The following is a 112,803-nucleotide window of genomic DNA, read 5'->3' as shown; positions in this document are numbered from 1 at the left end:
TTGCCGCTGTCGCCCTCGTCCTTGATCGCCTTCAGCGCGGCGAGCGCGGCGTCGATCTTGGCCTCGGCCTCCTCGGCGGCCTTGGGCGCCTTCGCGGCGGCATAGGCGGCGACCGACGCGCCCTCGACCACCGAGCCGTCCACGCGGGCATACTTGCCGCGGTAGATCGAGGCGATGCCCAGCTCGTCGTAATAATGCGAGTTGAAGGTGTTGTCGGAGAAGCAGTCATGCTCCTCCTCGGGGTCGTGCAGGATGAGGCCGAGCTTCATGCGCTCGCCCGCCAGCTCGCCATAGGAGAGCGAGCCGAGGCCGGTGAGAATGGTGCCGAGCGCGGCCTTCTCCTTCTGCTTCAGCACGTTCGCGCGCGCCTTGCCCTTCGGCCCCCACCACTTGGCCATGTCTTCAAGGTCGGCGACCAGAAGGTCGGTCGCGGCCTTGAGATAGGCGGCGCGGCGCTCGCAATTGCCGCCGGTGCAGTTCGAGGTCGAGTAGTCGGTGACGGGGCGCTTGCCGGCGCCCGGCCCCGTGCCGTTGAGGTCCTGGCCCCACAGCAAAAATTCGATCGCGTGGTAGCCGATGGCCACGTTCGACTCGACGCCGCCGGCCTCCTGGAGGCTGTCGAGCAGCTTCGGGGTGATCTTGGTGGCGTCGATGGTCTTCTTGCCGACGCGGATCTTGGTGTTGGCGATCACGTTGGCGGTGTAGAGCGGGTTCTCGTCCGAGCTATCGCCATAGCTCTTGTCCACGTAGTCGATCAGCCCCTCGTCGAGCGGCCAGGCGTTCACGCGGCCCTCCCACTCGTCAACGATGGCGTTGCCGAAGCGGAAGCCTTCGGTCTGCTGGTAGGGCACGCGGGCCGCCTTCCAGGCGGCCTTGGCCTTGTCGAGATTGGCATCGGTCGGCTCGGCGATCAGCGCGTCGACGGCGGCCTGCAGCGCCTTGGCGGTCGACAGGCTGTCGCCATACATCGCCTCTGCGATGTTCGCGTACGTCACGGCGATGTCGCGGACCTTCGGCGCCGCGCTTTCCGCGAAGGCCGGCGCGGCGGCGAAGCCCGCCCCCAGCACGAGAGCCGCGGCCAACGGCCCGGCGAACAGTGATCTGGCTCGCATGGATTGTCTCCTCCCACCGCCCGAGCGGCTCATAGCGGGAGACTCCTACGCCAGTGGTATAAGACGTCGCAAGTCTTCATCATTACTTTAGAATGATTTTACATTGCGCAATCATTCATTCGCCAAGATGCATTCATGTAAATCCGCATCAATACTGGCAGCACCGGCCCCGGTCATGACGTTGCGTCAAGCAACGGTTGCAGCGCCTCGGCGAGCTCCGCCTCGCTGACGGTCGCCAGCGGCTTCATGAGCTTGGCCGCCTCGGTGCGCCGGCCCGGCCGCATCACCAGCACCACCGTCTCGGCGCCGCCGCAGGCCGGGTCGCCACAGGCGATCTCGCTGATGGAAATGGTGGTTTCCTCGCCGACGCCGAGCAGGGCGCGCGCCCGCGCCGCCAGCTCACGGGCAGCGTCCGGCGCCGCCTCGGCGGCCGCTCCCCGGCGAAAGAACAGACGTGCCATGGCTCTCCTCGCGCATCGCGCCGCGTGCCCCGCCCACAAGGAGGTAAGCCCGGCGCCCCCGGCGTGCAAGACGCCGCAACGGCGCGCCGACACGCTCAAGTAAAAACTGACGCATTTAGTTTAGAACTGTAATAATATCGGAAGATAATCGTTGTCGACCGCCTGAACTGCGCGTATTCATCTCGCCAACGCCGATGGCGAGCCACGAATACCATCTCATGGCCGCGCCACTCCTCGGCAAACCGTTCGCGAGGCCGTTTTCCCGGCAGGTCTCGTGAACCGCGCGGGACGACGGCACGCGCTCCCTCAGCCGTCGTCCCGCGCCATCCCTTCCCCATCCGACACGGTATCCGCCGCCGACCACGGCCCCTCCCAGCGCTCCGGCGCGGGCAGGCCGAGGTGTTCCAGCATGCCGCAGGCGGCGGCGAAGCCGGTGGCGAAGCAGGCCTGCAGCAGATAGCCGCCGGTCGGTGCCTCCCAATCCACCATCTCGCCGGCGACGAAGACGCTCGGCCGCACCTTCAGCATCAGCCCGGCGTCGATGTTCGCGCGCGTCACGCCGCCGGCGGAGGAGATGGCGCGCTCCAGCGGCGCCATGCCGGTCGCCGTCAGCGCCACCGCCTTGATGCGCCGCGCGAGTTCCCCCGGCGTACCGGGCAGCGGCCCGGCCTCGCGCAGCAGGCCGGCGGCGACGGGCGAGAGCCCGGCCTTGCGCAGCCGGTTGGCGGTCGACTCGCCCTTGCGGGTGCTCGCGAGGCGTTCGGCCAGCGCCTCGCCGCTCATGTCGGGACGCAGGTCGACGGTCAGCGTCGTCCGCCCCTCTCGCGCGATGGCCTCGCGCAGCCGGGCGGAGAGCGCATAGACCGCACCGCCCTCCAGCCCCTCGCCGTCGATCATCGCCTCGCCGCGCACGGTGACGCCGTCGACGGCAAGCGCGATGCGCTTGAGCTGCTGTCCCTTGAAGCGCGTGCGGAACGACTCCGTCCACGCGATACGCACCCCGCTATTGGCCGGGCGCAGCGGCGCCACCTCGACGCCCTGCGCGCGCAGCAGTTCCACCCAGCCGCCGTCGCTGCCGAGGCGTGGCCAGCTCGCCCCGCCCAGCGCCATAAGCACGGCGTCGGCTGTCACCTGCCGCTCGCCCTCCGGCGTCTCGAAGCGCAGCGCGCCGGCGTCGGTCCAGCCTAGCCAGCGATGGCGGCTCGTCAGCGTGACGCCGAGCGCGTCGAGCCGGGCCAGCCACGCGCGCAGCAGCGGCGAGGCCTTGAAGCTCCGGGGGAAGACGCGGCCGGAGGAGCCGACAAAGGTCGGCTCGCCGAGCCCTTCCGCGAAGGCGCGCAGCCGAGCCGGCGGAAAGGCGTCGAGGAAGGGCGCCAGCCAGTCCGCCGCCGCTCCGTAGCGGGCGAGGAAGGACGGGCGCGGCTCGGAATGGGTGAGGTTAAGCCCGCCGCGGCCGGCGATCAGCAGCTTGCGCGCCGGCGACGCCATCCGCTCGTAGATTGTGACCCGGCAGCCGGCGCGCGCCAGCACTTCAGCGGCGACCAGCCCCGCCGGCCCGGCGCCGATGATGGCGATACGGGGATTTCGCGAGTCGCTGCCGGGGTTTGCACTCACCGGCTGACAATCCGATTCCGCACGCCCGTCGGGGAAAAGGCGGCGCGCCGACAAGGCTTTAGCCGCGAAAGGCACGATCCTGATTCCGGCGGCGGCACGACGCGCCGTACCGTCTTGCCGGACGCCTCAGTGCTTTCGCGACCTGATTCCGAAACAGCGTTCAACCGCCTGATCCTCAACCGATTTCCGGCGACGCGACATCGCAGATGCGCAGGCTGGTCTGGGTGCGGCCCTGCCAGGAGTCGAGATCGAGCGTGCCGGCGACGTGCACCTGCTGTCCGCGCGCCGCCATCAGCGCCTGCCCGAGCGGCGCGTTCGCCGCCCGGAAGGCGACGGCCGAGATCACCGCCCCGTCCGAACCGCGCAGCCGCACCCGCACCTGATCGGCGCTGCCGGCCTCCGCATAGACCACGCGATGCGCCGGGAAGGCGAAGATGGGCTGCGGGTTGCCGGCGCCGAACGGGCCCGCCCGCTCGATCAGCTCGACCAGATCGGGCGTCGCACCGGCGGCGGAAAGCGCGCCGTCGATCACCGTCTCGTCCACCGCCCGCGCGTCCTCGACCGCGCTGGTGAGCGCCTCCTCGAGATAGGCACGCAGCTCGCCGAGCCGCTCGCGTGCGATGGTAAGCCCCGCTGCCATGGCATGGCCGCCGCCCTTCACGAGCAGGCCGCGCTCCACGGCCCCGCGCACCGCGCGCCCGACATCGACGCCGGGGATGGAGCGCGCCGAGCCCGAGCCGGTCTCGCCGGTGAAGGCGATGGCGAAGGCGGGCCGGCCGAACTTCTCCTTCAGCCGCGCGGCGACAAGGCCGACGACGCCGGGGTGCCAGCCCTGCCCGCTGGAGAGGATCACCGCGCCCTCCCCGGCATGGCCCAGCGCGGCCTCGGCTTCGGCTTCCGCCTGCGCGACGATGGCGCGCTCCACCTGCTGGCGCTCGCTGTTGAGCCGGTCGAGCTCGGCGGCGATGGCATGTGCCTCGATGGGATCGCGGGTGAGCAGCAGCCTTGTGCCGAGTGCCGCGTCGCCGATGCGTCCGCCGGCATTGATGCGTGGACCGAGCAGGAAGCCGAGATGCCACGCCTTGGGCGGGCCGGAGAGCCGCGCGGCGTCCATCAGCGCCGTCAGCCCCGGCCGCTGGCGCTTTCGGAGCTGGATCAGCCCCTTGGTGACATAGGCGCGGTTGAGCCCCAGCAGCGGCACCACATCCGCCACCGTGCCGAGCGCCACCAGGTCGAGGGCGGCGAGCAGGTCCGGTTCGGGCCGCGCGTCGCTCCACCAGCCGCGCCGGCGCAGCTCGCGCGACAGGCCGACCGCCACCACGAAGACGAGGCCGGCGGCGCACAGATGGCCGAGGCCGGAAAGGTCGTCCACGCGGTTCGGGTTCACCAGCGCCGCCACTTCCGGCAGCGCCTCGCCGGCCTGATGATGGTCGATGACCACCACGTCCATGCCGAGTTCGCGCGCCCGCGCGAAAGGCTCGAAGCTCATCGTGCCACAGTCGACCGTCACCAGCAGCCGCGCGCCCTGCGCCGCCAGCCCCTCTATGGCGGGAATGTTCGGGCCATAGCCCTCGAAGATGCGGTCGGGGATGTAGAAAGCCGGGTCCAGCCCGCCGGCGCGCAGCACCTCGACCAGCAGCGCCGTCGAGGTCGCCCCGTCGACGTCGTAGTCGCCGAACACCGCCACCTGCTCGCCGCCGGTCACCGCGTCGGCGAGGCGGGCGACCAGCGGCCCCATGTCGGTCAGCGTGTCGGGGTCCGGCAGCAGGCGCTTCACCGTCGGGTCGAGCCACGCCTCCACCTCGTCGAGCGCGACGCCCCGCCCGGCCAGCACGCGGGCGAGGATTTCCGGCACGCCGAAGCGCTGCGCCATGGCGAGCGTCGCCTGCGCACCGCGCACGTCGAGGCGCTCGCGCCAGAAGCGGCCGGTGGCCGAGCGGGCGACGCCGAGAAAGGGGCGCGGCGGCGGGGCGGCAGTGGGAAGGACGAGACTCATGTCCCGCAGGATAAGCCCCAAGCGCGCCCCCGCGTCGAGTCGTCAGGCGCGAAGGACGGCGCCGGCATGGTCATCGCTCCGTCATCGCTCCGTAGCGCGGCCGACATGCCGGAGGGTCAGGAAGGCGGCTCGGCTCAACCGACTTCCCCCGAACGGAGAACCGCCATGGCCCGTCCCTCCCTCCGCCATTGTCTGCTGGCGAGCGCCGCGCTCGCGCTCAGTGCGCTGGCCGGCACCGCCGCCCGCGCGCAGGACGCCTATCCCGCCACGCTCGTCGGCCACGCCGTACTGCCGGCCGAGAGCTTCATCGAGATGCCGGCCGATGCGCCCGAAGACCTCAAGACCTCCGGCAAGTTCACCACCGGCAAGCGCGTCGATGCCCTCGGCACCGTCGAGGGCAGGTCGGGCGGGCGCCCGACCGGCGTGTTCCTGCCGTTCAAGGGCCAACCGGTCCAGGGGCATTCCGGCATCAAGGTCATGCCGGACGGCAGCTTCTGGATCCTCACCGACAACGGCTTCGGCTCCAAGGCCAACAGCCCGGACGCGGCGCTGTTCCTGCGTCACTACAAGGTCGACTGGGCGACCGGCACGTTCGAACCGGTGGAAACCGTGTTCCTGACCGACCCCGACAAGAAGGTGCCGTTCCGCATCGTTCACGAAGGCACCGCCCGGCGCTACCTGACCGGCGCCGACTTCGACCTTGAGAGCTTCCAGATGATCGGCGACTCGATCTGGATCGGCGAGGAGTTCGGTCCGTTCCTGATCAAGGCCGACAAGAGCGGCAAGGTTCTTGGCGTGTTCGAGACCGTGGCCGGCGAAACGCCGGTGCGCTCGCCCGACAGCCCTTCCGTTGCCTCCGCTGCGACCCCGGACGCGCCGGCGGCTTTCAATGCCCGCCGCTCCAAGGGCTTCGAGGGCATGGCCGGCTCGAAGGACGGCAAGTTCCTCTATCCGCTGCTCGAAGGTCCGCTCTGGGACACAGCCAAGAAGGACTGGCAGAAGACCGCCGAAGGCAAGGAATATCTCCAGATCCTCGAATTCGACGTCGCGAACGAGAAGTGGACCGGCCGCTCCTGGCAGTACGTGCTTGAGCAGAACGGCAACGCCATCGGTGACTTCAACATGATCGACGCCACCACCGGCCTGATCATCGAGCGCGACAATGGCGAAGGCACGCCTGACAAGGCCTGTCCGCAGGGCGAGAAGCGTCCCGACTGCTTCCACGACCTTGCCAAGTTCAAGCGCATCACCAAGATCGAGATGACCGACGCCAATGTCGGCCAGCCGGTGCGCAAGATCGGCCATATCGACCTGATGAAGATCGCCGACCCGGACAAGAAGGCGCGCAAGCCGCTCAATGACGGCGTGCTGACCTTCCCCTTCTTCACCATCGAGAATGTCGACGTGGTGGATGCGACGCACATCGTCGTCGGCAACGACAACAATCTGCCCTTCTCGTCCAGCCGCGACCCGACGAAGGCCGACGACAACGAGCTGATCCTGCTGGAAGTCGGCGAGTTCCTGAAGGCGAAGTGAGTCGCATGGCCGGGCGGGCGGGGCAAACGCCCTGCCCGCTCACGCCACCCGCTCACGCCGTGTCGGGCAGCGTCGGGTTCGACAGGTCGCGCGCCGGCTTGCGCAGGATCAGCGCGACGCCCGCCACCATCACCAGCGCGCCGATGATCTTCACCGGCGAGGGATCATCGCCGATCAGCACGATGCCGAACAGCACGGTCAGCAGCGGGTTCAGCATCGAATAGGGCACCACCACGCTGATCGGATGGCGCTGCAGCAGCCAGTACCAGATGCCATAGCCGATGATCGACGAACCTATGGCGCTGTAGGCGACGCAGAACCAGCCGTGCCACCCAGCCGAGCCGAGCGAGGCCCACTGGCCCCTCTCGAACAGCCATGACGCGGCGAGAAGCTGGGGCACAGCGAAAAGCGACGACCAGCCCATCATCGTCATCGGCTTGACCTCGGTGACGCCCTTCACGATCAGGTTCGTCACCGCCCAGCCGGTGGCGCTCATCAAGAGCAATGCCAGCGGCAGCGGGGCGGGCATGGTCGGCCCGATGGCCAGGATGGCGATGCCCGCCACAGAGACGACAAGGCCGGCCAAGCGCACGAGGCCGAGCGGCTCGCGCAACAACAGGCAGGCGAGCAGCGTCGCGATGGGCGCGCCGAGCTGGATGATGACCGCGCTGGTCCCGGCCTCGGCGTGCGGCAGCGCCGCGAAGAGCAGGCCGAAATGCAGCGCGCCGAAGGTGAAGGACACCAGCAGCACGCAGGGCAGCAGCCGGACGGGCACGCGCGTGAACGGCACGATGATCGCGGCCACCAGCACGAAGCGCAGCGCGCTCATGAAGAGCGGCGGAATCTCAGCAATACCGAGCTTCACCACGATCATGTTGAGCGCCCACACGCAGATCACGGTGAGGACGAGCAGCTTGTCCCTGAACGGCATGGAGAACCAGGAATGGGTAGGGGCACACGAGGGCGGCGCGAGGCGGGCGCGCATCGGCCCGGCGCTGATAGCCTCGCCCGGCGTAGCTGCCTAGGGGGTCGGACGCCGGCCAGCCCTGCGGGTCGAACATGACGCAGGCGTACGGGTTCGCCCGTTCGCGCATCGGCTTCCAGCGCCCTTGCGCGCCCGCGTCCGCCCTTTATGGTGCGCGCCCATGCTGAACCTGTCCCTGCTCGGCCGGCTCGCCTTCCAGCACGCCGCCCCCACCAAGCCCGCTCTGCCGCCCGGCCGGCACGATCTCGGCCTGTTCGACACGCGCGACTATGTGCTGATCGTGCCGGAAGGCATCGATCCCGCGCGCCCGACGCCGCTGGCGGTGCTGTTTCACGGCGGCGGCGGCTCGGCTGAGAAGATCATGCCGATCCTGCGCCCCCATGCCGAGGCGCGCGGCTTCCTGCTGCTGGTTCCGCAGTCGCTGTTCCCGACCTGGGACATCGTGATCGCCGGCAACGGGCCGGACCTCGAACGGCTCGACGCGGGGCTCGCCGAGGTGGCCGCGCGCTTCACGCTCGACCCCGGCCATCTCGCCTTCGCCGGCCATTCGGACGGCGGCAGCTACTCGCTCTCCACCGGGCTCAGCAATGGGCACATCGTCACCCACATCCTCGCCTTCTCCGCCGGCTTCATGACGGTGCTGGCGCAGGAGGGCTCGCCCAAGGTGTTCATCGCCCACGGCCAGAACGACACACAGACCCCGATCGCCACCGCCGGCCGCTCGCACGCCGCCAAGCTGCGCCCGGCCGGCTACGAGCTGACCTATGTCGAGCACCCCGGCCCGCACGCTTCTCAACCCGACATGATGAAGCTCGGGGTGGACTATTTCCTGAGGGACCTTGCGAAGGCGGGGTAGTGGAACCGTGTCCCGGATAAGCCGCGCGCCGCGCGGCGGCGATCCGGGACCCGGGAGAAAACAGCGCGCAGCGACTGAACTGCCTCGTCTGAGCAGACAGCCCCACCGAGGTTTAGCCGAAGAGTCGGGCGCTGGATCCCGGCACGGCGCTCCGGCTGTGCCTTCGCTGGGCCGGGACACGGTTCCTCGCCGCCGCAATGAAAAAGGCCGGCGCGAAGCCGGCCTTTCCGTGATCGCGTCCGTGCAACGGCGCCTCAGGCAACCTTCTTCACCGACTTGGCGATCTCGGCGACTTCCGCTTCGTACTTGGCGACGAGGGCGGCGAACTCGGCCGGCGATGCGCGCAGCGCGCCCTTGGTGTCGGACGACCAGGTGGTGTTGCGCAGCGTGAAAGTGGTGGTCGCCGAGGAGCCGAACTTCTTCGAAAAGGCCACGCTCAACTTGAACGGGATCGGCTCGGAGGCGAGATAGCTGGTGGTCGGGTGCTCCTTCACGAAGGCCGTGTAGGTCTCGGCGACGGCCTTGTAGTCTTCGGCCGCGATGAGCGCGTCGATCTTCTCCAGCAGGGGAGGAAGCAGCGAATGAGGAGCGGGCATGGGTCGTTCCCTTGGCAATCGGTTTGGCGTTCTGGCGCGAGGCGAGCCGGACGGCCCGCAATCCCGTCGCCGCTCTGGTATACAGCACACCGGTCGCCTGCCAAAGCCCGGCGTGCGGAGAAGGCTCGTCGCCGCAGCTGTTAGCCGGCGAAATGAAAACGGGGCGCGAAGCGCCCCGTGAACAACGCCGTCATCCCGGCCGAAGCGAAGCGGAGAGCCGGAATCGCCTGCGGGATAATCTCCGCGCGATCCCGGATCGGCCTGCGGCCGTCCGGGATGACGTATGAGCCTCTGCCGTCCGCGTCTCAGCCGAGATGGAACTTGGAGAGATCGCGGTGCTCGGCCTCGATCCAGCGCACCGTGCCGGTGGCCGAGCGCATGACGACGGTGTGGGTCTTCACCACGCCCTTGTCGTACTTCACGCCCTTCAGCAAATTGCCCGTGGTCACGCCGGTCGCCGCGATCAGGCAGTCGCCGCGCACCATGTCGGTGATGGTGTAGATCTTCTTCGGATCGGAGACGCCCATCTTCTTGGCGCGCTCGCGCTTGGCCTCGCTGTCGAGGATCAGGCGGGTGTACATCTCGCCGCCGATGCAGCGCAGCGCCGCCGCTGCCAGCACGCCCTCGGGCGCACCGCCGGTGCCGAGATAGATATCGACGCCGGTCTCTTCCGGGTTGGTGGTGTGGATCACGCCGGCGACGTCGCCGTCGGTGATCAGCTGCACCGCCGCGCCGGTCTTGCGCACCGCCTCGATGATGGCGGCGTGACGCGGCCGGTCGAGGATCAGCGCGGTGATCTCGGCCGGCTTCACGCCCTTGGCCTTGGCCAGCGAGTGGATGTTTTCCTCAGGGCTGGCGTCTATGTCGATGGTGCCCTTGGAATAGCCCGGCCCGATGGCGATCTTCTCCATGTAGACGTCGGGCGCGTAAAGCAGCGTGCCGCCCTCGGCCATCGCCATAACGGCAATGGAGCCGGGCATGTTCTTGGCGCAGAGCGTGGTGCCTTCCAGCGGGTCGACGGCGATGTCGACGGCCGGGCCCTTGCCGGTGCCGACCTCCTCGCCGATGAACAGCATCGGCGCTTCGTCGCGCTCGCCCTCGCCGATGACGATGCGGCCGGCGATGGGCAGGCGGTTCAGCTCGCGGCGCATGGCGTCGACCGCCGCCTTGTCCGCCGCCTTCTCGTCGCCGCGCCCGCGCAGGCTCGCCGACGCAACCGCCGCGCGCTCGGTGACACGCACCAGCTCCAGCGTCAGGATGCGTTCGAGCGCCTGGCCCGCCTTGACCGTGATTTCCGCCATCGTCCCAGCCCTCAGTCCTTCTCGATCCGTATCACCTGCGGGGGCGACGCGATCACGCCATCGAGGTCGATGGCCGCGATCGCGCGGCGTACCGCGTCCTCGTTGGTGGCGTAGGTGATCAGCACCACGGGTGCCGGATCCTCCGCGCTCTCCGCGCGCTCCCCGCCATGGGGCCGACCGCGCCGGTGCTGCATTATGGACTCGAGCGAAATGTTCTGCTCGGCCATATGGCGGGCAATGGCTGCCGCCGTTCCGGGCCGGTCAACAGCCGCAAGGCGGATATAATACCCACCTTCATGACGCTGGATTGCGGCCTTCTCCGCCGCGCGCAGGGTTTCCGCGCGCCGGCCGAAAGGTGCGCCGCCTCGCCCGGCCGCTATATCGCAGAGGTCCGCGACGACCGCCGAGGCGGTCGCATCGCCGCCGGCACCCGGCCCGACGAGGGTCAGCGCCACCGCGTCGCCGTCGATCGCCACCGCATTGGTCACGCCGGAGACCTGCGCGATTGGCCAATGTTTAGGCACCATGGTCGGGTGCACGCGCAGTTCCACCGCCCCGCCGGTGCGGGCGGCGACGCCGAGCAGCTTGATGCGGTAGCCGAGCTCGTCCGCCGCCTCGATGTCGGCGAGCGTGATCGAGCGGATACCCTCGATGTGGATAGCGTCCGGGTCCGGCTGCACGCCGAAGGCGAGCGAGGCAAGCAGCGCCAGCTTGTGCGCGGTGTCGAAGCCGTCGACGTCGAAGGTCGGGTCGGCCTCGGCGTAGCCGAGCTGCTGGGCCTGATCGAGACAGGTGTCGAAAGAAAGCCCCTCCTCCTGCATCCGCGTCAGGATGTAGTTGCAGGTCCCGTTGAGGATGCCGGAGACGCGGTTGAGCTCGTTGCCGAGCAGCGCCTCGCGCAGCGTCTTGATGACCGGGATGCCGCCGGCGACCGCCGCCTCGAAATGGATGCCGACACCCGCGGCCTCGGCGGCGCGGGCGAGGTCGACGCCGTGATGGGCGAGCAGGGCCTTGTTGGCGGTGACGACATCGTGCCCGGCCGTAATGGCGGCCTCGACGGCCGCCTTGGCGACGCCCTCCGGTCCGCCGATCAGCTCGACGAAGACGTCGATATCGGGATCGCGCGCCAGCTCCACCGCGTCGGTGAACCAGCGCACGCCGGAGAGGTCGCAGTCGCGGTTGCGATTGCGGTCGCGGGCGCTCACCGCCACCACCTCGACCGGACGGCCGATCCGCGCCGCGATCTCATCCTTGCGGCGGGCGATCATGCGCACCACGCCCGCGCCGACCGTACCGAGGCCGGCGATGCCAATTTTCAGAGGCGGCGCCATCAATGTGTCCGAACTCAACAGAAAGCCAGGAAGCGGCGCCGCCCGGGAAAGCGGTCAGCGCGCCGCAGCGAGAGGGACGACGTTGTGCAATGTTTCGGCGCCCGTTTCAAGGAAGCGGCGGACATTGCGCGCGGCCTGGCGGATGCGCTGCTCATTCTCCACAAGCGCGATGCGCACATAGTCGTCGCCGTGCTCGCCGAAGCCCACGCCCGGCGCCACCGCGACATCCGCCTTCTCGATCAGCAGCTTGGAGAATTCGAGGCTGCCGAGATTGCGGAACTTCTCGGGGATCGGCGCCCAGGCGAACATCGAGGCCGTCGGCACGGGGATCTCCCAGCCGGCCTTGCCGAAGCTGTCGACCAGCGCGTCGCGGCGCTTCTTGTAGACCGCGCGCATGTCGGCGATGCAGTCCTGCGGGCCGTTCAGCGCGGCGGTGGCCGCCACCTGGATCGGGGTGTAGGCGCCATAATCGAGATAGGACTTCACCCGCGCCAGCGCCGCGATGAGCCGCTCGTTGCCGACCGCGAAGCCCATGCGCCAGCCGGCCATGGAGAAGGTCTTGGACATGGAGGTGAACTCCACCGTCACATCCATGGCGCCCGGCACCTGCAGCACCGAGGGCGGCGGGTTGTCGTCGAAATAGACCTCGGAATAGGCGAGATCGGACAGCACGATCAGGTCGTGCTTCTTCGCGAAGGCGACCACGTCGCGGTAGAAATCGAGATCGGCGACCTGCGCGGTCGGGTTGGACGGGTAGCAGAGCACGAGCGCCAGCGGCGAGGGAATCGAATGCGCCACCGCGCGCTCCAGCGCGTGGAAGAATTCCGGCCCCGGCTCGCAGGGCACCGAGCGGATCGCCGCGCCGGCCATGAGGAAGCCGAAGGCGTGGATGGGATAGCTCGGGTTCGGCACCAGGATCACGTCGCCGGGGGCGGTGATCGCCTGCGCCATATTGGCGAAGCCTTCCTTCGAGCCCAGCGTCGCGACCACCTGCGTGTCGGGGTTCAGCTTCACGCCGAAGCGGCGTTCATAATAGGCCGCCTGCGCGCGGCGCAGACCCGGAATGCCCTTGGAAGCCGAGTAACGGTCGGTGCGCGGCCGGCCGATAGTGTCCTTCAGCTTGTCGACCACATGAGCGGGGGCATCGAGATCCGGGTTGCCCATGCCGAGGTCCACGATGTCGGCGCCGCCGTTGCGGGCGGTAGCCTTCACGCGGTTCACCTGCTCGAAAACATAGGGGGGCAGCCGGCGGATTCGATGGAAATCGGTCATGGGTCTCAAGCTCCAGGCCGCCCCTTTTCTCCCGGGGCCGGCATCATGGGCGCTTCATATCACCGTTCGAGCGCCCGCACATCGACCGATGTCAGCCTAAAGGGGCAGAAGAATGGTGCCTGCGCGGGCGCGACGAAGGCTACTGGTCCTGCTCCAGTTCGCGGACCGTCTTCGCCTCGCGCTCGCGGGCGAGCGTCTCCAGATTCTGCTGCAGCTTGGCCGCTTCGTCGGTGGTCAGTGTCGGACGGTCGCCGACCGTGGCGGGCGCGCCGAAGGACGGATAGGTCTTTTCCGCCTCCTTCTGGCGGCCCTTGGGCGCGGGTGCCGCACGCGACGTCGCGTCGCTGCGCCGGCCGGTAGAGGAGGCCGTCGCCGGAGCGGAATCGGTGGGCGGTGTGGGACTCGCCACGTTGGCGGTCTGCGCCGTGTGAGACACGGGCTGCGACGCGAGCGGCGCGGTCTCCACGGAGGAAGTGGCGGGCGCGGCCGGGCTCTCGCCCTCCGCGACGGCGGCGTCGAGCGCCTCGCCGGTCACGATGCCCGAGGGGCCGCCGGACGCCGCGCAGCCGGCCAGCAGAAGCGCCAGCATCAGCACTCCGACCCCGGCTCCCACGCTGCCGTTCTTCGTCCGCGACCCTGCTTTCACCCGACCTCCCGGCAACGCACTCCCTCCGGCCTGTTACGCACTCGCTAGCACCGGATGGCGCGTCTATTATGGCCACCTATGAACGTACCTACCCGCGGGGACAAGCGTTGAGCAATCGACGGATCAGCCGGAAGACGACCACGCCCGCGACGCCGGAGCCCGTCGCGCAGGCCACCACGCCTGCGCCCGCCGCGCCCAAGCGTGCCGCTGGAAAGGCCGCGCCCGCCCATCGCGCCAAGGCTTCCGTCGCGCCCACCGCACAAGAGACGCCACCTGCACCGAAGGCCGCGTCAAAAAGCACGCGCAGGAACGCTTCCCCGGCGAAAACGGACACGGGCAAACCCGCAGCACCGAAGCCCGTGGCGGCAAAGCCCGCCGCAACCAAATCCGCAGCGGCCAAGCCCGCAGCGGCAAAGCCGGCTGCCAAGATGCCATTGACGGCCAAGCCCGCCCCCCTCTCCCGCGCGGACGCCAAGCGGAGCGGCAAAGCACCCGTGACATCGGCACCCATGGAATCGGCACCCGTGAAGCCGCCCCCTGTGAAGCCGGCCCCGGTGAAATCCGCCGCAAAGAAAGCGGCTACCGCCGATTCGCCGCCGACGACGGCCGCGCCGCCTGCCGCGCTACCTGCCGCGACGAAGACCCGCAGCGGCAAGCCCGGCATTTCCAGCGCCCGGCGGGCCGCCATCCGCGCCCGCCTCGGCGTCGCCACGCCGGCACCCGCCCCGGCTGCCGTGGCTCCGGCGCGTGCCGCCGAACCGGTCGCCAAAGCCGCAAAGCCGGCCCCCGCGTCCGCCGCCAAAGCCGCCGCCATCGCCGAGCCGGCGCCTTCACGGCCCGAGATCGCACGCCCAGAGATCGCACAGCCCGAGATCGCACAGCCCGAGATCGCCCGGCCCGAACGCGCGGAGCCTGCCCCCGCTCCGGCCCCGCAGCCTGCCAAGGCGGCGGCTCCGACGGCCGACGCCGCTGCGCCCCGCCCCTCGCCCATCGACCTGGAGGCCTTCGCCGCCAATCTGGCGCGGATGATGGAGGAAGGCGGCCGCGCCATGGCCGCCTATCTGCGCCCGCGCGAGGACGGCCGCATCAAGGACGACGTGGCGGAAGACCTCGCCGACGTCGCCAAGACCGTCGGCAGCGTCGCCGAATACTGGCTCGCCGACCCCCAGCGCACGCTGGAGGCGCAGTCGCGCCTCATCGGCGGCTATCTCGAACTGTGGTCCTCTGCGCTCAAGAAGGCGAGCGGCAAGAAGACCCGCCCGGTGGTCGAGCCGGCCACCCGCGACAGCCGCTTCGCCGATCCGGAATGGAGCAGCAACCCGTTCTTCGACGCCATCAAGCAGGCCTATCTGCTCACCGCCAACTGGGCGGAGGAAATGGTGGAGAAGGCCGAGATAGAGCCGCACACCAAGCACAAGGCGGAGTTCTATGTGCGCCAGATCGCCGGCGCGGTCTCGCCCTCCAACTTCGTGCTGACCAATCCCGAGCTGCTGCGCACCACGCTCGCCACCAATGGCGACAATCTCGTGCGCGGCATGAAGATGCTGGCCGAGGACATCGAGGCCGGCGGCGGCGACCTGAAGATCCGCCAGACCGACAGCTCGAAGTTCCGCGTCGGCGAGAACCTCGCGGTCACGCCGGGCAAGGTGATCTTCCAGAACGAGCTGATGCAGCTCATCCAGTACGCGCCGCAGACCGAGAGCGTGCTGGCGACTCCTGTGGTGATCATCCCACCCTGGATCAACAAGTTCTATGTGCTCGACCTCACCGCCGAGAAGTCCTTCATCCGCTGGGCGGTGGCGAACGGGCTGACGGTGTTCGTGGTGTCCTGGGTCAATCCGGGACCCGAGCTCGCCCGCAAGGGCTTCGAGGACTACATGAAGGACGGCGTGCTGACCGCCTTCGACGTCGCCCGCAAGGCGGCCGGCACCCGGCATCTGCACGCGGTCGGCTATTGCGTCGGCGGTACCATGCTGGCGATGACGCTGGCCTGGCTGGCGGCGGCGGGCAAGGATGCCGGGGTGGCCAGCACCACCTTCCTCACCACGCAGGTCGACTTCACATATGCCGGCGACCTGAAGGTGTTCATCGATGAGGAACAGGTCGCCCATCTCGAACGCAAGATGCTGGAATCGGGCGTCATGGAAGGCCGCCAGATGGCGAACGCCTTCAACATGCTGCGCGCCAACGACCTGATCTGGCCCTATGTGGTGAACAACTATCTCAAGGGGCAGGCGCCGTTTCCGTTCGACATCCTCTACTGGAACGCGGATTCGACCCGGCTGCCGGCGGCCAACCATTCCTTCTATCTGCGCAACTGCTACCTCGATAACCGGCTGGCACAGGGCAGCCTGATGCTCGCCGGCAAGCTGCTGGACCTCAAGCGGATCGACATGCCGATCTACTCCGTGGCGACGCGCGAGGACCATATCGCGCCGGCGGCCTCGGTGTTCCTCGGCGTGCAGCTTCTCGGCAATCCCGGCCGCTTCGTGCTGGCCGGCTCGGGCCATATCGCCGGCGTCATCAACCCGCCGGCGCGCGGCAAGTACCAGTACTGGACCGGCGGCCCGGCGGAGGGGAAGCTGGAGGACTGGATCGCCGGGGCGCAGATGCATCCGGGCTCGTGGTGGCCGGACTGGCTCGACTGGATCGAGCAGCAGGACGGGCGCCGCGTGCCCGCGCGCATCCCCGGCGAGGGTCCCTACCCCGTCATCGAGGACGCGCCCGGCAGCTATGTGAAGGTGAAGGCATGAGCCGCCGCGTCGCCCGTGCGCTCGCCGCCGCCGCGCTCGGCCTGGCGCTGGCCGCAGCCCCGGCCCATGCCGCGAGCTTTGACTGCGGCAAGGCCGGCACGCCGGACGAGCGCGCCGTTTGCGCCGATCCCGCGCTCTCGGCGCTCGACAGCGAGATGGGCGGGCTGTGGTTCGCCTATTCCCGCCTGCCGATGCTGATGGGCGCGAATGGCGTGCGCCATGACGAGGCGCAGGACTTCCTCGCCGCGCGGACGGCCTGCGGCGCGGACAAGGCGTGCCTCGGGGCGCTCTATCGCGCCCGCATCGCCGCGCTGAAGCAGCAGATCACGGCCGCCATCGCCGCGCTGCCGCCGCTTTAGCGCTTCTGTCTCACGGGAACAGCGCGATCTGCTCCAGCCCCGTCGTCTCGGGATAGCCGAGCACGAGGTTCATGTTCTGCACCGCCTGGCCGGAGGCACCCTTGACGAGGTTGTCGGTCGTCGAGACGACGATCACCCGGTCGGGCGCGCGGTCCTGCACCACACCGATGAAGGTCATGTTGGAGCCCTTCACGAAGCGCGACTGCGGCACCTGGCCGAGCGGCAGCACATGCACGAAGGCCTCGCCACGATAGAAATCGGCCAGCACGCGGTGCACCCCCTCGGCGCCGACGCCGGCGCCGGTCTTCAGGTAGATGGTGGCGTAGATGCCCCGGCTCATCGGCACCAGATGCGGCGTGAAGCTCGGTGTGAGGCTGCGCCCGGCCGCCTTGGAGAATTCCTGGTCGAGCTCGGCCATGTGCCGGTGGCTGCCGACGCCATAGGCGTGCATGCCGTCCGTCACCTCGGTGTAGAGCAGGTTCTCCTTGGCCGCTCGGCCGGCGCCGGTGACGCCGCTCTTGGCGTCGACCACGATGCTGTCCGGCTCGATGGCGCCGGCCTCGATCAGCGGCACCACGGGCAGGATGGCGGTGGTGGTGTAGCAGCCGGGATTGGCGACGAGCCGCGCCTTGCGGATGTCGTCCCGGTACAGTTCGACGAGGCCGTAGACGGCCTCCTGCTGCAGTTCCAGAGCCTGGTGCGGGTGGCCGTACCAGCTCTCATAGGCGCCGGCGTCGCGCAACCGGAAGTCGGCGGAGAGATCGACCACCTTCACATGCGGCGCCGTCTCGAACACCTTCTTGATCACGAGCTGCGTGGTGCCGTGCGGCAGCGCGCAGAAGACGAGGTCGACCCCGTTCCACTGCACCTCGTCGATGGTGGTGAGCCGCGGCAGCGCGAAGGGCGCGAATTGCGGGAACACCTCGGCCATGGACTGGCCGGCCTTGCGGTCGGCGGTCAGCGCGACGATCTCCACGCGCGGATGGCGCAGCAGCAGGCGCACGAGTTCCGAGCCCGTATAGCCCGAGGCCCCGAGTATCGCGATCCGCGCATTGCTGTCCGTCATGGTGGCGACCCTTCCTGCTGACGCGCCGGCGGCCCGGATGGGGTCCGCGCGCGTGGACGTGCGGCATTACACCTTCCACATGTCCGGTGGAAGACGGCAGGGCTTCCCCGCACGCATGGCCGCCCCGCCCCGCGCGAGGGAACCGCCGGCCGCTTCCAAAGCTTCCCGTCCGGTTCCCCGGCAGAGGGGAAGACAGGAGCGAGAAATGATGCATCCGCTGACATGGTTCTCGATGGGCATGCAGATGGCGCGGCTCGGCGCCGACATGCAGGTGGTGATGGCCGAGCGCATGAGCCGCATGGCGCGCGGCGACACCGCCGCCGGCATGGAGGCGATGCGCATGGTGAGCGAGAAGGCGCTGGCGCTCGGCGAGGTCAATGCCCGCCTCATGGCTGCCGCCGCTTCGGGGCGGCTGGAGAAGGTCGGCCCCGAAATCGTCGGGCTCTACGGGCGCAAGGTGCGGGCGAACCGGCGGCGCCTGCAGCGCTAGCGTGGCGCTTGACATCGCCTCGCTGCGGGCCTCCATGTTCACGGAGCGTTCCGGTTTCGCGCCATGCCTGCCATAGTGCTATGGAACGCCGAATCGCCCCTTCCGAACGAGACGAGACCGCCCGCGCTCATGTCGAATTCCGACGACCTTTTCGCCGCCCCCACTTCGCCCCGCCCGATCCGCACACCGGCGCGGTCGCCTGCCTCGCGCGGCAGCATCCCCGGCGAAGGCACGCCCGGCGAGGCCGGCTACACCGCCGCCGACATCGAGGTGCTGGAAGGACTGGAGCCGGTGCGCCGGCGGCCGGGCATGTATATTGGCGGCACCGACGAGAAGGCGCTGCACCATCTCTTCGCCGAGGTGATCGACAACTGCATGGACGAGGCGGTGGCCGGCCATGCCAGCTTCATCGAGGTGGAGCTGACGGCCGACGGCTTCCTCACCGTGACCGACAACGGGCGCGGCATCCCCATCGAGCAGCACCCGAAATATCCCGGCAAGTCGGCGCTGGAGGTCATCCTCACCACGCTGCACGCCGGCGGCAAGTTCGACAGCAAGGTCTACGAGACTTCGGGCGGCCTGCACGGCGTCGGCGTTTCGGTCGTCAACGCGCTCTCCGACGTGCTGGAGGTCGAGGTGGCGCGCGGGCAGATGCTGTACCGCCAGACCTATTCGCGCGGAGCGCCGCAAGGGCCGATCCAGGAGGTCGGCCGGGTGCTGAACCGGCGGGGCACTCGGGTGCGCTTCCATCCCGACGCGCAGATCTTCGGCGAGGGCGCCCGGTTCAAGCCGGCGCGGATCTTCAAGATGGCCCGCTCCAAGGCCTATCTGTTCGGCGGCGTCGAGATACGCTGGAGTTGCGACCCGGCGCTGGTCGAGGGCAGCGACGTGCCGCCCAAGGCGGTGTTCCGCTTCCCCGGCGGCCTGAAGGACTATCTGGCCGCCGACCTGGAAGGCCACACGCTGGTCCATCCCGACATCTTCTCCGGCAAGACCCAGCGCCCCGGCGGGCACGGCTCGGCGGAATGGGCGGTGGCTTGGCTGGGCGATGCCGACGGCTCGGTCTCCTCCTACTGCAACACCATTCCGACCGCGGAGGGCGGCACCCATGAGAACGGCCTGCGCGCCGTTCTGCTCAAGGGTCTGCGCGACCATGCCGAGCGCACCGGCGGCGCCAAGCGCGCCGCCATCGTCACGGCGGACGACGTGATGGCCGGCTGCGCGGCCATGCTCTCGGTCTTCGTGCGCGAGCCGGAATTCCAGGGCCAGACCAAGGAGAAGCTGGCGACGGTGGAGGCTGCGCGCATCGTGGAGGGCGCGCTGCGCGACCCGTTCGACCATTGGCTCGCCGGCAACCCGGCGCAGGCCAGCCGCCTGCTTGACTGGGTGGTGGAGCGCGCCGAGGAGAGGCTGCGCCGCCGGCAGGAGAAGGAAATCTCCCGCAAGACCGCCGTGCGCAAGCTGCGCCTGCCCGGCAAGCTGGCGGACTGCTCGAACAATTCGGCGGCGGGGTCCGAACTCTTCATCGTCGAGGGCGATTCGGCCGGCGGCTCGGCCAAGCAGGCACGCGAACGCCAGAGCCAGGCGGTTCTCCCCCTGCGCGGGAAAATCCTCAACGTCGCCAGCGCCGGACGCGACAAGCTCGCGCAGAACCAGCAGCTCGGCGATCTCGTGCAGGCGCTCGGCGCCGGCACCGGCGCTCAGTACCGCGAGGAAGACCTGCGCTACGAGCGCGTGATCATCATGACCGACGCCGATGTCGACGGCGCGCACATCGCCTCGCTGCTCGTCACCTTCTTCTACCGGCAGATGCCGAAGCTGATCGAGAACGGCCATCTCTTCCTCGCCGTGCCGCCGCTCTATCGCATCAGCCAGGGCGCCAAGACGCTCTATGCGCGCGACGAGGCGCATCGCGACGAGCTTCTCAAGAAGGAGTTTTCCGGCCGCGGCAAGGTGGAGATCGGCCGATTCAAGGGCCTCGGCGAGATGATGCCCGCGCAGCTGAAGGAAACCACGATGAGCCGGAAGACGCGCACCCTGCTGCGCGTCACCGTGGCGGAAGCCGAGCGCGCCACCACCGCCGACATCGTGGAGCGGCTGATGGGCAACAAGCCGGAAAGCCGCTTCGCCTTCATCTCCGAACGCGCCGCCTTCGCCAGCGAGCAGTTGCTGGACATCTGACGCCCGGCGGGCGGGGTTTGGCCGGCGGCTTCACAGTGTCGCCAGCATCGCTTCGAAGCTCGGCAGCAGCACGGCGTTCCCATAGCGGCTCAGATGATCGCCGTCGAAGAAGAGTGGCCTGCCATCGGAGAAGGCACTGCACACGTCCCGCGGACATAGAACGGCAGACGGATTCCACACGACGATGGCTGGAACCGCTTCGACGAGTTTGTCGATTGCCTCGCGCGCGGGCAACGCCCGCTGCTCGAACTCGGCGCGGCCCAGATCGAAGCCGGGCCGGCAGGCCGGATTCGATGCGTTGAACCAGTCGGAGCAACGGAACGGGGCCGCCTTGAAAAGCGGCTTCGGCGCCTCGACGACGATCCTCACGCCCCGGGCGACGAGCGGTGCGAAAGTCTTTTCGGCCTCGGCAACCGCTCGCGAGCTCAATGGCTCACGTGGTTCGCTTTTCGACGAGGCATTTGCAGATCCTCGCCATTCCTCGGCAAACCGTGGGACACGTAACGAAGGCAGGAAGACGACATCTCCGGATTTCGCCCGGCTCGTCACATCTTCGACCGCGGCAGCCGCGAAGCGCGCGCACGCGACCGAGGCATCCGCGTTCGCAATGGTCATCCGGAAGAACGGACACCCGGACTTTCTGTAGATGGCGACTTCGTCGCCGGAATTCGCGACGACAGCGGCAAGGAGCGGCCGATACGCGATGGCGTGGGAGTCACCCAATACGTAAATGACCCGGCGAGAGACGCCTTTCGCACAATCCGCTGTCATTAGCAGCCGTTCGCCGCGGGCAAATGCCTCCTGCTCGGACTGCACGCCACATCCGTTCGCCGTATCGAGCGCCTTGATCGGGAGCCAGATATCCGCACGTCGCGTTTCGCTAAGAGACAGCCAGGACTTTGACTGGTTGATGCCGAACGTCACAGCGATGGCCGCGATCAGACCAAGCGCGCCGCCAGCCACGACCATGCCGCTCCGGCCCGATAGCCGGACCGACCGTCGGAACGGCTGCTCCACAAGATGATAGGTCGTAAGCGCGAAAAGAACGGTCATGGCGAGGCCGGACAGCTGTGAGGCGGCGGTGTCCAATCCGACGGTCCATTTCAGAAGCACAAATACCGGCCAATGCCAGAGGTAGAGTGAGTAAGACGTCCGCCCGACATACACGACGGGCCGCCACGAGAGGGCACGCGCCACGCCACAGTCGGGCCGCGCGGTGACAAAGCAGATGAGTGCCGCAGTCGCGGTCACCGGCAGCAACGCCCAGGGAAACGGAAAACGGGCCTCGTCGGCGAACAGGAAAGCCGCAGCGAGAGCCAGGAATGCCACCATGGCCCCCGCATCTGAGCCCCATGTCGGCAGTCGGCGAATCACGCCTGACCAGGCCACAACGGTGACGGCGAGGAGAACCCCCGCGCCCAGCTCCCAAAATCGCGAGAATATTAAATAGAATGCAGCGACTCTGTACCAATACGTTAGAATTATACATAAAATTATAGATAATAATGATAATACACAAAAGTATGAAAAAACGCGCCCTCTCCCATCAGTATTTTTTCGGGACACACACGCAAACCATAACAATGGAAATAAAATATAAAATTGCTCTTCTACAGCGAGAGACCACGTGTGAGTGAACGGATTCAATTCGACAGATGGGGAAAAATAATCATTACCTATGAATATAAGATATAAATTACTTAAACCGACGAGCGCCGCAATACCCGTCCTCTCGTTAGTCTGACTAAGAAAAACAACAGGAATCAATAACGCTGAAAATAAAGCGGTTACAAGCACACAACAGACGAGCGCCGGCACGATCCTCCGGATCCGTCGGGCGTAGAAAAAAGAGAAGAACTGGCCAATGCCATCGAACCGCACTGCCTTGACGGAGGCGGCAACGACAAATCCAGAAATGATGAAAAAGACATCGACACCAACGAAGCCGCCGGGAAGCCATCCTACACCGAGATGAAAGATAATGACGGAGAGAACCGCGACGGCGCGTAGCCCGTCGATCGCCGGAATATAGCCAAGCGGCAGCGCGTCTAGCTGCAGGCCCGAAAGCCAAAAACGAGGCAGCCTGAACGGCTGAAAAACACGCCAATCTGCCATGCAATGTGCCTTTTGAGGATCGAGCCGAGGCTTAAATAGCGGAGCGCCCGGTAATCCGCTGCGTCCGGACCAGAAGCCGCCAAATAATGCGGTCTCCTGAAGACTGTCCACTCCCGCGGCGCAGGCAAGCCCCGTGCCTTCGCCAGCGAGGAACTGCTGGATATTTGACGCCCGGCGGGCGGGTCGTCAGCCGGGGGGCGGCGGGGCGAAGTCGCGGTCGATGATCGCCCTCAGCGCCGGGCGGTAGCGCTCGTCCGCCACCTCCCATGCCGCCTCGCGCACCCGGCGCCCGCTGGCGCGCCGCGCCTCGGCGCTTGCCCCGCTCCACACGCCGTCGGCATGCTGACGGTAGACGCTCATCGGCCGGCGCATGTAGCCGAGCGGGCCGATGCGTTCGAGATGGAAGGCGAGGCCGAACTCGCTCAGCCGGTGGTCGTACAGCACCGGCGGCAGCGCCTGCACGAGGTCGGTGCGGAACATGCAGCACGAAAAATTGGCGATCAGGTTGAGCGTCGGCTCGGCGAGGAAATCGGCGCCGGTCAGCCGCTCGCGGCGCAGCCTGTCCTGCCGCTCCAGCGTGTGGCGCCCGCCCTGCCCGGCCGCCTCGACCTCGATGCGCGAGAACACCATGGAGCAGTCCGGGTTGGCGTCGAGAAAGGCCGATTGCCGCGCCAGCTTCTCACGGTCGTGCCAGAAATCGTCGCCCTCCAGCACCGCACAATAGGTGCCGTCGGCGGCGGCGAAGGCGCGCCGGTAATTCTCCGCGATGCCGCGATTGGTGCCGTCGCCGATCATGTGCACCAGCCAGGGGTATTTCGCGGCATAGGCGCGGGCGATCTCGGCGGTGCCGTCGGTCGAGCCGTCGTCGGCGACGATCACCTCGTGGTGGAAGTCGCCCTGCTGGGCCAGCACGCTGTCGAGCGCGCCGGTGATGAAGCCGGCCTGGTTGTAGCAGACGATCACACTGGTGATGGTCCGGCGCCCGCCATAGCGGCGCAGGATGCGCGTCAGCGGCGGGGGCAGCGGCTCCGAGGCGGTGATGCGAACATGACCGCCCGGCGGATCGTCGCGATAGGTCAGCAGCACCTCGTCGACGAAGACCGGAGGAAAGCGGTGGGCGAATTTGAGGATGAGGTCCCAGTCGCTCAGCCGGCGCAGCGTGACGTCGAAGCCGCCCAGTTCATGGAAGAGATCGATGTGATGGGCGTAGACGCCAAGGTCGATGAAATTGGCGCGCGCCAGCTCGGCGAGGTCGAAGGGCCGGCCCACCACGTCGGGCCAGCTCTCGCGGGCGAAGCAGCCATAGACCGCTCGCGCATGCGGATAGAAAGTGATGCGGCGGGCGAAGGCGTCGAGCAGGCCCGGCGCCAGGATGTTGTCGGAATCGGCATAGGCGATCCATGGATGGCGCGCCGCCGCCAGCGCCGCGTTGCGGGCCACTGCCACGCCGCCATTGGCCGGCAGCGGCAGATAGACGATACGCCCGCTCGCAAGCTCCGGCGCGTAGGCCGCGCGCAGCCAGTCGCCGGTGCCGTCGGTTGAGCCGTCGTCAACGACGATCAGCTCGAAGGCGCGATGCGTCTGCACCAGCACGGAGCGTATGCTCTCGTCGATCACCGCACGCCGGTTATAGGTCGGCATGATCACCGAGAAGGCGATGGCGCCGGTGCCCTCGCCCTCGCCCGGCGGGCGGATGCTGCGCCGCTCGTCGCGCCCCCAGTGGATGTAGTGGCGCAGCGGGTTGAGACTGGAAGCGGCGACATCGGGATGGGCGGCGAGATAATGCACGCCATCGAAAAAGGGCGACGGGCTCAGCCCCTCGCGCCAGCCCGTGCGCAGATAGTGCTTGAGCGGGCGGCGGCCGGCCTCGCGGGCGAGACCGTCGCGCTGGCCGACATACCAGAGCGGGTCGAACAGGCCCGAGGCCTCGATGCGCGCCACCTCGTCCCTGTTCACCCGCCCGCGCGCCCCCGCTGCGCTTTACCCCATGCCGCTATCGTAGCGGCAACGCCCCTGCGCAGCTACCGCCGCTCAAAGGCGAGGCGGGCGGCGAGGCCGAGGAAGATCACCCCGGTGAGGCGCTGGAAGGCGCGGGCAAGATGCGCGCGGCCCGTCAGCCAGCCGCCGATGCGCCCGGCGAAGCCGCCGACTGCCGCGTTCACCAGCGTGCCGCCGACGTTGAATACCGTACCGAGCAGCAGGAACTGCAGGAAGCCGGAGCCGCGCGCGGGATCGACGAATTGCGGCAGGAAGGCGAGGATGAAGACCGCCACCTTGGGGTTCAGCACGTTCACCAGCACCGCCTCGCGGAAGGCGCGCAGCGGCGTGTGGCCACGTCCGCCGGCCGGCGCCAGCGCCAGCCCGGGCGCGCGCAGCGCCTGCACGGCGAGCCAGACGAGATAGGCGACGCCTGCCCAGCGTATGGCCTCGAAGGCGCCGGGATGGGCGGCGAGCAGCGCCGCCAGCCCGAGCGCGGCGGCGAAGACATGGATGAAGCCGCCCACGGCGATGCCGAGGCTCGCCGCGATGCCGGCGCGCGGCCCCGCGCGCATGCCCTGCCCGAGGCAGAACAACATGTCGTTGCCCGGCGTCAGGTTCAGCGCGAGGGCGGCGGGCACGAAGACGAGCAGGGTCTCGGCGGGTACGAGCATGGCTTCACTCCGCCTCCGGCCGGGGATCGACGGCGACGATCTCCATCGTGCCGCCCGGCAGGCTCACCTCGTCGCCGATCCATTTGCCGGTAAGCGCGCGCGCCACCGGCGAGACCCAGGCGATGCGGCCCTCGCGCGGATCGGCCTCGTCCTCGCCGACGACGCGGAAGGCCCGCTGGCCGCCCTTCGCATCCTCCAGCGTCACCCGCATGCCGAAGGTGATGGCTTCGCCCTCCTGCGGCGGGTCGACCGGCTCGGCATTGGCGCGGCGCGCGCTCCAGTAGCGCAGTTCGCGCGAGGCGGCCGAGACGGCATCGCGCTCCCCGCGCGCGCCGGCGGCGGCCAGCGCCTCGCGATGGCGCGCCACTTCGGCGTCGATCAGAGCGAGACCGCGCCGCGTGACGAGGTTGCGATTGGTGCTCACCGGACGTTCGGGAAGCGAATCGGCGCCGCTGTCTTCCTTCACGAATGCGCGGCTCATCGCGCTACCTGCCTTCCCCCGCCGCCCGCGCCGGGCCGCAAACGCACCGGAAGGCTCTTGACAGCGGCAAAACACGTTGACTTCTCGGGCGTTGCGCCTATGGTGCAACGCGTCGTCCGATCCTATCCGACTGATGCGCTCCGCGCGACGACGAAGCAGCCTTCCCACGGTTACGGCCCGAGGAAACGGCAAGCGGTGCGCGGCCGTAGAATTGATCCCAGATGCTTTTTAATGAACTGGGCCTGAGCGACAAGGTGCTCTCGGCCGTCGCGGATGCAGGTTATACCGAGCCGACGCCTATCCAGGCGCAGGCCATTCCCCACGTGCTCGCCCGGCGGGACGTGCTGGGTCTGGCGCAGACCGGCACCGGCAAGACCGCGGCCTTTACCCTGCCCATGCTGACCCTGCTGGAGCAGGGCCGCGCCCGGGCCCGCATGCCGCGCACGCTCATCCTTGAGCCGACGCGCGAGCTTGCCGCCCAGGTGGAAGAGAATTTCGTCAAATACGGCAAGAACCACAAGCTGAACGTGGCCCTGCTGATCGGCGGCGTCTCGTTCGGCGACCAGGACGCCAAGCTGCTGCGCGGCGTCGACGTGCTGATCGCCACGCCGGGCCGCCTGCTCGATCATGTCGAGCGCGGGCGCCTGCTGCTGTCGGGCATCGAGATCCTCGTCATCGACGAAGCCGACCGCATGCTCGACATGGGCTTCATCCCCGACATCGAGCGCGTCTGCAAGCTGGTGCCGTTCACCCGCCAGACGCTGTTCTTCTCGGCCACCATGCCGCCGGAAATCCAGCGCCTCGTCGCGCAGTTCCTGTCGAACCCGGTGCAGATCGAGGCCTCGCGCCCCTCCTCCACCGCCTCGACCATCACGCAGCTGCTGGTCGCCTCCGCCAAGGAGGACTATGCCAAGCGCGACACGCTTCGCCGGCTGATCAACGAGGCCGAGAGCCTCCAGAACGGCATCATCTTCTGCAATCGCAAGAGCGAGGTGGCGGTGGTGCACAAGTCGCTGCTGCGGCACGGCTTCAAGGCCGTCTGCCTGCACGGCGACATGGACCAGCGCTCGCGCATGCAGGCACTCGACCAGTTCCGCACCGGCGAGGCGACGCTGCTGGTGGCGTCCGACGTCGCGGCGCGCGGGCTCGACATTCCCGCCGTGAGCCACGTGTTCAACTACGACACGCCGCACCACGCCGAGGACTATGTGCACCGCATCGGCCGCACCGGCCGCGCCGGGCGCGCCGGGGCCGCCTTCACCATCGTGACGCCGGCCGAGACCAAATCGCTCGCCGCCATCGAAAAGCTGATCGGCAAGCCGATCGAGTGGATGGAAGGCTCCTCACTCGACGCCCTTCCCCCTGCCGAGCCGCGCGCCCGTGGCGGACGCGAGCGTGGCGAACGTTCCGAACGCGGCGAGCGTGGCGGGCGCGGACGCGAGACCGGCCGGGATTCCGGACGCGAGGAACGCGGCGAGCGCCGTGGCGCCCGCCCGGCCCGCCGCCGCGACACCGAGCCGACGCCGGAAGCGGCCGAGGAGATCGCCGCCGCGCCTGTCGAGACCGCGAGCGAGCGCCCCGTGCGCTCCCGCCGTCGCGGCAAGGATGGCGAGACGGCGGCCTCCGCAGCGCCCGCGACGCGGGAACCGCGCGAGGCTCTCGAGCCGCGTGAACAGCGTCCGCCGCGCGAGCGCGGCCGCGACAAGGCGCCCGCCCCCGCCGCCGCCCCGGCCCGCGCGCCGGTGACGCCGCTGACCCACCGCCGCAGCGAGCGAAACCCGGCGGACGAGCCGGCGGACACCTCGCACCTGCCGGCCTTCCTGCTGCGCCCGGTAAAGATCAAGGCGGGCTGAGCGGCGCGCCGGCACGCGCTGCCGGCGCCTCCCTGTTCCCATCATGGCCATTGGCCACCGGCGCGACGTCGCGCGGGATATCCCGCATACGGGTGATCTCGCGCAGCCGCGCGATCAGGTCGGCGCGTACGCCGCCGGCATCCCCGCTCGACGCCCATCCCGAGAAATTCACCTCCACCCGATCCAGCGCCATCTTCACGATGCTGGCCGACGGGCCGGGCTCCTTGCGCACGCGTGGATCGGAGCGCAGGAAGGCGAGCCCTTCCGCCAGCACCCGCTCGATATCGGCGTCGGGCTTCAGCTCCAGCGCGAAGGCAAAGCTGCGCTCGCCATAGACCGACTTGTTGACGATGGGCGAACCCCAGACGCGCCCGTTCGGCATCAGCACCTGGATATTGTCGCCGGTGGCGAGTTCGGTGGTGAACAGCGACAGGCCCTTTACCGTGCCGGCCTGCCCGCCGACCTCCACCGCATCGCCGATGCGGAAGGGGCGGAACAGCAGCAGCATGACCCCCGCCGCGACATTGCTGAGCGTGCCCTGCAAGGCGAGGCCGATGGCGAGCGAGGTGGCGCCCAGCACGGCGATGAGGCTGGTGGTCTGGATACCGAAGCGCTGCAGCACGGCGACGCCGACGAAGACCAGTATGGCGTAGCGCGCGATGCTGGCGAGGAAGCCGACCACCGTGGCGTCGACCCGGTGCGTGCTCTCCAGCCCGCGCGTCACCAGCCGCTCGACGAGGCCGGCCGCCCACCAGCCGAGGAGTATCAGCCCGAGCGCGTAGAGGATGTTCAGCCCGTAGAGGACGAAGAGATTGCCGAGCTCTTCCAGATTCATGCCGCGTGCTCCCTGAAGGATGTCCCTCAGGGGCAACGGCTCAGGCGCCGCGAGGTTCAGCGGCGGGCGCGGCTTCGTGCCGGCGTGCGGCGCGGCGGCGCCACGGCGGCGGCCGCGCGGGCGACATTCAGCGCCCGGCGGGCCAACTCGGCGGCGGCGTCCGTGTCGTCGAGCGCCGCCTCGGGCAGCGACCAGAAGCCGAGCGTGACGGTGCGGCCCTGCCGCTCATAGGCGAAGATGCGCGCGCCCCCGGCTTCGAGCTGCGCGGCGAGGCCGGCATCGGTCTTGAGATAGATCGTCTCGTCCACCGCGATGGCGAACATCAGCCCGTCGGCATAGAGGCCGAGCCCGCCGAACATGCGTCGGCAGCGCACCGGGCCGAAGGCGGCGAAGATGTCGGCGACCGCCGCCTCGTCCATCCCTTGCCCGCCTCGTCGCGATCAGGCGCCGGCGCCGGCCGGCTCAGGCTGCACCGGCGTGATGGCGACCGATTCGCCGCAGCCGCAGGCCGAGGTCTGGTTCGGATTGTTGAACACAAACTGGGCGGAGAGCTTGTCGGCCTTGAAGTCCATCTCGGTGCCGAGCAGGTACAGGATCGCCTTGGGGTCGATCAGCACCTTGACGCCCTTGTCCTCGATCACCTCGTCGAAGCGGCCCGCCGCCTCGGCGAATTCCATCGTGTATTCCATGCCGGCGCAGCCGCCGTTCTTCACGCCGACGCGCAGGCCCAGCACGGGCTTGTCGGACCGGGCGATGACCTGCCGCACGCGCTCGGCGGCGGCCTCGGTCAGCGTCATCACAGCGGGACGGGGGCGGGGCTGGCTCATGATCTCGTCTCCTAATCGACGCCGGTTCAAGGCCGGCGGATCGGTACCGTCTAAGATGGGGCAGTCGACCGCCCGACACAAGATCGCCCTGCGCGCAGCAGGCAGGCGGCTGAAGCGTCTTCAGCCGAAAGAGTCTGGCGCTGGGTCCCGGATCGGCGCTTCGCCTGCGGCGCCGCTGGTCTGGGACACAGGATCCTACCGTTTCCCGGACAAGCTGCGCACAGCGCGGCGCCGATCCGGGACCCAGCGAAAACCCTTCGGCAAACCCTCCTGCCGCCCACCGCCTCAATAATTCGGCCACAGGCCCGGCGTCGCCAGCTCGACGAGGTGGCCGTCGGGATCGCGGAAATACAGGCTCACGCCGCCGCCCTGCCAGTCGACGCGGCTCTCGATAGCGACGCCCTGCACCGCGAGGTGCTGCTCCCAATGCGCGAGCGACCCCGCCGGGATCGCCAGCGCGTAGTGCAGCGGACCGTGGCCGTCATGCGGTGGAATGGTGCCGCCTTCCATCGCCACGGGCTCGCGCGTCGCCCCGCGCAGGAACAGCAGCAGCACGCTGCCCGGACCGGCGTCATAGGCGCAGAAGCGCGCATCGGCGATCATCGGCTTAAGGCCGAGCACGCGCTCGTAGAAGGCGCGCGCCCGGTCGAGGTCGTCGACATAGAGGCCCGTCTCCAGGACGCCGGACAGCGGCGGGAAGGCGGGCACCTCGCTCACCAGAGGTTCAGCGCCAGCCGCGCTTCCTCGGACATCCGCCCCTGGTCCCAGGGCGGGTCGAAGGTGAGGTTGACGGTGACGCCGGACACGCCGCCGACGCTCGCCACCGCACCTTCCACCATGCCGGGCAGTTCGGCGGCGGACGGGCAGTTGGGCGTCGTCAGCGTCATCTCGACGGCCACCTGCCGGTCGTCGGCGATATCGACCTTGTAGATCAGGCCGAGCTCATAGATGTCGACCGGGATTTCCGGGTCGTAGACGGTCTTGAGCGCGGTGACGATCTCGTCGGTCAGCCGCTCCAGCTCCGCCTCCGGGATGCCGGATTCGACCGCCGGCACATTCGGGCCTTCAGACGTCTGGGTTTCGCTCATGCGAAAAGATCCTGAGCCTTGATGAGGGCGTCGGCAAGCGCGTCGACTTCCTCATGGGTGTTATAGAGCGCGAACGACGCCCGGCACGTCGCCGTGACACCATATCGCCCCAGAAGCGGCATCGCGCAATGGGTGCCGGCGCGCACGGCGATGCCGGCGCGGTCGATGACGGTGGCGATGTCGTGCGGATGCGCGCCCTTCACGTCGAAGGCGAAGATGGCACCCTTGCCCGGCGCGTCACCGTAGATCTGCACGGAATTGATCCGCGACAGGCGCTCGCGGGCATAGGTGCCGAGCGAGGCCTCGTGCGCGGCGATGCGTTCGCGCCCGAGGCTTTCCATATAGGCCAGCGCCTCGCCGAGGCCGATCGCCTGCACGATGGGCGGCGTGCCGGCCTCGAAGCGGTGCGGCGGCTCGCCATAGGTCACACCGTCCTCGGTGACGGTGCGGATCATCTCGCCGCCGCCCTCATAGGGGGGCATCTTCTCCAGCAGCGCGCGACGGCCGAAGAGCACGCCGATGCCGGTCGGCCCGTAGAGCTTGTGGCCGGTGATGCCGTAGAAGTCGACGCCGAGCTCCTGCACGTCGACCGGCATGTGCACGGCGGCCTGCGCGCCGTCGACCACCACCAGCGCACCCACGTTGTGGGCGAGCCGGGCGATCTCCCTGATCGGCGTCACCGTGCCGAGCACGTTCGACATGTGGGTGACGGCGACGATCTTGGTGCGCTCGTTGAGCAGGCCCTTGTAGGCCTCCATGTCGAACGAGCCGTCCTGCGTCACCGGCACCCAGCGGATCACCGCGCCCTTGCGTTCGCGCAGATAGTTCCACGGCACGATGTTGGAGTGGTGCTCCATGATGGAGAGCACGATCTCGTCGCCCTCCTTGATCGACTGGCCGAGCGAGGAAGCGACCAGATTGATGGCGCCGGTCACCGAGCGGGTGAAGATCACCTCGTCGAGCGAAGGCGCGTTGAGGAAGGCGCGGCAGCGCTCGCGCGCCTGCTCATAGGCTTCGGTCATCGCGTTGGCGAGGTAGTGCAGCCCGCGATGGACGTTGGAATATTCGTTCTCATAGGCGAAGCGCATGCGGTCCAGCACCTGCACCGGCTTCTGCGCCGAGGCGGCATTGTCGAGATAGACCAGCTTCTTGCCGTAGACCGGCTTGTGCAGGATCGGGAAATCCTGTCGCACGCGCTCGACGTCGTAGCTGCCGTCGGCGACGGCGGGGTGGATGGTGGTCATGGCTTCACCCGTCATGGACGACATTCTCAGTATGCCGTCATGCCCGGGCTTGCCCCGGGCATCCACGCCTTACGCGTGGAAGAAAGACGTGGATGGCCGGGTCAAGCCCGGCCATGACGATCCTGATGCGGTTGCGCAACGACCTCAGCCGCGCGCCTTCAGCCAGCCTTCGGCACGCTCCAGCAGCGCCTCGCGCAGCCCGTCATGCTCGACGGTCTCCACCGCCTCGCCGACAAAGGCCTGCACGAGAAGGCTCTGTGCCTCGGTGAGCGGAATGCCGCGCGCGCGCAGGTAGAACAGCAGTTCGTCGTCGATGGCGCCGCAGGTCGCGCCATGGCCGCACTGCACGTCGTCGGCGAAGATCTCCAGCTCCGGCTTGTTGTCCATCTCGGCGTCGTCGCCGAGCAGCAAGGCGCGGCTCATCATCCGCCCGTCGGTCTTCTGTGCCGCCTGGCGGACCACGATCTTGCCCTGGAAGACGCCGCGCGACGTGTCGTCGAGTACCGTCTTGAACAGCTCGCGGCTCTCGCAGCCCGGCGCCTGGTGGTCGACGAACAGCGTCGCGTCGTTGTGCTGGCGGTCCTTCAGCAGGCTCGCGCCGTTGAAGCCCACCGCGCTACCCTCGCCCGACAGCGTGGCGTAGAGCGAGGTGCGCGCCACCGCCGCGCCGCTGGCGAGGGTGAAGGCGTGAACCTGCGCCTGCCGGCCAACGTCGAACAGCAGGGTGGCGAGGTGGAAGGCACCCGCGCCGTCCTCCTGCAGCCGCACCACGTCGAGATGCGCCTCGTCGCCGACCACGAACTCGGTGGCGGCGTTGGCCTGGTAGGCGAGGCCCTGCGGCCCCTCGAAGCTCTCGGCATAGGTGAAGGACGCGCCCGCGCCGACCACGACCAGCGAGCGGGCATAGCTCGCCGCCGCACTCTCCCCGGCGAAGACATGCGCCACATGCACCGGGCGCTCGATCTTCGCGCCGGGCGCCACGACGATGACCACGCCGTCCTTGGCCAGCGCGGTGTTCAGCGCCAGCGAGGCGTCGTAGCGGCCGGGCAGGATGCCGCCGAGCCGGCTCAGCACCTCGTCGCCGGAGGCGAGTGCGGCGGAAAGCGTGGTGAGGCGCAGCCCCTCTTCCAGACCGGCGAGGTCGGAGAGCTCGGGCACGACGGCGCCGTTGGCGACGACGATGCGGCGGGCCTCGACTCCGCGCAGAAGCCTCGCGGCGGCATCGGCCTGCGCCACCGCGGCGGGGCCGGCGAGCGGCACCGCCTCGCGCATCAGCGTGCGCAGGTCGGTGTATTTCCACTCCTCGACGCGCCGGTGCGGCAGGCCGTGCTCCTCGAAGGATCGGGCGGCGGCACGGCGCAGGTCGGCGAGCCGGTCGCCGCCAGCGGGCAGTCCGCCGAGGGAGGCGAGGATCGCCTGCTCGGCCGGGGTCCGTATCGGACGGATGTCAGCGTTCATCGCCCGGTCCTCACGCCGCGTCCTGCTGGTACTCGGCATAGCCGTTGGCTTCCAGCTCCAGCGCCAGTTCCTTGCCGCCCGAGCGCACGATGCGGCCCTTGTGCATGACATGCACGAAGTCCGGCACGATGTGGTTCAGCAGGCGCTGATAATGGGTGATGACGATCATTGCGCGGTCGGGCGAGCGCAGGGCGTTGACGCCCTCCGAGACGACCTTCAGCGCGTCGATGTCGAGGCCGGAATCGGTCTCGTCAAGGATCGCCACCTTCGGCTCCAGAACGGCCATCTGCAGGATCTCGGCGCGCTTCTTCTCGCCGCCGGAGAAGCCGACATTGACGCCGCGCCGCAGCATGTCCTGGCTGATGCCGAGGCCGGCCGCCTTGTCCTTCACAAGGCGCAGGAAGTCGGGCGTGGAGATTTCCTCCTCGCCGCGCTTCTTGCGCTGGGCGTTCAGCGCCGAGCGCAGGAAGGTCATGGTGGCGACGCCGGGCACCTCGACCGGGTACTGGAAGGCGAGGAACACGCCCTTGGCGGCGCGCTCGTCGATTTCCATCTCCAGGAGGTCCTCGCCGTCGAGGCTCACCGAGCCGTCTGTGACTTCGTAGTCGTCCTTGCCGGCGAGGATGTAGGAGAGCGTCGACTTGCCGGAGCCGTTCGGCCCCATGATGGCGTGCACCTCGCCGGGGTTCACCTTCAGCGAGAGACCCTTGAGGATCTCCTTGCCGTGTTCACCGTCGATCTTGGCGTGCAGGTTATCGATTTCGAGCAGGGCCATGTCATTTGTTCCGTTGTCTTGAACCCGATCCGTGGATGGCCGGATCAAGTCCGGCCATGACGAATGCGAGGGTTCTGAATGATCCGACGTCATGCCCGGGCTCGACCCGGGCATCCACGACTTGAACGCGTCAGCCCACCGAGCCTTCGAGGCTCACCGCGATCAGCTTCTGCGCTTCCACCGCGAATTCCATGGGAAGCTGCTGGAGCACGTCCTTGACGAAGCCGTTGACGATCAGCGCCGTCGCCTCCTCGGGATCGAGGCCGCGCTGGCGGCAGTAGAAGAGCTGGTCGTCGGAGATCTTCGAGGTGGTCGCCTCGTGCTCGAACTGCGCGGAGGAGTTCTTGCTCTCGATGTAGGGCACGGTATGTGCGCCGCACTTGTCGCCGATGAGCAGGCTGTCGCAATTGGTGAAGTTGCGCGCGCCGGTCGCCTTGCGATGCGCCGAGACGAGGCCGCGATAGGTGTTGTCGGAGTGCCCGGCAGCGATGCCCTTGGAGATGATGCGGCTCGACGTGTTCTTGCCGAGATGGATCATCTTGGTGCCACTGTCGACCTGCTGGTAGCCGTTCGAGATGGCGATGGAATAGAACTCGCCCTGCGAATTGTCGCCGCGCAGGATGCAGCTCGGGTACTTCCAGGTGATCGCCGAGCCGGTCTCGACCTGCGTCCACGAGATCTTCGAGCGGTCGCCCCGGCAGTCGCCGCGCTTGGTGACGAAGTTGTAGATGCCGCCCTTGCCGTCCTTGTCGCCGGGGTACCAGTTCTGGACGGTGGAGTACTTGATCTCGGCGTCGGCCAGCGCGACCAGCTCGACCACGGCGGCGTGGAGCTGGTTCTCGTCGCGCTGCGGGGCGGTGCAGCCTTCGAGATAGCTCACATAGGCGCCCTCGTCGGCGATGATGAGCGTGCGCTCGAACTGGCCAGTGTTGCGCTCGTTGATGCGGAAATAGGTCGACAGCTCCATCGGGCAGCGCACGCCCTTGGGCACGTACACGAAGGAGCCGTCGGAGAACACCGCCGAGTTCAGCGTGGCGAAGTAGTTGTCCGTCACCGGCACCACCGAGCCCAGATACTTGCGCACCAGCTCGGGATATTCGCGGATGGCCTCGGAGATCGGCATGAAGATGACGCCGGCCTTGGCGAGCTCTTCCTTGAAGGTGGTCGCCACGGAGACGCTGTCGAACACCGCGTCGACCGCCACCTTCGAGCCGCCGGTGCTCTCGATGCCGAGCAGCGCGTCACGCTCGCGCAGCGGGATGCCGAGCTTCTCGTAGGTCTTGAGGATTTCAGGATCGATATCGTCGATGGAGAGCTGCGTCGGCCGCTTGGGCGCCGAATAGTAATACAGGTCCTGATAGTCGATGCGGGGATAGCTCACCCGCGCCCATTCCGGCTCCTGCATGGTCTGCCAGCGGCGAAACGCCTCCAGCCGCCATTCCAGCATCCATTCCGGCTCGTCCTTCTTGGCCGAAATGAAGCGAACCGTGTCCTCGTTCAGGCCCTTGGGGGCCTTCTCGGACTCGATATCCGTGAAGAACCCGTACTTGTACTGATCGACATCTAAGGAGCGGACCTGGTCCACTGTCTCCTGTACGGCCGGCATCGTCTCATCTCCTCTCCCACGCGGGGTCAAGGCCCGCGGGTCAGGTCAACATTTGCCGGCGGCCATCAAGGCAACGGCCGCCCGGCTTCTTCACGCGCCGCGCAGGCGCGGCTCACTCACGTCTCACGCCGCCGCGCGGCGGCGCAAAAGCCCCGGCAGCACGCGGCGGAAAACGCCGAGTGCCCGGTCGACATCCTCTTCGCCGCTCGACCAGCCCAGCGACAGCCGGATCGCCGAACGCGCGATGCGCTCGGAAACGCCCATCGCCGACAGCACATGCGAGGCCGCGACCTTGCCCGACGAGCAGGCCGCGCCCGCGCTCGCCGCTACGCCCGCCAGATCGAGGGCGATCACGAAGGTCTCCGCCGGAACGCCCGGCAGGGCAATGCACGAGGTGTTCGGCAGGCGATCGACATCGCCGACGAGCAGCACGAGCTCAGGGAACTCGCACCTTAGAGCGTCTTCAAGCCTTTCGCGCAAGGCTTGAATGCGCCCGCGCTCGGCGTCCACAAGGGCGCCCGCGCGCTCGGCCGCCGCCCCGAAGGCGGCGATGGCGGGCACGTTCTGACTGCCGGCGCGCAGGCCCCGCTCCTGCCCGCCGCCGGCGAACACCGCAGCAGGACGCAGATCGGGGTCAGCGAGCACCAGCGCGCCCGCACCGGGCGCCCCGCCCAGCTTGTGCGCGGAGAGCGAAATCAGGTCGGCGCCGAGCGCTGCCAGCGACACCGGGATGCGCCCGGTCGCCTGCACCGCATCGCTGTGCACCAGCGCGCCATGGGCATGGGCCCGGCGCGCCACCTCGGCGACCGGCTGGATCACGCCGGTCTCGTTGTTCGCCACCATCACCGAGATCAGCATGCGACGGCCGGCGGCGGCATGGCGCGCCAGCGCGGCATCGAGCGCATCAAGGCGCACGCGCCCGCGCGCATCGACCGGCAGCACCTCGACCTGCTCGGCGGCAAAGCGATGGCCGCGCAGAACAGCCGAATGCTCGACGGCGCTCACCAGCAGCACGTCGAGGGACAGCGCCTCCTCGCCGCGCCTGTAGTGCGGCGTCAGGGCGAGCGTGTCGGCCTCGGTGCCGCAGGAGGTAAAGATGACGCCGCGCGGATCCGCCCCGACCAGCGCCGCCACGCGGGCACGCGCGGCCTCCATCGTCGCCCGCGAGGCCCGCCCCTCGCCATGCACGGACGAGCCGTTGCCGGTGGCGTCGAGCGCCGCCAGCAGCGCCGCCCGGGCTTCCGGGCGGATGGGCGAGGTCGCGTTATGGTCGAGATAGGTGCGTTCGTTCATCGTCTCGGGGGCTCGAATTCGCGGAAGCCTTCCCTATATAGGAAGCCGTCGCGCCGTCTGCCCGTCCTTTCCGCTATATGCTTGCAAAATCAGGCGGTGTCCTTCATAGCTTGGCGTCCATTGCCTTCGAAGGGGCGAGCTGGCGGGCAGGTTGAGTGCGACGCCGATGCAACCCGACGTTGGATATTAGAATTATTCTAATAAGTTAGGGTTCCGACCCTATGTCGTCAAGGCGTCTGCGGCATGGCCGTCCCTTGGGACACGCGCCGGTCGCGCTTGATCCGGCACTGCCCGACGGACGATCCCTGCCCCGCCGCATTCAAGGTCACGAGCTTCATGCCTGAGGTCATCTTCACCGGCGAGAAGGGGCGGCTCGAAGGCCGCTACCAGCCGGCCAAGCAGCGCCACGCGCCCATCGCCATCATCCTGCACCCGCACCCGCAGTTCGGCGGCACGATGAACAACCCGGTGGTCTACAACCTCTATTACCAGTTCGTGAATCGCGGCTTCTCCACGCTGCGCTTCAACTTCCGGGGCGTCGGCCGCAGCCAGGGTACGTTCGACCACGGCCAGGGCGAGCTGGCGGACGCCGCCGCAGCGCTCGACTGGGCGCAGTCGATAAACCCGGACGCGCGCGCCTGCTGGATCGCCGGCTTCTCTTTCGGCGCCTGGATCGGCATGCAGCTGCTGATGCGCCGCCCGGAGGTGGAGGGCTTCATCTCCATCGCCGCGCCGGCCAATCTCTACGACTTCTCCTTCCTCGCCCCCTGCCCGTCCTCCGGCCTGTTCGTGCATGGCGACAAGGACGCGGTGGCGCCGTTCTCCTCCGTCACCAGCCTCGTCGAGAAGCTGAAGACGCAGAAGGGCATCGTCATCGACCAGCAGACCGTGCCGGGCGCCAACCACTTCTTCGACGGCAAGACCGAGGAACTGATGGAAGTCGTCGGCGCCTATCTCGACAAGCGCCTGCCCGAGACCGCCAAGAAGACCAGCGCGGCGTAAATCTGCGCAGTCCTGATGTCCCCGACACACAAAAAAGCCCGGCTTCGTGCCGGGCTTTCTGCATTCGGGGGGAAGCGGGGCTCAGTTGAGCACGAGACGGGCCGGGTTGGTCACCGTCACGAAATCGCCGCGGCGGGCGATCTCGACGGTGCGGGTGGCGCCATCGGCGGCGCCCGGCACGGAGAAGCTGACGGCCTGCTCGGGCTGCAGCGTGGCGGCGACGCGGACCGGCGCGCCGTCGGCGACGCTCAGCGTGGCGACGACGTGATAGCCGTCGCTCTCGGCGGTGTAATAGGCGACGCCGCTGACATAGCCGAGCTGGATCTTCTCGGCGGTGGCGGGACGCAGGCCCGCCTGCTTGTCGGCGGCGCGGACGGGGGCGACGATGGCGACGGCAATGAGGCCGCCGGCGACGGCGAGCGGGAGAAGATCGCGGGTGAAGCTGCGCATCTAGGGGGCTCCAAGTTCTGTCCAGGCGTGTTGATGGGGAAGCTGCCTGCCTGGCGAGCCGGACTTCCGGGAGCCCCTAATCTAGCTGGGATATTGTGCACCGCATCATCAGATTTTGCATCGCACTAATGCGTTTCAGGAATACTGCGACATTCCTTCAAGGTATTCAGATTTTCTGAAATTAACATTCAACTTTGCTGCATGGCCGCATCGGCGGTCCTGCCGGCTGCAGCGACTCAGGCCGCCGGATGTGGTGGCAGGACGACCCCGCCCGGCATCGGGAGCGGCACTCCGGTCGTCGTCGGGAAGCTCAGCGGCAGTCCCTTGAGCGCGCGCACCGCGAGGAAGGCGAAAGCCTGCGCTTCCAGCGCGTCGCCCGACCAGCCGACCTCGTCCGCCGTGAGCACCGCGATGCCGAGCCGCGCGCGCAGGAAGCGCAGCAGCGTCGGATTGCGCGCGCCCCCGCCGGCGGCGATCAGCGTGGCCGGGCGGCGCGGGAGATGAGCGAGAACCGCCCCGACGCAGGCGGCGGTGAGCGCGGTGAGGATCGCCGCGCCGTCCTCCACGCTCATCGCGTCCAGCTCGCCATGAGCAGCCACCCATTCGCGAAAATCATTGCGGTCGAGCGACTTGGGCGGGCGCCGCGCGAAGAAGGGATGGTCGAGAAGACGTGCCAGCGCGCCCTCGTCGACGCGTCCCGCCGCTGCCGCCGTCCCGTCGCGATCGAGCGGCATGCCGGTGCGCGCCTTCATGAAATCGTCGATCAGCGCATTGGCGGGGCCGGTGTCGCAGGCGACCGGCTCAGCCTCGCCGTCGAGATAGGTGATGTTGGCGACGCCGCCGAGATTGAGCACCAGCAGCGGCCCCGGCAGGTCGAGGCCCCTCGCGAGCGCCCGGTGATAGGCCGGCACCAGCGGCGCCCCCTGCCCGCCCGCCGCCACATCGGCCGCGCGCAGATCGTAGACCAGCGCCGGCCCGGGAGCGTCCGTCAGCGCGTGCGCCGCCCGCGCGAGCGCGGGACCATCGCCGATCTGGACCGTCAGGCGGATGTCCGGCCGGTGCAGCACGGTCTGGCCATGGAAGCCGATGGCGGCGACGTCGCGATGTTCGGGGTAAGCCTCGAAATACGCGGCCAGCGCCTGCGCATGGCGCTCGGTCAGCCGACGCTCGGCCTCGGCGAGAATACCCGGCCGGGCGTCACGATCGGTGAGCCCGCGCGCTTCCTCCAGCGCCTGAATGAGGAGAGCACGGTCGGCGGCGTCATAGGCCAGCGTCATGTCCGGGCCGAAGGCGGCGACGCTCTCGCCGTCCGTCTCGATCAGCGCCACGTCGACGCCGTCGAGCGAGGTGCCGCTCATCAGGCCGATCGCCTTCACGGGACCTTGCATCTCATTCCTCGCCTGCGCCGGCTCGGGGTGCTTTCGCCGCGCGAAACTGGTACATGACGCGCCGTTCCTAACCGCGCCGTTCCTAATATGGCGTTGATGCCCGCAGGCCCGATATGAGCACGTTCAAGTCCGATTTCCTCCGCACCCTCCAGGAGCGCGGCTTCATCCACCAGATCTCCGATGAAGCCGGCCTCGACGACCTGTTCGCGAAGGAAACCGTCACCGCCTATATCGGCTTCGACCCGACGGCGCCGAGCCTGCACGCCGGCGGCCTGATCCAGATCATGATGCTGCACTGGCTGCAGAAGACCGGCCACCGCGCCGTCTCGCTGATGGGCGGCGGCACCGGCATGGTGGGCGATCCCTCCTTCAAGGACGACGCCCGCCAGCTCATGACCGTCGACACGATCGAGGCCAACATCGCCTCGATCAAGCGTGTCTTCTCGAACTACCTCACCTATGGCGAGGGCCCGGCCGACGCGCTGATGATCAACAACGCCGAATGGCTGCGCGGGCTGAACTATCTCGAGTTCCTGCGCGATGTCGGCCGGCACTTCTCGGTCAACCGCATGCTGTCCTTCGACAGCGTGAAGACGCGGCTGGAACGCGAGCAGTCGCTGTCCTTCCTCGAATTCAACTACATGATCCTGCAGGCCTACGACTTCGTGGAGCTGAACAAGCGCTACGGCGTGCGCCTGCAGATGGGCGGCTCGGACCAGTGGGGCAACATCGTCAACGGCATCGACCTCGGCCACCGCATGGGCACGCCGCAGCTCTACGCCCTGACCTCTCCGCTGCTCACCACCGCCTCCGGCGCCAAGATGGGCAAGTCGGTCAACGGCGCGGTGTGGCTGAACGCCGACATGCTCGGCCCCTACGAATTCTGGCAGTACTGGCGCAACACCGAGGACGCCGACGTCACCCGCTTCCTCAAGCTCTACACCACGCTGCCGATGGACGAGATCACCCGCCTCTCGCAGCTCGGCGGCGCCGAGATCAACGAGGTGAAGAAGATCCTCGCCACCGAGATCACCGCGCTGCTGCACGGCCGCGCGGCGGCGGAGGGCGCGGCGGAGACGGCGCGCAAGACCTTCGAGGAAGGCGCGATCTCCGGCGACCTGCCCACCGTCGAGGTGCCGGCGGGCGAGCTGGAGGCCGGCATCGGCGTGCTTGCCGCCTTCGCCGAGAAGGCGGGGCTCGTCGCCTCCAACGGCGAGGCGCGCCGGCAGGTCAAGGGCGGCGGACTCAGGGTCAACGACGTCGCCGTCACCGACGAGAAGGCCGTGCTCACCGCCCGCGACCTGACGCCCGAGGGCGTCATCAAGCTCTCGCTCGGCAAGAAGAAGCACGTGCTGCTGAAGCCGGTGTGAGTGCCGCTGCGGCGCGGCTACCAACTGAACCACGTCATGGCCGGGCTTGATCCGGCCGTCCACGTCTTCGGTCCCGCCTATCGAAGTCATGGATCCCCGGGTCAAGCCCGGGGATGACGGTGTAAGGGTCGACAGCGCCCTTAAGAGCCGCGCCGTGGCGAGCCGCAGGCCAACATCACGCCTACCGCGTCGGCACCACCGCCGGCGGCGTCGGATCGGGCGCCTGGCGGAACTCGAATATCTTGCGCAGGAAGCCCGGCGCGATGGCGGAGATCGGGTTCACCCGCAGCGTCGGACCCGAGAGCGGACCGACGATCTCGTAGGTGACGCCCACCAGACCCTCGTTCTGGCCGCCGCCGAGGAAGAAGCCGACCACCGGGAGCCGGCTGAACAGATTGTTGAGCCCATAGGCCGGCACATAGGTGCCGCGCACGGCGATACGATCGTTGGCGAAGTCCAGCGTGCCGTCGAAGGTCGAGCCGATGGTCGGCCCCCAGATTGCGCCCTCGCGGATGGTCAGTTGCTCGGCGGAGCGCTGGAAGTCGACCTGGAGCTTCTGGAACACGATGGCCGAGCCCGGCTGCGGCCGACCGGGAGTGGTGGTCTTCGGCGCGGCGGCGATCAGCCGGTCGAGCCCCGGCTCGCCGCGGATCACGAAGTCGCGCATGTTCACCGTGCCGAGCTGAACCTTGCCGTCGCCGCGCGGCGCGTCGATGTCCACCCACATGTCGCCGCCATAGATGCGGGCATAGAGGTTGATGAAGCGCAGCAGCGCCCCGGCGTCGGTGGTGGCGACGCGCAGGCGCGGGCGGCCATTGCCCTGCGTCGCGAGATCGCCGTTCACCCCGCCGTCGCGCCCGACCAGCGCGCCGAGCGAGAAGGCGCGCAGGTCGCCATTGCGCCGCGACATGGTGAGCGCGGCCTGCCGCATGGTCTCGCCATTGTTGCCGACCACCACGCCGAGCTTCACGTCGAGGTCGATATCGGCGGGCCTTGCGTTCTGCTGGCCGGCGATGGGCGCTTCCATCAGGTTCTTGAGGAAGGCGCGCGCCTCGATCACCTCGCCGCGCACCGTGATCTTCAGCGCGCCGTCTGCGTTCTCCACCTTCACGCTGGCCTTGTCGCCGTCGGAGAGCTGGAAGGTCGGCAGGTTGGCGCTGACGAGGGCGGACTTCGAGTCGAGTTCGACGCTGCCGCGTATGTTCACGCCCTGCCCCGTCACCACGAGGTCGTCCAGCCGCGTGCCGGCGGCGGTCAGCGTGGCCTTGGCGGTCAGCCGCGCCGGCTTGCCGGCCGGCTTCGACCAGCCGGGCACCAGCTCGGCGAGCCGGGCATTCGTGAGGTCCACATCGACGTCGGCGGTCTTGGATTTCGGGCCGATGACGCCGGAGACCTTCACGCCGACCGAGCCCGACATGCCGCCGAGATCGAGGCCGAGCTTCTGGCGCGCCGCGTCGTCGATGGTCGCCGCCATCACGAAGGTGATGTCACCATTCGCGGGGCGGCTGTATTCGAAGCTCGCCGGCGCGCCGCCTACCTTGCCCTCGCCGCGCAGCACGGTGGCGGCGGGGGTGACGAAGACGCGCACCTTGGCATCGTCGAGATTCTGCCCGAACGCCACCTTTCCGGCGTCGAAATTGGACAGGCCGGCGTCGAAGGCGAAGTCGACGTCGGAGGGCAGGATGTTGTCGGACAGGCGGATATTGATCTGCGCGGTGCCCAGTATGGTGCCGTTCACCGTCTGCACGTCGACGGGAATGAGGCCCGGCGTGCGCAGGGCCGGCATGGCGGCGAGCTCGATGGCGGCGGCGGCCGGGCCGTTGACCGCAACGCGCACCTTGGCGTCGGGCTTGGCCGGCGCGGTATCCGGAACGTCGAACACCGCCTCGCTGATGTTGAGCTGGCGCCGCTCGGGCGTCTCCATCACGCCGCCAGAGACCGAGACGTTCGCGGTGCGGCCGGTCACGTGCACCGCGACATTCGCGCCGCCGATCGCCGGCAGGCCCCTCACCGGGTGGAAGCGGCCATTGGTGCCCGCGATGTCGATCTTCAGCGCCTCGTCGGCCAGCGGCCGGTCCTTGCGGCCGATGGAGCCGAGCGGCGCGTTGAAGGCGATCTCGGCATGGGTGACGTCGCCGGAGATCAGGTTGTCATACACCCAGCCGCGCGGCTCGGGCGCCGCCAGCACCGGCCACAGCCGGATCAGCGAGGTGGCCGTCATCGGCGTCGCCGTGACCGTCATCGAGAGCGAGGGCTCGGCCGCCCCGAGATCGAGCGCGCCGCCGATGGTGATGCCGCCCTGCGGTCCCTTCAGTTCGCCGCGGTCGATGGCGAAGCGCTGGGCTACAGGGTCGAAGGACAGCGCGATGGCGTTGTCGTCGAGGATGAAGGGCGGCACTTTCTCGGCGAAGGGCCCGCCGCCGGCGAAGCTGGCCCGGGCGGTACGGGTGGTCAGCACCCATTTGCCGGCCGTGTCCGCCGGCATGCTCACGGTGGCCGCCACGTCCATGCCGAAGGGGCCGGCCTGTACCGCCAGCGAGGAGAGGTCAATGAGGCGGCGGGCGGGATCGAGCGTGAAGGCGAGGGAGGCCTCGTCGATCAGCATGCGGCCCGCCACGTCGGGGCCGAGCTGGAACTCACCGGCGCCGGCCCCGAGCCGCCCCTCGGCGGACAGCAGCAGGCCCGAGCCGTCGATGGCGGCCTTGAGGTCGACCGAGAGCGGCGAGGTAGCAAGGATATCGCCATCCGCCTTGCCGGCGGCGAGCAGCAGGTCGCGCGGGGCTAGATCGCGGATTTCCAGCGCCAGGGCGCGGCGCCCTTCGGCCAGCGCGCCGATGGTGGCGCGCGCCGACCAGGGCCCATCCGTGCCGCCGGCCCTGAGGTCGAAGGCGACGCCACCTTCCGTCGGGCGGGAGAGCGAGAGATCGATGTCGTCGAAGGTCCAGCTCCGGCCGCTCGCCTCGCTGCGGATGACCACCACGCCGTCCTTGAGGCCGATGGAGCTGAGCGCGCCGCCGTCGAGGCCGCCACGGTCGATCTGCTGGGCCAGCACCGCCAGCGCGCGCAGCCGCAGCGGGCCGAAGGGCGTCACGGGGGCCGTCGCGGCGCCACCGGCCGCCGCCGGGCCCACGGGAGTCGAGACGGCCGGAGCGGACGCCGCCTCATGCGCGGCGGAGGCGGGATCGACCCCCTCGGCCGGCACCGAGGGCGGCGGCACGGTGGCGATTGGATGGTTGGGCGACGCGACGGCGGCGCTGCCGTCGGTGGATACCGAGAGCTGGCCGCGCGCGTCGATGAAGACGTTCAGCCGCACGCCGACGAGATCGACCCGCTGGGGCTGCATCAGCCAGGGCAGCCAGCTGTCCTGCAACGCCACCTCGGCCTGCGGCGCCACCGCGATGACGTCGCCGCTGGAATCGCGCACCACGATGTCGGTGGCGTGCAGCACGATGCCGCCTTCCGGCGCGCGGTCGGCAAGTATGCCGGCGATCTGCACCGTGCGGCCCCCGCCGAGCCGCGATTCGAGAGTGCGCTCCACATAGGGTCGGGCCATGTCGACGGTGACGATGCCGGTGGCGACGAGCAGGTAGCCGAGCGCCACCAGCGCCGCGCCCGCGCCGAGGAGCGACCCGCCCGACCAGCAGCAGATGCGAAACCAGCGCCAGCGGCCGACGGGCTCCGCGCATGCCTTCGCCGCGCGGCGCACGCGCAGCTTCCTGACATGGCGCTTTCCGCCGGAATCCGGCCTGTGCGTCACCGGCTCTTTCATCTAGGGCACGAATCCTCGCAAGCTTGGGCATAATGCCCCTGCCATCGACGGGGAGCGACAGCTTTCCGCACGCCCCAACCGAGATACGGTCACACGAAAGGTGATCCGGCGCGTCCCGGCAGCCGAACAACCCATAATCACGCCGAAAGGAAGGCAAATGGCCGAGATAGCTTCCGGGCAGCCCGCCCCCGACTTCACTCTTGCGACAGATACCGGCGAGAGCGTGACGCTCGCCGCCTGCCGTGGCCGCAAGCTTGTGCTCTACTTCTACCCGAAGGCCGGCACGCAGGGCTGCACGCTGGAGGCGCACGACTTCAACCGGCTGAAACCCGATTTCGAAGCCGCCGATACCCGCGTCCTCGGTGTCTCGCCCGACCCGGACAAGGCGCTGGCGAAGTTCCGCTCCAAGGAGGGACTCACCTTCGATCTCGCCGGCGACGAGACCCATGCGGTGCTGGAGGCCTATGGCGTCTGGGGCGAGAAATCGATGTACGGGCGCAAATATATGGGTGTCGAGCGCACCACCGTGCTGATCGACCGCGAGGGGCGGATCGCGCGTGTGTGGCCGAAGGTGAAGGTCGCCGGCCACGCCGAGGAAGTGCTGGAAGCCGCCAGGGCGCTGTGAGGCCGCTTAAGGACGTCATCCCGGCCGAGCGGAGCGAGAGCCGGGATCGCTCTGCAATGTCGGCGCGCGATCCCGGATCGGCCCTGCGGGCCCTCCGGGATGACGGAGAAGGCGGGGTGCGCTTTGTTGCCCCGCCTCAGTCCACGTCGTCGATGTTGGCCGGGCCGCCGCCATAGGCGCGCTGGGCGAGCGCGGCTTCCATGAAGGGGTCGAGGTCGCCGTCCAGCACTTCCTGCGGCGTGCCGGAGGTGACTCCGGTGCGCAGGTCCTTCACGAGCTGATAGGGCTGGAGCACATAGGAGCGGATCTGGTGGCCCCAGCCGATATCGGTCTTGGCGGCCTGATCGGCGGCGGCCTGCGCCTCGCGCTTCTTCAGCTCCATCTCATAGAGCTTGGCGCGCAGCATGTCCCACGCGGTGGCGCGGTTCTTGTGCTGCGAGCGGTCGCCCTGGCTCACCACGGCGATGCCGGTCGGGATGTGGGTGAGGCGCACCGCCGATTCGGTCTTGTTGACGTGCTGGCCGCCGGCGCCGCCCGAGCGCATCGTATCGACGCGCACATCCGCTTCCTTGATGTCGACGACGATGCGGTCGTCGATCACGGGATAGACGTCGATGGAGGCGAAGGAGGTCTGGCGGCGGGCGTTCGAATCGAAGGGCGAGATGCGCACGAGGCGGTGCACGCCGCCCTCGGTCTTCAGCCAGCCATAGGCATTGTGGCCCTTCACGAGAATCGTCGCCGATTTGAGGCCTGCGGTCTCGCCCGCCGATTCCTCGATCAGCTCGACCTTGAAGCCACGCCGCTCGGCCCAGCGCGTGTACATGCGCAGCAGCATCAAAGCCCAGTCCTGGCTGTCAGTGCCGCCGGCGCCGGCATGGACTTCCAGATAGCTGTCATTGGCATCCGCCTCGCCCGAGAGCAGGGCTTCGAGCTGGCGGCGGGCAACCTCGGCCTTGAGCTTGCCGAGCGAGGCCTCGGCCTCCTTGACGATGGAATCGTCGCCCTCCGCCTCGCCGAGCTCGATCAGCTCGACATTGTCGGCGAGCTCGCGCTCGATGCGCTCCAGCGCGCCAAGCCCGTCCTCCAGCGTGCCGCGCTCCTGCATCAGCTTCTGCGCGCGCTCGGGGTCGTTCCACAGATTCGGGTCCTCGGCGAGCGCGTTCAGCTCGGCAAGGCGGGCCTTGGAACGGTCGAAATCGATGTGCTGCCGCAGCAGTCCGGCGGCTTCGCGGATTTCGTCGACGCTCGCGGCGAGCTCGGCGCGCATGATCGGTCACTCTCAGAAGGAGGCGGAAGGCGGCGGAAAATAGAGAGCTTGGGCAGGGCTGTAAACGCCCTGCCCTGCGCGCGGCGGAAAACGCCCTTCGCAGGGCATGCCCCATTGCGGCAGCGCGCTCCGGCAATAAGCTGTCGTCCCGACCGACGCCACCTCCACGGAGCCCCCATGCGCCTCATCGGCATGCTGGATTCGCCCTATGTCCGCCGCGTGGCGGTCTCGCTGGCCTTCCTCGACCTTCCCTTCGTCCATGAGGGCGTCTCGGTGTTCCGTCATTACGACCGCTTCGCCGCCGTCAATCCGGTGGTGAAGGCGCCGACGCTGGTGACGGACGACGGCGTGGTGCTGATGGAATCGACGCTCATCCTCGAACATACCGAGCGCCTCGCCGATCCCGCCCGCTCGCTGGTGCCGGCCGATATCGGCGCGCATGCCCGCGCGCAGCGCATCGTCGGGCTGGCGCTCGCCGCCTGCGAGAAGAGCGTGCAGATCGTCTATGAGCGCGAGCTGCGCCCGCAGGAGAAGCAGCACCAGCCGTGGATCGACCGCGTGAGCGGCCAGCTCATGGCCGCCTATGGGCTGCTGGAGGAGGAGATCGGCTGGAACGAGGGCTGGCTCGCCGGCCCGCGGCCGATGCAGGCGGACATCACCGCCGCCATCGCCTGGACCTTCACCCGCGACCTCATCCCCGACGTCGTGGCCGCCAACGCCTTTCCGGCGGCGGCGGGCCATGCTGCGCGGGCCGAGGCGCTGCCCGAATTCCTCGCCTGGCCGCATGCCTGATGTGCGCGGCCGGCCGGCGGCTCAGTACAGGCCGCCGGTGCCCGTCGAGCCGACCGCGCGGTCGGCCTCGGGATTGATGCCGACCGGATTGCCCGAGGCGTCGGTGGAGCCGATGATCGAGTAGCTGTCCGGCGGCGAGGTGCCCGGCTTGAACGCCTCGAGGATCGAGGGCTCGCCCGGCCCGGCACGCAGGCCGGTCTTCGGGTTGATGCGGATCAGCTTGATGCCGGGCGGCACGCGGAACGGCACCGCCGGCCGGTCGGCCAGCGCCACCTTCATGAAGTCGCGCACCACGGGGGCGGCGAGCAGGCCGCCGGTCGATCCCTTGCCCATCGGCTTGGGCGTATCGAAGCCGAGATAGACGGCGACCACCATGTCCGGGGTGTAGCCTACGAACCAGGCGTCTTTTTCCTCGTTGGTCGTGCCGGTCTTGCCGGCGATCGGCTTGCCCAGCACCTTCAGCGCCGTGCCGGTGCCGCGCTGGACCACTCCCTCCAGCATCGAGGTGATCTGGTAGGCGGTCATCGGATCGATGACCTGTTCGCGGCGGTCGATAAGCGTGGGCTCCGGCTGGTCGGCCCAGCGGGCGGCGTCGCAGCCCCGGCACTCGCGCTCGTCGTGCCGGTAGATGGTCTTGCCGTAGCGATCCTGCACACGATCGATCAGCGTCGGCTTGATGCGCTTGCCGCCATTGGCGAACATGGAGTAGCCCCCGGCCTGCCGCAGCACGGTGGTCTCGCCCGCTCCCAGGGCCATCGACAGCACCGGCAGCAAGTTATCCGAAATGCCGAAGCGCTTGGCATATTCGGCGACCAGCGGCATGCCGAGGTCGTTGGCAAGGCGCACCGTCATGACGTTGCGCGACTGCTCGATGCCGAAGCGCAGGGTCTGCGGGCCGTAAAACTTGCCGGAATAGTTCTCCGGTCGCCACGTCGCCTGCCCCTGCTGAGTCAGTTCGAAGGGCGCATCCAGCACGACGCTGGACGGGGTGTATCCGTTGTCGATGGCCGCCGCGTAGACATAGGGCTTGAAGGACGAGCCCGGCTGGCGCTGCGCCTGGGTGGCGCGGTTGAACTGGCTCTCGTCGAAGGAGAACCCGCCGGCCATGGCCAGCACGCGCCCGGTGGAGGGGTCCATCGCCACCAGCGCGCCTTCGATATTGGGCTGCTGGCGCAGGCGCCACTGGTCGGGCTTGCCTTCCACAGGCTCGACATAGACGACGTCGCCGGTCTTGAGCACGCCGGCCACGCCGTTCTTGGAATTGCGCAGCGCCCATTTGGCGCCGTCGGCGGTGATCATGCCGACATCGCGCTGGTTCGACATCACGCCGGAGCGGTCGCGCTGCGGCTGGAGGCCGATGCGCGCGCCCTTGGCGTCGGAATCGAGCACCACGGCCAGACGCCAGGGAATGTCGGTGAAGGTGCGAACATCGGCGAGCCGCGCGCCCCAGTCGCCGGAGGTCTCGATGCGCGTCACCGGCCCGCGGAACCCGCGCTGTTCGTCATAGCGGGTCAGCCCGTCGAGCAGCGCCTGCTTGGCATAGGCCTGGAGCTTGGGGTTCAGCGTGGTGCGCACCGACAGGCCGCCGCCATAGAGCTTGTCCTCGCCATAGCGCTCGAAGATCTCGCGGCGCACTTCCTCGGCGAAATATTCGGCCGCGAAGATATGCGCGCCGGTCGGACGCACGGTGACGGCAAGGTCGGTCTTCTTGGCTTCCTCGGCCTGCGCCTCGGTGATGTAGCCGTTCTCGGCCATGCGATCGATCACCCAGTTGCGGCGGTCGACGGCGGCGTCGTGGCGGCGGAACGGGTGGTAGTTGTTCGGCCCCTTGGGCAGGGCGGCGAGATAGGCGGCCTCGGCGATGGTCAGCTCCGACACCGACTTGTCGAAATAGAGCAGCGAGGCGGCGGCGACGCCGTAGGAACCGATGCCGAGATAGATCTCGTTGAGGTAGAGCTCGAGGATCTTGTCCTTGGAATAGGCGCGCTCCATGCGCAGGGCGAGCAGCGCCTCCTTGATCTTGCGGTCGAAGGAAACCTCGTTGGTCAGCAGGAAGTTCTTCGCCACCTGCTGGGTGATGGTCGAGGCGCCCTGCGGACGTCGGCCCGAGCCGTAATTCTGCAGGAAGGCGTAGCCGGCGCGGCCGATGCCGGTCAGGTCGATGCCGCCATGCGAATAGAAGTTCTTGTCCTCGGCGGACAGGAAGGCTTCCTTCACGAGATCGGGAATGTTCTGGATCGGCAGATAGAGCCGGCGCTCCTTGGCGTACTCGGCCAGCAGCGAGCCGTCGGCCGCGTGGATGCGCGTCATCACCGGCGGCTCGTAATTCTGGAGCTGCGAGTAGTCCGGCAGGTCCTGGGAGAACTTCCAGACGAAATAGCCCGCCGCCGCCCCGCCGACGATGAACACGATCGTGCCAAGGGCGAACAGGAAGCCCAGAAACCGCAGAAGCAGCCGCATGCGGCCTCGTCCCCGTATGCTAAGGACCCCACCGCGCGCAAACGCGGTGCGGGTCCGATGTCCGTCGTCGCCCTTAGGGCAGCGTGTGCGCGGCAACTATGGCCTAATCGCGACCGGTCAAGGCTGCGTGGCGGCCACGGGCCGGGCGCTGGTGCCGTCCACGCTGGCCGGCAGCGCGAGCGGAGTGCCGTCGAGAGGCTTCTGCGCCGCGAAATACGCGTCGACCGCCGCCGTCATAGCCTCGGTGACATTAGCCTGCCAGTCGGCCGATGTCATGAGTTCGAGATCGCGGGAGCTGGAAAGATAGCCCAGCTCGAACAGCACGGAGGGCACGTCCGGCGCCTTCAGCACCTTGAAACCCGCCGATTTCAGCGGGGATTTGTGCAGCCGCGCCGCGCCCTGCACCTCGCCCGCCAGGGTGCGGGCGAAATGGGCGGAGAAATTGCGCGTCTCGCGCTGGGCGAGGTCGAAAAGGATGCCCGCCACGTCTGCCGGCTCCTCGGAGAGGTCGAGGCCGGCGATCATGTCGGCCTTGTTCTCCGAATCGGCGAGACGCTGCGCCTCGACGTCCGAGGCGCGGTCGGACAGCGTGTAGATGGTGGCGCCGCGCACGTCGCCGTCGCGCGAGCCGAGCGAATCGGCGTGCAGCGAGATGAACAGGCGCGCATTGTTGTCCCGCGCGAAGCGCACGCGCTGGCCGAGCGAGACATAGGTGTCCTTGCTGCGGGTCAGCAGCACGCGATAGCGGCCGGTGGCATCGAGCCGCTTCTGGAGCTGGCGGGCGATGTTGAGCACGAGTTGCTTCTCGGTGACGCCGAAGGAGGAGTTCACCGCGCCCGAATCGACGCCGCCATGGCCGGGATCGAGGACGATGACCGGGCGCAGATCGCCGGCCTGCGCCACCTCGGCCTTCGGCATCTCCGGCTGCTCGGCGCGGTGGGGCTGCGCCGGGCCCGAGGCGAGCGCCGCGAGGAAGGTGGCGCGGTCGGTCTTCACGAGGTCGACCACGAGGCGCGCCGGCTGGTCGTCCATCGGGTCCAGCACGAAGGCCTTGTCGATCTTCACCGGCGCGTTGACGTCCATGACGATGCGCGCCTTGCCGGGGGCGAACAGGCCGAAGCGATAGGCCGAGACGAGGCCGCGCCCCTCCTCGCCCGCCGTCGGCGGCAGGGCGAACACGACGTCGGGAATGTCGACCACGACCCGGTAGGGATCGGCCAGGATGAACGCGCCGAGCGGCACGGAGCGCGACAGGTCGATCACCAGCCGGGTGCGCTCGCCGTCGCCGGCGAGGCGCGCATCGCTCGCCACGACGGGATCGGCAGCCCGCGCCGGCGCGACGACGGACAGGCCGCCCGGCAGCCAAAGAGCCGCCGCCAGCCAGAGCCCGATCATGCCGCCTCGCCTCGCCATCTCCGCCCGCTCTCTCCCGCGTCTCGTCGCGCCGCGCCCGCAGGGGCCGGCCGCATGACCTTTCTAGCCAAATACCAATGAAGCGTTAACCGCCGCCTTCACCGCGATTCGCGGTTGCCGCCCGGCGTTGCCCGCGCGCAACGGGCCCGCTCCGTCATGTCGGACGCGATCCTTGCCAAATCGGCACGCATGCCGCTATTAAGGGCACGTATATGGTTCGCATTCCGGGTCGCTCGACGACGTACGGCTTTGCGGTTTTCAGGCGAAGGCGCGGCCGAGACGGGCGTGCCCGGCACCGGCGACGATGAAGCTCCCACCGGGGCGCGTTGTGGTGCCGCACGCGGTCGACAAGGACCGCGCGCCGGAGGGTCGCGGTCCGCGCCGTCATTTCCGGGCCACCCGACACCGCTTGCATGCGCGGCTCTTCGTGACGTCGCGCCCATGGGGTCCTGCCACCATATGCCTTGAGCCGGATCGCGCGCGGTCGCGGCTTGTCCTGTTCGGTCGAGGATGGACGGCAGCCTACGATGATGCGTCAGCCGGCAAGTGGGGGTCAGGTACGTGGAGGGTATTCCCGCCGCGTGCGCGCCCTCCGGCCCGTGGCCTGTGCACCGCGTCGGCGCTCCTCTTGCGAGAGCCACCGTCCCACTCGCCGCATCCCCTGCCCGCATCCGATCACCGCTTACTGGCACGGCCCCTGCCGTCGGACGTCCGCTGCGACGCCGACGCGGCCGTCGCCGCACATGAGAGTTCTATGGCCAACAAGATGCTCATCGACGCCACCCATCCCGAGGAGACCCGGGTCGTGGTGGTGCGCGGCAGCCGAGTCGAGGAATTCGACTTCGAGGCTGCCAACCGCAAGCCGCTGCGCGGCAACATCTACCTCGCCAAGGTCACGCGGGTAGAGCCTTCCCTGCAGGCCGCCTTCATCGAATATGGCGGCAACCGGCATGGCTTCCTCGCCTTCAGCGAGATCCATCCCGACTATTACCAGATCCCGGTCGCCGACCGTCAGGCCCTGCTCGCCGAGGAAGAGCGCCAGCAGCGCCGCGACGCCGAGGCAGAGGACGAGGACAAGCCGAAGGGCCGCTCGCGCCGCCCGCGCGGCGCCGCCAAGAGCGCCGACACCGAGGAGACCGTCTCCGAAGCCGCGACCGAGGACGGCGAGAGCGAGGCCGCGCCCGCGCGCCGCTCGCGCCGTCGCCCGTCCTCCTCCGATGACGAGGGCGGCGGCGGCGAGGTCGAGGAGATCGCCGGCGAGGAAGAGGTGGTCGACGAGGTCGGCTCCGACGACGCGCTGGAGGAAGTGCCCGAGCGCGCCGCCCCGCGCGGCCGCGCCCGCACCTACAAGATCCAGGAAGTGATCAAGCGCCGGCAGGTGATGCTGGTGCAGGTCGTGAAGGAGGAGCGCGGCAACAAGGGGGCGGCGCTCACCACCTATCTGTCGCTCGCCGGCCGCTATTCGGTGCTGATGCCCAACACCGCGCGCGGCGGCGGCATCTCCCGCAAGATCACCTCGGCCGAAGACCGCCGCCGGCTGAAGGAGGTCGCCTCCGACCTCGAAGTGCCGGAGGGCATGGGCGTTATCCTGCGCACCGCCGGCGCCAACCGCACCAAGGCCGAGATCAAGCGCGACTTCGAGTACCTTCTGCGCCTGTGGGAGAATGTGCGCGAGCTCACCCTCGGCTCCACCGCGCCCTCGCTGGTCTATGAGGAAGGCTCGCTGATCAAGCGCTCGATCCGCGACCTCTACAACAAGGACATCGACGAGGTTCTGGTCGCCGGCGACGAGGGCTATCGCGAGGCCAAGGACTTCATGCGCATGCTCATGCCGAGCCATGCGAAGAACGTGAAGCCCTACAAGGACCTGCAGCCGGTGTTCACCCGCTTCGGGGTGGAGAGCCAGCTCGACGCGATGTTCCTGCCGCAGGTGCAGTTGCGCTCGGGCGGCTATCTCGTCATCAACCCGACCGAGGCGCTGGTCTCCATCGACGTGAACTCCGGGCGCTCGACCCGCGAGCACAATATCGAGGACACCGCCCTCAAGACGAACCTCGAAGCGGCGGAGGAAGTCGCCCGCCAGCTGCGCCTGCGCGACCTTGCCGGCCTTGTCGTGATCGACTTCATCGACATGGACGAGAAGCGCAACAACCGGGCGGTGGAGCGCAAGCTCAAGGACTGCCTGAAGAACGACCGCGCGCGCATCCAGCTCGGCCGCATCTCGCATTTCGGCCTGATGGAGATGAGCCGCCAGCGCATCCGCACCGGCGTGCTGGAAAGCTCCACCGAGGTCTGCCCGCATTGCGGCGGCACCGGCCATGTGCGCTCCTCGCCCTCCGTCGCGCTCCAGCTCCTGCGCGCCGCCGAGGACATGCTCCAGCGCTCCAACACGCATAACCTCGTCATCCGCACCCGCGCGGAGAACGCGCTCTACGTGCTCAACCACAAGCGCGCGCATCTGCACGAGCTGGAAGAGCGCTTCGGCGTGCAGATCACCATCGCCGCCGACGCGACGCTGACCGGGCTAACCCCCTTCGCCATCGACAAGGGCGAGGCGGTGCTGAACCCGATCCCGCTGCCGCGCGCGCCGGAGCTGGTGATCGAGCCCGAGGACGACATCGTCGTCGCCGACGAGGCGGAGGAGATCGAGGAGGAAGAGGCGCCGGCCCCGAGCCGCGCCCTGCCCCCGCGCGAGAGCCGGAGCGAGAGCCCCGAGAGCACGGGCGAAGGCGAAGGAGATGGCGGCAACCGCCGTCGCCGTCGGCGGCGTCGGCGCCGGCGTGGCGGTGGCGGCGAGAACGGCCAGCGTCCCGGCGGCGAGGCCGGCTCGGAGACCTCCGGCATCGAGTTCGAGGATGACGGCGAGGACGAGGCGGACGGCACCGAGGGCGACGCCAATGAGAGCGACGCCAGCGAGACCGTGACGGCCGAGGTGAGCGAGACCGCAACGGCGGACGTCTCCAACGAGGCGGCCGCTGACGCCCCCGCGCCGGAGGCTGCCGTCGAGACGGCCGGTGAGACGGCTGCGGAAGCGCCTGCTGCCGAAGCCGCTACCGAGGAAGCCGCCGAGGAGGCGCGTCCGCGTCGCGGCCGTCGCGGCGGACGCCGCACGCGCGGCGCCAAGGCGGGCGAGGAAGCCGCGAGCGAGGAAGCGACCTCCGAGACGACCGAGGCTGCTGCCGAGGCCGTCGCTGTCGAGGCGGTCGCTGTCGAGGCTTCGGCCGAGGCGGCTGCTGCCCAGACTGTGGCGGAGGTTCCGGCCGAGGCTCCGGCTCCCAAGCCGCGCCGCCGCCGCTCCACCGTGCGCGAGGCCGCGCCGGTCAGCGCGCCGGAGGCCGAGGCGGTACAGGTCGAGGCCGCGCCTGTAGAGGCGGCACCTGTCGAGACAGTGGCGGCCGAGGCTGTGTCGGTCGAGGCCAGCGAGCCGGTCGAAGCCGCGCCAGCCGACGAAGCCCCCGCTACCGAGGCTGCCGCCGACGCGGCGCCTGAGGCGGCCCCGGCGCCCGAGCCCGCCAATGACGATCCGAACCGCCCGCGCCGCACCGGCTGGTGGCAGCGCAAGATCTTCGGCGAGTGAGGTCTTCTCTCATCTGAAACGGAAAACGGCGCCTCGCGGCGCCGTTTTTTATTTCCTATCCGTCTGTACGCGTGCCGGCCGGAACCTCCCTCCTTGGGCCGTGTTCTGCTCTGGGATCACAGCGATGCGGGGCCTTGAATGATTACCCTCCAGTGCGGCTACCGGATCGAGGTCGTGTGCGACCGCCCGATCACCGCCATCACCCTGCTCGACCCGCATCCTGAGCGGCAGGTCGACATCCTTGATGTCGTCACCACAAGCGTCTCGGCGCTCGCTGATGGCAACCCGGTACCCTGCGACACCTATGAGGATGGCTTCGGCAATATCTGCCGGCGACTGGTCATCCCGCCCGGCGGCGCGCGCTTCGAAAGCCGCATCAACGTCGCCGATCCCGGCACGCTTGATGTGTTCGATCTCAACGCCATTGAGCACGCGCCGATCGATCTGCCGCCCGAAGTGCTGCAATTCCTGCTGCCGAGCCGCTATTGCGAGGTGGACGAACTGTCCAATACGGCGTGGGGCCTGTTCGGCAGCTACGCCCCCGGCTGGAACCGGGTGCAACAGATCTGCAATTTCGTCCACGCGCAGATCCGCTTCGACTATCAGTGCGCGCGCAGCACCCGTACGGCCGCGCAGGCGTTCAACGAGAGGGTCGGCGTCTGCCGCGACTTCACGCATCTCGCGGTGGCGCTCACCCGCGCCATGAACATCCCGGCGCGCTACTGCAACGGCTTTCTCGGCGATGTCGGCGTGCCACCGGACCCGGCGCCGATGGACTACAATGCCTGGTTCGAAGCCTATATTGGCGGGCACTGGCACACCTTCGATGCACGCCACAACGTGCCGCGCATCGGCCGGGTTCTGGTGGCGCGGGGGCGCGATGCCGCCGACATCCCGATGATCCACACGTTTGGCCCGCATGTGCTGCAGCGCTTCGAGGTCATCACCGAGCAGGTGGCGGCCTAAGCGGCGCCCCGTCCCCGGAAAGCTCCGAGAGACAGGGGCGCACGCCCTCACGCCCGCAGCGCCGCCGCATTGTCCTGCGCCCACTGCGCTACCGAGATCGGCGCATGGCCGGTCAGCGTCTCGACGGCGTCGGTGACGCCGGCCGTCCACCCCTCGCGCACGGGATGGAAGATCATGGCGAGGAAGCGCGCATAGTCCTCGCTGACGCCCGCGCCGGTGAGGATGCCGACAAAGGTCTCGTCGTCGATCGGGGTGTAGCCGACCTTGCGGCCGATGATGCCGGACAGGATTTCCGCCGCCTCGCCATAGCCCAGCGCCTGCGGGCCGGTGAGGTTGAAGGCCCGGCCGTCGAAGCGGTCGCTGGTGAGCGCCGCCGCCGCGCTGGCGGCAATGTCGCGGGCGTCGACGAAGCTCGACTTGCCCTCGCCCGCCGGGACGGCGAGGGCGCCGGCATGGTCGATGCCGGGCTTCCAGAAGTTCAGGAAATTGTCGGTGAACCAGTTCGGCCGCAGGATCACATAGGGCACGCCCGCGCCGATCAGCGCCAGTTCGACCTGGCGATAGGGAATGGAATCATCCGCATCGACGCCGATGGCGGTTTGCAGCACCACCTTCACCTTGCGGGCGGCGGCGGCTTCGATGACCGGGGTGAGCAATTCCCGCGAATTCACATAGCCGCCCGGCAGCATCACATAGGCGCGGTCGACGCCCTCGAACGCCGCCGCGAAGGTCTCCGGCCTGCCGAATTCGAAGGCGACGCCCTCCGCGCCCTCGATGGGCTGGCCGCCGCGTGAGGCCGCCTTCACCGCCTCGCCCTTCGTCCGCAGTGCCTTCACCAGCGGGCGGCCGACATGGCCGCTGGCGCCGAGCACGAGAATCTTTCCGGTGGGATTCTTGTCCGACATCATCATTCTCCTTAGTATCTAACGGAAACCATGTTTCGAATGACTACATACGCGCTGTCGGAAAAGTGCGAAAGAGAGCACCTCCGGCTCACATGGTGGCGTGCGGGAAACCGGCCTGCCAGAACGAGGACGAAAAGATGTGCCCGGCCTATGACGTCTATGAGGACCGCTGCCCCACCCGGCTCGTGCTGGACCGGCTGGCCGATAAATGGGCGCTGCTGATCCTCGACCATCTCGCCGAGGGCACGATGCGGTTCAACCATCTGCGCCGCGACATCAAGGGCATCTCGCAGAAGGTGCTGTCGCAGACGCTCAAGAGGCTGGAGCGCGACGGGCTGATCACCCGCACGGTCTATCCTACCGTGCCGGTGACGGTGGAATACGCGCTCACCCCGCTCGGCCGCACGCTGGCGCAGACGGCGGCGGCGCTGACCCACTGGGCCGAGAGCAACATGGACGCCATCCTCGCCGCGCAGGCCGCCTATGACGCCGCCGGTGCGGAGAGGTGAGGGCGAACATCGGGGGCGGCGCCGTCCCGCTCACGCCGTCATGGCCGGGCTTGACCCGGCCATCCACGCCTCGGCAACCCACCCGGAAGATGTGGATCCCCGGGTCGAGCCCGGGGATGACGGCAGGGGACTCCCCCTCACCCCTTGCGCAGGAAATCGCCGATGCGGTGCACTGCCTGCCGCATCTCGTCGGCCGAGCCGGCATAGGAGAGGCGCAGATAATGGTGGCCGCGATGGGGATCGAAATCGACGCCCGGCGTCGCCGCCACCAGCGCCTCGTCGAGCAGGCGCCGCGCGAAGCCGGCGGAATCCTCGGTGAAGCGCGAGACGTCGGCATAGAGATAGAAGGCCCCGTCGACGGGCAGGAATTCCGGAAGCCCCGCCGCCGGCAGCCCCTGCGTGAGGATCAGCCGGTTTTCCTCATAGCCGTGCTTGACCGCCTCCATCTCCGCCGCGCCGTCGAAGGCGGCCTCGGCGGCGATCTGCGAGAGCGTCGGCACCGAGATCATCAGGTTCTGCTGCAGCCGCTCGACCGCGCGCACCAATGAGGCCGGCATCACCATCCAGCCGACGCGCCAGCCGGTCATGCAGAAATATTTCGAGAAGGAATGGATGATCGTCGCATCGTCGCTCACCGCCGCCGCCGTCGAGGCGGGGAAGGCGTAGTCGAGCCCGTGATAGATCTCGTCGGAGATGAAGCGGATGCCGAGCCCCTCGGCGGTGCGGACCAGCTCGGCCAGCGCCTCCGGGCGCATCATCGTGCCGGTCGGGTTGGCGGGGCTGGCAACGAGAATGCCCTTGAGCGGCGTGCGCCGGTGCGCCTCGATGAGCGCTTCCGGCGTGATCACCCAGCGCGAGGCGGCGTCGGTCTCGATCAGCACCGGCTCGCAGCCGAGCGCGGTGAGGATGTGGCGGTAGGGCGGATAGCCGGGATTGGCGATCGCCACCCGGTCGCCCGCCTCGAACATGGAGAGGAAGGCGAGCAGGAAGCCGGAGGACGAGCCGGTGGTGACGACGACGCGGCCGGGGTCGAGGTCGAGCCCGTAGGTCTCGCCATAGTGGCGGGCGATGCGGGCGCGCAGCGAGGGGATGCCGAGCGCCGTGGTGTAGCCGATGCGCCCGTGCTCCAGCGCCCGGCGCGCCGCTTCGCGGGCGGTGGAGGGCGCGGGCGCGGCGGGCTGGCCGACCTCCATGTGGATGACATGGCCGCCGGCGGCCTCGATGCGCGCGGCGCGCTCCATCACGTCCATGACGATGAAGGGGGCGATCTCGCTGCGGCGCGAGGCGCCAGCGAGGAGCGCGGCGCCATCCGGGCGGCCGATTGCCGAAGATGAACTCATGTGACCCAACCTTGCCCGCCGCCGCATCCGCGCCGCATTCTCGGGCTCGTCTCGGCCGCCGTTCAATAGAAGATGATGAAGGCGAGACTTGACCCTGCCGTCGCGGCAGCGTCAGGTCGCCCGCACAATTTCGTGTCGATGGATGATGCTTCGAAAGCGCGTTGACAACCCCCCGCTTCGGCGGAGCCGGCCCGCCCTGCCCTCGCGCCTGGGTCGCATTGCCGCGCGCGCGGCGCACGGGCTCGGCCTGCTGGCGGCGGCGACGCTCGCCGGTCTGCCGGCGGCCCAGCCCGCCCTGGCGCAGAGCCGCCAGCCCAACATCATCCGCGACGCCGAGATCGAGCAGCTGCTGCGCGATTACACGCGGCCCATCTTCAAGGTCGCCGGCCTGACGCAGCAGAATATCCAGATCGTGCTCGTCGGCAGCGACAGCTTCAACGCCTTCGTGGCGGACGGGCGGCGCATCTTCATCAACACCGGCGCGCTGAAGCAGTCGAAGACGCCGAACGAGATCATCGGCGTGCTGGCGCACGAGACCGGGCACATCGCCGGCGGCCACCTGTCGAACATGCGCCAGCAGCTCGAATCGGTGCAGACCGCCGCCATCGTCGGCATGCTGCTGGCCGCCGGCGGCATCGCGGTGGGCGCGGCCGGAGGCGCCAATATGGGCGGCGCGGCCGGCGCACTGGTGGCGCCGCAGGAGATCGCCCGCCGCTCGCTGCTGTCGTACCAGCGCGGGCAGGAGGCCTCGGCCGACCAGGCGGCGGTGCGTTATCTCACCGCCACCAAGCAGTCCGCCAAGGGCATGCTGACGACCTTCGAGCGCTTCCAGAACGACCAGATCTTCCTGAGCCAGCGGGTCGACCCCTATGTGCTGAGCCACCCGATGGCGACCGAGCGCATCGCGCTGCTGTCGGAGATGGCGAAGAAGAGCCCCTATTACGACGCGCTGGACCCGCCGGCGCTGCAGGCCCGGCACGACATGATGCGCGCCAAGCTGGTCGGCTTCACCCAGACGCCGGATTCGATGATCCGCCTCTATCCCCCGTCCAACACCTCGCTGCCCGCCCGCTACGCCCGCGCCATCTCCGCCTATCGCTACGGCAGCATCCCGGACGCGATCCGCCAGATCGACGCGCTGATCGCCGAGCAGCCGGGCAACCCCTATTTCTACGAGCTGAAGGGGCAGGCGCTGCTGGAGGCGGGCCGCGCCCGCGAGGCGATCCCGCCGCTGCGCCGGGCCGTGCAGCTCTCCGAGGGCCACCCGCTGATCCGCATGCTGCTGGGCCAGGCGCTGGTGGCCACCGAGGACAAGGCGACCAGCGAGGAGGCGGTGCGCGAATTGACCTTCAGCCTCCAGCGCGAGCCCTCCTCGCCCGCCGGCTGGCGCTACCTCGCCATGGCCTATGGCCGCAAGGGCGACATACCGAACGCCGACCTCGCTTCCGCGCAGGCCGCCTTCATGAGCGGCGAGTTCCGCTCGGCGCGCGAGCTGGCGACGCGGGCCAAGAACGCCTTTCCCCTCGGTTCCCCCGGCTGGCTGAAGGCCGACGACATCATCAACTTCAAGCCGCCCGTCGATCCCCGCACCAAGAAGAAGGCCGGCCCGTGAGGCCGCGCTTCGTCCCCCATTCGCTGGAGAATCCTATGCCGCCGCTCACCTTCCTCCGCCGTGCCGGCCGCGGCGCCCTTGCCGCGGGCCTCGCCGCCGGCTTCCTCCTCGCTGCGGCGGTCGCGCCGGCGTCGGCGCTCGACGACGCGCAGCGTAAGGAGTTCGAGGGCGTCATCCGCGAGTATCTGCTGAAGAACCCGGAAGTCATCCAGGAAGCCATCATGGAGCTGCAGAAGCGCCAGCAGGCCGCCGAGGCCGGGCAGCGCCAGAAGGCGCTCGCCGAGATGAAGCCGCTGGTTTTCGATTCGCCGCGCGGCACGGTGGTCGGCAACCCGAAGGGCGACGTCACGCTGGTCGAGTTCTTCGATTACAATTGCGGCTACTGCAAGCGCGCGCTGGGCGACCTCGTCGAGCTCGTCGGCAGCGACAAGAAGCTCAAGGTCGTGCTGAAGGAATTCCCGGTGCTCGGACCGGGCTCGGTGGAAGCCGCGCAGGTCGCGGTGGCCGTGCGCCTGACCGCCCCGGACAAGTATTTCGCCTTCCACCAGAAGCTGCTGGGCGAGCGCGGCCAGGCCAACAAGGCCAAGGCGCTGGAAGCGGCGGCGGCGGTCGGCATCGACACGGCGGCGCTGGAGAAGGCGCTGACCAACCCCGAGGTCGCCGCCACGCTGCAGGAGAGCCTGCAGATCGCCGACGCGCTCGGCATCGACGGCACGCCGAGCTACGTGCTCGGCGACGAGGTGGTGGTCGGCGCGGTCGGCCACGACCAGCTGCGCGACGCCATCGCCTCGGTGCGCAAATGCGGCAAGGTGCAGTGCTGAGCCGCTGAGCCGGCTCCGCCTGCCGCCCGCACGCCCGCAACCTGCTGGGGGTTACTGCCGCGCCCGGCGCGGCAGGGCTTGGCGCGGGGCGAGGCATTGCCTATAAACCCCAGCCGCCCCGGCACAGGCCGGGCGCGGCTGGCTTCCTGAGGCGCGATGCCCGACACGGTGCATGTTCTCAACGGTCCGAACCTCAACCTGCTCGGCACGCGCGAGCCGGAGGTGTACGGACGCGCCACGCTGGCCGACGTCGAGGCCGCCTGCCGGGCGGCCTGCGCGCGCCACGGCGTCGACCTCGTGTTCCGCCAGACCAACCATGAGGGCGAGCTCGTCACCTTCCTGCAGGAGGCGCGCGGCTCGGTGGGCGTCGTGCTGAACGCGGCCGCCTACACGCACACCTCGGTCGCCGTTGCCGACGCCATAAAGGCGGTCGGCCTCAATGTCGTCGAAGTCCACCTGTCCAACGTCTTCGCGCGCGAAGCCTTCCGCCATCACTCCTACATTTCGCCCGTCGCCCGCGGGGTGATCTGCGGGCTCGGGATCGACGGCTACCGCCTCGCGATCGACGCGCTTGCCGGCGCCGCCGGCGGCCGCGCCAGCTGAAGGGAGACGGGTAGCCTCCGTCACGGGATCATGATGAAAACCAACAAGCCGAACATCGACCCTGCGCTGGTGCGCGAGATCGCTAACCTGCTCTCCGAGAGCGACCTCACCGAGATCGAGGTGCAGCACGAGGATCTGCGCATCCGCGTCGTGCGCGCCGCGCCGACCGTCTATGCCGCCGCCCCGGTGGCCGTCGCCCCGGCTGCGGTCGCCCACGCCCCGGCCCCGGCCGCTGCAGCGGCCGCCCCGGCTTCCGGCGGCGAGGACGTGTCGAAGCATCCCGGCCTCGTCACTTCGCCCATGGTCGGCACCGCCTATCTCGGCCCGGAGCCCGGCGCGAAGAATTTCGTGGAAGTCGGCACCGTGGTGAAGGAGGGCCAGACCCTGCTCATCGTCGAGGCGATGAAGACCATGAACGCGATCCCCGCGCCGCGCGCGGGCACCGTCACCCGCATCCTCGTCGAGAACGCGCAGCCGGTCGAGTATGGCGAGCCGCTCCTGATCATCGAGTGAGGCGCGCCTGATGTTCGGCAAGATCCTGATCGCCAATCGCGGCGAGATCGCCCTGCGGGTGCTGCGCGCCTGCAAGGAAATGGGCATCGCCACCGTCGCGGTGCATTCCACCGCCGACGCCAATGCGATGCATGTGAAGCTCGCCGACGAGAGCGTGTGCATCGGCCCGCCGCAGGCCAAGGACAGCTACCTCAACATCCCCGCCCTGCTCGCCGCCTGCGAGATCACCGGCGCCGAGGCGGTGCATCCGGGCTACGGCTTCCTCGCCGAGAATGCCCGCTTCGCGGAAATCCTGATCGACCACGGTGTGCAGTTCATCGGGCCCAAGCCCGAGCATATCCGCATCATGGGCGACAAGATCGAGGCGAAGAAGACCGCCAAGAAGCTCGGCATCCCCTGCGTGCCCGGCTCGGACGGCGGCATCTCCTCCGACGAGGAGGCCGCCAAGGTCGCCGCCGAGATCGGCTTCCCCGTGCTCATCAAGGCCGCCGCCGGCGGCGGTGGGCGCGGCATGAAGGTGGCGCGCTCCGAGCAGGAACTGTCCTCCGCCCTCTCCACCGCCCGCTCGGAGGCCCGCGCGGCCTTCGGCGACGATGCCGTCTATATCGAGAAATATCTCGGCACGCCGCGCCACATCGAGATCCAGGTGCTGGGCGACGGCAAGGGCAACGCCATTCACCTCGGCGAGCGTGACTGCTCGCTGCAGCGCCGGCACCAGAAGGTGCTGGAAGAGGCCCCCTCGCCCATCATCACGCCCGAGCAGCGCGCGCGCATCGGCGGGACGGTGGCGCAGGCCATGCGCGACCTGAAATATCTCGGCGCCGGTACCATCGAGTTCCTGTACGAGAACGGCGAGTTCTACTTCATCGAGATGAACACCCGCATCCAGGTGGAGCATCCGGTGACCGAAGCGATCACCGGCGTCGACCTCATCAACGAGCAGATCCGCGTCGCCGCCGGCCTGCCGATGAGCGTGACGCAGGACGACATCAAGCTGAACGGCCACGCCATCGAGTGCCGCGTGAACGCCGAGCACCCGCGCACCTTCCGCCCCTCGCCGGGCCGGATCGACAACTGGCACGTGCCGGGCGGGCCGGGCGTGCGCATCGATTCAGCCGTCTATCAGGGCTATTCGATCCCGCCCTATTACGACAGCCTCGCCGGCAAGCTCATCGTTCACGCGGCCACCCGTGAGGAATGCCTCGCCCGCCTCAAGCGCGCGCTGGACGAGTTCGTGGTGGAAGGCATCGAGACGACGCTGCCGCTGTTCCGCGAGCTGGTCGACAATGACGACATCAAGCGCGGCGCCTACGACATCCACTGGCTGGAACACTTCCTGGCCGAGGGCGAGCCGGGCGCCTGAGCCTAGGTGCGGCGGGCCTTCGGGCCCGCCTCCTCACTTCAGTGCGGGCTCCACGTCCGTATGCGTGAAGTCGTCTCCCTTGAACAAAAGCGCTTCGCTTTTTTCCTTCGCCAGCGCGTAGGCGAAGCAGTCGCCGAAATTGAGCCCGGCCGGATGGCCGCCGCCCTTGCCGAAATCGCGATAGGCGGCACGGGCGATCTGCGCCTGCCGCGCGGTCACCGGCTCGATGACGAAGCCGGCGGCCTCGATGAACTCATCCAGGCGACGGCTGAGAACCGGATCGCGCGATCCATCGACGACGATGGCGGTCTCGAAGAAGCTTGCCGCCGACATGCGCCCTGTCGGTTCGTTCTCGATCGCTTCGAGAAACCGAACGGCCTCCGGTTCGCCACGCAGGATCGCGACGAGGGCCGAGGTATCGACGATCATTTCGGCAGACCGTCTTCGTCATAGAGAAGGTCGGCGTGGTCCATGGTGTCCCATGGCGCGCGGAAGCGCGGCGCGGTGTCATCGACGATCGCCATGAGACGCTTGGCCAGTCCCGCGCGCGGATTGGCCTTCAGCCGCTCCAGCTTCTCCTTCACCGCCTCGGTTACGGCAGCCGTCTGGCTCTCGCCGGTGCGCGCCGCGAGTTCGCGGATCATCGCATGGGTGGCTTCGTTCTTGATGTTGAGGCCCATCGTCTACCCCAGCGCGTCTTCTGTCTACCATATAGGCCGAGCGCGCCCACCGACAACGGGAAATGAGGGAACGTCCCGCAGGCTCTTTTCCGCCCGCCCCATCTCCGTCATTCTGGCGTCATGTCACACCCGCGCGAACATCAGGTCGAGATCACGCCCGAAGTGCTGCTGAAGGCCTATGCCTGCGGCATCTTCCCGATGGCCGAGAGCGCGGACGATCCCGGCCTCTACTGGATCGAGCCGGAGCGGCGCGGCGTCATCCCGCTCGACAGCTTCGCCATCACCGGCCGCCTCGCCCGCACCGTGCGCTCGGACCGCTTCGAGGTGCGCGTCGACCATGATTTCGAGGCGGTGATCGACGGCTGCGCGGCGCCGGCCGACGGGCGCGGCTCGACCTGGATCAACCGGCGCATCCGCAAGCTCTATTGCGACCTGCATGCGCGCGGCTACTGCCATTCGGTCGAGGCGTGGCAGGAGGGCGAGTTGGTCGGCGGGCTCTATGGCGTGCGGCTGGGGCGCGCCTTCTTCGGCGAAAGCATGTTCCACACGGCCCGCGATGCCTCGAAGGTGGCGCTGGTGCATCTGGTGGCGCGTCTGAAGCACGGCGGCTTCCGCCTGCTCGACACCCAGTTCGTCACCGATCACCTGAGGAGCTTCGGCGCCATCGAGGTGCCGCGCCGGCAGTATCACCGCCTGCTCGCCGACTCGCTGGCGGATGGCGAGGCGGATTTCTACTGCTGGCCGCCGGGCGAGGCGATCACCGGGTCGCTCTGCTTGCAGTCGCTGAGCCACACGTCATAGATCGGGTGCTCGACGCCGTGCAGGCCGGGGCTGGAGGCGAACATCCAGCCGCCGAACAGCGGCTGCACCTTGCCGTCCAGAGCGATCTCCTGAACCTCGACGAAGCCCGTGGTGTTCTGCTGCTCGGTCTCCGGCCGCGTGTAGCAGGCGCGCGGGGTGATGCGCAGCGCACCGAACTGCACCGTCTCGTTGATCGCGACGTCGAAGCTGATGATGCGGCCGGTGATCTTGTCGAGGCCGGAGAAGACGGCGGTCTTGTTCTCGATCTTCTGCTCGGGCGGCTGCACCACCTCGATGTCGCCGCTCGGTCCGACGCTGGCCTGGCCGGGCACTTCGGGCTGCTCCGGCGCGGGCGCGCGCGGGGCGCCGGCGTCGGGATCGTCCATGATGGAGGGAACGCCGGGGCCGCCGGGCGGCGAATCGGGGTTGTCGACCGGACCGCCGGGCGGCGGGGCCAGCGGCTGCGCATCCACACCGCCCTGCCAGCCCTGCTGGGCGGCCAGCGGCGCGCCGAGCGCAGCGAGCGCCACGGCGGCGAGAAGCGCGGATCGGAAGGAAGCGGCGAGCATGGAACGGCCTCGGCTGGCACGCATCCCCGTCGGCGCGCGCGTGAGGCCAAGATGACGGGCAATGCGGCGATGTCGGGGCGGGCGCGGCACGGCGCGGCGATCCGCGCCGCCGGCCGGAGGCGGAAGGGTCACTCGGGCGTCCAGGCCTTGTAGTCGCCCGTCACCGCCGGACGGTGGCCGGCGCCCAGCGTCGAGCCGGGCGGGCGGTAGGCGTTGGCGGTGCCGGTGGGGTTCGGCCGGTGCGGCTTCTGCCACTCGCGCGGAACGTAATCTTCCTGCGAGGGCGGCACGTCGGAGCGCTGGTGCATCCAGGCGTGCCAGCCCGGCGGAATGGCGGTCGCCTCGGCGTAGCCATTATAGATCACCCAGCGACGCTCGAAGCCGAGCGCCGGGTCGATCTTGCCGCCCTTGGTGCGGTAATAGCGGTTGCCGGCCTCGTCCGTGCCGACCAGTTCACCGTACCGCCAGGTGTGGAAGCGGGTGCCCATGGTCTGGCCATTCCACCAGGTGAAGGTCTCGATGAGGACGTCGGAAAGCTTCACGGAATTGGTCCCTGCGCCGGCTTGGAGCTCGGGCGGAACATGCCACCCGAGCCCGCCGGTGTCCAGCCGCGCGAACGCCCCTGCGGCGCTTACGCACGACGGAACTCGGTGGCGAAATAGGCGAGAGCCAGCACCACGATGCCGATGCCGGCCACCGTGACGGCGCCCCAGCCGGCCAGCTCGTAGAGCGGGCTCGCCAGCGCCGAGCCGAGCGCGCCGCCGAAGAAGAAGGTGGCGATGTAGAGCGCGTTAAGCCGCGAGCGCACTTCGGGCGCCAGCATGAAGATGGCGCGCTGGCCGAACACCAGATTCGCCGTCGCCGCGCAGTCGAGCACGATGGCGCCGATGGCGAGCACCACAACGGAGGAGAGTCCCACCCCGGCCTCGGTGATCAGGAAGCCGAGAATCGCCAGCACCAGCGCCGCGCCGGTCGCGACGCGGGAAAAACCACGGTCGGCCAGCCAGCCGGCGAAGGGGGAGACGACCACGCTCGCCGCGCCCGCCAGTGCGAAGATGGCGATGCCCTGCTGGCCGAGGCCGAATTGCGGGGCGGCGAGCAGCAGCGGCACGGCGGTCCAGAACAGGGTGAAGGCGCCGAACATCGCCGCCTGATAGGCCGCGCGCCGGCGCAGCACCGGCTGCGAGCGCATCAGCGGCCACAGCGAGCCGACGAGCTGGCGGTAGGTCGCCCGTCCGCCGGGATGGCGCTGCGGCAGCGCCAGGCGAAGGCCAGCCGCGAGCGCCAGCATGGCGAGCGCCGCGATGAGGAACACGGCGCGCCAGCCGAGCCAGTGCGCCACCATGGACGAGACCGGCCGCGCCAGCAGAATGCCGGTCATCAGCCCGCTGACCACGCTGCCGACCTTGCGGCCACGCTCCTCGGGGCTGGCGAGATGGGCGGCGAAGGGAACCGCGACCTGCGCCACCACCGAGCCGACGCCGAAGATGAGCGCCGCCAGCAGGAACAGCGCCGGCGTGCCGGAGGCGAAGGCGAGGCCCAGCCCCGCCGCCGCGCACAGGATGATCGCGCCGATCAGCCGCCGGTTCTCGACGATGTCGCCGAGCGGCACGAGCAGCAGCAGGCCCAATATGTAGCCGACCTGCCCGATCGTCACCACGAGGCTGGCCATCGTCTCGTCGAGGCCGATGTCGTCGGCGATCAGCGCGACGAGGGGCTGGGCGTAATAGAGATTCGCCGCGCCGAGCCCGGCGGCGAGCGCCAGCAGGAAGAAGGTGACGGGCGAATGCGACGGCGGGGCGAGCGCCGCGCCGCCCCCGGTGGAGGCGTCGGATTGGGAGCGGCTCATGGGACTGCCTTGCATGCGAAGGGGTGCGTTGCGCCAGATATACGCCCGCGCGCCCGCCCGCCAAGGCCGCCGCCCGGCCTTTCGCGTGCCTTTGCGCAAGGATGGGATTGCCGGCCGGACGATGCCGATGGGGCAGGTTCGGAGCGGGCGCCCTGCACTCCGGGGAAGTTGCTCGACCCACATGTGCAAACCGAAATTGCGGGACCTCAACAATCCCCGCTTTTCTCCGCCTTCTGCCCCGCCATTTATTCGGGCTGGACTCGGGACGCGAATCCCCGCGGAATTCGGGCTTCGGCTCTGGAAAGAGCGCGATCCCGACACCATCTACATTTAGATATTTTTCACCTCCTCCACACTAGAGTTTGTGACGGAAGGTTGACGCGAATAAGGGAGTCGGCCAGTTTGGCCCCGTCGGCGGCAGCGTAGGTTTTGCGGCCGACTCATCCAGATTGAAGCGGGCTCCCTCGCCGGAGATTGGTTCCGGCGAAGCGTTTGTGCGTGCCAAAAACACACCGGAGCGGGCAGGCTGTGAAGCCGTTCGCCAACCGGGACCGACAGGTATGCGGACGCAGGGTCCGGAGCTTTGAATGTCGCTGAGTGGACTGGGGACAGGTCCACCACGAACCGGGGACGACGAAAATGCGCATCGAGCGCCGTTACACGAAGGCCGGCCGTTCTCCCTATGCGGACATCGCGTTCCGCAAGGCGACGAGCGAGATTCGCAATCCCGACGGATCCATCGTGTTCCGCGCGGAAGGCATCGACGTGCCGGAGCACTTCTCCCAGGTCGCGACCGACATCATCGCGCAGAAATATTTCCGCAAGGCCGGCGTCCCCGCCCGTCTGAAGAAGGTCGAGGAAGAGACCGTCCCCTCCTTCCTGTGGCGCGGCGCCGCCGACGAGAAGGCGCTCGCCGCCCTCCCCGAGAAGGAGCGGATCGTCGGCGAGACCGATTCCCGCCAGGTCTTCGACCGCCTCGCCGGCACCTGGACCTATTGGGGCTGGAAGGGCGGCTATTTCGATTCGGAGGAGGACGCGCAGGCCTTCTTCGACGAGCACCGCTACATGCTGGCCATGCAGATGGCCGCGCCCAACTCGCCGCAGTGGTTCAACACCGGCCTGCACTGGGCCTATGGCATCGACGGCCCGAGCCAGGGCCATTTCTATGTCGACTACGCGACCGGCAAGCTGACGCGCTCCAAGACCTCCTATGAGCATCCCCAGCCGCATGCCTGCTTCATCCAGTCGGTCTCCGACGATCTGGTGAACGAGGGCGGCATCATGGACCTGTGGGTGCGCGAGGCGCGCCTGTTCAAGTATGGCTCGGGCACCGGCTCCAACTTCTCCGCCCTGCGCGGCGAGGGCGAGAAGCTCTCCGGCGGCGGGCGCTCCTCCGGCCTCATGTCCTTCCTCAAGATCGGCGACCGCGCCGCCGGCGCCATCAAGTCGGGCGGCACCACCCGCCGCGCCGCCAAGATGGTGGTGGTCGACGTCGACCATCCCGACATCGAGACCTATGTCGACTGGAAGGTGAAGGAAGAGCAGAAGGTCGCCGCGCTCGTCACCGGCTCCAAGACCGTCGCCAAGCACATGAAGGCCGTGATGAAGGCCTGCGTGAACTGCGAGGGCGAAGGCGACGACTGCTACGACCCGGAAAAGAACCCCGCCCTGAAGCGCGAGATCCGCGCCGCCAAGAAGGCGCAGGTGCCGGAGAACTACATCCGCCGCGTCGTGCAGTTCGCCAAGCAGGGCTACACCGACATCGAATTCCCGATCTACGATACCGACTGGGATTCGGAGGCGTATCTGACCGTCTCCGGCCAGAACTCGAACAATTCGGTGCGCGTCGACGACGCCTTCCTCAACGCGGTGCAGGCCGACGCTGACTGGAACCTGACCTCGCGCACCACCGGCAAGGTGACCAAGACCCTCAAGGCCGCCGAGCTTTGGGAGAAGATCGGCCACGCCGCCTGGGCCTGCGCCGATCCCGGCATCCAGTTCCACACCACCATCAACGACTGGCACACGAGCCCGGCGGGCGGCCCGATCCGCGCCTCCAACCCGTGCTCGGAATACATGTTCCTCGACGACACGGCGTGCAATCTCGCCTCGCTGAACCTGCTGCAGTTCCGCAACGCCGACGGCTCGTTCGACGTCGAGAGCTACGAGCATGCCTGCCGCCTGTGGACCGTGGTGCTCGAAATCTCGATCCTGATGGCGCAGTTCCCCTCCAAGGAAATCGCCAAGCTCTCCTACGAGTACCGCACGCTTGGCCTCGGCTACGCCAATATCGGCGGCCTGCTGATGACCTCGGGCATCCCCTACGACTCCGACGCGGGCCGCGCCTATTGCGGCGCGCTCACCGCCATCATGACCGGCGTCGCCTACGCCACCTCGGCCGAGATGGCCAAGGAGCTCGGCCCCTTCCCCGAATACAAGCCGAACGCGACCCACATGCTGCGCGTGATGCGCAACCACCGCCGCGCCGCCTATGGCGAGAAGGGCGGCTATGAGGGGCTGAACACCAACCCGGTGCCGCTCGACCACGCCAAGGTGCCCCACCCGATCCTCGTCGAGCGCGCCAAGGCGACCTGGGACCAGGCGCTCGCGCTCGGCGAGGCGCACGGCTACCGCAACGCCCAGACCACGCTGCTCGCGCCCACCGGCACGATCGGCCTCGTCATGGACTGCGACACGACCGGCATCGAGCCCGACTTCGCGCTGGTGAAGTTCAAGAAGCTGGCCGGCGGCGGCTATTTCAAGATCATCAACCGCGCCGTGCCGGAGGCGCTGCGCACACTCGGCTATTCCGAGAGCCAGATCGCCGAGATCGAGGCCTATGCGGTCGGCCACGGCTCGATCACCCAGGCGCCGGCGATCAACCATTCGACGCTGCGCACCAAGGGCTTCGACGACGCCATGCTGGCGAAGATCGACGCCAGCGTGAAGGCGGCCTTCGACGTCAAGTTCGTGTTCAACCGCTGGACGCTCGGCGACGAGGCGCTGGCCAAGCTCGGCGTGCCCGCCGACAAGCTGGCCGACCCCGCCTTCGACCTGCTCGCCTTCCTCGGCTTCTCCCGCAAGGACGTCGAGGCCGCGAACATCCATGTCTGCGGTGCGATGACGCTGGAGGGCGCGCCCTTCCTGAAGACCGAGCACTATCCCGTCTTCGACTGCGCCAATCCCTGCGGGCGCATCGGCAAGCGGTTCCTGTCGGTCACCAGCCACATATTGATGATGGCGGCGGCGCAGCCCTTCCTCTCGGGCGCGATCTCCAAGACCATCAACATGCCGAACGAGGCGACGGTCGAGGACTGCAAGGAGGCCTACCTGCTCTCCTGGCGCCTCGCGCTCAAGGCCAACGCGCTCTATCGCGACGGCTCCAAGCTCTCGCAGCCGCTGAACTCGCAGCTCGTCTCCGACGAGGAGGACGAGGAGGACGGCGTCGAGGCGCTGCTGGAGAAGCCCGCCGCCGCCCGCACCGCCCATGTGGTGGAGAAGGTGGTCGAGAAGATCATCGAGCGCGTCGTCGAGGTGCACAGCCGCGAGAAGATGCCGGACCGCCGCAAGGGCTATACCCAGAAGGCGGTGGTCGGCGGCCACAAGGTGTATCTGCGCACCGGCGAATACGATGACGGCCGCCTCGGCGAGATCTTCATCGACATGCACAAGGAAGGCGCGGCGCTGCGCTCCTTCATCAACAACTTCGCCATCTCGGTGTCGCTCGGCCTGCAGTACGGCGTGCCGCTGGAGGAGTATGTCGACGCCTTCACCTTCACCCGCTTCGAGCCGGCCGGCCCGGTGCAGGGCAACGACACCATCAAATACGCGACGTCGATCCTCGACTACATCTTCCGCGAGCTCGCCGTCTCCTATCTCGGCCGCAACGACCTCGGCCATGTCGACCTGTCGGAATCGAATTTCGACGCGCTCGGCAAGGGCGTCGACGAGGGCAAGGCGTCGCCCGCCACCCCGGCCTCGCGCATGGTCTCCAAGGGCCTGACGCGCGGCCGTTCGGTCGGGCTGATGGTGGTGCCGGCCGGCGCGACGGTGACGACCGCCGCCTCCAACGTCACCGCGCTGCGCGGCGGCATACAGGGCGCCACCGCCCTGAAGGCCGATCCGGAGGCGGAAGAGGACGAGGAGACGCTCGGCTCCACGGATGCCCTGCCCTGGGCCGCCCCAACCCCCGTGGCGGCGGCGGCCGGCCCGAGCAAGGCCGAAGCCCGCGCCATCGCTCGCGCCAAGGGCTATGAAGGCGAGGCCTGCCCCGAGTGCCAGAACTTCACCATGGTGCGCAATGGCACCTGCCTGAAGTGCGAGACCTGCGGATCGACAACGGGGTGCAGCTGAGGATAGTGGGGAATAATGGTAGAGCGCCCGATGGAATCCATGCCAACGAAGCGCTTCTCAGTCATCGACGGCGGAGCCAGTCCGCCGTCGGAGTGGCTTGATTTCCGGTCGCTCGTTCTCGCGAGATGGGCCTTAGCCCCCGATCAATCGGTTTTCTATCGCTTTTCCAAGCGGGACATCGAGAAATCGCTCGCGGCGCGGCGTCGTCAGCCAATTCTTGACGCGTGGAGCATGATTTTTGGCGAAACACCGCCAGTTCCCAATATCTCCCGATGGACGGGGGAATTCAGCGGGAAAAGGTTGGTTACGCTTCGTGATGCCACGGCTTGCTTCCGGGGTCTAAAGCGTCCGATGGCGGACGATGACACCGGCTTCAACGTCGTGGCGTATGTTTCCAAACCTGCGCTTTATTTTCGGGCGACACACGATATGGTGTGCGTCGCAAAGCCTCAGCCGTTTCCCGCTGATCTAGTTTTCGTAACTTATGTCCGCCTTGATCATCCGGTAAAATCCGATATCGGCCTATGTGGGTTCGGAGAAGGCGCAACGAAAGGTGTGGTGACACACTGGGAAGTTGTGGAGGCGGATCCGACAGACCCTCATCTGCCGGTTCAACATAGAGACCGATATCGCAAACGCCTCTGGTGAGGTTTGCCATGGTATACGACAAATTGGGTGATCATTGGCAAATGAACGCGTACGTGCCTACCGCAATCTATTTCGAAGAAGCAGATAGCGTGGAGTACGTCCGGAAGGACGTTCCATGCGTATACAGGCGTGTCGACGATCTACTCACACTCATCCTCGACATGGATGATCGCCAGCTAATCGGCTTCAAGATAAAGGGCTTCCGAAATTTCTATATTCGGCACCGCTCGATCAACCACAATAATTCCAAAGAATTTCTTTCGTTGATGAACGTAATTCAAAAGGCTGCACGTGAATTAGGTGACGATTTATTTAAGAACAATGAGCGCGGTCGCGCATATGAACAAGCTGGAGCTATAGCGCGAGAGGATCGAGTTACTCTTCAAGAGTTCCCTGAGGTGGCCTGAGAGCACTGCCCCAAGGGCTATGAAGGCGAGGCCTGCCCCGAGTGCCAGAACTTCACCATGGTGCGCAACGGCACCTGCCTGAAGTGCGAGACCTGCGGATCGACGACGGGGTGCTCGTGAGCGCCTGATAGGATAGAACAGCAGAACGGCCGGGCTTGCCCGGCCGTTTTCATTTCGGGCGCGCGACATGACGCTCGGGCAATCAGAAACGGGAGGGAACCATGTCCGACACCCACACGGGCGACAGCCATGCGGACGACATTTCCGGCGGCGCCGCCCGCCGGCTTTCCGGCGGCTGCCATTGCGGCGCCGTGCGCTACACGGTCAGCCTCGACCTGTCGCATACCATCGCCTGCAACTGCTCGCTCTGCGCCAGCAAGGGGCTGATCCTCGCCTTCGCGCCGGAAAGCGCCTTCGAACTGGAAGCGGGCGAGGCGAAACTGCGCGAATACCGCTTCAACCGTCACGTCATCAGCCACATGTTCTGCGCCGATTGCGGCGTGGAGAGCTTCGCCCGGGCACCGGCCCCGGACGGCACGCCGACCGTCGCGATCAATGTGCGCACGCTGTCGGGCATCGACCCGGCCACGCTTTCCCCTGTCGCCTATGACGGTCGCGCCGCCTGAGGCGCGACGCCGGGCCGGCCGCAGGTCGGCCATCCCTGTGCCTCCGCGCTTCCCCCCGGCGGGGCAACCTGCCGCAACGGTACGTTGCGCACGAGGCCCTGGGCGCGATATCGAGAAGGTAGCCGAGCCCGCCCTCGAACGTCGCGTCCTTCCCATGAACGCCCCCCTCGATCCCGCCCCCCTCGATCCCGCCGCGCTCATCCCCACCCTTGAGACCCCTCGCCTCCTCCTGCGCCCCTACCGGCTGGAGGATTTCGACGCCTATGCGCGGATGTGGGCGGAGCCTGAGGTGACGCGCTTCATCGGCGGGCAGCCGCTGTCGCGCGAGGCGGCATGGGTGCGCTTCCTGCGGCAGATCGGCCTCTGGCACCATCTCGGCTTCGGCTTCTTCGTCATCGAGGAACGCGAGAGCGGGCATCTCATCGGCGAGGCCGGCTTCCACGACATGAAGCGCACGCTCATTCCCTCCATCGAGGGCACGATGGAAGCCGGCTGGGCGCTGGTGGCCGCCGCGCAGGGCAAGGGGCTGGCCGAAGAGGCGATGCGGGCCGCGCTCGGCTGGGGCGACGCGCACGGGCGCGGCACGAGCTTCACCTGCATGATCGAGCCGGACCATGCCGCCTCGCTGCACGTCGCCGGCAAGCTGGGCTTCGTCCGGCTCACCGAAGGGCTCTATGGCGGCCGGCCGGTGGTGCTGCTGGAGCGCCCGCGCGGGCCCGCCGTACAGGCCGGCTGAGGCACGCGCCTCATACCAGTCCCGCCCGGCATGGCACCCCGAGGCGCCCGTGAGCACACATGAAAAAGCCGCCGGCCCGGCGGGACCAGCGGCTTTCCTCATTTGTGGCGAAACGCCGGCGGCTGCGGGCCGGCGGCGTCCCGTCTGTCGGCCTCAGCCGACGCGCAGGTTGACCGCGGAGGTCTTGCCCGAGCGCTGATCGGTCTGCAGCTCGAAGGACACCTTCTCGCCGTCGCGCAGGCCCTGAAGGCCCGAACGCTGAACCGCGCTGATATGGACGAACACGTCCTTGCCCGCGCCATCAGGCTGAATGAAGCCGTAGCCCTTCTGATCGTTGAACCACTTCACGGTGCCGGTCTGGGTAGACATAAGGGTAGTCTCACGTATCGAGGTTGCGAATGTCAGCTGGAGCCAGGCCCCTGCCGCTGGGTCGAATTTGGAAGAAGTGCTGAACGTGCACCCCGCGTGGCAAGGTGAAACGGCCCAGAGTCCAGCCAAAGTCTGCGCGCGAGACTAGCGCGAATGGCCGTCTTTGCAAGGGGCGGCGCAGCCATATGTGAGGCGCGCCCAGCAGAAATGTCGCCGTTCCGTCAAGGAACGACGACATTGTATTCAATCTAAACGGACAGAACAGTCCGCAAATGCAGTCTCCGTTGGCGTCAGAGAGGACGCAGATCGACTGCCGAGGTCTTGCCGGACCGCTGATCGGTCTGGAGTTCGAAGGAAACCTTGTCACCGTCGCGCAGGCCCTGGAGACCGGAACGCTGGACCGCGCTGATGTGGACGAAGACGTCCTTGCCGCCATTGTCGGGCTGGATGAAGCCGTAGCCCTTCTGCTCGTTGAACCACTTAACCGTGCCGGTATCTGCCATTAGAAAGAACCTTCGAGACCTGTGTGACAGCCAGCGCGCCGCTGCGGACCCGCCGATTTGCAGCCGAGTTCTGGGAATAAAGGCTGCTACGCGAAAAAGCAGCCCCGTCATCCGGCAAACGCGTGCTGCCCACAGCTTGGTCAGGAATGTGTCAATTCCACGGCAAATTCGGCCACAATTCCGGCGTAAAGCGACAATCCGGCGAAAACTTACCCTAGGTCATATGCAGGTGACCGAAATGCCGGGTTCAGCGCCAGCAATGGCGGCGGTCGACCCGTACCACGCGACCGTTGCGCTGGCGCAGATAGCAGCGGTTGCCGCGCCGGAAGTAATAGGCGCGGGCCCGACTGCGGTTGGCGCCGATGGCCGCGCCGGTGCCGGCGCCGACCGCCGCTCCCACCGCCGCGCCGCGCCCGGTGCCCGTCACCGCGCCGCCCACCGCCGCGCCCGCCACACCGCCGATGACGGCGCCGCGCGCCGCGCTGCTCTGCGCCCCGGCCGGCGGGGTGGGCCACAGCAGGAGCGTGGCGAGCAGGGCGGCCGCGAGGGTCAGGCGGGTCTTCATGGATCGGTTCTCCGGGATCGGAATGGCGCCCGGCCGCGTCGCGCGAGGCCGGTGGATGTGAATGGCAGCGATTGAGGGGCGCGGGACATGCGAGCGGCCCGCACGGCCGCCGCTATGGGGACAACCCGCCCCGCCAAGGCCCGCCGGACGCCCGCCGGGCCAGCAGCGCCCGTCGGCGCTCTTCGTTCAGTTGCTCTTCGTCAGCAATAGCTCTTGCTGACCTTCACCACCTGCCCGTTGGGGTAGCGGTAGAAGCATTTGCCGCCGGACCAGAAATAGTACGAGCCCTTCTTCTTTTTCTTATCGCTCTGGTTGCCGATGATCGCTCCGGCGGTGCCGCCGACCACGGCGCCGGCCACCGCGCCGCCGGCCGTGCCCGAAACCGCGCCGCCGATGAGCGCGCCGGTCGCCCCGCCGATCAGGGCGCCGGCGGCCGTATCGTTGGCCCGCGCGGGGGCAACCGGCGTGCCGAGAGCGGCACCGGCCGCGATCAGCACCGCGAGGGAAAGGCGGGCAAGCATGGAGGGCTCCTGTGGCGAACCGTACCGGCGGCGCGAGCGTTTCGCCGCTGCGCCTGCCGGTACATGAGGACCATCATAGACCGGAAGCGCGCGCCCGTCAGCGCGCGCCTTCCCACGTCAAGCGCGCGCCGTCAGCGCGCACCTGCCCTGCGGCGGGAGACTCAGGCCCCCTGCGCCTCGACCACCGCGATGGCGGTCATGTTCACCACGCCGCGCGCCGTCACCGAGGGGGTGAGCACGTGGGCGGGATGCGCCGGGCCGAGCAGGATCGGCCCGACGGGGAGCGCGTCGCCGAACACCTTCACCATCTGGTAGGCGATATTGGCGGCGTCGAGATTGGGCATGACGAGGATGTTGGCGACGCCGTTGAGCCGGCCGCCCGGCATCACACGCTCGCGCATCTCCGGCACCAGCGCGCTGTCGCCTTCCATCTCGCCGTCGACCATCAGCTCCGGGGCGCGCTGCTGGATGAGGTCCAGCGTGTGGCGCATCTTGATGGCGCTGCCGTCGTCGCGGCTGCCGAAATCGGAGTGCGAGAGCAGTGCCACCTTCGGCTCGATGCCGAAGCGCTTCACATGCGCGCTCGCGAGCTGGGCCATCTCGGCGAGGTCGTCGGCCGAAGGGTCGAGCTGCACCTGCGTGTCGCAGAGGAAGAAGGCGCCCTTCTGGGTCAGCAGCATGGAGAGTGCCGCGACGTCCCGCACGCCCGGCGCGAGGCCGATGATGGTGCGGATGTGGCGCAGGTGGCGGATGAAGCGCCCCTCGACGCCGCACAGCATGGTGTCGGCGTCGCCGCGCACCACCGCCAGCGCCGCGATCACGGTCGGCGTCGTGCGCACCAGCGTGCGGGCGAGCTCGGGGGTGACGCCGCGCCGGCCGGCGCGCTCCACATAGGTCTGCACATAGTCGCGGTAGCGCGGATCGTCCTCGGGGTTCACGAGGTCGAACTCGCGGCCGGGCCGGATCGACAGGCCGAAGCGCTGCAGGCGGGTCTCGATCACCGAGGGGCGGCCGATGAGGATCGGGCGGGCGATGCCCTCCTCCACCACCACCTGCGCCGCGCGCAGGATGCGCTCATCCTCGCCCTCGGCGTAGATCACGCGCTTGGGCGCCTGCTTGGCGGTGGCGAAGATCGGCTTCATCACCAGGCCGGAGCGGAAGACGAAGCGGTCCAGCCCTTCGAGGTAGCCCTCGAAATCGGCGATCGGCCGCTTGGCGACGCCCGACTCCATCGCCGCCCGCGCGACCGCCGGGGCGATGCGCAGGATCAGGCGCGGGTCGAAGGGCGAGGGAATGAGCGAGGTGGGGCCGAAGACCGGCGTCTCGCCGCCATAGGCGCGGGCCACCACGTCGGACGGCGTCTCGCGCGCCAGCTCGGCGATGGCGTTGACGGCGGCGACCTTCATCTCCTCGTTGATCGTGGTGGCGCCGGCATCGAGCGCGCCGCGAAAGATGAAGGGGAAGCACAGGACGTTGTTGACCTGGTTGGGGAAGTCCGAGCGGCCGGTGCAGATCATGGCGTCGGGCCGCGCGTCGCGGGCGAGGTCGGGCATGATCTCGGGGGTCGGGTTGGCCAGCGCCATGATGAGCGGGCGCTCGCCCATGGTCTTCAGCATCTCGGGCTTGAGCACGCCGCCGGCGGACAGGCCGATGAAGATGTCGGCGCCCTCGATCACCTCGGCCAGCGTGCGTTTGTCGGTCTTCTGCGCGAAGGCGGCCTTGTAGGGGTCCATCAGCACGTTGCGGTCGGCGTAGACCACGCCCTCGATGTCCGTGACCCAGATGTTCTCGCGCCGCGCGCCCATGGAGAGCAGCAGGTTCAGCGTCGCGATGGCGGCGGCACCAGCGCCGGAGGTGACGATCTTCACATCCTCCAGCTTCTTGCCGCCGATGTGCAGCGCGTTGACGATGGCCGCCACGACGATGATCGCCGTGCCGTGCTGGTCGTCGTGGAACACCGGGATGTTCATCTTCTCGCGCAGCCGGGTCTCGATCTCGAAACACTCGGGCGCCTTGATGTCCTCAAGGTTGATGCCGCCGAAGGTCGGCTCCAGCGCGGCGACGACGCTCACCACATGGTCGGGTTCGAGCGCGTTGATCTCGATGTCGAAGACGTCGATGCCGGCGAATTTCTTGAAGAGGACGGCCTTGCCTTCCATCACCGGCTTGGAGGCTTCCGGGCCGATATTGCCCAGGCCCAGCACGGCGGTGCCGTTGGAGACGACGGCGACGAGGTTCTGCTTGGCGGTCAGCTCGGCGGCGAGCGAGGTGTCGGCGGCGATGGCCTCGCAGACGGCGGCGACGCCGGGGGTGTAGGCAAGGGCAAGGTCGCGCTGGTTGGCGAGCGGCTTGGTGGGCTGGATTTCGAGCTTACCCGGCCGCGGAAGCCGGTGGTAGATCATCGCACCCGAGCGCAGATCATCGGAGATATATGAGGCCATGACGTTTCCTTCCCCCGGACGTGGCGGCGGAGCATAGGGATTCTGCCGCGCCGTACAACGTCTCTCCCAAAATGTAATGCCCGCCTTTCGACGGTTGGTTTATCGTGCGCGGCAAGTTGCGGCGGCCGCGAGCGCGCCCCGCGCGTCCCTCTCAGGTTCCTGCCGCATGCGCAAGACATTCGTTGTCGCTTTCGTCGCCCTCCTCGTCGCCGGCGTGGGCGGTTATCTCGGGTTCACCGCCTTCGTCGCCCACCTCGCCCGAAGCCATGTCGACGCCGTTTTGGCCAATCTCAAGGCAGGCGGCGTCGATGCACAGGCGGGCACCGTCTCCTATGACGTGATCGCCGGCCGCTTCGAGCTGCACGATCTCTCGCTCTCCGCGCCCGGCCAGGGCACCCTGAAGATCGCCTCCTTCGTGGCCGACGGGGTCGAGCGTCCCTCCCCTACCCGCATCTTCGCCCATGACGTGGCCATCGAGGGCATCGCCTTCGATGGGCCGCTGCCGCTCGCCCCGGCGGTCGAGGCGAGCTACCGCGCCCCGCGCATCGAGCTTGCGGCCGTCGAGATTCCCGCCACCGAGCCCGCGCCGGGCACGCCGTGGCAGGTGGCGATGGACGTCTTCGAGAAGGTCACGACCGACCGCGTATCCATCCCCGGCTCGACGGTGAGGACCACCAGCGGCACGGGCGACCAGCGTATCGAAACCGAGGTGATGCACGGCGCCGCGACCTTCGAAATGCTGAAGGATGGCCGCTTCGCGCGGGCCTCCGTCGCGCCCTCGCGCTTCACCGTGGGCGGCGCGCCGCGCTATGCCGGCAGCGGCTCCGTGGGCGATATTCTGGCCGAAGAGGTCGACCTCTCCGCCCTCTTGATCCTGCTCGATCCCGAGCGCCGCGAAGCGGCGACGCAGTTCCGCACCCTCTATGGCGCCGTCACCGTGGCGGGCTACGACATCGCCGCCGGCGACGGGCTGAAGCAGAGCTGGGAGAGGCTGGAGCTGCGCGACGTCGCCATCCGCCCCTCGGCCATTCCCGCCGAGGAACTCTTCGCCCTCGGCCGGCAGATGCAGGCGCTGGCGGCGCGCGGCGAGAAGCTGCCGCCCGCCGACGCGGCCCGGCTGATGGAAGCGCTGGCGAGTATCTATGACGGCGGGCTGCGCGTCGGCTCCGCAACCTTCGAAGGGCTGCGCGGGGCGATGCCGGACGGCGGCACCGCGACGCTGGCGACGCTCAAGGCGGGCCCCTTCGACGAGGGCCGGCTCGACACGCTCACCCTGGAGAAGCTGAAGGGCACCGAGCCCGGCGGCGCCCCCTTCCGCCTCGACCGGCTTGCGGTCGGCGGGCTGCGCCCCGGCGCGGCACTGACGCTTGCCGCGCAGATCACCCATGAGCCGGACGCATTGCTGGAATGGCCGGCGTCGCTGTTCGGCCTCGTCGGCACGATCGAGCTCGACGGCGCCGAGGGGCCGACCGGGTCGGGCGAGCCGGTGAGCATCGACCGGCTGGCACTCTCCTGGACCGGCGAGCCGGACGCCCTGCCCACCCGCCTCTCCGCCAGCCTGCGCATGACCGGCCCGACCGGCGCGGTCGATCCGAACCAGAGCGCCTTCGCGCTGGTGCCCGGGCAGGTCGGGCGCGCCAGCATCGCCGCCGATATCGGCGCGGCGTGGAACGAGGCGGCCGGCACGGCGACGCTCGACCCCTTCTATGTCGAGGTCTCCGACGCCTTCTCGGTGACGGCGAAGCTGTCGCTGAGCGAGGTGGACGATTCCGTGTTCTCGACCGAGCCGGACGAGGCGATGGCCGGCATCGGGCACGTCAACCTCGCCGGACTCGACATCACCGTCACCGATTCCGGGCTCTATCAGGAGAAGCTGGACGATGCGGCGAAGGAGCAGGGCATGTCCGCCGACGACATCCGCCAGCTCATCGCCGGCTTCGCCGACCTGCTGCTGGCGCAGGCCGTGACCGACCGGCCGGAGCTCGGCCCGGCGGTGCAGGCCTTCGTGGACTTCGTGCAGCACCCCGGCAGCACGCTGGCGCTGCGCATCACCCCGCGCGCCGGCCCGCTGCCGATGCTCGCCATCGTGGAGGCGCTGACCGGCGCGGACGCGCTCGGCATCGTCGATGAGCTCAATGTCGAGGTGATCGGGAAGAACTGAGGGGGTCGCTCTCCATCCGGCACCCGATCCCGGATCGGCCTTGCGGCCGTCCGGGATGACGCTTACCGGGGTCGCGTCCTCACTTCTCCGGCCTCACTTGTCCTGCACGTTGGTGCGGATGTGCAACTCGCGAAGCTGCTTCGGGCTCGCCTCGTTCGGCGCGCCCATGAGGATGTCCTGCGCCTGCTGGTTCATCGGGAAGATGGAGATTTCGCGCAGGTTCGTGGTGCCGCAGAGCAGCATCACGATGCGGTCGACGCCCGCCGCCATGCCGCCATGCGGGGGCGCGCCGTACTGGAAGGCGCGGTAGAGGCCGCCGAAGCGCTCCTGCACCGTCGCCTCATCATAGCCGGCGATCTCGAACGCCTTCACCATCGCCTCGGGGCGGTGGTTGCGAATGCCGCCGGAGGCGATCTCGTAGCCGTTGCAGGCGATATCGTACTGGAACGCCTTGATCGTCAGCGGGTCCTGCGTCTTCAGCGCCTCCAGCCCGCCCTGCGGCATGGAGAAGGGGTTGTGCGAGAAGTCGACCTTCTTCTCGTCCTCGCTCCACTCGTAGAAGGGGAAGTCGACGATCCAGGCCAGCTCGAAGCGGTCATGGTCGATGAGCTTCAGCTCCTCGCCGACGCGGGTGCGGGCAAGGCCGGCGAACTTCACGAACTTCGCGGGGTCGCCCGCGACGAAGAAGGCGGCATCGCCGGCGCCGAGGCCGAGCTGCTGGCGAATGGCCTCGGTGCGCTCGGGACCGATGTTGTTGGCGAGCGGGCCGGCGCCCTCACTACCTTCGCGCCACATGATGTAGCCGAGGCCCGGCTGGCCCTCGCCCTGCGCCCACGAGTTCATACGGTCGCAGAAGGCCCTGCTGCCGCCGCCCTTGCCGGGAATCGCCCAGACGCGGTTCTGCTCGGCTTCCAGCAGCCGCGCGAACACCTTGAAGCCGCTCCCGCGAAAATGCTCGGAGACGTCCTGCATCTCGATGGGGTTGCGAAGGTCCGGCTTGTCGGTGCCGTATTTCTCCATCGACACCGCATAGGGAATGCGCGGCCAGTTCTTCGTCACCGGCTTGCCGTCGGCGAAAGCCTCGAACACGCCGGTGATGACAGGCTCGACGGCGGCGAACACGTCTTCCTGCTCGACGAAGCTCATCTCCAGATCGAGCTGGTAGAACTCGCCCGGCAGGCGATCGGCGCGCGGGTCCTCGTCGCGGAAGCAGGGAGCGATCTGGAAGTAGCGGTCGAAGCCGCTCATCATGATGAGCTGCTTGTACTGCTGCGGCGCCTGCGGCAGTGCGTAGAACTTGCCGGGGTGCAGGCGACTCGGCACGAGGAAGTCGCGCGCGCCTTCCGGCGAGGAGGCGGTGAGGATCGGCGTCTGGAACTCGAAGAAGCCCTGCGCCTTCATCTTCGCGCGCATGGCGTCGACGATGGCGCCGCGCGTCATGATGTTCCTGTGCAGCTTCTCGCGGCGCAGGTCGAGGAAGCGGTAGCGCAGGCGCGTCTCTTCCGGATACTCGACGTCGCCGAAGACCGGGAGCGGCAGCTCGGCGGAGGCGCCCAGCACCTCGATCTCGGTGGCGTAGACCTCGACCTGGCCGGTCGGCAGCTCGGGATTTTCGGTGCCGGCGGGGCGCAGGCGCACGCGCCCGTCGATGCGGATCACCCATTCGGCGCGCACCGTCTCGGCCAGCTTGAAGGCCGGGCTGTCGGGATCGACCACGACCTGCGTCAGCCCGTAATGGTCGCGCAGATCGACGAACAGCACGCCGCCATGGTCGCGGATGCGGTGGCACCAGCCCGAGATGCGGGCGGTGTCGCCCACGTCGCTCGCGCGAAGGGCTCCGCAGGTGTGCGTGCGATAGCGGTGCATGGCGTCTTCCCGAGGCTGCGTGCGGCCGTCACGGGCCGTCAAAGAACTACACCCCTCTCGCGGGGCGCGCGGAGGGGTGCATGCAGGGCCGGGCTTTGTCAAGGAGCGGGCCGGGCGGGGCATCGCCCGCCCGGCGGCAGGCTCACTGCACGTAGCGCAGGTGCAGGCCGCCGACGCCGAGCGCCAGCGAGGCGCCGACATTGCCCTCGACCGAGATCGGGTTGAGCGCGATGGACTGGTCCGAGCCGACCAGCACGTTGGCGCCGACGCCGACGCCGAGCGCCACGTCGCCGGTCACGCCGCCATAGGGGCCGGCCAGCGCGCCGGGCGCCACCGACTTGGTGAGCGCCAGCACGCCCCAGGTCATCACGCCGCCGCCGGTCACGCCGAGCTCAAGGCCGATGTTCTTGATGGTGCCGGCATATTTCTGCACCGGGCTGTTGTCGGCGGGGGTGAAGGTGCAGGTCAGCTCCTGCTTGGATTCGACCAGCATGCCGATGCTGGCGCCGGCATTGCACACCAGCACGCCGGCATCGACGCGCTCGGCGGCGGCAGCGGGAACGAAGGAGCCGGCCAGCACGGCGGCGGCAAGGGCGAAGGCGACGTTCTTCATGGGGTTCCCCGGGAGCAGCCGGCCCGCGCCGGCGGTTGAATTCGCGTACGATTCGTAAAGGCGAATGGTTAAGGCTTCTCGACAATTGCGGCGCTATTTCGGGGTGTAACCGCGGCACGACTCCGATATGAACATGTTCGACATGAACATGATCACGACAACCGAAGAGCTGAAGGACGCCTGCGGACGACTGTCGCGGCACCCCTTCATCACCATCGACACCGAGTTCCTGCGCGAGACCACCTTCTGGCCGAAGCTGTGCGTCGTGCAGCTCGCGAGCACGGACGAGGCGGTCGTCATCGACGCGCTGGCGGAGGGGATCGACCTTGCGCCCTTCTTCGACCTGATGTCGGACGAGAAGGTGCTGAAGGTCTTCCACGCCGGCCGGCAGGATATCGAGATCGTCTGGCACCTCGCCGGCATCATCCCGCATCCGGTGTTCGACACGCAGGTGGCCGCCATGGTGCTCGGCCACGGCGATTCCATCTCCTACGACCAGCTCGTGCAGCGCCTCACCGGCCATGTGCTCGACAAATCGCTGCGCTTCACCGACTGGTCGCGCCGCCCGCTGACGCCCGCGCAGGTCGCCTATGCCGAGGCGGACGTGACGCATCTGCGCGACGTGTTCCTCAGGCTCGACGCCGACCTCAAGAAGCGTGGCCGCGCCGACTGGGTGGGCGAGGAGATGGCGGTTCTGACCTCGCCGGAGACCTACCGGCAGGAGCCCGAGCGGGCCTGGGAACGGCTGCGCTCGCGCGCTCGCAAGCCCAGAGACCTCGCCGTGCTGATGGAAGTCACCGCCTGGCGCGAGCGCGAGGCGCAGGCGCGCGACATGCCGCGCTCGCGCATCCTGAAGGACGACGTGATCGGCGAGATCGCCTCCCAGCATCCCTCCTCCGTCGAGAAGCTCGGCCAGTTGCGCTCGATCCCCAAGGGCTTCGAGCGCTCCCGTTCCGGCGAGGCCATCGTCGAGGCGGTGAAGGCCGGGCTGGCGCGCGACCCCAAGACGCTGCCGCGCATCGAGCGCGACAAGCCGCTCTCCAACGGCGCCTCGGCAACGGTCGAGTTGCTGAAGGTGCTGCTGCGCATGACCAGCGAACAGCACGGCGTCGCCGCCAAGGTGATCGCCACGGTGGACGACCTCGAACAGATCGCCTCGGAGGAGGAGCCGGACGTGCCGGCCATGCATGGCTGGCGGCGCGAGCTGTTCGGCGAGCGGGCGCTGGCGCTGAAGGGCGGCCGGCTCGCGCTCGCCATGCAGCGCGGCCGGGTCATCGCGGTGGAGCGCATCGCCGCTCCGGCAACCGACGCCTGAACCGCAGAAAGCACCTCGGGCGGACCGGCGGCCGGTGAGGAGCGTCAGGCGCTCGTCACCACCATCGGCTCCCGGCCGATCAGCCGCGCCAGCGTGCGCAGGCGGTTGACGACGCGCTCGCCGCCGAGCGGCGCCAGTTCGCCCATCAGCATCAGCGCCAGCTTGCCGCGCTCGACGGTGAGCGGGGTCAGCGGTAGCGTGCCGGGCATGGCGGCCGAGAGGATATATCCTACCCGCATCGCCGCGCCGAGAATGCGCGCGCGATCCAGCAGCCGGGCCGACACCAGCTCGCGGATGCGCGGGGACAGGTCCTCGTCGATCAGCCCGACATGGCGGTAATAGATCGCCAGTGCCAGGAAGGCGCGGCCGGGATGGTCGACGCCGATGAAGGCGGCGTGGGCGATGAGGTTGAGGCTCTGCTCGCCGCGATAGTCGGGATGCGCGCGCCAGCTTATGTCCGACAGCAGGCAGGCGGCGTGGCGCAGGCGCTTCTCCTCGGCGCTTTCGTCGATGCCGCTCGACGCCATGAAGCGGTCGGTCCAGGCGATCAGTTCCAGCCCGTGCTCGGGCGAGCGCGAGCGCACCTCGTTGAGCTCGGCGGCGGCGCTGATCAGCGGATCGGCCCGGCGCTCCTCGTCGGAGAGGAGTTCGTAGAGCCGGCCCTCGCGCACGCCCTGCGCGGAGAGGAAGACGCTGGCCGGCTTGCCGATGCGGATGATGTGCTCCAGCACCAGCGCGCCATAGGCGAGCAGCGGGCGGCGCACGTCGGAAACGGTATCGATGCGCGAGAGCGTATCGACCGGCACGCGGCGCACGAGACGGCAGAATTCCAGCGCCTCGCGACCGGGGATGACATAGCCGTGCATCACATGCAGGGGATAGCCGCGCTGGAACATGTGCAGCCGCGCCAGCGCGCGCCAGGTGCCGCCCACCGCGTAGAAGGTGCGGCCCTTCAGATGTTCGAGATGCGGCTCCTTGGTCAGAAGGTCCTTGGCGATCTTGTCGGCCTTCTTGAGCGAACGGCCGGAGGTATCCTGCAGCGCGAGGCCGCCGAGCGGGAAGGTGACGCCGGAGCCGATGCGCTGGCCATGCAGGTCCGCCAGCTCCAGCGAGCCGCCGCCGAGATCGCCGACCACGCCATTGGCGTGATGCACGCCCGAGAGGATGCCGAGGGCGGAGAGCTGCGCCTCGCGCTTGCCGGAGAGCACCTCGACCTCGGTGCGGCAGATCTCGGTGCAGGCGGCGACGAATTCTGGCCCGTTGGAAGCGTCGCGCGCGGCGGCGGTGGCCAGCACATAAAGCCGGCCGACGCCCATGCGGTCGCACAGCACGCGGAAGCGCCGGAGCGTGAGCAACGCCTTCGCCACCGCGTCGGGGTTGAGCTTGCCGGTGGTCAGCACCTCGCGGCCGAGGCCGCAGGAGGCCTTCTCGTTGAAGATCGGCGTCGGGCTGCGGGAGAGCTGCTCGTAGACGACGAGGCGGACCGAGTTCGAGCCGATGTCGATGACGGCGATGGGCGCGACGAGGCCGTGGCCGGCCTCGCGCGAGGTGCTGTGGAAGGCGTCTGTCGTCAAGGCGTCGGATTTCCGGCTGTCGGACTTCATGGCGTCACGCGGTCGCGGCGGCGGATGAGGCTGCGCGGCGAGGAGTCCTTCAGTGACTTGCCGCGTCCCGACAGGCTCGGATTGGTCATGAAATACTGCTGGGCGTTGAACTTCTCCTCGCCCTCCCCGACCACGATGCGCTCCGAGGAGCCATCCTCCAGCACGCGCCAGCTCTGCTGGTTGTCCTGCAGGTTGGCGACCATGATCTGGTCGAGGATCTGCATGTGCACGGTCGGGTTCACGATCGGGCACAGCGCCTCGACACGGCGGTCGAGATTGCGCGGCATCAGGTCGGCGGAGGAGATGTAGAGCGCCGCCTCCTGATGCGGCAGGCCGTGGCCGTTGCCGAAGGCGTAGATGCGCCCGTGTTCGAGGAAGCGGCCGACGATGGACTTGACGCGGATGTTCTCCGACAGGCCCGGTACGCCCGGCCGCAGGCAGCATATGCCGCGCACCACGACATCCACCGGCACGCCGCTCTGGCTGGCGCGGTAGAGCGCGTCGATGATGGTCGGGTCGACCAGCGAATTCATCTTGAGCCAGATCGCCGCCGGCTTGCCCGCCTTGGCGAAGCCGATCTCGGCGTCGATATGGTCGAGGATGCGCGCCTTCAGCGTCAGCGGCGAGACGGCCATCGCCTCCAGCTCCGCCGGCTCGGCATAGCCGGTGATGAAGTTGAAGATGCGCGCCACGTCGCGGGCGATCACCGGGTCCGCCGTGAAATAGGACAGGTCGGTGTAGATGCGCGCGGTGATCGGGTGGTAGTTGCCGGTGCCGACATGGCAGTAGCTGGCCAGCGAACCGCCCTCGCGGCGCACCACCAGCGACAGCTTGGCGTGCGTCTTCAGCTCCAGGAAGCCGAACACCACCTGCACGCCGGCGCGTTCCAGGTCGCGCGCCCAGCGGATGTTGGCTTCCTCGTCGAAGCGCGCCTTCAGCTCGACCAGCGCGGTGACCGACTTGCCGGCCTCGGCGGCCTCCGCCAGCGCCTTGATGATCGGGCTGTCGGAGGAGGTGCGGTAGAGCGTCTGCTTGATGGCGACGACGTTCGGGTCGCGCGCGGCCTGCTTGAGGAACTGCACCACCACGTCGAAGGATTCGTAGGGGTGGTGGACCACAAGGTCCTTCTCGCGGATCGCCGCGAAACAATCGCCGGCATGGTCGCGGATGCGCTCGGGGAAGCGCGCATTATAGGGCTTGAACTTGAGGTCCGGCCGGTCGATGCCGACGAGTTGGCTGAACTCGTTGAGCGCCAGCACGCCGTCGACGAGGAACACCTCGTCCCCGGCCACCGCCAGCTCGCGGGCAACGAAGCTGCGCAGTTCCTCCGGCATGGAGGCGTCGATTTCCAGGCGGATCACCTGCCCGAGACGCCGGCGCTTCAGCGCGGTCTCGAACTGGCGCATCAGGTCCTCGGCCTCTTCCTCCACTTCGAGGTCGCTGTCGCGGATGACGCGGAAGCCGCCCTGCCCGCGCACGCGGTAGCCGGGGAACAGGCGGCCGATGAACAAGCCGATCATCTGTTCCAGCGTGATGAAGCGCTGCACCCCGCCCTCGCCGTCCGGCAGGCGGATGAAGCGGTCGATCTTGGCCGGCACGCGGATGAGCGCGTTCATCGGCCGCCCGTCATGGATGCGGGCGAGCTGGAGGGCCAGCGAGAAGCCGAGATTCGGGATGAAGGGGAAGGGGTGCGCCGGGTCGATGGCGAGCGGGGTGAGCACCGGGAAGACGTGGATGAGGAAGAAGTCGTCCAGCAGCGCGCGGTCGGCCTTGTCGACATCGGCGCCGTCCACCAGCACGACATTGCCGGCGACCAGCTCGTGGCGCAGTTCGCGCCAGCGCGCCTGCTGGTCCTCCGCCAGCGCCGCCGAGGCGGCCGCGATGAGCGGAAGCTGCTCGGCCGGGGTCAGCCCGTCGGGGCTGCGCCCGCCATAGCCCTCGCGCAGCTGCTCCTTGAGGCCCGCCACGCGGACCATGAAAAACTCGTCGAGATTGTTGGCGGAGATGGAGAGGAAGCGGAGCTGCTCCAGCAGCGGGTGCTCGCGGTTGGAGGCTTCCTCCAGCACGCGGCGGTTGAACTCCAGCCAGGACAGCTCGCGATTGATGAAGCGGGCCGGCGAGGTGGCGATATCCGCCTCCAGCGAGGCGGTCACCACCGGCGCATGCACGGGCAGTTCGCCCAGCTCGGAGGTCATCGCGACCCCGGTCTCGCTCTCGTTCAACCCTGCCACCCCTTCTGCCACCGCCTCGGGCGGGACGCCCGGCTTGGCAACGATCCTTTTCGACCGGCGCGAAGGTCGCCGCGCAGCGTTACGACTGGATGACATGGTGCACGCAACCTGATGGTTAGACAATTGACGGTGGAGCGAGCGACGGTGGGGCGAGCCCTGCCTCCGGCGCATCGGCGGCGCGGGCGCGCAGAAGCTCCGAAGCGAGAGCCCGGGTCAAGGGCTTCTTGCGCGCCAGCGCCTCGCGGTCGAGTTCGCCCACAATGTCGCGGAGCGCCGCGATGGAGCGCTCCACACGCGGGAGCATATAGCTCAGCAATGCCTGATCGGGCGTGATCTGCCGGTCGGCGAACAGCTTGACCGCCACCGCCGCCAGCAATTCGCCGTCCGGCGGGCCGAGCGTCACCGTCGGCAGGGCACGCAGCCGCGAGGCAAGATCGGCGGTGGCGAGCGTGGCGGCGAGCGCGGCGGGCGGGCGCCGGGTGGTGAGGAGAAGATGCGCGCCCTGCTCGCCGACGAGGTTCAGCAGGTGGAACAGCGCCGCCTCCGGCACCTCTCCCTCGCCGAGATCTTCGACCACCAGCGCCCTGCCGGCCAGCAGGCCGGGCAATGCATCGGCGTCCAGTTCGGCGGCCGCCACGATCGGGGCGCCGCTCGCCTGCGCGAAGATGGCGGCCAGATGCGACTTGCCCGCGCCCTCCGGTCCCACCAGCGCCAGCGCGCGCGCCGGCCAGTCCGGCCACGCCTCGATGAGCGCCAGCGCCGCCTCGTTGGCCGGGCCGGGCAGGAAATCGTCGCGCGTGCGGCTGTCCGCATGCGGCAGGTCGAGGGGAAGCTGGCGCGCGGCCATGGCTCAGGCCGTCCTCAGCGGTTCCGCGAATCCGGGATCGCGGCGATGGGCGGTGGAGGTAGCGCGCTGGGCTCCTCCTCACCGGTATAGAGCGGGCTCTCCAGATAGCGGGTGATGGCGAAGCGCACGAGCACGCCCACCGCCGCCGCCAGCGGCACCGCCAGCAGCAGGCCGAGGAAGCCGAGCAGATAGCCGAAGGCCAGCAGGGCGAACATCAGCCACACCGGGTGCAGCCCCACGCTGTCGCCCACCAGCTTGGGCGAGAGGATGTAGCCCTCGATGAACTGACCGAACACGAAGATGCCGATGATGATCGCGATCATCGAATAGTCCGGGAAGAACTGCACGATGGCGACGCCCGCCGCCAGCACCAGCCCGGTCAGCGAGCCGACATAGGGGATGAAGGTGATGATCCCTGACACGAAGCCGATGACGAAGCCGAAATTCAGCCCCGCCATGGTGAGGCTGATGGCGTAGAAGCTGCCGAGGATGAGGCACACCAGCGACTGCCCGCGCACGAAGCCGGCAATGGCGCGGTCCATCTGCTCGGCAAGGCCGCGCACCACGCCGCGATGCTTCACCGGCAGCCAGCCGTCGACCTTCACCACCATGTGGTTCCAGTCGTTGAGGATGTAGAACGCCACCACCGGGGTGATGACCAGCAGCGAGAACAGCGAGATCAGCGCCTGGCCGCCGGTCCACAGGCCCTGCAGCAGGGTGAGGATGTAGGAGGCGCCCTGCGAGACGAGATCGTTGAGCCCCTGCTGGATGTTCGGCATGCGGTCGCCGATGAAGTCGCGCAGCCAGGAGGCGCGCGAGCCCTCGCTGGCCAGCATGTTCTGCAGCTTGACGATGTATTCCGGCAGGCGCTGCACGAAGGCGGCGAGCTGAGCGCCGAAGATCGGCAGCACCAGCAGCAGCAGCATGATGCCCACCAGCAGCGTCAGTGCGATGGTGACGAGCGAGGCGAGCAGCCGGTTGACGCCCCAGCCCTCCAGCCGGGTCGTCACCGGGTTGAGGAAATAGGCGAGCGCAAGGCCGGCGACGAAGGGCAGCAGCACGCTCGACAGGAGCCAGGCCATCAGCACGAAGGCCGCCAGCACCGACACCCAGAACGTCACCTGCTTGTGCCAGGCCATCCGCTGCACACCCTCTTCCGTCCGGCATGCCGCCGTCCAGCCATAGATACAGGAAAACGCGGCGGTGCGATGCACAAGACGCGGCAGGCGGCGTCCTGCCCCCGCCATTCACAGAGGCGTCGGCCGAAGGCAGCGATGGCGATTTGGCCCGCGCCGTGGCAAAAGGCGCTCTCTGCCTGCGACCCGACCGTCACCTGCTTCGAAGACTTGCTTCGCGCAAAACGCTTCGAACCGCCCGCGTGAAGCGCCCGATGCGTTCCTCCCTCGTCACCTCCGCCGTCGTCGCCTCCCTCGTCGGTTTCGGCGGCACGCTCCCCCTGATCGTCGCCGCCTCGCAGGCGGTGGGCGCCACGCCGGGGCAGACCGTCTCCGGCGTCATCGGGCTGTGCCTGTCCATGGCGCTGACCTCGGCCTATTTGGGCTGGCGCCACCGCATGCCGATCATCACCGCGTGGACAACGCCGGGCGCCGCGCTGATCGCCGGCGCGCACGGGCTCACGGCGGAGACCACCGTCGGCGCCTTCCTGCTGGCGGGCGTGCTGATCCTCGTGACCGCAGCGGTGAAGCCGCTCGGCGCGCTGGTGCAGCGCCTGCCGGTCTCGATCGCCGCCGCCATGCTGGCGGGCGTGCTGTTCCGCTTCTGCACCGCCGTGTTCACCGCCGGCCAGGCCGACCCGCTGCTGGTGCTGCCGCTGGTGCTGATCTTCCTGGTGGCGCGGCGCATCAGCCCGTTCGGCTCGGTTCTGGCGGTGCTGGTCATCGGCATCGCGCTCGCCTTCTTCCTCGGGCGGGTCGGGCCGCTGCCGGCCGGCACATGGCCGACGCTGGAGCTGATCGCCCCGCGCTTCGACCTGCACGCGCTGATCGGCATCGGCCTGCCGCTCTATGTCGTCACCATGGCCTCGCAGAACCTGCCCGGCCTCGCCGTGCTGCAGGCGGCCGGGTACAAGCCGCCGGCCCAGTCGATCCTCGCCGCCACCGCCGTGGCCTCGCTGATCACCGCCCCGCTCGGCTCGCTCACCAGCAATCTCGCGGCGATCACCGCCTCGATCTGCACCGGGCCGGACACCCATCCCGATCCGGCCAAGCGCTGGCTGGCGACGCCCTTCTATGCAGCGAGCTATCTGGTGCTGGCGGCCGGGGGAGCATTTGTAGTGGCGCTCATCGCCGCGCTGCCGCCGGGACTTGTCGCCACCTTCGCCGGGCTTGCCCTGCTGGCGCCGCTGGTCAATGCGCTCAGCACCGCCATGGGCGACACTGCCAAGCGCTTCCCTGCCGTGCTGACGCTGGCCGTCACCGCCTCGGGCGTCAGCCTTCTCGATATCGGTTCGGCCTTCTGGGGGCTGACGGCGGGGCTGATCGCGCTCGGAATCGAACGCGCGGGTGCCCGGCGCTGATCTTCAGTTCGCCACGCGCCGCGCGTTCTTCTCGCGATACATAAGCTCGTCGGCCTGCTGGAGCAGGCTGTCGAGCATCCCGGCGTCGCCGCCCTCGGCCTCCACGATGCCGAGGCTGAACGACAGCCGGTAGGGACGCGTGGCGGCGGCATTGAAGACATCGAGCGCCGCCGCCAGCCTGCGCCGCATGTCTTCCGCCGACGCGACGGGATCGAACAGGGCGGCGCAGAATTCGTCGCCGCCGAGCCGGGCGAGGACGTTCGCCTCGGGGAGCGCGACGCGCAGCACGGCGGCGAAGCCGGTCAGCATGTCGTCGCCGGCGGCATGCCCGTGCAGGTCGTTGACCCGCTTCAGACCGTCCACGTCGAGATAGACCAGCATGACGCGCCGGATATGTGCCATCGCCCGCTCGCAGACGGTGTAGAAACCCCGGCGGTTGGTGAGGCCGGTCAGCTCGTCCGTCACCGACAATGCGCGGATGGCACTGTTGGCGCGGGTGAGCTCCTCGGTGCGCTCGATGACGCGGCGCTCCAGCTCGCCCTGGACGCGCAGATTCTCCATCGCGACCGAAGTCGAATCGGCCAGCGCCTGCAGAAGCTGGAGGTCGGCCGACGTCGGCACATGTGTGTCCGCCCAATAGGCGCCGATGGCGCCGATCGGATCGAGGGTGCGGATCGGCACCATGGTGAGGCTCTTCACGAAGGTAGGGCGATAGGCGTCGTGCGGAATGCGCGGATCTGCGTAGATATCCGGCACGATGACCGCCTGCCGGTTGCGCATCACCCAGCCGCTGATGCAGGTCTCCTGCGGAAATTTCAGCCCTTTCCACAGCGGCGCGATGGCATCCTCGTCGGCGTAATAGCAATAGAGGCCGCCATCGTTCAGCACGAAGGTCGTGCCGTCGCTGCCGGTCAGCGCCCGCGCGGTGGTGCGCACGATGCGCTGGATCTCCGCGAGGTCGCGGGCCAGCGACAATTCCTGCACGGCGGCTACCAGAAGATCGGCTCTTTGGGCGAAGCGCCGTAGATCGGCGCCGTCGCGCGTGTCGTCGCCCTGATCGAGTGCCGACACAGCCACGTTCAATGACGTCATGATGTAGGGCCGAGTTGTATCTCGTTACTGTATACAACGCCCGGATCGCCCTGCAAATCACGGTCTGCGGAGAATCGCCGCCTCACCCGTGCAGGCCTGCGAACCTTGCCCGCCAGGCGCGGAAAGCCGCCCCGCCTTGCCTGCGGACCGATTAGCCGTTAATCCGCGAGCATTCCTCGGGGACGCATGATGACGAGCAACGACAAGGGCCTCAGCTATCGCGACGCGGGCGTCGACATCGACGCCGGCAACCGGCTGGTCGATCTCATCAAGCCGCTCGTCAAGGCGACCCGCCGGCCCGGCGCCGATGCCGATATCGGCGGCTTCGGCGGCGTGTTCGACCCCAAGGCCGCCGGCTTCAAGGACCCGCTCATCGTCGCCACCACGGACGGCGTCGGCACCAAGCTGAAGATCGCCATCGAGACCGGCCGGCACGAGACCATCGGCATCGACCTCGTCGCCATGTGCGTCAACGATCTGGTGGTGCAGGGCGCCGAACCGCTGTTCTTCCTCGACTATTTCGCCACCGGCAAGCTGGCCCCGGAAGTCGGCGCCAAGATCGTTGCCGGCATCGCGCAGGGCTGCAAGGAATCCGGCTGCGCGCTGATCGGCGGCGAGACCGCCGAGATGCCCGGCATGTATGCGGAAGGCGACTATGACCTCGCCGGCTTCTCGGTCGGCGCGGTGGAACGCGGCGAGCTTCTGCCCTCCCCCAATGTCCGCCCCGGCGACGTGCTGCTGGGCCTCGCCTCCTCCGGCGTGCATTCCAACGGCTATTCGCTGGTGCGCCGCATCGTCGAGGTCTCGGGCCTCGGCTGGGACGCGCCCGCCCCCTTCGCGCCCGGCAAGGCGCTCGGCGAGGCGCTGCTCACCCCGACCCGGCTCTATGTGAAATCCGCGCTGGCGGCGATCCGCTCGACCGGCAAGGTCAAGGCGCTCGCCCACATCACCGGCGGCGGGCTGACCGAGAACCTGCCGCGCGTGCTGCCCAAGCACACGGTCGGGCGCATCGACCTCGCCGGCCTTGCCGTGCCGCCGGTGTTCCGCTGGCTGGCGCAAATCGGCAAGGTGGCGCCGGAGGAGATGCTGCGCGCCTTCAACTGCGGCATCGGCATGGTGGTGGTCTGCGCGCCGGAAGATGCCGAGACGGTGGCCGACGCCTTCGCCGATGCCGGCGAGGAGGTCGTGCATCTCGGCGCCATCGAGCCCGGCGAGGGCGCGGCCCATGTCGTCTATGACGGCGCGCTTGCGCTGGGCGAGCCGCTCTGAGGGCGCCATGACCAAGCCCCGCGTCGCCGTGCTGATCTCCGGGCGCGGCTCCAACATGATGTCGCTGATCGAGGCGGCCGCCGCCCCCGGCTTTCCCGTCGAGATCGCCGTGGTGATCTCGAACCGGCCGGACGCGCACGGCCTCGCCCGCGCGCAGGCCTGCAACATCCCCACCCGCAGCCTCGACCACAAGGCGTTCCCCGACCGCGCCGCCTTCGATGCCGCGCTCGACGCGGTGCTGGAGGAGGAGCAGGTGACGCTGGTCTGCCTCGCCGGCTTCATGCGCCTGCTCACATCCGGCTTCACGCAGAAATGGGCCGGGCGGATGATCAACATCCACCCCGCCCTGCTGCCGAGCTTCAAGGGCCTGCACACCCATGAGCGCGCGCTGGCCGAGGGCGTGAAGATCCATGGCGCCACGGTGCATTTCGTCACCGCCGAGATGGATGTCGGCCCCATCATCATGCAGGCCGCCGTGCCGGTGCTGGAAGCCGACACGCCGGACACGCTGGCCGCGCGCGTTCTGGCGCAGGAGCACGTGATCTATCCGGCGGCGCTGCGCCTCGTCGCCGAGGGCCGTGCCCGCCTCGACGGCGCCCGGGTCGCCATCGACGAATTCGAGATCACCCCGCCCGCGCTGGTGGTACCGCCGGCGCCCTGAGTTCAGGCGATGCCGACCGCCCGGACGGTCGGCTCCTCGTCCTCCACCTCCTCCAGCGGAGCGATGGAAACTTCCATGCCGGTCATGACAGCATCGCCGTAGATGGTCGCGAAGGCGGCATCCGCCGCGTCGCGCCCCACGCCGATGCGCACCAGCCCCTGCAGCGCCGCCTTGCGGGTCGGGTCGAAGAGATACCAGGCTCCATCCAGATAGCATTCGAACACCGCGTGGAAGTCCGGCGGGTCGAGCTGCCAGGCATAGGAACTGGCAAAGCGGGCGGGAATCGCCAGCGCGCGGCAGAAGGCGATGCCGAGATGGGCGAAGTCGCGGCACACGCCGGCGCGCTGCACCATCGTGTCATAGGCCGAGGTCTGTGAATCGGAGCTGCCGCTCAGATAGTCGACATTCTCGTAGATCCAGTTGCAGATCGCCGTCACACGCTGGTGGCCCGGCGGCAGGGCGCCGAATTCGCGATGGGCGAAGCGCGCCAGCCCGTCGGACTCGCAGTAACGGCTGGGGTTGAGGAAGGGAATGGCCTCCAGCGGCAGTTCCGCCACCGGCGTTTCGCGCAAGGTGGCGGGGTCGGCGTCATACATGGAAAGTTCGACGGTGGCCTCGTAGTCCACCTCGAAAGTGCCGGGCTCGACGACAACCCGGACCAGCCGCGTGCCGCCGTCGAGCTCGTGGCGGTCCAGCGCCACGGCGGGCGTGAGGTCGAGCCGCTCGGCAAGGATCTTCTGGTTGCGCAGCGCCGCCGCCTCGATGTTGAGGATGAAGACGGTGGTTTCGCGCACCTCATAGGCGAGCCGGGAGGCAACGGTGAATTTCATGGGTGCGGGTTCCGATGGGGAGACGTTGCCCCTATGACGCGCGCCGCGAGGTTCGGTTCCCTCCGATACCGCAGCTTGCGCCACACGAAGATCGCTTGATGATTGACTAGGAAATCATACAGATGTAGTTTCCTAGTCAATCATCTTTCTCCCTTTCAGCGGTTCGCCGTTCCATGACCCGTCCTCCCCCCGTCCCGGCGCTTCAGGACCATCTCGGCTTCTGGCTGCGGCTCGTGTCGAACCATGTCTCGCACGCCTTCGCCGCCCGGCTGGCCGAGCGCGAGGTGACGGTCGCCGAATGGGTAACGCTGCGCACCCTGCATGCCCGCCCGCCGCTCTCCCCGAGCCGGCTCGCCGCGGAGATCAGCATGACGCGCGGCGCCATCACCAAACTGGCCGACCGGCTGATCGCCAAGGGACTGGTGCGGCGGGAGGCCGATCCCGAGGACGGGCGCGCCCAGACGCTCGCCCTCACCCCGGCCGGGGCGGCGCTGGTGCCCGCCCTCGCCGCGCTGGCCGATGCCAACGACACTGCCTTCTTCGCGCCGCTCGACGCCCGCGAGCGCGCGACGATGGAGAAGCTGTTACGCCGCCTCGTCGACGCGCACGGCCTCGCCGCCCTGCCCGTCGACTAGCCTCAACCGAAGGAGACTGCCCATGGACCCGCGCAAGCAGGCCGTCGCCGCCGCATGCCTGAAAGGCGCCGAAGAGAACACGCTCAGCTTCCCTGAAATCGTCGGCACGCTGATGGCCGAGGGCTTCGAGAGCTACCTCGTCGATTTCCGCCGGGCGCGGGCGAGCTATTATCTCCCGGACGGCGAGAGCTTCGAACTTGCCACGCATCAAGTCGAAGGGCCGATCGCCCCCGCCTTCCACGCCGGAGCGCTTCAGGCGGCGATCCGCGAGGCGCAGCAACAGGTGCCGGGATACACCTACAGGGGCTTCTGCGCCAAGGCAGCGGCGGCCGGCTGCGCCTTCTACATCGTCTCCTTCCCCGGCCGCCGCGCCCTCTATGTCGGACGCACGGGCGAGACCCATGTCGAGCGCTTCCCGGATTAACCGATCACTCCGCCGGCTCCGCCACCCGCGCGATGCTCACATGGTTGTCGTGCAGCGCCGCGCCGCCGACCGGGGCGACGGGGTCGGCGCCGGTCAGGCTGTTTATGCCGCGCCCGCCCTTATGGGAACGGTTCGGCCAGATCGATTCCGCCACCACCACGCCGCGCCGCAGCCCGTCGAACAGGCGCGCATGCAGGCGCACCTCGCCACGCGGGCTGGTGACGCGAAGAAGGTCGCCATCTGCAATGCCGAGTTCGGCGGCGTCGGCGGGGTGGATCAGCAGCTCGGGGCGCCTCTCGCGCGCCACCGAGCCCGGCGTCTCCGTGAAGCTTGAATTGAGGAAGGAGCGCGCCGGCGAGGTGACGAGGCGGAACGGATAGTCCGCCGTCGGTTCCTCGATCACCGCCCAATGGTCCGGCCATTCCGGCATCTGCTCATGCGGGCCGAAGCGGCCCGGCGCGGCAAACGGCACCTTCGCCCAGTCCGGCTTGAGACGGAAGCGACCGTCCGGCCAGGCGAAGCCCTTGAGATAGTGCGAGGTCTCGAAATCCGGCTGCACGTCGAGGAAGCGCTTCTCCTCCAGCTCGTCCACCGTGCCGCGCCCGGTCGCCTGCAGCATCCAGTCGATATGCTCGCGCGGGCTCATGTCGAAGCCCTCATGCGCGGCGCCGAGACGCTGCGCCAGCGCGCCGATCACCTCGTGATTGCTGCGGCACTCGCCCGGCGGCTCGACCAGCTTGGGGCCGAGGATGACATACTGGTTGCCGCCGCCCTGATAGAGGTCGTCATGCTCGGTGAACATGGTCGCCGGCAGCACGATGTCCGCCATGCGGGCCGTCTCGGTCATGAACTGCTCATGCACGGCGACGAACAGGTCCTCGCGCGCGAAGCCGGCCATCACCTTCGACTGGTCGGGGGCGATGGTGACGGGGTTGGTGTTCTGGATCAGCATGGCGGTCACGGGCGGGCCGCCGAGCAGGGCCTCGGGATCGCCGGTCAGGATGTCGCCGATGCGCGACTGATCGAGCTCGCGCGAGGTGACCTTGATGTCGCGACCCTCCACCATGCGCTTGTTCCAGCGGTAGATCGCCGAGTTCGAATGGAACACGCCGCCGCCCTCGTGCTTCCACGCGCCGGTGACGGTCGGGATGCAGCTCACCGCGTGCATCGCCACCGCACCGTTGCGCGAGCGGGTGAAGCCGTAGCCGGCGCGGATGAAGGTGCGTGGCGTGCGGCCGATCAACTGCGCGAAAGCCTCGATCTCCGGCTCCGGCAGCCCGGTGATGGCGGCGGCCCAGCCGGGCGTGCGGTCCTGAAGATGTGATTCAAGACCGGCCGGATCGTCAGCGAATTCAGCGAGATAGGACCGGTCGGCGAGACCGTCCCTGAACAGGACATGCATGATGGCGCAGGCCAGAGCGCCATCCGTACCCGGACGGATCAGCACCGGGATGTCCGCCTGCTCCATGGTGGGCGAGCGGTAGACGTCGACCACCGCGATCTTCGCACCCCGCTCCTTGCGGGCGCGGATGGCGTGCGTCATCACGTTGATCTGCGTCGACACCGGGTTGGTGCCCCAGATGACCACGAAGTCGGACTTCGCCATCTCGCGCGGGTCCGGCCCGGCGAGGCGGCCCGTGCCGGCGAGGAAGCCGCTCCAGGCCGGGTTCACGCAGATCGAGGAAAAGAAGCGCGAATAGCCCTTGGCGTGGGTCAGCCGGTTGATGCCGTCGCGCATCACCAGCCCCATGGTGCCGGCGTAGTAATACGGCCAGACCGTCTCCGGCCCATGCGCACGCTCGGCCTCGCGGAAGCGGTGGGCGATCTCGTCCAGCGCCTCGTCCCAGGAGATCGGCGCGAAGGCGCCCTCCCCCTTCGGGCCGACGCGCCTCAGCGGCCGGGTCAACCGGTCGGGATGGTTGGCCCGCTCGGCATAGCGCGCCACCTTGGCGCAGATGACGCCGGCGGTGAAACTGTTGGCGCGCGATCCGCGCACGCGGCCGATGCGCCCGTCGGCCACCTCGATCTCCAGCGCGCAAGTGGAGGGGCAGTCGTGCGGGCAGGCGGAATAGCCGGTGCGGGTGGCCGCGCGGGGATCGGCGACGCGGGGATCGGCGACGCGGGGATCGGCGGCGCGGGGATCGGCGGCGCGGGGATCGGCGGCGCGGGGATCGGGAATGTGCTGATTCATGACAAAGGCGCTCCGCCACCATGGTAGCGGAGCGCCTCGTCTTTTCACACCTCAGGCTGAGGTCGTCGCGCTCAGTGCGCGGCGGCCTCCGCGCGGCGGCTCTTGGCGATCCAGCCGAAAGCCACCACGAAGGCGGCCCCGACCGCCGCCGCGAGGTAGTGGGGCAGCGCCGCCGGCTTCAGGCCGACCGGATCCTCGGGATCCTCGATCTTCTCGACCAGCTCCGGCGCCATGCCCTGCATGGTCTCCAGCACGATCTTGTCGCCGACCAGCATCTCGCCGGCGATCCAGCCGAGCAGCGCCGCGCCGAACCAGATGAGGATCGGGAAGCGCGAGATCAGCTTCAGGATGAGCTGCGAGCCGAAGATGATCAGCGGGATGGTGAGCAGCAGGCCGAAGATGAACAGCTCGGCATGGCCGCGCGCCGCCGCCGCGATGGCGACCACGTTGTCGAGGCTCATCACCGCGTCGGCGATGGCGATGGTGCGCACGGCCTTCCACAGGCTGTCCGCGCCCTCGACGTGATGGGCCTCGCCGCCCTCGTCCAGAACCAGCTTGATGGCGATCCAGAACAGCAGCAGCGCGCCAACCACCTTCAGCAGCGGGACGCCGAGCAGGTAAGACACCGCGAGGGCGAACAGGATGCGCAGGCCGACGGCCGCGCCGGCGCCGAGCAGGATGCCCCATTTGCGCTGCTTCTCCGGCAGCGAACGGCACGCCAGCGCAATGACCACCGCGTTGTCACCGGAGAGCAGCAGGTCGATCCAGATGATCTGGAGCAACGCCACCCAGAAGACAGGGCTCGAAAAGTCCATCGTATCCTCTCTGATCGTCGATATGTCGTTGAGTCGGAGAACCCGCCCCGCCCGGCCGTCACTGGCATACGTTATTAATTAGACCAGAACGCCCCGCTGGAACCGACAGCGCCCGCGACGGATGAGGTCGCGGGCGCCGGCAGGGAGGGAACCCGGTCTGTCCGTCAGCCGTGGGCGGAGTGCGCGGTGCGCCGGCGCGCCAGCACCCAGCCAATCGCCAGCACCAGAGCCGCGCCGGCCGCGGCCGCCACATACTCGTAGTGATGCACGACGGCCTCGCCGAAATACTCCAGCACCTTCACGTCGGACACGAACATCTCGCCGGCCACCCAGCCGAGCAGAGCCGCGCCGGCCCAGACCAGGAAGGGGAAGCGCGCCAGCAGGCCCATGATCAGCGCCGCGCCGGCAATGATCATGGGGATAGAAATGACCAGGCCGATGATGATGAGGGTCCAGTTGCCATCGGCAACGGCGGCGATGGCGACCACGTTGTCGAGGCTCATGACGAGGTCGGCCACGGCGATGGTGCCGACCGCGCGCCACAGATTGTCATGCGCGGCGACGCCGCCTTCCTCGCCCTCGTCCGGCAGGACCAGATCCACGGCAATGTACATCAGCGCCAGCGAGCCGACGATGCGCAGCCACGGCAGGCCGAGCAGCACGGCGATGATGGCGGTGAACACGATACGCATGCCGACCGCGACGCCCGCGCCCAGGATCATGCCCGTGCGGCGCATACGGTCCGGCAGCGACCGGCACGCCATGGCGATGACGACGGCGTTGTCGCCGGAGAGCAGGACGTTGATCCAGATGATCTTGAGAAGTGCCAGCCAGAAGAGCGGCTCAAAGAAATCCATTGTCTTATTCCCTCACCTGCCGTCCGTATGGGGGACGGAGTTTGCATAGGTTTTTTTGGCGTTGGCGCGCCATGCTAAGGTGAGGCAAGAGGAGGTGGCTCCGGCGGGCCCACTCCCGGGCGCTCTTGGCGCGCCATAACGGCATCCCCGCTGCGGGCCACTTCTCCGTGGCCGGACCCCCGCAGCGCCCATGACAGCAACATACATAATAATTCATGAGGTGGCCAACCCCATGACTGCATTTTCATGACTGAATTGTGCTGCGTCTGCACAGCGCCGTGCAGTCGCACAAAAGACAACGCCCCGCCTGGCATACCAGACGGGGCGTGAACTCAGCGGAAAGCGCGCTGGAGACTGTGGCGATCAGCCGACGATCTCGTTGCCCGCGAAGAACTGGGCGATCTCGATCTTGGCGTTGTCGAGGCTGTCGGAGCCGTGCGCCGAATTCTCGCCGACCGAAAGCGCGAATTCCTTGCGGATGGTGCCTTCGGCAGCGTTGGCCGGGTTGGTCGCGCCCATCACTTCGCGATACTTGGCAACGGCGTTCTCGCCCTCCAGCACCTGCACGACGATCGGCTCGGAGATCATGAAGTCCACCAGCTCCCCGAAGAAGGGGCGCTCGCTGTGGACGGCATAGAAGGTCTCGGCCTGGGCGCGGGTGAGCAGAATGCGCTTCTGCGCCACGATGCGCAGGCCCGCCTTCTCGATGGTGGCGTTGATGGCGCCCGTGAGGTTACGCCGGGTGGCGTCGGGCTTGATGATCGAAAAGGTGCGCTCGAGCGCCATGGTTTCGCTTCCTGAACGGTGGGGGCGTTGGGTTCGCACGGCTTATAGCGGCGCCTCCCCATCCCGACAAGATGAGCTGCGCGCGGCGTATGCGACAGGCGCGTTCGACATCTCCGTGCGGCGCGGACCGGGCCGGCGTGCGATGCGGAAATCCGCCCGTTGCGCGCAACCGCCGGCGCTCTCATGTGTTGCTACGTGGAATACCAGACGCAGCGCATACGGATGCAACGTGGACCCCGCGATGAAGAAACGCCCGACACATGGCCTGAAGCAGAGACTGGTCGCGCCGCTCACGCTCATCGCCACCCTCGCCGGGGTGGGCGCGCTGCTGCTGTTCTCGGTGGCCGACGCCACGACCGAACCGGCGCAGGCCGGCGCGCAGGCGGCGGGTTACCGAAGCTGTTTCATGCAGAGCCGGGCCGACTTCACCGGGGATGCGCCACGTATGGTGCGCGAGCGCCGTTGCGTCATCGCGAAGTGAATCGATCACGAATTCATGAACGGCTCTTGGAACTTTTCCTTTGATGCGCACGTTAAAGCAACATTAACGGATTGGGTCGAGGCGGACACGTATGAACGAACGCGTAGTGTTTCGTTCCCCGCGACACGGCGGAAACGCTCGTGACGCAGGCGTCGTGTTTATTGCCTGCGCGTACCGATCCGAAGTCGAGAGCAACGTAATGACGGGTTGAGAACTCCGGTGGTCCGTCCGCCGGGAGGTGGATGGGGTGCTGACATGTTCAAGACGATTGTCATAAGCGCCGTTGCCGCAGCCATGGGCTTCACCGCCCTGTTCGTCGGCGCGGCTTCCGCCACGGGTTACTTCACGCGAGCGACGCCGGTCGCCACGGTGGAAATTCCCGCCGAGCCGGTCGCCGGTGATTGCGTGATGCAGAGCCGCTGGATGAGCGACGCGGGCCGCATGGTCCAGGTCGAGCGCGCGGTCTGCTACTGAGTTTCAAGGTTTCGGGCTCGCGGCATCCCCACTCCCCCAAGCCCCAACGCGAGCCCAAATTGCCCCGGCTCCTCCCCCAGGGAGCCGGGGCTTCCTTTTTCAACTCTGCTTGATGAATATTGGCCAACGGCACGTTCAGTCGCTGTTGGGCCGGCCCGTGCAGGATAGGCGCATTCCGGAAACGGAAACGCGCGGCGCCGGCCGTTCCCGCCGACCCGGCAGGCGCCACACGATGCGGCCCCGGTCCTGCGTGCAGGGTCGGGGCCTTTTCATTGGTGGGCCGGCACTGATCGGCACCATCACGACTGTGAATTTGAAGTCGCCGCTCGGCTGTCGCAGGATCGCCCGGCGCGAACGGGACCGTCCGCGCGCCACGCGCCGAGGCTGCCGATGACCCCCGCCGAACTGTTTCTGCGTCGCTACCGCGACTTCGCCGCCTATAATAGCTGGGCCAATCGCCGCCTCCATGACGCGGCGGCGCGGCTCGACGATGCAGCCTACCGGGCCGAGCGGGGCGCGTTCTTCGGCTCGGTGCACGGGACGCTCAACCACCTTCTGACCACCGACCGCATCTGGATGCGCCGCATCACCGGCACCGGCGAGGCGCCGACGGCGCTCGACACCATATTGTTCGAGGACTGTCCCGCGCTCGCGCAGGCGCGCCGGGAGGAGGACCGCCGCATCGCGGAGGTGGTCGGCGGTCTCGGCGAGGCCGAGCTGGCGGGCGAACTGCACTACCGCAACTCGCGCGGCGATCCCTTCGTGCAGCCTCTGTCGACGGTGCTCGACCATCTGTTCAACCACCAGACCCATCATCGCGGGCAGGCGCACGCGCTGATCAGCGGTTTCCTCGGCAATGACGCCACGCCCTCGCTGGACCTTTTGATGTTCCACCGCGAAACCGGCCTCGCCCGGCCGGACTAAGCCGGCGGACGAAGGCCTGCGTCGCCTCACACCAGCGCCAGCACCCGGCTCGGCCCGCCGCTCGCGCCCTTGATCTTCGGCCCGCCGACGACCAGCGTCGCCCCCTTCGGCGGCAGCGCGCCGAGATTGGCCGCCGCCTCGACGCCCCAGCGGCCCGAACCCAGCCATTTGTAATGGAAGGCGAAGTCCTTCGACGCCCCGTGGTCCAGCGAGAGCGTGTCGACCACGACGCCCGAGGCGCCCTTCCGCGCCAGTACGGCGGCGAGATCGGGATGGAAGCCGGGGAAATGCAGGACGCCCGCCGCGTCCGCGTTGCGGAACCCGTCCGTGCCGAGTTTCTTCTCCCAGCCCGAGTAGAGCGCCAGCGCGACGCCGGCCGGAAGCGGGCCGTTCGCCGCCTCCCAGGCGTCAAGATCCGCGGCGACGAGTTGGTAGTCCGGGTTCGCGGCGGCTTTCGCGGAGACGTCCACCACCGCCAGCGGCACGACCAGCGTCTCGATCGCCAGCGCATCCGCGCTCAGGCCATCCTTCGAGAAGTGGAAGGGCGTGTCGAGATGGGTGCCGGTGTGCTCGTTCACCACCCATTCGTTGAGATTGAAGCCGTCCTTGTCGAAGGTGAAGAGCTTGCGGACCTCAAGCTGCGGCTTGCCGAAGAAGGTTGGGAAGGCGGGATCGAGCACATGGGTGAGGTCCACCACCCGGGTGAAGCTGACCGGCGCGGCGAAGGCGCCGGCCACCGGCGTCGAGGAGAAGGCGGCGACCGCCGCCATGCCCGCCGCGCCCCTGAACAGATTGCGGCGCGAAAGCCGCTGCGTCACCACTTCCTGACATCCCGGAACGCACATGCGGAGCCTCCCCATTTCCTACGGCAATCGATTAGTCTATTGATATAGTGGATATTTATGGACGGGTGTAAAGAGACATTCCGTTGCGCAAGGCGCATGCGGCGCACCGCTGCCCTTCGGCGCCGCCCCGCCCCCATGTCCCCCTTGCCCGCGGCACGTCCGCGCGGCACAAGACGCGCATGATCCTGTTCAATGACATAAGCCTGCGCATCGCCGGACGGCTGCTGATCGACCATGCCACCGCCGCCATTCCGGACGGTGCGCGTGTCGGCATGGTCGGGCGCAACGGCGCCGGCAAGACCACGCTGTTCCGCGCCATCACCGGCGACACGGCGCTGGAGAGCGGCGACATCCGCATTCCCAACGGCGCGCGCATCGGGCAGGTCGCGCAGGAGGCCCCGGCCGGGCCGGAGCGGCTGATCGATGTGGTGCTCGCCGCCGACACCGAGCGCGCGAGCCTGCTGAAGGAGCGCGAGAGCGCCACCGACGCCGGGCGCATTGCCGAGATCGAACTGCGCCTCGTCGACATCGACGCCCATGCCGCGCCGGCGCGGGCCGCCCGCATCCTCTCCGGCCTCGGCTTCGACGAGGCGGCGCAGCAGCGGCCCTGTTCGGAATTCTCCGGCGGATGGCGCATGCGGGTGGCGCTTGCCGCCATCCTGTTCGCCGAGCCGGACCTGCTGCTGCTGGACGAGCCGACCAACTATCTCGACCTCGAAGGCACGCTCTGGCTACAGGACTATCTCGCGCGCTATCCCCGCACCGTGCTGATCGTCAGCCACGACCGCGAACTGCTGAACGAATCCGTCTCCTTCATCCTGCATCTCGACCAGGGCAAGCTCACTCTCTGGCGCGGCGGCTACGATTCCTTCGAGCGGCAGCGGGCGGACAAGCAGGCGGTCGACCAGAAGGCGCGGGCGAAACAGGAAGCCAAACGCAAGCATATGGAGGCCTTCGTCGAGCGCTTCCGCGCCAAGGCGACCAAGGCGCGGCAGGCGCAGTCCCGCCTCAAGGCGCTGGCGCGCATGGCGCCGATCGCCGAGATGGTGGGCGAGGCGGCGGCGGCGATCTCGATCCGCCATCCCGAACGCATCCCCTCCCCGCCGATCCTGACGCTGGACGGGGTGTCCGCCGGCTATGACGGGCGTGCGGTGCTGAAGGGGCTGACGCTGCGCATCGACCATGACGACCGCATCGCCCTGCTCGGCCCGAACGGCAACGGCAAGTCGACCTTCGCCAAGCTGATCTCAGGGCGGCTGGCGCCGCTTTCCGGCAGCATGGTGCGCGCGGCGGGGCTTGAGATTGCCTATCTCGCGCAGCACCAGCTCGACGAACTCGTGGCCGCCGAGACGGTGTACGACCATGTGCGCCGGCTGATGCCCGACGCGCCCGAAGCGAAGGTGCGCTCGCGCGCCGCCGAAATGGGCTTTTCCGGGCCGGCGGCCAACACGACGATCTCCGCACTCTCGGGCGGCGAGAAGGCGCGGCTGCTGCTCGGCCTCGCCGCCTTTCACGGGCCGCATCTGCTCATCCTCGACGAGCCGACCAACCATCTCGACATCGCCGCGCGGCAGGCGCTGACCGAAGCGATCAACGACTTTCCCGGTGCGGTGATCCTGATCAGCCACGACCGCTCGCTGCTCGACGCCAGCGCCGAGCGGCTCTGGTTGGTCGCCGAGGGAACGGTGCGCCCCTATGAGGGAGATCTCGACGAATACCAGAAGCTGGTCGTCGGCCGCACCGCCTCGGCGCAGCGCAAGGAGGCCGGCGGCACGCGCGCGGACGAGCGCCGGCAGGCGGCCGACCGGCGCGCCGAGACCGCGCCGCTGCGCCGCAAGATCAAGGATGCGGAAGCCGCGATGGCGAAGCTGGAGGGCCGCATCGCCGCCTTCGACGCGAAGCTCGCCGACGAGAGCCTCTATGTGAAGCAGCCGGCCGAGGCTCAGCGCCTCGCCCGCGAACGCGCGGAGGCCGCGAGCGCCCTGGCGCGCGTGGAAGAGGAATGGCTGGAGCATTCCGCCGCGCTCGACGCCGCCATGGCCTGAGCGAGCCCAAGCTGGCCGTGACAACCGGCCTGATTGCGGCTGCCGGGCGCTTCCGGCCCAAGGCGAACGCTCGATTCAGGATTTCGCGAGAGCGTAGGCGCGTCGAGGTATGGACTTCGCGCGGACGGCACAGCCGCGGAGCCACGAGGGCCGCAGGGCCCGTGGACGCCCCTGCACATTCCGCGAGCGTCGTTAATCTGCCGGCATCGCCACCCTGTCGCCTTCAGGACAGGCCGCCATAAGGCCGGCCCCAAATGCAAAAAGCCCCGGCACAAGGCCGGGGCTTTCCGTAGAAGGATCTCGGCAGAGATCAGAAGCTGCGCTTCGCCGAGAACATGATGCGGTTCTGATCGGCAGTCGTCGAGGCGGTGTAGAAGTCCTCGAAGGTGGTGCCGCCAGCGTAGTCCCAATCGGCGTTCAGGTAGTCGTACTGCAGGGCAAGGGTCAGGCCCTTGACCGGCTGCCAGCCGATGTTGACGCCGACGTTGTAGCCGCTGAACGAAGCGCTGTCGAAGAAGCCGGTCGAGAAGCTGTCGCTCTCGGTGTAGCTGCCGACCACGCCGGTGAAGACGGTGGGGGTCCAGTAGTGGATGAGGGCGCCACCGATGTACCAGCCGCCGACGGCATCGCCGTAGAAGTCGACGTTCGGCAGGGTGCTGGCGAGGCCGAGATAGCCCGAAGCGCCCTTGGCGTAGGTGCCTTCAACGTACAGGGTGGTGGTCTCAGCGATGTCGAAGCGGACACCGGCGAGAACCGCCCAGCCGTCGTCGCTGCCGGTCACGTACCACGGATCGAGCTCAGCATCACCGCCATACGGGAGGATGCCGTAATCGCCGTTGTTGTGATAGGCGCCCGACACCTTGAACGCGCCCCAGCTGCCTTCGTAGGCAATGTTGGCGACGATGTCCGGAACCTGCTGGCCATCGAGAATGATGTAGTTGTCGATGTTGCTCTCACGGGCATAGGCGTCTTCGAGCGAGATGGTCGCCGAGAAGCCGTTGCCGAAGTCAGCAGTGTACGACACCAGGTTCGGGGTCACGTCCGAGTAGTAGTTACCCGGCTCGATGCCGAGCCAGCCGTCGCCCGCCCAGAAGTCGAACGCCGAAGTGGCCTTACCGAAGGTGAAGCCGGCGAACTGGATGTAGCCGAACTTCAGGTAGGCGTCGTTGATGCTGTTGTCCGAGAACACCAGCCCGGCGTCGCCGGTGTTGGCGTTCTGGCCGAAGCCGTAGGACTCGCCGTACTCGAAGCGGGCTTCGATGTACGAACGCAGCGTGCCGTACTCGGTCTGAGTGCGGGCGTCGAGCTGGATCGCGGCGCGGGTCTGGAAGTAGCTTTCCCCGTCCGGATCAACGGCGCCGGTGTCGAAGCCGTTGAGGCGCTCGGTGAACTTGACGTCGGTGTAGTAGACGTCAGCGGTCACGTAGCCGCCGACCTTCAGGCAGGTATCGGTGCCCGGAATGTAGTAGAAGCCAGCGCCGTAAGCGGAGCAGACCTTCACGTATTCCGCAGCCTTCGCCTTCACAGGCAGATCGGCCGCCGCAGCAGTCCCGACCATGGCAAGCCCGGCAACCGAGCCGAGCAGCACATTCTTGATGACCGTCTTCACTTCATTCTCCCCCAAATTGGACCAATGTTGGGTTTTCGATTGTCAGGACCCGCCGCAGGGCGCGGCATCCACAGCGATACTGTTCGAAACGATCCTGCGGTGCAAAGCGAAAGTGGCCGCAAAGTGCCCCTGAGGGCTATTCCGCAACGATGTGTTGCCATCGAGACACAATTTTCACGAGGTAGCCGGTTAGCGGCGCGGCTGGCGAAGGCCCCAGTGAAAACCTTGGTAAATCAAGCCTTAACGGAACACGCGCCCGATCACGTTCGAGCCTGCGCGGCCTGAAATGTGACCGTGGCTGCCCGCGTCCCGCCCGATCACCGCCGCACCCAGCGCCCGTCCGCCCCCTGCTGCCAGTAGGCCACCTCGTGCCCGCCGGCGCGCGCCGCGCGCCATGCTTCGCGCGCGCGCTCAAGCGCTTCGGAATCGTTGCCGTCGAAGAGGTGAATCACGCGCGTATAGGCGGAAGGGTCGGGAATCGCGGCGCCGTCGATCAGGAATCGCACCGCCGCGCCATTCTGATTCGATTCGGCGGTGGTGAGCAGAATCGGCTGGCGGGCCGGATCGGGCTGGCGATCCGTGCCATGCGGCAGGAAGGCGGCCTCGTCGTAGGTCCACAGGAGCTGGTCGAGCGCCTCGATGCGCTCGGGCGCCCCCGACTGGACGGCGCAGCGCCAGCCGCGCTCCAGGCACTTCTCCAGAAGCTGCGGCAGTGCCGCTTCGAGCGGCCGGCTCTGCAGATGATAGAAGAACACGTCCGTCATCGGTTCTTCCTGCCGTCATCCCGGACGGCCGCAGGCCGAGCCGGGATCGCGTGACGATTCGGGGAACGATCCCGGCCCTGCGGCGTCGCCTCAGGCCGGGATGACGACCCTCCGGGATGCGGACCGCCGTCAGGATTCGTAGTGGCGGGCGACCAGGTTATCGAGCAGGCGCACGCCCCAGCCCGAGCCCCAGCTCCGGTTGAACTCGCTGGCGGGCGAGGACATGCCGGTGCCGGCGATGTCGAGATGCGCCCACGGCACGTCGCCGACGAATCGCTGGATGAACTGCGCGGCGGTGATCGAGCCGCCGAACCGGCCGCCGGTGTTCTTCATGTCGGCGAATTTCGAATCGATCAGCTTGTCGTATTCGGCCGAGAGCGGCAGGCGCCACACCTTCTCGCCGGTGGCGAGGCCCGATTCGGTCAGCCGCTCGGCCAGCGAGTCGCTGTTGGAGAACAGGCCGGCATGCTCGGTGCCCAGCGCCACGATGATGGCGCCGGTCAGCGTGGCGAGGTCGACCATGAACTGCGGCTTGAAGCGCTCCTTGGCGTACCAGAGCACGTCGCCGAGTACGAGGCGGCCCTCGGCGTCGGTGTTGATGATCTCGATGGTCTGGCCGGACATGGAGGTGACGATGTCGCCGGGGCGCTGGGCGTTGCCGTCCGGCATGTTCTCGACGAGACCGATCAGGCCCACGGCGTTGACCTTCGCCTTGCGGCTGGCGAGGGCATGCATGAGGCCGACCACGCAGGCGGCGCCCGCCATGTCACCCTTCATGTCCTCCATGCCGGCGGCCTGCTTGATCGAGATGCCGCCGGTGTCGAACACGACGCCCTTGCCGACGAAGGCGACCGGCGCTTCGCCCGCCTTGCCGCCGTTCCAGCGCATCACCACGACGTAGCTCTGCTGCTCGGAGCCCTGCCCGACGCCGAGCAGCGCACCCATGCCGAGCTTCTTCAGCTCCTTCTCACCGAGAACCTCGACATCGACGCCGACCTTGGCGAGGTCGCCGGCGCGCTTGGCGAACTCGGTGGGGGTGAGCACGTTGGCCGGCTCGTTCACCAGGTCGCGGGCGATCACTACGCCCTCGCCGATGCCCTCGCGCTTCTTCCAGGCGCGCTTGGCCGCCGCGTCGTCCTCTATATAGAGAGTCGCCTTCGGCTTCGGCGTCGCCTCGTCGGGCTTCTTCTTCGTCTTGTAGCGGTCGAAGGAATAGGCGCGCAGGCGCAGGCCGAGCGCGAGTTCAGCCGCCGCCTCGGCGGGAACCTCGCCGCCCGGCAGCGCCAGCACGAGACCAACCTCCTTGGCCGAGGCCGGCAGGCGCCCGAAGATGGAGCCGCCGAGCTTGAGCCAGTCGAATGTCTTCAGCTCCGAGGGCCTGCCCACGCCCACGACGATGAGACGGGCGGCATCGAGCCCGGCCGGCGCGACGATCTCCAGCGCCTTGCCCGACTTGCCGGTGAAGCGGTCCGCCTGCGCGGCGCGGCGCACGAGGTCGCCCGCCGGGGCGAGCAGCGCCTCGACGGCGGGAGCGAAGGCCGGCTCGTCGCCCTCGACCGGCTCGGTGGCGAGGAGCACGACGATCCCTTCCAGGGAGGTCGGGAGCTTGGCGAAACTGATCTTCACGCTATCGGGCATTTTCGCACCTTGATTGGGGCTCGGCGGAGTTCCCTTTCTCTTTAGCCGAAGGAAGGCCGGGCGACGAGACTCAAACGGCCTTGCGGCGGACGCCGCTCCGCCCGATTTGCGCCCGGCGGCGCGGCCAATTATTCATCGTGCGCAGGACGGTCGCGCCGGGGCGGCGGACGTTCGTCAGGGAATGCAGGGAACGCCGCTCGATGAACCGCCTGGACCGCTACGTGTTCCGCTCGGCCGTGACTGCGTTCCTGGGCACGCTGCTCGTGCTGACGGCCATGATCTGGGTCACGCAGGCGCTGCGCGAGCTCGACATCATGACCTCGCAGGGCCAGACCATCCTGGCCTTCATCTTCATCACCAGCCTCGCCCTCCCCGCGCTGATCCTCGGGCTCGCGCCGGCGGCGCTGTTCATGGCGGTCGCCCACACGCTCTTCCGCATGAACAGCGATTCGGAGATCGTGGTCGCCAGTTCGGCCGGCATCTCGACCTGGCGCTTCCTGCGGCCGCTGGTGATTCTGGCGCTGATCGTCGCCGCATGCTGCGCGGCGCTCTCGCTCGAACTCGTGCCGGCAGCGCTGCGCCAGTTTCGCTTCGAGATCTCGCGCGTGCGGGCGGACGTCGTCGCCTTCATCGCCCAACCCGGCCGCTTCACCCCGCTCGCACAGGGCATGGTGTTCAATGTGCGCGAGCGCAACGCCAACGGCGTGCTGGGCGGCATCTTCATCAACGACGCGCGCGACCCGAACCAGATCAACACCTATCTCGCCGAGCGCGGGCAGGTGATCGATTCGCCCGAGGGCACCTTCCTCGTGCTGGAGGAAGGCGCCATCCACAGGCGCACGCCCGGCAAGGCCGACAGCAACGTCGTCGAATTCCAGCGCTACGCCTTCGACCTCTCGCCCTTTACCTCGAATGGCGAGAACACGCTCTACCGGGCGCCCGAGCGCTCCTTCCGCGAATTGCTGAACCCGGACCCCAAGGACCTCATCTACATGCTGGAGGCGGGCCGCTTCCGGGAGGAACTGCACCGGCGGCTGTCGCTGCCGCTCTATGTGCTGGCCTTCTGCAGCATCGCCTGCGCGGCGCTGGCCGAACCGCGCACGACGCGCGAGGGGCGCGGGCTGGCGCTGGCCGCGACCGCCCCTTTCATCATCTTCCTTCAGGTGGTGAGCTTCGGCCTGGTCAATCAGGTGCGCACCTCGCCCGAAGTGGCGCCGCTGGTCTATCTCGTGCCCATCCTCTTCATCATCGGCTCGCTGCTCTCGCTGAGCGGCCGGTTCAAGCCGCGCATGCCGGAGGCGATCCGTCGCCGGCTCGACCAGCTCGCCCAGCGCGTCGTGCGCGCCACTGTCCAGTAGGCCGTCCATGAGCACGAGTACGCGCGTATCCTTTCCCGCCAGCGGAGCCGCCACGTGATCGGCCATACGCTCGGCATCTATTTCGGACGGCGCTTCCTCAGCTCGGTGCTCGGCATCTTCCTGGGCTGCTCGGGCCTGATCATGCTGATCGACCTGCTGGAGCTGTCGCGCCGCGTGGGCGAGCGCGACGTCGATTTCGGCACGCTGATCCTGCTGGTGTTCTACCGCGTGCCCTATTTCACCGAGCAGCTCCTGCCCTTCGCGGTGCTGTTCGGCGCCATCGGCACCTTCCTCACCCTGTCGCGCCGGCTGGAGCTGGTGGTGGCCCGCGCCTCGGGCATCTCCGCCTGGCAGTTCATCGCGCCCGCCTGCCTGCTCGCGGTGCTGCTCGGGGTGTTTTCCACAACCGTCTACAATCCGGTCTCGGCCGACTTCAAGGATCGCGCCAGCCGGCTGGAGGCGGAGATCTTCAACCGGCAGACGGGCCTGTTCGCCTCGACCACCGGCGGCTTCTGGATGCGCCAGCAGAGCATCGACGGACAGGCGATCATCCAGGCCGCGGCGACCAGCGAGGGCGGCCGCGTGCTGACCGGCGTCAACGTGTTTCTGTTCGGCGAGGACGACAAGCTGCTGGAGCGCATAGAGGCGCGCCGGGCCGTGCTCGATGCCGGCGCGTGGCGGCTGGAAAACGCACGGGTCTTAACTCCTGCAATAGGGTTGCAGGAGTACGATACGTACATGCTCGCGACGAATCTCACGCCGAATCAGGTTCAGGACACGCTGCAAAGCGATACCGTTCCGTTCTGGCATCTGCCGGCCGCCATCGAGGCCGCCAAGCGCCTCGGCTTCGGCGTCGAGCGCTATCGGCTGCAGTATCAGAGCCTGCTCGCCCGGCCCATGCTGCTGCTGGCGATGGTGCTCATCGCGGCCTCCGTCAGCCTGCGCGTCTTCCGCTTCGGCGGCATCGGCCAGACGATTCTCGGTGGCGTCGCAGCCGGCTTTCTGCTTTATGTGTCTACCAAGCTCGCCGAAGACCTTGGCGAGGCCGGGATCGTGCATCCCATTATCGCAGCGTGGTTTCCAGCGGTCGTTGGAGCACTGATGGGAGTTCTCATCCTGCTTCACCGGGAGGACGGATGAAGGTCGGCAGCGTGATCGCCGGCCAGGCGGATTCGGTGGGCTCCCGGCGTTCGCGCTGGCTGCACACTTCCGCCTGTCGGAAGCTCTTCGCGGCGACAGCCGCCACGCTGGTTGCGTTCGCTCTGGCGACGGGTGCGCATGCCCAGACGCAGCCGGGCGGTGCCTCCGCCATGGCCGCCGGCATGCTGGAGAAGCGGC

Annotated in this window: 99 protein-coding genes (2 of these 99 cut by a window edge); 39 read left to right on the top strand and 60 right to left on the bottom strand. The window is 68.4% G+C overall.

Annotated features, from left to right (window positions below; translation table 11 throughout):
* From MWN33_RS12500 to recJ, 4 genes are all read right to left on the bottom strand, one after another.
* A protein-coding gene (locus MWN33_RS12500) for an imelysin family protein (RefSeq protein ID WP_247201149.1) crosses the window boundary here: on the bottom strand, positions 1-1,112 show its 5' portion. Its footprint begins 181 nt before the window's first position; 1,112 of the gene's 1,293 nt are visible here — the first part of the coding sequence; it begins with the start codon at positions 1,110-1,112; its stop codon lies off the left edge, out of view.
* A 173-nt stretch (positions 1,113-1,285) separates the two neighbouring features.
* Complete coding sequence (locus MWN33_RS12495) at positions 1,286-1,573, bottom strand: hypothetical protein (RefSeq protein WP_247201148.1); 288 nt, start codon at positions 1,571-1,573, stop codon at positions 1,286-1,288.
* 306 nt (positions 1,574-1,879) lie between these two features.
* Positions 1,880-3,187 (bottom strand): BaiN/RdsA family NAD(P)/FAD-dependent oxidoreductase, encoded by a 1,308-nt coding sequence (locus MWN33_RS12490; protein ID WP_247201147.1) that lies wholly within the window; start codon positions 3,185-3,187, stop codon positions 1,880-1,882.
* Between the two features lie 175 nt (positions 3,188-3,362).
* Entirely contained in the window at positions 3,363-5,183 is a 1,821-nt protein-coding gene (gene recJ / locus MWN33_RS12485) for a single-stranded-DNA-specific exonuclease RecJ (protein WP_247201146.1), read from the bottom strand.
* Positions 5,184-5,348: 165 nt separating this feature from the next.
* Here recJ and MWN33_RS12480 point away from each other — a divergent pair, with 165 nt between their 5' ends.
* The gene (locus MWN33_RS12480) at positions 5,349-6,719 is read left to right on the top strand and encodes an esterase-like activity of phytase family protein (protein WP_247201143.1); all 1,371 of its coding nucleotides are present in this window, start codon (positions 5,349-5,351) and stop codon (positions 6,717-6,719) included.
* A 52-nt stretch (positions 6,720-6,771) separates the two neighbouring features.
* On the opposite strand, the gene MWN33_RS12475 is transcribed toward MWN33_RS12480, so the two are convergent.
* The gene (locus tag MWN33_RS12475; protein WP_247201141.1) at positions 6,772-7,704 is read right to left on the bottom strand and encodes a DMT family transporter; all 933 of its coding nucleotides are present in this window, start codon (positions 7,702-7,704) and stop codon (positions 6,772-6,774) included.
* A gap of 160 nt (positions 7,705-7,864) precedes the next feature.
* On the opposite strand from MWN33_RS12475, the gene MWN33_RS12470 reads away from it, so the two are divergent.
* Positions 7,865-8,560: an alpha/beta hydrolase gene (locus MWN33_RS12470; protein WP_247201140.1), complete on the top strand. Its 696-nt coding sequence runs from the start codon at positions 7,865-7,867 to the stop codon at positions 8,558-8,560.
* Between the two features lie 254 nt (positions 8,561-8,814).
* Here the strand turns inward: MWN33_RS12470 and MWN33_RS12465 are convergent, their stop codons facing one another.
* The 6 genes from MWN33_RS12465 to MWN33_RS12440 form a co-directional block, all read right to left on the bottom strand.
* Positions 8,815-9,156 carry a hypothetical protein gene (locus MWN33_RS12465; RefSeq protein WP_247201138.1) on the bottom strand — a complete coding sequence of 114 codons (342 nt, stop codon included), beginning with the start codon at positions 9,154-9,156 and terminating at the stop codon, positions 8,815-8,817.
* Positions 9,157-9,461: 305 nt separating this feature from the next.
* Complete coding sequence (glpX, locus tag MWN33_RS12460) at positions 9,462-10,457, bottom strand: class II fructose-bisphosphatase (RefSeq protein ID WP_247201136.1); 996 nt, start codon at positions 10,455-10,457, stop codon at positions 9,462-9,464.
* An 11-nt stretch (positions 10,458-10,468) separates the two neighbouring features.
* A complete protein-coding gene (locus tag MWN33_RS12455) occupies positions 10,469-11,788 on the bottom strand; it encodes a homoserine dehydrogenase (protein ID WP_247201133.1) in 1,320 nt (439 codons plus the stop codon).
* Positions 11,789-11,842: 54 nt separating this feature from the next.
* On the bottom strand, positions 11,843-13,060 hold the full coding sequence (locus MWN33_RS12450; protein ID WP_247201125.1) for an LL-diaminopimelate aminotransferase: 1,218 nt from the start codon (positions 13,058-13,060) through the stop codon (positions 11,843-11,845).
* Between the two features lie 139 nt (positions 13,061-13,199).
* Positions 13,200-13,649, bottom strand: coding sequence for a hypothetical protein (locus MWN33_RS12445; RefSeq protein ID WP_247201123.1), 450 nt, complete (start codon positions 13,647-13,649; stop codon positions 13,200-13,202).
* 145 nt (positions 13,650-13,794) lie between these two features.
* Positions 13,795-14,394, bottom strand: coding sequence for a hypothetical protein (locus MWN33_RS12440; RefSeq protein ID WP_247201121.1), 600 nt, complete (start codon positions 14,392-14,394; stop codon positions 13,795-13,797).
* Between the two features lie 337 nt (positions 14,395-14,731).
* Here MWN33_RS12440 and phaC point away from each other — a divergent pair, with 337 nt between their 5' ends.
* Positions 14,732-16,459: a class I poly(R)-hydroxyalkanoic acid synthase gene (phaC, locus tag MWN33_RS12435; RefSeq protein WP_425532003.1), complete on the top strand. Its 1,728-nt coding sequence runs from the start codon at positions 14,732-14,734 to the stop codon at positions 16,457-16,459.
* Positions 16,456-16,818, top strand: coding sequence for a lysozyme inhibitor LprI family protein (locus tag MWN33_RS12430; RefSeq protein ID WP_247201118.1), 363 nt, complete (start codon positions 16,456-16,458; stop codon positions 16,816-16,818). Before phaC ends, MWN33_RS12430 begins: the two co-directional genes overlap by 4 nt.
* 10 nt (positions 16,819-16,828) lie before the next feature.
* Here the strand turns inward: MWN33_RS12430 and argC are convergent, their stop codons facing one another.
* A complete protein-coding gene (gene argC, locus MWN33_RS12425; protein WP_247201114.1) occupies positions 16,829-17,884 on the bottom strand; it encodes an N-acetyl-gamma-glutamyl-phosphate reductase in 1,056 nt (351 codons plus the stop codon).
* Positions 17,885-18,089: 205 nt separating this feature from the next.
* Here argC and MWN33_RS12420 point away from each other — a divergent pair, with 205 nt between their 5' ends.
* On the top strand, positions 18,090-18,374 hold the full coding sequence (locus MWN33_RS12420) for a hypothetical protein (protein WP_247201113.1): 285 nt from the start codon (positions 18,090-18,092) through the stop codon (positions 18,372-18,374).
* Positions 18,375-18,503: 129 nt separating this feature from the next.
* Positions 18,504-20,555 carry a DNA topoisomerase IV subunit B gene (gene parE, locus MWN33_RS12415; RefSeq protein ID WP_247201112.1) on the top strand — a complete coding sequence of 684 codons (2,052 nt, stop codon included), beginning with the start codon at positions 18,504-18,506 and terminating at the stop codon, positions 20,553-20,555.
* 30 nt (positions 20,556-20,585) lie between these two features.
* Here the strand turns inward: parE and MWN33_RS12410 are convergent, their stop codons facing one another.
* The 4 genes from MWN33_RS12410 to MWN33_RS12395 form a co-directional block, all read right to left on the bottom strand.
* Positions 20,586-22,670, bottom strand: coding sequence for an acyltransferase family protein (locus tag MWN33_RS12410; protein ID WP_247201111.1), 2,085 nt, complete (start codon positions 22,668-22,670; stop codon positions 20,586-20,588).
* A 186-nt stretch (positions 22,671-22,856) separates the two neighbouring features.
* Complete coding sequence (locus tag MWN33_RS12405; RefSeq protein ID WP_247201110.1) at positions 22,857-24,626, bottom strand: glycosyltransferase family 2 protein; 1,770 nt, start codon at positions 24,624-24,626, stop codon at positions 22,857-22,859.
* 65 nt (positions 24,627-24,691) lie between these two features.
* The gene (locus MWN33_RS12400) at positions 24,692-25,321 is read right to left on the bottom strand and encodes a LysE family translocator (RefSeq protein WP_247201109.1); all 630 of its coding nucleotides are present in this window, start codon (positions 25,319-25,321) and stop codon (positions 24,692-24,694) included.
* Between the two features lie 4 nt (positions 25,322-25,325).
* The gene (locus MWN33_RS12395) at positions 25,326-25,802 is read right to left on the bottom strand and encodes a GreA/GreB family elongation factor (protein WP_247201108.1); all 477 of its coding nucleotides are present in this window, start codon (positions 25,800-25,802) and stop codon (positions 25,326-25,328) included.
* Between the two features lie 221 nt (positions 25,803-26,023).
* On the opposite strand from MWN33_RS12395, the gene MWN33_RS12390 reads away from it, so the two are divergent.
* Positions 26,024-27,655 (top strand): DEAD/DEAH box helicase, encoded by a 1,632-nt coding sequence (locus MWN33_RS12390; RefSeq protein WP_247201107.1) that lies wholly within the window; start codon positions 26,024-26,026, stop codon positions 27,653-27,655.
* On the opposite strand, the gene MWN33_RS12385 is transcribed toward MWN33_RS12390, so the two are convergent.
* The 10 genes from MWN33_RS12385 to MWN33_RS12340 form a co-directional block, all read right to left on the bottom strand.
* On the bottom strand, positions 27,642-28,490 hold the full coding sequence (locus MWN33_RS12385) for a mechanosensitive ion channel family protein (RefSeq protein ID WP_247201106.1): 849 nt from the start codon (positions 28,488-28,490) through the stop codon (positions 27,642-27,644). The two genes, MWN33_RS12390 and MWN33_RS12385, sit on opposite strands and share 14 nt — an antisense overlap.
* A 56-nt stretch (positions 28,491-28,546) precedes the next feature.
* Positions 28,547-28,909: a TfoX/Sxy family protein gene (locus MWN33_RS12380; RefSeq protein ID WP_247201105.1), complete on the bottom strand. Its 363-nt coding sequence runs from the start codon at positions 28,907-28,909 to the stop codon at positions 28,547-28,549.
* Between the two features lie 21 nt (positions 28,910-28,930).
* A complete protein-coding gene (locus MWN33_RS12375; protein ID WP_247201104.1) occupies positions 28,931-29,317 on the bottom strand; it encodes a HesB/IscA family protein in 387 nt (128 codons plus the stop codon).
* 285 nt (positions 29,318-29,602) lie between these two features.
* A complete protein-coding gene (locus tag MWN33_RS12370) occupies positions 29,603-30,034 on the bottom strand; it encodes a VOC family protein (protein WP_247201103.1) in 432 nt (143 codons plus the stop codon).
* Complete coding sequence (locus MWN33_RS12365) at positions 30,031-30,405, bottom strand: SUF system Fe-S cluster assembly protein (RefSeq protein ID WP_247201102.1); 375 nt, start codon at positions 30,403-30,405, stop codon at positions 30,031-30,033. Before MWN33_RS12365 ends, MWN33_RS12370 begins: the two co-directional genes overlap by 4 nt.
* Positions 30,402-31,664, bottom strand: coding sequence for an aminotransferase class V-fold PLP-dependent enzyme (locus MWN33_RS12360; RefSeq protein WP_425531999.1), 1,263 nt, complete (start codon positions 31,662-31,664; stop codon positions 30,402-30,404). The genes MWN33_RS12365 and MWN33_RS12360 overlap by 4 nt, the downstream gene beginning before the upstream one ends.
* Positions 31,665-31,793: 129 nt before the next feature.
* Complete coding sequence (gene sufD, locus MWN33_RS12355) at positions 31,794-33,107, bottom strand: Fe-S cluster assembly protein SufD (RefSeq protein ID WP_247201101.1); 1,314 nt, start codon at positions 33,105-33,107, stop codon at positions 31,794-31,796.
* 10 nt (positions 33,108-33,117) lie between these two features.
* Entirely contained in the window at positions 33,118-33,882 is a 765-nt protein-coding gene (gene sufC / locus MWN33_RS12350) for a Fe-S cluster assembly ATPase SufC (RefSeq protein ID WP_247201100.1), read from the bottom strand.
* 130 nt (positions 33,883-34,012) lie between these two features.
* Positions 34,013-35,488, bottom strand: a complete 1,476-nt coding sequence (gene sufB / locus MWN33_RS12345) for a Fe-S cluster assembly protein SufB (RefSeq protein WP_247201099.1) — start codon at positions 35,486-35,488, stop codon at positions 34,013-34,015.
* A 123-nt stretch (positions 35,489-35,611) separates the two neighbouring features.
* On the bottom strand, positions 35,612-36,781 hold the full coding sequence (locus MWN33_RS12340; RefSeq protein WP_247201098.1) for a cysteine desulfurase family protein: 1,170 nt from the start codon (positions 36,779-36,781) through the stop codon (positions 35,612-35,614).
* 336 nt (positions 36,782-37,117) lie between these two features.
* Between MWN33_RS12340 and MWN33_RS12335 the strand changes: the two genes are divergently transcribed.
* Positions 37,118-37,783: an alpha/beta hydrolase gene (locus MWN33_RS12335; RefSeq protein ID WP_247201097.1), complete on the top strand. Its 666-nt coding sequence runs from the start codon at positions 37,118-37,120 to the stop codon at positions 37,781-37,783.
* A gap of 81 nt (positions 37,784-37,864) precedes the next feature.
* Here MWN33_RS12335 and MWN33_RS12330 read toward each other — a convergent pair whose 3' ends face one another.
* Together MWN33_RS12330 and MWN33_RS12325 are read right to left on the bottom strand one after the other, a co-directional pair.
* A complete protein-coding gene (locus tag MWN33_RS12330) occupies positions 37,865-38,233 on the bottom strand; it encodes a hypothetical protein (protein ID WP_247201096.1) in 369 nt (122 codons plus the stop codon).
* A 236-nt stretch (positions 38,234-38,469) separates the two neighbouring features.
* Positions 38,470-39,621, bottom strand: coding sequence for an anhydro-N-acetylmuramic acid kinase (locus MWN33_RS12325; RefSeq protein ID WP_247201094.1), 1,152 nt, complete (start codon positions 39,619-39,621; stop codon positions 38,470-38,472).
* Between the two features lie 113 nt (positions 39,622-39,734).
* Here MWN33_RS12325 and tyrS point away from each other — a divergent pair, with 113 nt between their 5' ends.
* The gene (gene tyrS, locus MWN33_RS12320) at positions 39,735-40,991 is read left to right on the top strand and encodes a tyrosine--tRNA ligase (protein WP_247201093.1); all 1,257 of its coding nucleotides are present in this window, start codon (positions 39,735-39,737) and stop codon (positions 40,989-40,991) included.
* Between the two features lie 181 nt (positions 40,992-41,172).
* Here tyrS and MWN33_RS12315 read toward each other — a convergent pair whose 3' ends face one another.
* Entirely contained in the window at positions 41,173-44,760 is a 3,588-nt protein-coding gene (locus MWN33_RS12315; protein ID WP_247201092.1) for a hypothetical protein, read from the bottom strand.
* Positions 44,761-44,917: 157 nt separating this feature from the next.
* Here MWN33_RS12315 and bcp point away from each other — a divergent pair, with 157 nt between their 5' ends.
* A complete protein-coding gene (gene bcp / locus MWN33_RS12310; protein WP_247201090.1) occupies positions 44,918-45,385 on the top strand; it encodes a thioredoxin-dependent thiol peroxidase in 468 nt (155 codons plus the stop codon).
* Positions 45,386-45,521: 136 nt separating this feature from the next.
* Here the strand turns inward: bcp and prfB are convergent, their stop codons facing one another.
* Entirely contained in the window at positions 45,522-46,652 is a 1,131-nt protein-coding gene (gene prfB, locus MWN33_RS12305) for a peptide chain release factor 2 (protein ID WP_247201089.1), read from the bottom strand.
* Positions 46,653-46,829: 177 nt separating this feature from the next.
* On the opposite strand from prfB, the gene MWN33_RS12300 reads away from it, so the two are divergent.
* Positions 46,830-47,444, top strand: a complete 615-nt coding sequence (locus tag MWN33_RS12300; RefSeq protein ID WP_247201088.1) for a glutathione S-transferase family protein — start codon at positions 46,830-46,832, stop codon at positions 47,442-47,444.
* A 21-nt stretch (positions 47,445-47,465) separates the two neighbouring features.
* On the opposite strand, the gene MWN33_RS12295 is transcribed toward MWN33_RS12300, so the two are convergent.
* Positions 47,466-49,904 (bottom strand): penicillin-binding protein 1A, encoded by a 2,439-nt coding sequence (locus MWN33_RS12295; protein ID WP_247201087.1) that lies wholly within the window; start codon positions 49,902-49,904, stop codon positions 47,466-47,468.
* Positions 49,905-50,021: 117 nt separating this feature from the next.
* Complete coding sequence (locus MWN33_RS12290; RefSeq protein ID WP_247201086.1) at positions 50,022-51,299, bottom strand: N-acetylmuramoyl-L-alanine amidase; 1,278 nt, start codon at positions 51,297-51,299, stop codon at positions 50,022-50,024.
* 772 nt (positions 51,300-52,071) lie between these two features.
* Here MWN33_RS12290 and MWN33_RS12285 point away from each other — a divergent pair.
* The gene (locus MWN33_RS12285; protein ID WP_247201085.1) at positions 52,072-54,894 is read left to right on the top strand and encodes an Rne/Rng family ribonuclease; all 2,823 of its coding nucleotides are present in this window, start codon (positions 52,072-52,074) and stop codon (positions 54,892-54,894) included.
* A gap of 138 nt (positions 54,895-55,032) precedes the next feature.
* Positions 55,033-55,860, top strand: coding sequence for a transglutaminase-like domain-containing protein (locus tag MWN33_RS12280; RefSeq protein WP_247201084.1), 828 nt, complete (start codon positions 55,033-55,035; stop codon positions 55,858-55,860).
* 47 nt (positions 55,861-55,907) lie between these two features.
* On the opposite strand, the gene MWN33_RS12275 is transcribed toward MWN33_RS12280, so the two are convergent.
* Entirely contained in the window at positions 55,908-56,765 is an 858-nt protein-coding gene (locus MWN33_RS12275; protein WP_247201083.1) for an SDR family oxidoreductase, read from the bottom strand.
* A 137-nt stretch (positions 56,766-56,902) separates the two neighbouring features.
* Here MWN33_RS12275 and MWN33_RS12270 point away from each other — a divergent pair, with 137 nt between their 5' ends.
* The gene (locus MWN33_RS12270; RefSeq protein ID WP_247201080.1) at positions 56,903-57,274 is read left to right on the top strand and encodes a winged helix-turn-helix transcriptional regulator; all 372 of its coding nucleotides are present in this window, start codon (positions 56,903-56,905) and stop codon (positions 57,272-57,274) included.
* 137 nt (positions 57,275-57,411) lie between these two features.
* On the opposite strand, the gene MWN33_RS12265 is transcribed toward MWN33_RS12270, so the two are convergent.
* Entirely contained in the window at positions 57,412-58,614 is a 1,203-nt protein-coding gene (locus tag MWN33_RS12265; protein ID WP_247201079.1) for a pyridoxal phosphate-dependent aminotransferase, read from the bottom strand.
* Between the two features lie 142 nt (positions 58,615-58,756).
* On the opposite strand from MWN33_RS12265, the gene MWN33_RS12260 reads away from it, so the two are divergent.
* The 5 genes from MWN33_RS12260 to accC all read left to right on the top strand — a co-directional run bounded on the left by MWN33_RS12260 (position 58,757) and on the right by accC (position 63,526).
* Positions 58,757-60,226, top strand: a complete 1,470-nt coding sequence (locus MWN33_RS12260) for a M48 family metalloprotease (RefSeq protein WP_425531998.1) — start codon at positions 58,757-58,759, stop codon at positions 60,224-60,226.
* Between the two features lie 35 nt (positions 60,227-60,261).
* The gene (locus tag MWN33_RS12255; RefSeq protein ID WP_247201077.1) at positions 60,262-61,047 is read left to right on the top strand and encodes a DsbA family protein; all 786 of its coding nucleotides are present in this window, start codon (positions 60,262-60,264) and stop codon (positions 61,045-61,047) included.
* A 156-nt stretch (positions 61,048-61,203) separates the two neighbouring features.
* Positions 61,204-61,650 carry a type II 3-dehydroquinate dehydratase gene (gene aroQ, locus MWN33_RS12250; RefSeq protein ID WP_247201075.1) on the top strand — a complete coding sequence of 149 codons (447 nt, stop codon included), beginning with the start codon at positions 61,204-61,206 and terminating at the stop codon, positions 61,648-61,650.
* Positions 61,651-61,683: 33 nt separating this feature from the next.
* Positions 61,684-62,163 carry an acetyl-CoA carboxylase biotin carboxyl carrier protein gene (accB, locus tag MWN33_RS12245; RefSeq protein WP_425532002.1) on the top strand — a complete coding sequence of 160 codons (480 nt, stop codon included), beginning with the start codon at positions 61,684-61,686 and terminating at the stop codon, positions 62,161-62,163.
* 10 nt (positions 62,164-62,173) lie between these two features.
* Positions 62,174-63,526 (top strand): acetyl-CoA carboxylase biotin carboxylase subunit, encoded by a 1,353-nt coding sequence (gene accC, locus MWN33_RS12240; protein ID WP_247201071.1) that lies wholly within the window; start codon positions 62,174-62,176, stop codon positions 63,524-63,526.
* Positions 63,527-63,559: 33 nt separating this feature from the next.
* On the opposite strand, the gene MWN33_RS12235 is transcribed toward accC, so the two are convergent.
* Together MWN33_RS12235 and MWN33_RS12230 are read right to left on the bottom strand one after the other, a co-directional pair.
* Positions 63,560-63,955: a type II toxin-antitoxin system VapC family toxin gene (locus MWN33_RS12235; RefSeq protein ID WP_247201069.1), complete on the bottom strand. Its 396-nt coding sequence runs from the start codon at positions 63,953-63,955 to the stop codon at positions 63,560-63,562.
* On the bottom strand, positions 63,952-64,206 hold the full coding sequence (locus tag MWN33_RS12230) for a type II toxin-antitoxin system VapB family antitoxin (RefSeq protein ID WP_247201067.1): 255 nt from the start codon (positions 64,204-64,206) through the stop codon (positions 63,952-63,954). The genes MWN33_RS12235 and MWN33_RS12230 overlap by 4 nt, the downstream gene beginning before the upstream one ends.
* 120 nt (positions 64,207-64,326) lie before the next feature.
* Here MWN33_RS12230 and aat point away from each other — a divergent pair, with 120 nt between their 5' ends.
* Complete coding sequence (gene aat / locus MWN33_RS12225; protein WP_247201065.1) at positions 64,327-65,007, top strand: leucyl/phenylalanyl-tRNA--protein transferase; 681 nt, start codon at positions 64,327-64,329, stop codon at positions 65,005-65,007.
* Here the strand turns inward: aat and MWN33_RS19210 are convergent.
* The 3 genes from MWN33_RS19210 to MWN33_RS12210 form a co-directional block, all read right to left on the bottom strand.
* Positions 64,938-65,576, bottom strand: a complete 639-nt coding sequence (locus tag MWN33_RS19210) for a DUF2155 domain-containing protein (RefSeq protein WP_425531997.1) — start codon at positions 65,574-65,576, stop codon at positions 64,938-64,940. The genes aat and MWN33_RS19210 overlap by 70 nt on opposite strands.
* 128 nt (positions 65,577-65,704) lie before the next feature.
* Positions 65,705-66,118, bottom strand: coding sequence for an NADH:ubiquinone oxidoreductase subunit NDUFA12 (locus MWN33_RS12215; protein WP_343313078.1), 414 nt, complete (start codon positions 66,116-66,118; stop codon positions 65,705-65,707).
* An 89-nt stretch (positions 66,119-66,207) separates the two neighbouring features.
* A complete protein-coding gene (locus tag MWN33_RS12210) occupies positions 66,208-67,425 on the bottom strand; it encodes an MFS transporter (RefSeq protein ID WP_247201063.1) in 1,218 nt (405 codons plus the stop codon).
* Between the two features lie 639 nt (positions 67,426-68,064).
* Here MWN33_RS12210 and MWN33_RS12205 point away from each other — a divergent pair.
* The 5 genes from MWN33_RS12205 (at position 68,065) to MWN33_RS12185 (ending at position 74,195) form a co-directional block, all read left to right on the top strand.
* Positions 68,065-71,778, top strand: coding sequence for a vitamin B12-dependent ribonucleotide reductase (locus MWN33_RS12205; RefSeq protein WP_247201062.1), 3,714 nt, complete (start codon positions 68,065-68,067; stop codon positions 71,776-71,778).
* Between the two features lie 15 nt (positions 71,779-71,793).
* Complete coding sequence (locus tag MWN33_RS12200) at positions 71,794-72,426, top strand: hypothetical protein (protein WP_247201061.1); 633 nt, start codon at positions 71,794-71,796, stop codon at positions 72,424-72,426.
* Positions 72,427-72,434: 8 nt separating this feature from the next.
* Positions 72,435-72,833: a hypothetical protein gene (locus tag MWN33_RS12195; protein ID WP_247201060.1), complete on the top strand. Its 399-nt coding sequence runs from the start codon at positions 72,435-72,437 to the stop codon at positions 72,831-72,833.
* A 221-nt stretch (positions 72,834-73,054) separates the two neighbouring features.
* Positions 73,055-73,459, top strand: coding sequence for a GFA family protein (locus MWN33_RS12190; RefSeq protein WP_247201059.1), 405 nt, complete (start codon positions 73,055-73,057; stop codon positions 73,457-73,459).
* A gap of 154 nt (positions 73,460-73,613) precedes the next feature.
* On the top strand, positions 73,614-74,195 hold the full coding sequence (locus MWN33_RS12185) for a GNAT family N-acetyltransferase (protein ID WP_247201058.1): 582 nt from the start codon (positions 73,614-73,616) through the stop codon (positions 74,193-74,195).
* A 153-nt stretch (positions 74,196-74,348) separates the two neighbouring features.
* Here MWN33_RS12185 and MWN33_RS12180 read toward each other — a convergent pair whose 3' ends face one another.
* The 5 genes from MWN33_RS12180 to MWN33_RS12160 form a co-directional block, all read right to left on the bottom strand.
* Positions 74,349-74,564, bottom strand: coding sequence for a cold-shock protein (locus MWN33_RS12180; RefSeq protein WP_013165949.1), 216 nt, complete (start codon positions 74,562-74,564; stop codon positions 74,349-74,351).
* Between the two features lie 290 nt (positions 74,565-74,854).
* Positions 74,855-75,067: a cold-shock protein gene (locus tag MWN33_RS12175; protein ID WP_247201057.1), complete on the bottom strand. Its 213-nt coding sequence runs from the start codon at positions 75,065-75,067 to the stop codon at positions 74,855-74,857.
* 247 nt (positions 75,068-75,314) lie between these two features.
* Entirely contained in the window at positions 75,315-75,632 is a 318-nt protein-coding gene (locus MWN33_RS12170; protein WP_247201056.1) for a glycine zipper domain-containing protein, read from the bottom strand.
* A gap of 200 nt (positions 75,633-75,832) precedes the next feature.
* Positions 75,833-76,153, bottom strand: a complete 321-nt coding sequence (locus MWN33_RS12165) for a glycine zipper domain-containing protein (protein ID WP_247201054.1) — start codon at positions 76,151-76,153, stop codon at positions 75,833-75,835.
* Positions 76,154-76,314: 161 nt separating this feature from the next.
* On the bottom strand, positions 76,315-78,594 hold the full coding sequence (locus MWN33_RS12160) for an NADP-dependent malic enzyme (RefSeq protein WP_247201053.1): 2,280 nt from the start codon (positions 78,592-78,594) through the stop codon (positions 76,315-76,317).
* Between the two features lie 166 nt (positions 78,595-78,760).
* Here MWN33_RS12160 and MWN33_RS12155 point away from each other — a divergent pair, with 166 nt between their 5' ends.
* A complete protein-coding gene (locus MWN33_RS12155; RefSeq protein ID WP_247201052.1) occupies positions 78,761-80,755 on the top strand; it encodes a hypothetical protein in 1,995 nt (664 codons plus the stop codon).
* 93 nt (positions 80,756-80,848) lie between these two features.
* On the opposite strand, the gene aspS is transcribed toward MWN33_RS12155, so the two are convergent.
* Both aspS and MWN33_RS12145 read right to left on the bottom strand, forming a co-directional pair.
* Positions 80,849-82,621: an aspartate--tRNA ligase gene (aspS, locus tag MWN33_RS12150; protein WP_247201051.1), complete on the bottom strand. Its 1,773-nt coding sequence runs from the start codon at positions 82,619-82,621 to the stop codon at positions 80,849-80,851.
* Between the two features lie 142 nt (positions 82,622-82,763).
* Positions 82,764-83,234: a DUF992 domain-containing protein gene (locus MWN33_RS12145; protein WP_247201050.1), complete on the bottom strand. Its 471-nt coding sequence runs from the start codon at positions 83,232-83,234 to the stop codon at positions 82,764-82,766.
* Positions 83,235-83,376: 142 nt separating this feature from the next.
* On the opposite strand from MWN33_RS12145, the gene rnd reads away from it, so the two are divergent.
* A complete protein-coding gene (gene rnd / locus MWN33_RS12140; RefSeq protein ID WP_247201260.1) occupies positions 83,377-84,549 on the top strand; it encodes a ribonuclease D in 1,173 nt (390 codons plus the stop codon).
* Between the two features lie 44 nt (positions 84,550-84,593).
* Here rnd and MWN33_RS12135 read toward each other — a convergent pair whose 3' ends face one another.
* The 4 genes from MWN33_RS12135 to MWN33_RS12120 are packed head-to-tail and all read right to left on the bottom strand — an operon-like array spanning position 84,594 to position 90,370.
* Complete coding sequence (locus tag MWN33_RS12135; protein WP_425531996.1) at positions 84,594-86,153, bottom strand: Ppx/GppA family phosphatase; 1,560 nt, start codon at positions 86,151-86,153, stop codon at positions 84,594-84,596.
* On the bottom strand, positions 86,150-88,480 hold the full coding sequence (locus tag MWN33_RS12130; RefSeq protein WP_425531995.1) for an RNA degradosome polyphosphate kinase: 2,331 nt from the start codon (positions 88,478-88,480) through the stop codon (positions 86,150-86,152). Before MWN33_RS12130 ends, MWN33_RS12135 begins: the two co-directional genes overlap by 4 nt.
* A 19-nt stretch (positions 88,481-88,499) precedes the next feature.
* The gene (locus MWN33_RS12125; protein WP_247201046.1) at positions 88,500-89,231 is read right to left on the bottom strand and encodes a P-loop NTPase family protein; all 732 of its coding nucleotides are present in this window, start codon (positions 89,229-89,231) and stop codon (positions 88,500-88,502) included.
* A 14-nt stretch (positions 89,232-89,245) separates the two neighbouring features.
* The gene (locus MWN33_RS12120; RefSeq protein WP_247201044.1) at positions 89,246-90,370 is read right to left on the bottom strand and encodes an AI-2E family transporter; all 1,125 of its coding nucleotides are present in this window, start codon (positions 90,368-90,370) and stop codon (positions 89,246-89,248) included.
* A 26-nt stretch (positions 90,371-90,396) separates the two neighbouring features.
* Here MWN33_RS12120 and MWN33_RS12115 point away from each other — a divergent pair, with 26 nt between their 5' ends.
* Complete coding sequence (locus MWN33_RS12115) at positions 90,397-91,767, top strand: benzoate/H(+) symporter BenE family transporter (RefSeq protein ID WP_281493750.1); 1,371 nt, start codon at positions 90,397-90,399, stop codon at positions 91,765-91,767.
* A gap of 3 nt (positions 91,768-91,770) precedes the next feature.
* On the opposite strand, the gene MWN33_RS12110 is transcribed toward MWN33_RS12115, so the two are convergent.
* On the bottom strand, positions 91,771-92,838 hold the full coding sequence (locus MWN33_RS12110; RefSeq protein WP_247201041.1) for a sensor domain-containing diguanylate cyclase: 1,068 nt from the start codon (positions 92,836-92,838) through the stop codon (positions 91,771-91,773).
* Positions 92,839-93,045: 207 nt separating this feature from the next.
* Between MWN33_RS12110 and purM the strand changes: the two genes are divergently transcribed.
* Both purM and purN read left to right on the top strand, forming a co-directional pair.
* Positions 93,046-94,128, top strand: a complete 1,083-nt coding sequence (purM, locus tag MWN33_RS12105) for a phosphoribosylformylglycinamidine cyclo-ligase (protein WP_425531994.1) — start codon at positions 93,046-93,048, stop codon at positions 94,126-94,128.
* 7 nt (positions 94,129-94,135) lie between these two features.
* On the top strand, positions 94,136-94,789 hold the full coding sequence (gene purN / locus MWN33_RS12100) for a phosphoribosylglycinamide formyltransferase (RefSeq protein ID WP_247201038.1): 654 nt from the start codon (positions 94,136-94,138) through the stop codon (positions 94,787-94,789).
* Positions 94,790-94,791: 2 nt separating this feature from the next.
* Here purN and MWN33_RS12095 read toward each other — a convergent pair whose 3' ends face one another.
* On the bottom strand, positions 94,792-95,619 hold the full coding sequence (locus MWN33_RS12095) for a transglutaminase-like domain-containing protein (RefSeq protein WP_247201036.1): 828 nt from the start codon (positions 95,617-95,619) through the stop codon (positions 94,792-94,794).
* A gap of 173 nt (positions 95,620-95,792) precedes the next feature.
* Here MWN33_RS12095 and MWN33_RS12090 point away from each other — a divergent pair, with 173 nt between their 5' ends.
* Both MWN33_RS12090 and MWN33_RS12085 read left to right on the top strand, forming a co-directional pair.
* Complete coding sequence (locus MWN33_RS12090) at positions 95,793-96,254, top strand: MarR family winged helix-turn-helix transcriptional regulator (RefSeq protein ID WP_247201035.1); 462 nt, start codon at positions 95,793-95,795, stop codon at positions 96,252-96,254.
* Positions 96,255-96,276: 22 nt separating this feature from the next.
* A complete protein-coding gene (locus tag MWN33_RS12085; RefSeq protein ID WP_247201033.1) occupies positions 96,277-96,678 on the top strand; it encodes a DUF1398 domain-containing protein in 402 nt (133 codons plus the stop codon).
* Between the two features lie 4 nt (positions 96,679-96,682).
* Here MWN33_RS12085 and MWN33_RS12080 read toward each other — a convergent pair whose 3' ends face one another.
* The 4 genes from MWN33_RS12080 to ndk all read right to left on the bottom strand — a co-directional run bounded on the left by MWN33_RS12080 (position 96,683) and on the right by ndk (position 101,327).
* Positions 96,683-98,869 (bottom strand): molybdopterin-containing oxidoreductase family protein, encoded by a 2,187-nt coding sequence (locus MWN33_RS12080; RefSeq protein ID WP_247201031.1) that lies wholly within the window; start codon positions 98,867-98,869, stop codon positions 96,683-96,685.
* A gap of 71 nt (positions 98,870-98,940) precedes the next feature.
* Complete coding sequence (locus MWN33_RS12075) at positions 98,941-99,684, bottom strand: TerC family protein (protein ID WP_247201029.1); 744 nt, start codon at positions 99,682-99,684, stop codon at positions 98,941-98,943.
* Between the two features lie 164 nt (positions 99,685-99,848).
* A complete protein-coding gene (locus MWN33_RS12070; RefSeq protein WP_247201026.1) occupies positions 99,849-100,541 on the bottom strand; it encodes a TerC family protein in 693 nt (230 codons plus the stop codon).
* Positions 100,542-100,904: 363 nt separating this feature from the next.
* Positions 100,905-101,327: a nucleoside-diphosphate kinase gene (ndk, locus tag MWN33_RS12065; RefSeq protein ID WP_247201025.1), complete on the bottom strand. Its 423-nt coding sequence runs from the start codon at positions 101,325-101,327 to the stop codon at positions 100,905-100,907.
* Positions 101,328-101,568: 241 nt separating this feature from the next.
* Here ndk and MWN33_RS12060 point away from each other — a divergent pair, with 241 nt between their 5' ends.
* From MWN33_RS12060 to MWN33_RS12050, 3 genes are all read left to right on the top strand, one after another.
* Positions 101,569-101,808 carry a hypothetical protein gene (locus tag MWN33_RS12060; RefSeq protein ID WP_247201024.1) on the top strand — a complete coding sequence of 80 codons (240 nt, stop codon included), beginning with the start codon at positions 101,569-101,571 and terminating at the stop codon, positions 101,806-101,808.
* 255 nt (positions 101,809-102,063) lie between these two features.
* Positions 102,064-102,282 (top strand): hypothetical protein, encoded by a 219-nt coding sequence (locus MWN33_RS12055; RefSeq protein WP_247201022.1) that lies wholly within the window; start codon positions 102,064-102,066, stop codon positions 102,280-102,282.
* Between the two features lie 390 nt (positions 102,283-102,672).
* Positions 102,673-103,206: a DinB family protein gene (locus MWN33_RS12050; RefSeq protein WP_247201020.1), complete on the top strand. Its 534-nt coding sequence runs from the start codon at positions 102,673-102,675 to the stop codon at positions 103,204-103,206.
* A 26-nt stretch (positions 103,207-103,232) separates the two neighbouring features.
* Here MWN33_RS12050 and MWN33_RS12045 read toward each other — a convergent pair whose 3' ends face one another.
* Complete coding sequence (locus MWN33_RS12045; RefSeq protein WP_247201018.1) at positions 103,233-104,051, bottom strand: cyclase family protein; 819 nt, start codon at positions 104,049-104,051, stop codon at positions 103,233-103,235.
* 179 nt (positions 104,052-104,230) lie between these two features.
* On the opposite strand from MWN33_RS12045, the gene MWN33_RS12040 reads away from it, so the two are divergent.
* Positions 104,231-106,096 carry an ABC-F family ATP-binding cassette domain-containing protein gene (locus MWN33_RS12040; protein ID WP_247201017.1) on the top strand — a complete coding sequence of 622 codons (1,866 nt, stop codon included), beginning with the start codon at positions 104,231-104,233 and terminating at the stop codon, positions 106,094-106,096.
* Positions 106,097-106,406: 310 nt separating this feature from the next.
* On the opposite strand, the gene MWN33_RS12035 is transcribed toward MWN33_RS12040, so the two are convergent.
* From MWN33_RS12035 to MWN33_RS12025, 3 genes are all read right to left on the bottom strand, one after another.
* Positions 106,407-107,705 (bottom strand): porin, encoded by a 1,299-nt coding sequence (locus MWN33_RS12035; RefSeq protein WP_247201016.1) that lies wholly within the window; start codon positions 107,703-107,705, stop codon positions 106,407-106,409.
* Between the two features lie 317 nt (positions 107,706-108,022).
* Complete coding sequence (locus MWN33_RS12030) at positions 108,023-108,469, bottom strand: DNA polymerase III subunit chi (protein ID WP_247201013.1); 447 nt, start codon at positions 108,467-108,469, stop codon at positions 108,023-108,025.
* Between the two features lie 129 nt (positions 108,470-108,598).
* Positions 108,599-110,107: a leucyl aminopeptidase gene (locus MWN33_RS12025; protein WP_247201010.1), complete on the bottom strand. Its 1,509-nt coding sequence runs from the start codon at positions 110,105-110,107 to the stop codon at positions 108,599-108,601.
* Positions 110,108-110,307: 200 nt separating this feature from the next.
* Here MWN33_RS12025 and lptF point away from each other — a divergent pair, with 200 nt between their 5' ends.
* The 3 genes in view from lptF to MWN33_RS12010 are tightly spaced (at most 54 nt apart) and all read left to right on the top strand, a layout consistent with a single transcriptional unit that may run on beyond the window.
* The gene (gene lptF, locus MWN33_RS12020) at positions 110,308-111,465 is read left to right on the top strand and encodes an LPS export ABC transporter permease LptF (protein ID WP_247201005.1); all 1,158 of its coding nucleotides are present in this window, start codon (positions 110,308-110,310) and stop codon (positions 111,463-111,465) included.
* Between the two features lie 54 nt (positions 111,466-111,519).
* The gene (lptG, locus tag MWN33_RS12015) at positions 111,520-112,605 is read left to right on the top strand and encodes an LPS export ABC transporter permease LptG (protein ID WP_247201003.1); all 1,086 of its coding nucleotides are present in this window, start codon (positions 111,520-111,522) and stop codon (positions 112,603-112,605) included.
* On the top strand, positions 112,602-112,803 hold the start of the coding sequence (locus MWN33_RS12010; RefSeq protein WP_247201002.1) for an LPS-assembly protein LptD. The gene runs 2,318 nt beyond the window's last position; the window shows 202 of its 2,520 coding nt (coding positions 1-202); the start codon lies at positions 112,602-112,604; its stop codon lies off the right edge, out of view. Before lptG ends, MWN33_RS12010 begins: the two co-directional genes overlap by 4 nt.

The sequence above is a fragment of the Ancylobacter koreensis genome, from assembly GCF_023016525.1.
Lineage (GTDB): Bacteria > Pseudomonadota > Alphaproteobacteria > Rhizobiales > Xanthobacteraceae > Ancylobacter > Ancylobacter koreensis.
The sequence above is the reverse complement of the archived record's forward strand: the minus strand, read 5'-3'. Positions and strand labels throughout refer to the sequence as shown.

Coding starts and splice junctions, on each gene's coding strand:
- MWN33_RS12185 (WP_247201058.1), top strand. CDS start 73,614: ATGAACGCCCCCCTCGATCCCGCCCCCCTCGATCCCGCCGCGCTCATC.
- MWN33_RS12390 (WP_247201107.1), top strand. CDS start 26,024: ATGCTTTTTAATGAACTGGGCCTGAGCGACAAGGTGCTCTCGGCCGTC.
- glpX (WP_247201136.1), bottom strand. CDS start 10,457: ATGGCGGAAATCACGGTCAAGGCGGGCCAGGCGCTCGAACGCATCCTG.
- MWN33_RS12275 (WP_247201083.1), bottom strand. CDS start 56,765: ATGTCGGACAAGAATCCCACCGGAAAGATTCTCGTGCTCGGCGCCAGC.
- MWN33_RS12210 (WP_247201063.1), bottom strand. CDS start 67,425: ATGAGCCGCTCCCAATCCGACGCCTCCACCGGGGGCGGCGCGGCGCTC.
- MWN33_RS12440 (WP_247201121.1), bottom strand. CDS start 14,394: ATGGCGGCCCGCCGGGCGCTGGAAATGCCGGGCTTGCCGCTGCGGGTC.
- MWN33_RS12075 (WP_247201029.1), bottom strand. CDS start 99,684: ATGGACTTTTCGAGCCCTGTCTTCTGGGTGGCGTTGCTCCAGATCATC.
- prfB (WP_247201089.1), bottom strand. CDS start 46,652: ATGCGCGCCGAGCTCGCCGCGAGCGTCGACGAAATCCGCGAAGCCGCC.
- recJ (WP_247201146.1), bottom strand. CDS start 5,183: ATGAGTCTCGTCCTTCCCACTGCCGCCCCGCCGCCGCGCCCCTTTCTC.
- MWN33_RS19210 (WP_425531997.1), bottom strand. CDS start 65,576: ATGCTCGCCGCTTCCTTCCGATCCGCGCTTCTCGCCGCCGTGGCGCTC.
- MWN33_RS12300 (WP_247201088.1), top strand. CDS start 46,830: ATGCGCCTCATCGGCATGCTGGATTCGCCCTATGTCCGCCGCGTGGCG.
- MWN33_RS12260 (WP_425531998.1), top strand. CDS start 58,757: ATGATGCTTCGAAAGCGCGTTGACAACCCCCCGCTTCGGCGGAGCCGG.
- MWN33_RS12195 (WP_247201060.1), top strand. CDS start 72,435: ATGGTATACGACAAATTGGGTGATCATTGGCAAATGAACGCGTACGTG.
- MWN33_RS12450 (WP_247201125.1), bottom strand. CDS start 13,060: ATGACCGATTTCCATCGAATCCGCCGGCTGCCCCCCTATGTTTTCGAG.
- MWN33_RS12135 (WP_425531996.1), bottom strand. CDS start 86,153: ATGAAGTCCGACAGCCGGAAATCCGACGCCTTGACGACAGACGCCTTC.
- MWN33_RS12380 (WP_247201105.1), bottom strand. CDS start 28,909: ATGGACGAGGCGGCGGTCGCCGACATCTTCGCCGCCTTCGGCCCGGTG.
- MWN33_RS12165 (WP_247201054.1), bottom strand. CDS start 76,153: ATGCTTGCCCGCCTTTCCCTCGCGGTGCTGATCGCGGCCGGTGCCGCT.
- MWN33_RS12060 (WP_247201024.1), top strand. CDS start 101,569: ATGAAGAAACGCCCGACACATGGCCTGAAGCAGAGACTGGTCGCGCCG.
- MWN33_RS12230 (WP_247201067.1), bottom strand. CDS start 64,206: ATGGGCCTCAACATCAAGAACGAAGCCACCCATGCGATGATCCGCGAA.
- MWN33_RS12270 (WP_247201080.1), top strand. CDS start 56,903: ATGTGCCCGGCCTATGACGTCTATGAGGACCGCTGCCCCACCCGGCTC.
- MWN33_RS12050 (WP_247201020.1), top strand. CDS start 102,673: ATGACCCCCGCCGAACTGTTTCTGCGTCGCTACCGCGACTTCGCCGCC.
- MWN33_RS12025 (WP_247201010.1), bottom strand. CDS start 110,107: ATGCCCGATAGCGTGAAGATCAGTTTCGCCAAGCTCCCGACCTCCCTG.
- accB (WP_425532002.1), top strand. CDS start 61,684: ATGAAAACCAACAAGCCGAACATCGACCCTGCGCTGGTGCGCGAGATC.
- MWN33_RS12325 (WP_247201094.1), bottom strand. CDS start 39,621: ATGCAAGGTCCCGTGAAGGCGATCGGCCTGATGAGCGGCACCTCGCTC.
- tyrS (WP_247201093.1), top strand. CDS start 39,735: ATGAGCACGTTCAAGTCCGATTTCCTCCGCACCCTCCAGGAGCGCGGC.
- MWN33_RS12090 (WP_247201035.1), top strand. CDS start 95,793: ATGACCCGTCCTCCCCCCGTCCCGGCGCTTCAGGACCATCTCGGCTTC.
- MWN33_RS12180 (WP_013165949.1), bottom strand. CDS start 74,564: ATGTCTACCCAGACCGGCACCGTGAAGTGGTTCAACGATCAGAAGGGC.
- aat (WP_247201065.1), top strand. CDS start 64,327: ATGTCACACCCGCGCGAACATCAGGTCGAGATCACGCCCGAAGTGCTG.
- MWN33_RS12120 (WP_247201044.1), bottom strand. CDS start 90,370: ATGGCCTGGCACAAGCAGGTGACGTTCTGGGTGTCGGTGCTGGCGGCC.
- MWN33_RS12385 (WP_247201106.1), bottom strand. CDS start 28,490: ATGAATCTGGAAGAGCTCGGCAATCTCTTCGTCCTCTACGGGCTGAAC.
- MWN33_RS12455 (WP_247201133.1), bottom strand. CDS start 11,788: ATGGCGCCGCCTCTGAAAATTGGCATCGCCGGCCTCGGTACGGTCGGC.
- MWN33_RS12495 (WP_247201148.1), bottom strand. CDS start 1,573: ATGGCACGTCTGTTCTTTCGCCGGGGAGCGGCCGCCGAGGCGGCGCCG.
- sufC (WP_247201100.1), bottom strand. CDS start 33,882: ATGGCCCTGCTCGAAATCGATAACCTGCACGCCAAGATCGACGGTGAA.
- MWN33_RS12030 (WP_247201013.1), bottom strand. CDS start 108,469: ATGACGGACGTGTTCTTCTATCATCTGCAGAGCCGGCCGCTCGAAGCG.
- MWN33_RS12095 (WP_247201036.1), bottom strand. CDS start 95,619: ATGAAATTCACCGTTGCCTCCCGGCTCGCCTATGAGGTGCGCGAAACC.
- MWN33_RS12335 (WP_247201097.1), top strand. CDS start 37,118: ATGCCTGAGGTCATCTTCACCGGCGAGAAGGGGCGGCTCGAAGGCCGC.
- MWN33_RS12360 (WP_425531999.1), bottom strand. CDS start 31,664: ATGACGGGTGAAGCCATGACCACCATCCACCCCGCCGTCGCCGACGGC.
- MWN33_RS12205 (WP_247201062.1), top strand. CDS start 68,065: ATGCGCATCGAGCGCCGTTACACGAAGGCCGGCCGTTCTCCCTATGCG.
- MWN33_RS12365 (WP_247201102.1), bottom strand. CDS start 30,405: ATGAGCGAAACCCAGACGTCTGAAGGCCCGAATGTGCCGGCGGTCGAA.
- MWN33_RS12400 (WP_247201109.1), bottom strand. CDS start 25,321: ATGCTCGTACCCGCCGAGACCCTGCTCGTCTTCGTGCCCGCCGCCCTC.
- MWN33_RS12080 (WP_247201031.1), bottom strand. CDS start 98,869: ATGAATCAGCACATTCCCGATCCCCGCGCCGCCGATCCCCGCGCCGCC.
- accC (WP_247201071.1), top strand. CDS start 62,174: ATGTTCGGCAAGATCCTGATCGCCAATCGCGGCGAGATCGCCCTGCGG.
- lptF (WP_247201005.1), top strand. CDS start 110,308: ATGAACCGCCTGGACCGCTACGTGTTCCGCTCGGCCGTGACTGCGTTC.
- MWN33_RS12410 (WP_247201111.1), bottom strand. CDS start 22,670: ATGGCAGATTGGCGTGTTTTTCAGCCGTTCAGGCTGCCTCGTTTTTGG.
- MWN33_RS12295 (WP_247201087.1), bottom strand. CDS start 49,904: ATGCGGCTGCTTCTGCGGTTTCTGGGCTTCCTGTTCGCCCTTGGCACG.
- MWN33_RS12145 (WP_247201050.1), bottom strand. CDS start 83,234: ATGAAGAACGTCGCCTTCGCCCTTGCCGCCGCCGTGCTGGCCGGCTCC.
- MWN33_RS12330 (WP_247201096.1), bottom strand. CDS start 38,233: ATGCGCAGCTTCACCCGCGATCTTCTCCCGCTCGCCGTCGCCGGCGGC.
- parE (WP_247201112.1), top strand. CDS start 18,504: ATGTCGAATTCCGACGACCTTTTCGCCGCCCCCACTTCGCCCCGCCCG.
- MWN33_RS12085 (WP_247201033.1), top strand. CDS start 96,277: ATGGACCCGCGCAAGCAGGCCGTCGCCGCCGCATGCCTGAAAGGCGCC.
- MWN33_RS12475 (WP_247201141.1), bottom strand. CDS start 7,704: ATGCGCGCCCGCCTCGCGCCGCCCTCGTGTGCCCCTACCCATTCCTGG.
- MWN33_RS12175 (WP_247201057.1), bottom strand. CDS start 75,067: ATGGCAGATACCGGCACGGTTAAGTGGTTCAACGAGCAGAAGGGCTAC.
- MWN33_RS12290 (WP_247201086.1), bottom strand. CDS start 51,299: ATGATCGGGCTCTGGCTGGCGGCGGCTCTTTGGCTGCCGGGCGGCCTG.
- MWN33_RS12160 (WP_247201053.1), bottom strand. CDS start 78,594: ATGGCCTCATATATCTCCGATGATCTGCGCTCGGGTGCGATGATCTAC.
- MWN33_RS12430 (WP_247201118.1), top strand. CDS start 16,456: ATGAGCCGCCGCGTCGCCCGTGCGCTCGCCGCCGCCGCGCTCGGCCTG.
- MWN33_RS12395 (WP_247201108.1), bottom strand. CDS start 25,802: ATGAGCCGCGCATTCGTGAAGGAAGACAGCGGCGCCGATTCGCTTCCC.
- MWN33_RS12420 (WP_247201113.1), top strand. CDS start 18,090: ATGATGCATCCGCTGACATGGTTCTCGATGGGCATGCAGATGGCGCGG.
- MWN33_RS12155 (WP_247201052.1), top strand. CDS start 78,761: ATGCGCAAGACATTCGTTGTCGCTTTCGTCGCCCTCCTCGTCGCCGGC.
- MWN33_RS12235 (WP_247201069.1), bottom strand. CDS start 63,955: ATGATCGTCGATACCTCGGCCCTCGTCGCGATCCTGCGTGGCGAACCG.
- MWN33_RS12445 (WP_247201123.1), bottom strand. CDS start 13,649: ATGCTGGCGCTTCTGCTGGCCGGCTGCGCGGCGTCCGGCGGCCCCTCG.
- MWN33_RS12115 (WP_281493750.1), top strand. CDS start 90,397: ATGCCGCCGTCCAGCCATAGATACAGGAAAACGCGGCGGTGCGATGCA.
- MWN33_RS12130 (WP_425531995.1), bottom strand. CDS start 88,480: ATGTCATCCAGTCGTAACGCTGCGCGGCGACCTTCGCGCCGGTCGAAA.
- MWN33_RS12375 (WP_247201104.1), bottom strand. CDS start 29,317: ATGAGCCAGCCCCGCCCCCGTCCCGCTGTGATGACGCTGACCGAGGCC.
- MWN33_RS12315 (WP_247201092.1), bottom strand. CDS start 44,760: ATGAAAGAGCCGGTGACGCACAGGCCGGATTCCGGCGGAAAGCGCCAT.
- sufD (WP_247201101.1), bottom strand. CDS start 33,107: ATGAACGCTGACATCCGTCCGATACGGACCCCGGCCGAGCAGGCGATC.
- MWN33_RS12200 (WP_247201061.1), top strand. CDS start 71,794: ATGGTAGAGCGCCCGATGGAATCCATGCCAACGAAGCGCTTCTCAGTC.
- MWN33_RS12070 (WP_247201026.1), bottom strand. CDS start 100,541: ATGGATTTCTTTGAGCCGCTCTTCTGGCTGGCACTTCTCAAGATCATC.
- MWN33_RS12190 (WP_247201059.1), top strand. CDS start 73,055: ATGTCCGACACCCACACGGGCGACAGCCATGCGGACGACATTTCCGGC.
- sufB (WP_247201099.1), bottom strand. CDS start 35,488: ATGCCGGCCGTACAGGAGACAGTGGACCAGGTCCGCTCCTTAGATGTC.
- MWN33_RS12340 (WP_247201098.1), bottom strand. CDS start 36,781: ATGAACGAACGCACCTATCTCGACCATAACGCGACCTCGCCCATCCGC.
- MWN33_RS12125 (WP_247201046.1), bottom strand. CDS start 89,231: ATGGCCGCGCGCCAGCTTCCCCTCGACCTGCCGCATGCGGACAGCCGC.
- phaC (WP_425532003.1), top strand. CDS start 14,732: ATGATGGAGGAAGGCGGCCGCGCCATGGCCGCCTATCTGCGCCCGCGC.
- bcp (WP_247201090.1), top strand. CDS start 44,918: ATGGCCGAGATAGCTTCCGGGCAGCCCGCCCCCGACTTCACTCTTGCG.
- MWN33_RS12055 (WP_247201022.1), top strand. CDS start 102,064: ATGTTCAAGACGATTGTCATAAGCGCCGTTGCCGCAGCCATGGGCTTC.
- aroQ (WP_247201075.1), top strand. CDS start 61,204: ATGCCCGACACGGTGCATGTTCTCAACGGTCCGAACCTCAACCTGCTC.
- MWN33_RS12040 (WP_247201017.1), top strand. CDS start 104,231: ATGATCCTGTTCAATGACATAAGCCTGCGCATCGCCGGACGGCTGCTG.
- MWN33_RS12470 (WP_247201140.1), top strand. CDS start 7,865: ATGCTGAACCTGTCCCTGCTCGGCCGGCTCGCCTTCCAGCACGCCGCC.
- ndk (WP_247201025.1), bottom strand. CDS start 101,327: ATGGCGCTCGAGCGCACCTTTTCGATCATCAAGCCCGACGCCACCCGG.
- argC (WP_247201114.1), bottom strand. CDS start 17,884: ATGACGGACAGCAATGCGCGGATCGCGATACTCGGGGCCTCGGGCTAT.
- aspS (WP_247201051.1), bottom strand. CDS start 82,621: ATGCACCGCTATCGCACGCACACCTGCGGAGCCCTTCGCGCGAGCGAC.
- MWN33_RS12465 (WP_247201138.1), bottom strand. CDS start 9,156: ATGCCCGCTCCTCATTCGCTGCTTCCTCCCCTGCTGGAGAAGATCGAC.
- MWN33_RS12480 (WP_247201143.1), top strand. CDS start 5,349: ATGGCCCGTCCCTCCCTCCGCCATTGTCTGCTGGCGAGCGCCGCGCTC.
- rnd (WP_247201260.1), top strand. CDS start 83,377: ATGAACATGATCACGACAACCGAAGAGCTGAAGGACGCCTGCGGACGA.
- MWN33_RS12280 (WP_247201084.1), top strand. CDS start 55,033: ATGATTACCCTCCAGTGCGGCTACCGGATCGAGGTCGTGTGCGACCGC.
- MWN33_RS12265 (WP_247201079.1), bottom strand. CDS start 58,614: ATGAGTTCATCTTCGGCAATCGGCCGCCCGGATGGCGCCGCGCTCCTC.
- purN (WP_247201038.1), top strand. CDS start 94,136: ATGACCAAGCCCCGCGTCGCCGTGCTGATCTCCGGGCGCGGCTCCAAC.
- MWN33_RS12045 (WP_247201018.1), bottom strand. CDS start 104,051: ATGTGCGTTCCGGGATGTCAGGAAGTGGTGACGCAGCGGCTTTCGCGC.
- MWN33_RS12170 (WP_247201056.1), bottom strand. CDS start 75,632: ATGAAGACCCGCCTGACCCTCGCGGCCGCCCTGCTCGCCACGCTCCTG.
- purM (WP_425531994.1), top strand. CDS start 93,046: ATGATGACGAGCAACGACAAGGGCCTCAGCTATCGCGACGCGGGCGTC.
- MWN33_RS12255 (WP_247201077.1), top strand. CDS start 60,262: ATGCCGCCGCTCACCTTCCTCCGCCGTGCCGGCCGCGGCGCCCTTGCC.
- MWN33_RS12285 (WP_247201085.1), top strand. CDS start 52,072: ATGGCCAACAAGATGCTCATCGACGCCACCCATCCCGAGGAGACCCGG.